Genomic DNA, 99,825 nt, shown 5'->3' with positions numbered 1-99,825 from the left:
AATGCGTCCAAGTTTCGGGGCGCAGTTCAATTGTTCCTTGGTCGAACGACAAGGAATAATTGAGACTCACACTAAGTAACGATTCGCGGCAGAAGAATACCGCGCAGAAGCCAGGAGAAACGATGACCTCTACCTCTCAGCCCAACCAGGAACTGACTCACGTGCGCGCCGACGGCTCGGCACACATGGTGGACGTTACGGAGAAGTCAGTTACCACCCGCACCGCCCTGGCTGAAGCAACCGTGCGCACCCGCGAAGACGTGATTGCCATGATTTTTGACGCTGACCTGCCCAAGGGCGACGCTCTTCCCGTTGCACGTGTTGCCGGCATCATGGGCGCTAAGCGCACCCCGGAAATCATTCCCCTCTGCCACCCGCTGCCCCTGGGCAAGATCACGGTGGACTTTGAGCGCGGCACCGACTTCGTGCGTATTGAGGCCTCCGTGAAGACCCGCGGCGTCACCGGCGTAGAGATGGAGGCGCTCACCGCCGTCTCCTCGGCGGCACTGACCGTTTTCGACATGATCAAGGCAGTCGATAAGTACGCCGTAATTACCGATATCCGTGTTCTGGAGAAGAGCGGCGGCAAGTCCGGCGACTGGTCCGTCCGCGAGGAATCCTAAGCTACGGCGGTGCACCGCCCCCACCGTCATCTGATAGATACAGAAAAGGAAAGCCAATGAGTAGCGAAGACTACACCATGCCCGAGAACCTCACCGGTCTGGTTATTGTCGCCTCCACCCGTGCAGCCCGCGGTGTGTACGAGGATAAGTCCGGCCCCATCGCCGTGGAGTGGCTGCGCTCGCGCGGCTTCGACACCCCGGATGCCGTGGTCATTGAAGACCGCGATATTGTCGAGTACTTCAACACCCTGGTGGCTGAAGGTAAGAAGAACGGTAACCTACCGACCTTCATCCTGACCAGCGGTGGTACCGGTCTGAACTCTGACGACCAGACCGTGGAGGCGGTTCGCCCACACCTGGACAAGGAAGTACCCGGCATCATGCACGCCTTCTGGATGAACGGTCTGAAGAACGTTCCCGCCGCGGTGCTTTCACGCGGCGTGGCGGGCGTCATTGACCGAACCTTCGTGATGACCCTGCCCGGTTCGCGCGGTGGTGTGAAGGACGGCGTGGCAACCCTCGACCCGCTTGTTGAGCACATCTGCCGTCAGATGGAGGACTACCATGACCACTAAGCCGCAGAAGGAAGAATCCCTGGACCACTCGGGCGCGCACGGTGCTGAGCCGAGCGGCTCGACCGTGGTGTTCACTGATATTACGGAGGCTCCCCTGGAACCGCTGTACGCGGCGGCTAAGGCTGAGGTTATGACTGATGCCATGGGTGCCCTGGTAATTTTTGACGGCATTGTGCGCAACCATGATCACGGTAGCGCGGTGCGCGGGCTGTCCTATAGCGCGCATCCGCAGGCTCGTGAGTATATTGCGGAGGTTGCCGCCGAGGTTGCTGCCGAGCTGGACGGTGTGCGTCTGTGGGCTGTGCATCGTGTGGGTCCGATTGCTATTGGTGAGTCGGCTCTGACCGTGATGGCGGCGGCTGCTCACCGTGGCCGCGCGTTTGATGCCTGTGAGCTGGTGGCTGACCGGGTGAAGGCTCGTGTGCCGATTTGGAAGGAACAGGAACTGCTCGATGGAAGCATCGAGTGGGTTGGTGTGGACACTTCGCCTGCTTAGCCTTCTGAATATTCTGATATCTCTATATAAGCCTGTCAGGGGGATTTCTCTCGGGCAGGCTTATTCTCCTTGAAAGCTCAAGTCACCTCTACTACTAGACGCGAGGAATCCCTATGTCTTCTCAGCCTTCAACCGGCACGGGCGAGCTCTCTGCCGCTGAGCGTGCGTTCTATTCTCGTCAGCTGATTCTGCCCGAAATGGGCTACGAGGCTCAGCTGGCGCTCAAACGCGCACGCGTGGTGGTGCTGGGTGCTGGCGGTTTGGGTGCTCCCGCGCTGCTGTACCTGGCGGGTGCCGGGGTCGGTCAGATTGTGGTGGTTGATGATGACGTCGTGGATGCCTCGAATCTGCACCGCCAGGTGATTCATACGCACGCCAGAGTGGGTAATTCTAAGGCTGAGTCTGCCGCAGAGTCTTTGCGCTCGCTGAATCCTTTTATTGAGGTTGTGCCGGTGCGTGAGCGTTTAACGGAGGCGAATGTTGATGATTTGCTGTCTGGCGCTGATTTGGTGCTGGATGGTAGCGATAATTTTGAGTCGCGTTATATGGTGTCGGCGGCGGCGGCGCGTGCTGGGATTGCGCATGTGTGGGCTGCGATTCTTGGCTTTGATGCGCAGTTGAGTGTGTTTTGGGCGGGACACGGTCCGGTGTATGAGGATTTGTACCCTCATGCTCCTGCTGCCGGTAGTGTGCCTTCGTGTAGTACTGCTGGCGTGGTGGGCGCTATGGCTGGTGTGGTGGGTGCTGCTATGGCTATGGAGGCAGTGAAGCTGTTGACCGGGGTGGGGGAGCCACTCATGGGTGAGGTTGGCCTATATTCGGCGTTAAGCGGGAGGTGGGAATATATACCTCTCGTAGCTAGCGTGCAAGCTGTACCTAAGAAAAGTGTCGTTTTGCCTCAAGAAACGAGTTATAAGCCCAAAAATTATGTAACAATTCGTAATATTTCTCAGGATTTTACTAGCTCTTCTACTGATTCGACGCCTCGTCCCATAAGTGCCCAGGACCTTAAAAAGCTGTCATCGGATGAAAATATTGCCCTTTTGGACGTCCGTGAGCAGGTGGAATTCGAAGCTTTTGCTATTGATGGGGCTATTAATCTTCCTCTGACTGAGTTGCTGGAGGCCGGTCGGAATAGTGTTTTAAAGGCCTTGATTGAGCGTAAAATCCCCGCAAATGCCCAGAAAATCGTTATTTACTGCACCGGATACACCCGAACGGTTGAGGCGGCTCGTGAAATAGCGCCTCTGGAGGAGCGTTCTGTGTACATGCTTGAGGGTGGAATTTCCGCCTGGCTTACGGTCTAAAAAACCCTTATTTCGTATGAATTAGGCAAGGTTTTTATCTCGTATTTTCCATGCCAAATTTCCGATATATTGGGCAGTATGGAACAAGCATCACAGATTAAGGGCCCGGACGGCCCCCTTACCGATCAGCTGATCAAGTTCGGTAAGTTCTTCTCCCGCTGGGATGAGACTGAAGACGGCCGCGCCGTCTTCCGTGAAGGCGGCCGCGAAGGTGACGCCTTCTACCGCGACCGTTGGAGCCACGATAAGGAAGTTCGCTCTACCCACGGCGTGAACTGCACCGGCTCCTGCTCCTGGAAGGTGTACGTCAAGGACGGCATTATCACCTGGGAAGCACAGGAAACTGACTACCCCTCGGTTGGTCCCGACCGCCCCGAGTACGAGCCCCGCGGTTGCCCCCGCGGTGCAGCATTCTCGTGGTACACCTACTCTCCCACTCGCGTTAAGTACCCCTACGTTCGCGGTCTCCTGCTGGAGATGTACCGCGAAGCGAAGGCAATCCACAACGATCCCGTGGACGCCTTCCACTCCATCGTGTCCGACCCCGCCAAGCGTGCACGCTACGTGAACGCACGTGGTAAGGGTGGTCTGGTGCGCTCGACCTGGGCTGAGGCTCTCGAGCTGATGGCTGCTGCTCACGTGCACACCATCAAGTACTACGGCCCCGACCGTAACACCGGCTTCACCCCGATTCCGGCAATGTCCATGGCGTCCTTCAGCGCGGGTGTTCGCTACATCCAGCTGGCCGGTGGCGTCATGACCAGCTTCTACGACTGGTACGCTGACCTCCCCGTGGCTTCCCCGCAGGTCTTCGGCGACCAGACCGACGTTCCCGAGTCCGGCGACTGGTGGGACGCTGCATACCTCATCATGTGGGGTGCAAACGTTCCGCTGACCCGTACCCCGGATGCTCACTGGGTCTCCGAGGTCCGCTACCGCGGTACCAAGGTTGTCACCGTGAGCCCCGACTACGCCGACAACACCAAGTTCGCTGACGAGTGGCTGCCCGCCCAGGCAGGTACCGACGCGGCACTGGCAATGGCGATGGGCCACGTCATCCTTAAGGAGAACTACGTCGACCAGCGTGTCGAGTTCTTCGAGGACTTCTCCCTGACCTACACCGACCTTCCCTTCCTGGTCACCCTGGAAACCCGTGAAGACGGCATTAAGGTTCCCTCCAAGTTCCTGACTGCAGCTAAGCTCGCTGGCGAGGCTGAGCAGCCGAACGCTGACTTCAAGCCCGTCCTGATGGACCGCGAGACTGGCGAGGTCTTCGTGCCCAACGGCACCATGGGTCACCGTTACGCTCAGGAAGACCAGGGCAAGTGGAACCTGGATTTGCAGGGTCGTAAGCCGATTCTGTCGATTCGCGACCTGCCTCAGGGCCAGTCCGCAGCGGTTGAGATTAAGATGCCGACCTTCGATAACCCGAAGGGTCACGGCGACGTCATTACCCGCGGCGTGCCCGTAACCTACGTTGATGGTCACGAAGTTACTACCGTCTTCGATATCATGCTGGCACAGTACGGTGTGGGCCGTGAGGGTCTGCCCGGTACCTGGGCTAAGGACTACGAGGACTGGAACGTTCAGAACACCCCGGCATGGCAGGAGCAGATTACTTCTGTCCCCGCCGAGGCTGTTATTCGCGTTGCCCGCGAGTTCGCCAAGAGCGCCCTGGATTCCGGCGGCCGCTCCATGGTCATCTTCGGTGCAGGTATCTGCCAGTGGTACCACGCTGACACCACCTACCGCGCTATCCTCGCTCTGCTGAACCTGACCGGTTGCCAGGGTCGCAACGGTGGCGGTTGGGCTCACTACGTGGGCCAGGAGAAGGCACGTCCTCTGACCGGTCTGACCAACATTGCGAACGCTCTGGACTGGAGCCGCCCGCCGCGTCACATGATCGGTACCGGCTTCTGGTACATGCACACTGACCAGTTCCGTCAGGACGCATACTCCACCGACTACCTGCAGTCCCCGCTGGCTAAGGGCGAGCTGCGCGACGTTCACACTGCTGACGTTGTGGCACGTTCTACCCGTATGGGCTGGATGCCGTTCTACCCGCAGTTCCCCGAGAACTCGCTGGATCTGGCAGACAAGGCAGAGCAGGCAGTGGCACGCGGCGAGGCTTCCTCGAACGCGGACTACATTGCACAGCGCCTGAACTCCGGTGACCTGGAGTTCTCCGTTGAGGACGTTGACAACCCCGTCAACTGGCCTCGTACCCTGACCCTGTGGCGTTCGAACCTGTTCGGTTCCTCCGCTAAGGGTGAGAGCTACTTCCTGAAGCACCTGGTCGGTAGCATGGACAACGTCCAGGGCTCCGACTCGGAGAAGCTGCCGAACGAAGTGAAGTGGGTTGAGGACGCGCCTCAGGGCAAGCTGGATCTGCTGGTCACCTCGGACTTCCGTATGACCTCCACGACCCTGCTGTCTGACATCGTTCTGCCGACTGCTACCTGGTACGAGAAGCACGATATCTCCTCGACCGATATGCACCCGTTCCTGCACGCGTTCTCCCCGGCAATTGACCCGCCGTGGGAGGCAAAGACCGACCACGAGACCTTCAAGGCACTGGCGTTTGAGTTCAGCCGCCTGGCTAAGAAGCACCTCGGCGTCCGTAAGGACATCGTTTCGGTCCCGCTGTTGCACGACACCCCCGGCCAGATTGCTCAGCCCGGCGGTCACGCACCCGACTGGAAGAACACCCCCGGTATGGTGGGCGTACCCGGCAAGAACATGCCGAACTTCGTCACCGTCGAGCGCGACTACGGCGCACTGTACGACATGTACACCACCGTTGGCCCGCTGTTCGATAAGCTCGGTGCAACCACCAAGTTCATCACTTACGACCTGAAGGACGAAGTCGCGAAGATGGCTAAGGAATTCGGCGTGATGGACTCCGGTAAGGGCGCAGGCCGTCCGGCACTGGATACCGACGTGAAGATTTCTGAAGCAATCCTCATGATTTCCGGTACCTCCAACGGTGAGGTCGCTGTCAAGGGCTTCAAGGAGCTTGAGAAGCAGACCGGTCTGCACCTGATGGACCTGGCAGAAGGTAACGAGGAACGTCGTATCACCTTCCCTATGACCCAGGCCGCACCGCAGCCCGTGATGACCTCCCCCGAGTGGTCCGGTTCGGAGACCGGTGGTCGCCGTTACGCTCCGTTCACCGTCAACATCGAGAAGAAGAAGCCGTTCCACACCCTGACCGGCCGTATGCACTTCTTCCTCGACCACGACTGGATGCACGAAATGGGCGAGGCTCTGCCGATTTACCGTCCGCCGCTGGATATGACCGGCCTGTACAACGAGCCTGAGCTCGGTACTACCGATGGTGTTTCGGTTGCTGTTCGCTACCTGACCCCGCACAACAAGTGGGCAATTCACTCGCAGTACTTCGATAACCACTACATGCTGAGCATGTTCCGTGGCGGTCCGACTGCATGGATGAGCCCGCAGGACGCTGAGAAGATTGGCGTCAAGGATGGCGAGTGGATTGAGTGTGTGAACACCAATGGTGTCTTCGTCGGCCGTGCGGTTGTTTCGCACCGTATGCCCGAGGGCGTTTGCTACGTCTACCACGCTCAGGAGCGTATGGTTAGCCCGAAGTCTGAAGTCACCGGTAAGCGCGGTGGTATTCACAACTCGGTGACCCGTATTCTTCTGAAGCCCACCCACATGATTGGTGGCTACGCTCACCAGGCGTTCGCCTTCAACTATCTTGGACCGACCGGTAACCAGCGAGACATCGTCTCGTACATCCGTCGCCGTAAGTCCCAGGAGGTAACTTTCTAATGCGCGTTATGGCACAAGTTGCTATGGTGATGGCGCTCGATAAGTGCATCGGCTGCCACACCTGCTCCGTGACCTGTAAGCAGGCATGGACGAACCGAGCCGGTACCGAGTACGTCTGGTTCAACAACGTTGAGACTCGTCCCGGTCAGGGTTACCCCCGCCGTTACGAGGATCAGGAGAAGTGGAAGGGCGGCTGGGTGCTGAACAAGCGCGGTCGTCTGGAGCTCAAGAGCGGTAACCGCTTCCAGAAGCTCTTCACGATCTTCGCTTCCCCGATTCAGCCCGAGCTGAACGACTACTACGAGCCCTGGACCTACGATTACCAGAACCTGACCAGTGCTCCTCTGGGTGATGACTTCCCGGCTGCTAAGCCGGTCTCCCTCATCACCGGTGAGGACACCAAGGTCGAGTGGGGTATGAACTGGGACGACAACCTGGCTGGTGCGACCGAGTACGGTCACCTGGACCCGCTGGTTGAGAAGGTTCGCAAGAAGGCAGAGGACAAGATTAAGTTCGAGTTCGAGCAGACCTTCATGTTCTACCTGCCTCGTATTTGTGAGCACTGCTTGAACCCCTCCTGCATGGCTTCTTGCCCCTCCGGCGCTATCTACAAGCGCGCTGAGGACGGTATCGTTCTGGTTGACCAGGACCGTTGCCGCGGTTGGCGTCAGTGCATCACCGGCTGCCCCTACAAGAAGGTGTACTTCAACCACAAGACGGGTAAGGCTGAGAAGTGTACCTTCTGCTACCCCCGTATTGAGGCTGGTATTCCGACCGTGTGTGCTGAGACCTGTGTTGGTCGTATGCGCTACATCGGTATCTTCCTCTACGATGCAGACCGCGTGACTGAGGCTGCTTCGGTCGAGGATGAGAAGGATCTCTACGAGGCTCAGCTGTCGCTGATGCTTGATCCTTCGGATCCGGCTGTGATTGAGCAGGCTCGTAAGAACGACATCCCCGATGCGTGGATTACTGCAGCTCAGAAGTCGCCCGTGTACAAGCTGGCGAAGGAGTGGAAGGTGGCTCTGCCCCTGCACCCCGAGTACCGCACCATGCCGATGGTTTGGTACGTGCCGCCGCTGTCTCCGATTGTTGACCTGCTCAAGGAGCAGGGCCACGATGCAGAGAACAGCAACAACCTGTTCGGCGCTATTGAGTCTCTCCGTATTCCGGTTGAGTACCTGGCTGAGCTGTTCACCGCTGGTGACACTGAGGTTGTTACTAACGTTCTGCGCCGCCTGGCTGCGATGCGTTCGTACATGCGTGACATCAACCTCGGTGGCGAAGGCAACGAGGAGATTGCTCAGGCAGTTGGCATGACTGGTCAGCAGGTGTACGAGATGTACCGCCTGATGGCTATCGCTAAGTACAACGAGCGTTACGTCATTCCGAAGGCTCACATGGAAGACGCCCACAACCTTGAGGAAATGGGCTGCTCCTTGAGCGTGGATGGCGGACCCGGCATGTACGGCGATGCGTTCAACGACATGGAGGGTCGCCCGACCCCCGTGTCCACCGGTGTCTACGAGGCTAACAACAAGGTCAGCTTGTTCAGCTGGGACGGTTCTTCCCGTCCTGACGGCCTCTTCCCGAATACCACCGGAAAGAAGTAATAAGTGGCTGGATTCTTTTCCAAGCTCATGGGCAAGGCCGGTTCCGAGGCTACTGTCTCGGAGCCGGCTCAGCCGGAGAACCCGTTTGATATCGATTACGGTCCCGGCGAGGATAAGGACTCGGTGATTTACCAGGTGAGCGGTATGCTCCTGGGCTACCCCGATGAGGAGACTCTGAAGGTTCTGCCTGAACTGGTGGAGATTACCGCTTCCACCCAGGATGAGGCTTTCATTGCTGCCGTTGATGCGGTTCAGCAGTGGCTGACTTCTAAGGACCTGGAGGATGTGCAGTCCGAGTACGTGCAGGAGTACGACCTTTCACGTCGTCATTCTCTGCATCTGTCCTACTGGACCGATGGTGATACCCGCCGCCGTGGTGAGACGCTCCTGCGTTTTAAGCAGATGTACCGCGACTCCGGTATGTTGACCGTTTTGAATGGTGAGCTTCCGGACTACCTGCCGCTGGTGCTGGAGTTCTGTGCGTTGGTGGATCGCCGTAAGGGACGTTCCGCTTTGCAGGCGTACCGTCCGTCCCTTGAGCTTCTTCGTCTGTCCATGAAGGACGGAAATCTGCCCCACTACGGGTTGTTGCAGAGCATCTGCGATACCCTTCCTGGCGTCTCTCCGCAGACTCAGGAGGAGGTCCAGAAGATGGCTGGCTACGGCCCTCCCGTCGAGACTGTTGGCCTGAATGGCTACGCTGATCATCAGCTGCTCCAGCAGGCTTCGGCTCGTTCTAACTAGTTTTATCCCTTGTGAGGAGACAACACGTGTACGTACTTGCTTCTGAGAACGCAGGACATGCTGCACAGGCTGTAGCCGATCCGGGTATTGTTGACATCCTGCTGTGGGGCGTTCTGCCCTATGTTGCACTGGTCATTCTGATTGGTGGCACCATTTGGCGTTACCGTACTGACCAGTTCGGATGGACTACCCGCTCGTCCCAGGTCTATGAATCGAAGCTGTTGCGCATCGCTTCGCCCCTGTTCCATTACGGTCTTGCGGCCGTTTTCCTTGGCCACGTTGGTGGTCTGCTGGTGCCTAAGGCATTCACCGACCTGGTCATTTCGGAGGACACTTACCACATTGTGGCGCTGGCTGGCGGTTCTGTTGCTGCGGTCGCAACCATTGTTGGTATGTTTGTTCTGATTGGTCGCCGTGTTTCGAACTCTCGTGTGCGTTCGGCTACCACTCGTAATGACGTTTTCATGTATGTCGTTTTGGTTCTGGTGATTCTCGCCGGTACTGCGGCTACTCTAATTTCGGCAGTGAACCCCTCGGGTGGTTTGCCTCCGGTGAATGGTCACGAGGTTCACTTCAACTACCGTGAGACCATTTCTGTGTGGTTCCGTTCGCTGTTCTACTTCCACCCTGAGGTGGCTCTGATGGTGAATATTCCTGTGGCTTTCAAGATTCACATCGTGGTGGCTATGGTTCTGTTCATCATTTGGCCGTTTACCCGCCTGGTGCATGCACTGACTGTGCCTCTGCACTACCTCTTCCGCCCCTACACCGTGTACCGCTCTCGTGGCGGCCAGCGTGTTGGTGCACGTCGAGGTTGGGATCCGGTTGGTACTCTCCCGCGTGAGCGCGCCGACCGCTAATACACATATCCATATTGCAAAAGAGGAAATATGAGCACCCCTGCTGCACCGAGCTACGACCTGAAGAATGGTCAGCTCCGTAACGTTCTGCTTGCAACCTTCGCCTCGACCATTGGTTTCTGGGCGTGGACCGTTGTTGGCCCGCTGGCCAAGATGTACGCAAAGCAGATGCACCTGGACGCTGGTATGACCAGCCTTCTGGTTGCTATGCCGATTTTCATCGGCGCTATCGGCCGTATTCCCGTTGGTGGTCTGACTGACCGCTACGGTGGTCGTATTATGTTCACCGCTGTTCTGGCGATTAGCGCACCCCTGGTCTTCCTGGTTGGTGTTGCTGGTCAGATGAACTCGCTGCCCATGCTGCTTGTTGTGGCGTTCTTCCTGGGTATTGCGGGTACCGTGTTCGCTGTGGGTATTCCCTTCAGTTCCGCATGGTATGACGCTTCCAAGAAGGGTTTTGCGACCGGTGTGTTCGGTGCCGGCATGGTGGGTACTGCAATTTCTGCATTCGCTACCCCCCGCCTGGTGCAGGGTATTGGTTACTTCCAGACTCACGTTCTGATTGCTGTTATCTGTGCTGTAACCGCTGCTATCTCTTTCTTCTTCTTGAAGGATTCCCCGGCAACCATCGGCCGTGAGGTTACTCCGCTGATGCCGAAGATTGTTCAGGCATTCAAGGTGAAGACCACTTGGCAGCTGTGCTTCCTCTACGCTGTTGTGTTCGGTGCGTTCGTGGCATTCTCGAACTACCTGCCTACTTACCTGAGCAACATCTACAACTTCAACGCTAACGACGCTGGTATGCGTGCGGCTGGCTTTGCGGTTGCTGCTGTGATTGCTCGTCCCTTCGGTGGTGTGCTGGCTGATAAGTTCGGTCCGAAGATTATCACCCTCATCTCCCTGGGTGGTGTGGTGATCCTGGCAGTTATTACCGCGTTCCAGCCTGATGCTGAGCACGTGTATGGTGCTGTTTTCATCCTGATGGCTGCTCTTCTGGGTCTGGGCCACGGCTCGGTCTTCGGCTGGGTGGCTCGTGCGGCTGATCCGAAGAACGTTGGTGCGGTGTCCGGTGTGGTTGCTGCTGCTGGCGCTCTGGGTGGTTTCTTCCCGCCGCTGGTGATGGGTGCAACCTACAACCAGGCTGAGAACAACTACTTCATCGGTCTGATGCTGCTGGCTGTGACTGCGGCTCTGGCTTTCCTGTCGGCATTCCTGGTGCCGCACGGTGGCAAGCCCAACCACGCTAAGTAGGTTCTTCTAGTACATCCTTCTGCAGGATGTATGCGAAGTTTGCTTTGACTGAGTCCGGCTCGTTTTCTCTTCGGAGGGAACGAGCCGGACTTTGTGCTTTTTTGCTGTTTTGTCGTCTGACAGGGGTGGGCTTTGGCGGGGCAGAAGAGTTTGATGTTTGGGCATGTCGAATGTTGGTAAAGCTAGCGAAACTTTGTGGAGATGTGGGACACTTTAAAGTGTTCGACTCGTCGCAATAGCGCGACGTGACCCCTCTACGGTTTGCGCCGACCAATAGGAGAATCCTATGTCCTTTATTGATCGTCATCTCGGCCCCCGTTCCGCAGACGCAGAGCAGATGCTCGAAACCCTGGGATACTCTTCCCTGGATGCGCTGATGGACGCTGTCGTCCCCTCCCAGATTCGCCTTGACGGCGAATTGCAGTTGCCTGCTCCGCTGTCGGAGCATGAGGCTCAGGCAAAGATCGCCGGCTATGCTGCGAAGAATAAGGTTCTCGCCCAGATGATTGGTGCCGGATACTACGATGCAGTAACTCCCGCAGTTCTGCGCCGTAACATTCTGGAAAACCCCGGTTTCTACACTTCTTACACCCCGTACCAGGCTGAGATTTCTCAGGGTCGTCTGGAGGCTCTGCTGAACTTCCAGAACACCGTGATGGAGCTGACCGGCCTGGAGATTGCAAACTCCTCCCTGCTGGATGAGGCGTCAGCAGTGGCTGAAGCAGCTGTCATGATGTACCGTGCAAACCGCAAGGTGAAGAATGGCTTCTTCGCGATTGACTCCCGTTGCCTGCCTCAGGTTATTTCGGTGACTCGCGGCCGTGCAGAGATGCTCGGCATTCCCTTCGTCATTACTGATTTCTCTGAGGGTCTGCCTGAGGGCGACCTGTACGGTATCGTCCTGGCGTACCCCGGCAATGAAGGCGATATTCGCGATATTGAGCCGCTGATTAAGGCCGCTAAGGAGCGTAACGCCCTGGTCACTGTGGTCGCTGACCTGTTGGCTCTGACCCTGCTGAAGTCTCCGGGTGAGCTGGGTGCTGATATCGCAGTTGGTAACACTCAGCGTTTCGGTCTGCCCTTCTTCTTCGGTGGCCCCCACGCTGCGTACATGGCTGTTCACAAGGGCATGGAGCGTACCATGCCTGGCCGTCTGGTGGGTGTTTCTAAGGATTCGGCTGGTAAGCCTGCGTACCGTCTGGCTCTGCAGACTCGTGAGCAGCACATTCGCCGTGAGAAGGCTACTTCCAATATTTGTACTGCTCAGGCTCTGCTGGCGATTGTTGCTGGTGCTTACGCGATGTACCACGGTCCTGAGGGTCTGCGCGCTATCGCGAACCGCCTGCACACTAATGCCGCTCGTGTTGCTACCGCGCTGAAGGCTGCGGGTTACGGTATCGCTCACGATACTTTCTTCGACACCGTTGTGGTGGAGGCTGCTGGCCGTGCTGACGAGCTGGTTGCGAAGGCTCTGGACGCTGGCGTGAACATCCGCCGCTTCGACGAGAACCGTGTTGGTATTTCCGTGGGTGAGTCTCACGGTGAGGAACTGCTCAAGGGTCTGGTCGAGGCTCTGGGCGGCACCCTGGGCGAGGCAGATGCACAGTACGATCTGCCCGCTGAGCTGCTGCGTACCGATGACTACATGCAGCACCCGATTTTCCACAAGTACCGTTCCGAGACCGAGATGATGCGCTACCTGCGTCACCTCGCTGACAAGGATCTGGCACTTGACCGCACCATGATTCCGCTGGGTTCGTGCACTATGAAGCTGAACGCGGCCGCTGAGATGGAGCCCATCTCCTGGCCTGAGTTCGCGAACATTCACCCGCTGGTCCCGGAGGATCAGGCTGAGGGCTGGCACGAGCTGATTAAGGACCTGACTGAGTGGCTGGTTGCTATTACCGGTTACGATGCTGTGTCCCTGCAGCCGAACTCGGGTGCAACCGGTGAGTACGCTGGTCTGCGCGCTATCCGTTCCTTCCACGAGGCTAACGGTGACCACGAGCGCGATACCGTCCTGATTCCGCTGTCTGCTCACGGCACCAACGCGGCATCTGCTGCTCTGGCTGGTCTGAAGGTTGCCGGTGTGGCAACTGCGGCTGACGGCTCGATTGATGTTGATGACCTGAAGGTCAAGATCGAGAAGTACGGTCCCAAGGTTGCCGGCATCATGATTACCTACCCCTCCACCCACGGTGTGTTTGAGGAGCAGGTTGCTGAGGTTTGCCAGCTGGTTCACAAGGCTGGCGGCCAGGTGTACGTGGATGGCGCGAACCTGAACGCTCAGATGGGCTTCGCTCAGCCCGGTAAGTTCGGCGGCGACGTTTCGCACCTGAACCTGCACAAGACCTTCTCCATTCCTCACGGTGGTGGCGGCCCCGGTGTTGGCCCGCTGGCTGTTCGTGAGCACCTGGCGAAGTTCCTGCCCGGCGACGCATACCGCGCTGACTCTGAGGGTAAGCTCCCCAACGATGCTGCACTGCCGATTTCGCAGGCGTTCTTCGGTTCTGCCGGCGTTCTGCCGATCAGCTGGATGTACATTGCGATGACTGGTGCTCAGGGTCTGAAGGACTCTTCGCAGTACGCGGTTCTGAACGCTAACTACATTGCGAAGAAGCTCAACGACAAGTACCCGGTGCTGTACACCGGCCCCGGCGGTCTGGTCGCTCACGAGTGCATCCTGGACCTGCGTCAGCTGACCGATCAGTCTCACGTGACTGCTGAGGACGTCTGCAAGCGTCTGATGGACTTCGGCTTCCACGCTCCGACTCTGGCGTTCCCGGTTCCGGGCACCCTGATGGTTGAGCCGACTGAGTCTGAGTCGAAGGAAGAGCTGGACCGCTTCATTGAGGCAATGGAGACCATCTACGACGAGATTATCGAGGTGGCTGAGGGCAAGGTCGCTGTGGATGATTCGGTTCTGCGCAACGCACCGCACACCGTTGATGTGGTGAGCGCTGATGAGTGGGATCGCCCCTACAGCCGTACTCAGGCAGCTTTCCCTGTCCCGAGCCTGCGCGCTAACAAGTACTTCACCTCGGTGGGTCGTATTGATGGCGCTGGCGGTGACCGTAACTTCGTGTGCGAATGCCCCCCGATGGAGGCTTTCGACCTGGAAGCATAAGGAGCCTGTAACGCTCCTGGGTAGGCTGTAGCGGTCTACCTGCCTCACCCGTCCTCAGGTTTCTGGGGGCGGGTGGGGGTCGCCTCCGCAGCGTATCTCGTGTCTGTGGGGGTGAACTAAATCTACGACGATTGAACGATAACAGCACAAGGCTGTGCGTGAGGAGAACCTAATGTCCCCCAAGAAGACCTCCCTGTACCCGGTTCACGAGAAGCTGGGCGCTTCTTTCACCGACTTTGGTGGCTGGGATATGCCCCTGAAGTATGCTAACGACGTTGCTGAGCACGAGGCTGTCCGTACTCGTGCCGGTATTTTCGACCTGTCTCACATGGGTGAGTTCCGTGTGACCGGCCCGGATGCGGGTGCGTTCCTGGATTACGCTCTGGTGTCGAACATGTCCATCCTGAAGGTTGGTAAGGCGAAGTACTCGATCCTGGTCAACGATAAGGGCGGCGTGATTGACGACCTGATTACTTACCGTCTGGGCGATGAGGAATTCATGGTCGTTCCGAACGCTTCGAACATTGACACTGACTTCGCGGCGATGAGCGAGCGCCTGGGCGATTTTAACGTTGAGTTTGTGAATGAGTCGGATCAGACTTCTCTGGTGGCTGTTCAGGGTCCTCGTGCTGAGGAGATTCTGCTGGCTGCTGGTGTTTCTGATGAGGAGGCTGTCCGCGAGCTGAAGTACTACGCTTCGGTGCCGCTGACTGTTGCCGGTGTTGATGTTCTGCTGGCTCGTACCGGTTACACCGGTGAGGACGGCTTCGAGCTGTTCGTTCCGAATGAGAACGCTGTTGAGCTGTGGGATAAGCTGGCTGCTGCTGGTGAGCCTTTCGGTATGATTCCTGCCGGCCTGGCCTCTCGTGACTCCCTGCGTCTTGAGGCTGGTATGCCGCTGTACGGTCATGAGCTGGGTCTTGAGATTACTCCGTTTGAGTCCGGTCTGGGCCGTCTGGTCGAGATTGCTCTGGAGAAGAAGGCGGCTGACTTCGTTGGTCGTGAGGCTCTGACTGAGCTGGCTAAGAGCGAGTCGAAGCGCATCCTGGTTGGTTTGAAGGCTCAGGCGAAGCGTCCTGCTCGTGCCGGTTCTAAGCTGGTGGATGCTGAGGGCAATGAGATTGGTGAGGTTACCTCCGGTATTCCTTCCCCGACTCTGGGCTTCCCGATTGCTATGGCGCTGGTGAACCGTGAATTCTCTGAGGTTGGTTCTACTGTGGATGTTGATATCCGCGGTAAGCGTGCTCCGTTTGATGTTGTGGCTCTGCCGTTCTACAAGCGTGAGAAGTAAGAGTTTTTCTGCAGGTAATCTGTAGGGTAGAGGCGTCGTGTCCTGTGTGGGCACGGCGCCTTTTCTGCGCCGTGAGGTGGGCATTGAACGGTGGGGGAGAGCGCGAGGTGTTCTGAGCCTTAGTTTGTGCTGGTTCTGAAGTGCGTTAGGATTAGAGCGGCCAGTCAAGGGTGATTGTCCGCACTTATAGACCGCAGATTGATGTGTGGTTCCTCCGTTGAGGGGCGCGTATCTTTTGGTGCGGTGCACAGACATTTTTATTTGAAGGACAGAACGTGGCTATTAACCAGAGCGCGCCCAGTAGCGTGCAGAAGAAGGCAGAGGCTCTGCCGTATGACATCAGTGTTTTTGAGATGTTCAGCATTGGCGTGGGTCCTTCGAGCTCGCATACGGTCGGTCCGATGCGTGCTTCGAATCGTTTTGTGGCGGAGCTGATTGATGAGGGCCTGCTGAATCGTGTGACGGGTGTGCACGTGGATCTTTATGGTTCGTTGGCGGCTACGGGTGCTGGTCACGGTACGATGAGTGCTGCGTTGAAGGGCCTGTGCGGTTTTGTTCCGGAGACTATCAATATCGCTGATTCTGAGGCGATGATTGAGCGCAATAGCGTGGATGGTACTTTGCCGCTTGCTGGTTACCCGTCCTCTGCGTACGGTGTGACTGCACCCGGTGGTGAGGAGCAGAAGGTGTACGGCCCGGTGGTGAATTACCGTGAGCTGGATATGACCCTGCGTCCGTTGACGGTTCTTCCGCGTCATACGAACGGTATGAAGATTGCGGCGTTTGCGGGTGAGCAGCTGCTGTTGGAGCGCACTTACTATTCGATTGGTGGCGGCTTCATTGTTGAGGGTGATGAGGAGGCGACCGGTTGTGCGTCGCTGATGAACCCTCCGTATCCGTTTGGTTCGGCTGCTGAGCTGCTGGAGATGGCGAATGAGTCTGGTCTGTCGATTGCGCAGTTGAAGATGGCGAATGAGTGTTCTCTGCGTTCTGAGCAGGAGGTCCGTGATGGTATCTTGCATATTTACCGTGTGATGAAGGAGTGTATCGGTTCTTCGTTGGCGCGTGTGGGTTATTTGCCGGGGCCGCTGAAGGTGCGTTGCCGTGCGGGTGCGTGGCATCGCGATTTGATGGTGGAGGATCCTTCGAAGTCTCCTGAGTTCGCTATTGACTGGGTGAATCTGATTGCTTTGGCGGTCAATGAGGAGAACGCTTTTGGTGGTCGTGTGGTGACTGCTCCGACGAATGGTGCTGCGGGTATTATTCCTGCGGTGCTGCATTACGCGATGAATTACACGCAGGGTATCCGCCATTGCGGTCAGGCTGCCCGTGATCAGGCGGTTATTGATTTCTTCTTGGCGTCTTCTGCTGTGGGTGTGCTGTATAAGAAGCGTGCTTCGATTTCTGGTGCTGAGGTGGGTTGCCAGGGTGAGGTGGGTAGTGCCTCTTCGATGGCTGCTGCTGGTTTGGCAAAGGTGATGGGTGGTACCCCTGAGCAGGTTGAGAATGCTGCTGAGATTGCGATGGAACACAACCTGGGTCTGACGTGTGACCCGGTGGGTGGTTTGGTGCAGATTCCGTGTATTGAGCGTAATGCGATGGCGGCGTCGAATGCTGTGACGGCTGCTCGTATGGCGTTGCGTGGCGATGGTACGCACCGTGTGTCGTTGGATCAGGTGATTGAGACGATGCGTCAGACCGGTTTGGATATGTCTCACCGTTATAAGGAGACGTCCATGGGTGGTTTGGCTGTGAATGTGGTGGAATGCTAGGTGCACGCTGCGGCAGGTTTGCACTCCTGATGAGGGTGTGGTAGACAGAAGGGCTTTCTTCCTGTATCGTTAGTATTTACGCTTTCCCTAACCTTTGTGCCTTCATATAGCGGTGGGCACGGGCTGAAGGTGACGTTTTTCCGTCCGACTCTATAGCTTCGAGCACCGTTTTATTCGGGGGCTGAGGTTGTCGTGTCGCCGGTAATGTCGCCGGGAGGCTGATTGCTAACAGACATGTCTGTGGAAGGATCCCCATTTTGGTCGCTTCGAGCACCTCTAACCATGACGCCGCTAACGGCGCAGAGAACGTCTCGCGCCGAATTTCATTCGCGAAGATTAACGAACCGCTGAAGGTTCCCAACCTGCTTGCTATCCAGACCGATAGCTTCGACCGCCTCGTTGGTAACGAGCGCTGGGCGGAGCGTCTGGAGAAGGCGCAGGCTGCTGGTGACACTTCTGTCCCCGCTCAGTCCGGTCTGGCTGAGATTTTTGAAGAAATCTCCCCGATTCGTGACTTCCAGGAGACTATGCAGCTCTCCTTCTCTGAGCCTGAGTTTGCTGACCCCAAGTACTCTGTTGAGGAGTGCAAGGACCGTGACGCAACCTACTCGGCTCCGCTGTACATTAAGGCTGAATTCATGAACCTCGCTACCGGCGAGGTCAAGCAGCAGACCCTGTTCATGGGTGACTTCCCCCTGATGACCGAGGCCGGTACCTTCGTTATTAACGGTACTGAGCGTGTGGTCGTTTCTCAGCTGGTGCGTTCCCCCGGTGCTTACTTCGAGAAGGCTCCGGACCGTACCTCCGATAAGGACATTTACTCTGCCCGCGTGATTCCTTCCCGCGGTGCATGGTTCGAGCTTGAGATTGATAAGCGCGACCAGGTTGGCGTGCGTCTGGACCGCAAGCGTAAGCAGTCCGTGACTGTTCTGCTGAAGGCTCTGGGCTGGACCGAGTCCAAGATCCTGGCTGAGTTCGGTCAGTACGACTCCATCCGCGCAACCCTGGAGAAGGACTCCGTCAAGGACCGCGACGAGGCTCTGCTGGACATCTACCGCAAGTTGCGTCCGGGTGAACCCCCGACGGTTGAAGCTGCCCAGGCTCTGCTGGACAACATGTACTTCACCCCGCGTCGCTACGACCTGGCGAAGGTTGGCCGTTACAAGCTGAACCGTAAGCTCGGTGTGGACGTTCCCATGGATTCTCCCGAGGCTTCCGTTCTGAGCCAGGACGACATCGCTCAGATGATTCGTTACCTCTGCGCTCTGCACGCAGGCGAGACCAGCATCCCCGGCGTCCGTGACGGCGAGGAGATCTCCCTCAAGATTGATATCGACGACATCGACCACTTCGGTAACCGTCGTATCCGCACCGTGGGCGAGCTGATTGAGAACCAGATCCGTACCGGTCTGTCCCGTATGGAGCGCGTGGTTCGCGAGCGCATGACCACCCAGGACGTGGACGCTATCACCCCGCAGTCCCTGGTGAACATCCGCCCCGTCGTGGCGGCTATCAAGGAGTTTTTCGGTACTTCTCAGCTGTCGCAGTTCATGGACCAGAACAACCCGCTGGCAGGTCTGACCCACAAGCGTCGTCTGTCCGCACTGGGCCCGGGCGGTCTGTCCCGTGACCGTGCAGGCATGGAAGTTCGAGACGTCCACCCCTCGCACTACGGTCGTATGTGCCCCATTGAAACCCCTGAAGGCCCGAACATTGGTCTGATTGGTTCGCTGGCAACCTACGGTCGCATCAACTCCTTCGGTTTCATTGAGACCCCCTACCGCGTGGTGACTGATGGCCGCGTGACCGATGAGGTCCGCTACCTGACTGCTGACGACGAGAAGTCTGTTGTTATCGCACAGGCAAACGCACCGCTGAACGCTGACCGTACCTTCGCTGAGAACGAGGTTCTCTGCCGTGCGGGTGACGGTTCTGGTGAAGCTGTTATGGTTGCTCCCGGCGCCGTACAGTACATGGACGTTTCCCCGCGCCAGATGGTGTCTGTGGCTACCGCCCTGATTCCTTACCTGGAGCACGACGACGCTAACCGAGCACTGATGGGTGCTAACATGCAGCGTCAGGCTGTGCCCCTGCTGGAGTCTGAGGCTCCCGTGGTTGGTACCGGTATGGAGAAGTACGCAGCACTGGATTCCGGTGACTCCGTGCTCGCGAAGAAGCCCGGTGTGGTTTCCTCCGTGGACGCTAAGACTGTTATCGTCCGTAATGACGACGGTTCTGTCTCCACCTACCCGATCATGAAGTTCTCCCGTTCGAACCCGGGTAACTGCTACAACCAGCGCGTTGTGGTGAAGGAAGGCCAGCGCGTCGAATACCGCGACGTTATTGCTGACGGCCCCTCCACCGACGGCGGCGAGCTGGCACTGGGTAAGAACCTGCTCGTGGCATACATGCCGTGGGAAGGCCTGAACTACGAGGATGCGATCATCCTCTCCCAGCGCATGGTGTCTGAGGACGTGCTGACCTCGATTCACATTGAGGAGCACGAGATTGACGCCCGCGACACCAAGCTGGGCCCCGAGGAGATTACCCGCGATATCCCGAACGTGTCCGAGGATGTTCTCTCGGCTCTGGACGAGCGCGGCATCATCCACATCGGTGCTGAGGTTGAGGCTGGCGACATCCTGGTTGGTAAGGTCACCCCTAAGGGTGAGACCGAGCTGACCCCCGAGGAGCGCCTGCTGCGCGCAATCTTCGGTGAGAAGTCTCGCGAGGTTCGCGACACCTCCCTGAAGGTTCCTCACGGTGAGTCCGGTACCGTCATCGGTATCCGCATCTTCGACCGCGAGAGCAACGATGAGGACGATCTGCCCCCGGGCGTGAACCAGTTGGTCCGCGTGTACGTGGCTCAGAAGCGTAAGATTACCGACGGCGACAAGCTCGCAGGCCGCCACGGTAACAAGGGTGTTATTTCCAAGATCCTGCCGATCGAGGATATGCCCTTCCTGGAAGACGGTACCCCCGTGGACGTTATCCTGAACCCGCTGGGCGTGCCCGGTCGTATGAACATTGGTCAGGTTCTGGAAGTCCACACCGGTTGGCTGGCTAAGCAGGGTTGGAAGATTGAGGGCGAGCCCGAGTGGCTCAAGCACATGCCGAACTTCCCGAAGGAATCCGGCCCGACCCGCCTGGCAACCCCGGTGTTCGACGGTGCCCACGAGGACGAGCTGTTCGACCTCATGGATCACTCGAACCCGAACCGCGATGGCGACCGTCTGATCAACCGTTCCGGTAAGGCACGTCTGATTGACGGCCGTTCCGGTGAGCCGTTCCCGGACCCGATTTCGGTTGGTTACCAGTACATCCTGAAGCTGCACCACCTGGTGGATGACAAGATTCACGCTCGTTCCACCGGTCCGTACTCGATGATTACCCAGCAGCCTCTGGGTGGTAAGGCGCAGTTCGGTGGTCAGCGCTTCGGTGAGATGGAAGTGTGGGCGCTGGAAGCATACGGCGCCGCATACACCCTGCAGGAAATCCTGACCGTCAAGTCCGATGACGTGGCGGGCCGTGTGAAGGTTTACGAGGCTATCGTGAAGGGCGAGAACATCCCTGAGCCGGGTATCCCCGAATCCTTCAAGGTTCTTATCAAGGAAATGCAGTCTCTGTGCCTGAACGTCGAGGTGCTCTCCACCGACGGCAAGATTATTGAGATGAGCGACTCGGAGGAAGAAGGCTTCCGGGCAGCAGAAGATATGGGCGTGAGCCTGACCCACGACGAGCCTAGCTCCGTCGACGAGGCATAAGCACCGCCTCCTTCTAGGGTGGGGAGCCCCGCATGCGCTCGCGTGCGTTGTGGGGTTCCCGCCCGCTAACCCAAGTCTTCAGAAACTTACAGAAAGAGATTAGGACCGATATGTCCAACGAATCTTCGCTTGGTTTGATGCGAATTGGCCTCGCCACCGCCGACGACATCCGTCGTTGGTCTTTTGGTGAGGTTAAGAAGCCCGAGACCATCAACTACCGTACCCTGAAGCCCGAGAAGGACGGCCTCTTCGACGAGCGTATCTTCGGCCCCACCAAGGACTGGGAGTGCTACTGCGGTAAGTACAAGCGCGTGCGCTTCAAGGGCATTGTGTGTGAGCGCTGTGGTGTTGAGGTGACCCGCTCTAAGGTACGTCGTGAGCGTATGGGTCACATTGAGCTGGCTGCTCCTGTTACCCACATTTGGTACTTCAAGGGTGTTCCTTCCCGCCTGGGTTACCTGCTGGATCTGGCTCCGAAGGACCTGGAGAAGGTCATTTACTTCGCTGCGTACATGATCACTAAGGTTGACGAGGAGGCTCGTCACGAGGATCTGCCGATGCTGCAGGCTGCTCACGATCGTGAGAAGCAGGAGCTTGAGGCTGCTCTGAACGCTGACGTGAACGCTATCAGCCGTGAGGTTGAGGCGGAGCTGGCTCGTATTGAGGCTGAGGGCGGCAAGGCTGCTGAGAAGCGTAAGCTGCGCGATAACGCTGAGCGTCAGCTCGCGTCGGTGCGTAAGCGCTACGAGCGTGAGGCTGAGCACCTGGATCGTGTGTGGGATCGCTTCAAGAATCTGAAGGTCGCTGACCTTGAGGGTGATGAGGCTCTGTACCGTTCCATGATTGATAAGTACGGCCTGTACTTTGAGGGCGCTATGGGCGCAGAGGCTATTAAGAAGCGTCTGGAGTCCTTCGACCTGGAGGCTGAGGCTGAGGCTCTCAAGGAGATTATTCAGACCGGTAAGGGGCAGAAGAAGACCCGCGCTCTGAAGCGTCTGAAGGTTGTTAACGCCTTCCTGACCACTAACAACTCTCCGCTGGGTATGGTCCTGGATGTTGTTCCGGTTATTCCGCCGGAACTGCGCCCGATGGTTCAGCTGGACGGTGGCCGTTTCGCGACCTCCGACCTGAACGACCTGTACCGTCGTGTGATTAACCGTAACAACCGTTTGAAGCGTCTGCTGGAGCTGGGTGCTCCCGAGATTATCGTGAACAACGAGAAGCGTATGCTGCAGGAAGCTGTGGACTCGCTGTTCGATAACGGTCGTCGCGGTCGCCCGGTGACCGGCCCCGGTAACCGCCCCCTGAAGTCTCTGTCTGACATGCTGAAGGGTAAGCAGGGCCGTTTCCGTCAGAACCTGCTCGGTAAGCGTGTTGACTACTCGGGTCGTTCCGTGATTGTGGTTGGTCCTCAGCTGCAGATGCACCAGTGTGGTCTGCCCAAGCAGATGGCGCTGGAGCTGTTCAAGCCCTTCGTCATGAAGCGTCTGGTGGAGCTGAGCCACGCTCAGAACATTAAGAGCGCTAAGCGTATGGTTGAGCGTTTCCGCCCGCAGGTTTGGGACGTTCTGGAAGAGGTTATTGCTGAGCACCCGGTTCTGCTGAACCGTGCACCTACCCTGCACCGCCTCGGTATTCAGGCGTTTGAGCCGAAACTGGTTGAGGGTAAGGCTATTCAGCTACACCCGCTGGTTTGCTCCGCGTTCAACGCTGACTTCGACGGTGACCAGATGGCAGTTCACCTGCCGCTGTCTCCCGAGGCTCAGGCTGAGGCTCGTATCCTCATGCTGTCCTCGAACAACATCCTGAAGCCGTCGGATGGCCGCCCTGTGGCTGTTCCTTCGCAGGATATGATCATTGGTCTGTACCACCTGACTACTCCTCGCGAGGGTCAGAAGAACGAGGGTCACGCATTCTCTTCGGTGTCTGAGGCTCTGATGGCGATGGATCGTCACGAGATTGAGCTGTACACCAAGGTGAAGATTCGCCTTGAAGGTGACCAGTTTGTTGCTCCTGAGGGCTGGGAAGCTCCTGAGGGTTACAAGGCTGGTGACCCCGTGCTGCTGGACTGCACCGTTGGTCAGGTTCTGTTCAACCAGGCTCTGCCGAAGGATTACCCCTGGTTCTCCGGTGTGGCAGATAAGAAGGGCCTGGGTAGCCTGATTAACGATCTGGCTGAGCGTTACCCGATGGATGTTGTGGCTCGTGCTCTGGACAACCTGAAGAACTCCGGTTTCTACTGGGCTTCTCGTTCAGGCGTGACCGTGGCTGTTTCCGATATTGCTACTCCCGCTGAGAAGCCGGCAATTATGGAGCGCTACGAGAAGCAGGCTGCTGCAATTCAGGATGACTTCGAGATCGGTACCATCGATGACGAAGAGCGTCGTCAGGAGCTGATTAAGGTTTGGACTGAGGCTACCGACGTGGTTGCTGAGGCTATGCGTGAGAACCTGAGCTCTCACGGTGGTCTGAACACCATTTACCGTATGGTGACCTCCGGTGCACGTGGTAACTGGATGCAGGTCCGTCAGATTGCGGGTATCCGCGGTCTGGTGTCGAACCCGAAGGGTGAGATTATGCCTCGCCCGATTAAGTCCTCGTACCGTGAGGGCCTGTCGGTTCTGGAGTACTTCATCGCGACCCACGGTGCACGTAAGGGTCTGGCGGATACCGCACTGCGTACCGCTAACTCGGGTTACCTGACTCGTCGTCTGGTGGACGTTTCGCAGGACGTTATCGTTCGCGAGCACGACTGTGGCACTCGCCGCGGTCTGGTTCTGCCTCTGATTGATGAGGATGGCGGTCTGCACCAGGATGTCGAGACTTCGATTCACGGTCGTACCCTTGCGGTTGACGTGAAGGACGAGGCTGGCAACGTTCTGGCTGCTGCTGGTTCCGATGTCTCTGATGAGCTCATTGAGAAGCTCTTCAAGGCAGGCGTGAAGGATGTTCGCGTCCGTTCGGTTCTGACCTGTGAGTCCGCTATTGGTGTGTGTGCACTGTGCTACGGCCGTTCGATGGCTTCGAATGTGCTGGTGGACATTGGTGAGGCTGTTGGTATTATTGCGGCTCAGTCGATTGGTGAGCCCGGTACCCAGCTGACCATGCGTACCTTCCACACCGGTGGTGTGGCTTCGGCTGACGATATTACTCAGGGTCTGCCCCGTATTCAGGAGCTGTTCGAGGCTCGTACCCCCAAGGGTGTTGCCCCGATTTCTGAGGTGTCCGGTCGCGTGACCATTGAGGATACCGAGAAGTCCTACAAGATTGTGGTGACCCCGGACGATGGTTCCGAGCCCCAGTCCTACACTGTTCTGCGTCGTGCAGCTTCTAAGCTGCAGAACGGCGATCACGTTCAGGTTGGCGATCAGCTGGCTACCGGTTCTGTTGATCCGAAGGAGGTTCTGCGTATTCGTGGTCCTCGTGAGGCTCAGAAGCACCTGGTGAGCGAGGTTCAGGGCGTGTACAAGTCGCAGGGTGTGGAAATCCACGACAAGCATGTTGAGGTTATTGTTCGCCAGATGCTGCGTCGCGTGACCGTGATTGAGTCCGGCGATACCGATCTGCTGCCTGGTGAGCTGGTTGATAACATTGCTTTCCAGACTGCTAACCGCAAGGCACTGGTTGAGGGTAAGAAGCCCGCAGCTGGCCGTCCGGAAATGATGGGTATTACCAAGGCTTCGCTGGCTACCGAGTCCTGGCTGTCGGCGGCCTCCTTCCAGGAGACCACCCGCGTCCTGACTCAGGCTGCTATGGAGGCGAAGACTGACCCGCTGCTCGGCCTGAAGGAGAACGTGATCATCGGTAAGCTGGTTCCCGCCGGTACCGGTCTGGCACGTTACAACGATATTGAGGTTGAGCCCAGCGCTCAGGCTACCGCGGAGCGTATGCAGGCTCTGGACACTTTCGGTGGTTACCCGAGCGCATTCCAGATGGATAACGAGGTGTACACTTACGGCAACGGCGGCTTTATGGCTGTTTCGCTGGATGAGTACGGTCGTGGTCTGGACTAAGGCTTCTGCCGTGAGGGGCAGGTTGGAGGTTTAGAGACCCGGCTTGGTCCTTGATAAAGAACGCGGATATTCGAGTTTGTCTCGGGTATCCGCGTTCTTTGTTGTTTAACGAATAGGTGGGGGAGAGGCGACTTTCTTTTAACCGGTACTTTAATATTCTTTATCCTTCAGGGGAAGGTTGCATATTTTTTGCCTAGTGGACGGATTTATTTATGAAAAAATTATTGGAGTGCATGATTTTTCAAACTGGGAAAATTTCTTGAATGGGCAAGAAATTAGATGGCGGTCAAATATTGTGAGACCCCTTGTAATTCGCCCTAATAATGCCATATATAGAATACTTGCTCGTTTTTCTTTGGGTTATATAAAGAATAAATATTCTATATTTGAATAATGCTAATTCAACTTGGAAAGCCCTTTGACTAGGTTCTATTCTTGAAAGCATGCATATCACTCCATTCTCTTCCGGACGGGTGACGAATCAGGGTACCCGACTGTCTTCCGGAGCATCTCGACCTCAGATGTCTGAACAGAATTCCTCCTTGTCTGCAGGGGAGCAAAAGCGCTCCTCTGTTTTTTCGCGTTTTAAGGCACCCACCCACTCTCTTGCTCGCATTGGTGCAGCATGCCTTATTGCGGCGTCCGCAATTCTTCCCGCCGGTCAGGTTGCAACCGCAGCCCCTGCTTCTCAGAGCGCTAGCGCTACCCCCTACCTGGTAGGTGCGGGTGCGGCGGATATTACCGGCGAGCCCGGTGAAGTCGGCTTCATGGGCTACGGCGACTCTTCCCAGAAGGGTAGCGGTGTGCATACTCGTCAGTACGCACGTGCTTTCATTGCGGTGGACCGCGCCTCGGGTAAGCGCAACCTCATCGTTGTGCTTGATACGCTGACCAGTTGGCAGTCGTTGCGTGATGAACTGGTGAAGCGCATCCGTGCAGAGTTTGGCTCCGCGTATGACGAGTCGAACATTATGATTACCGCGACTCACACTCACGCAACTCCGGGTGGTATTACGCACCAGAGCCTGTACAACATTACAACTCTGGGTTTCCATCAGGACACGTTTAATGCACAGGTAGATGGGTCACTGAAGGCGATTCGCCAGGCGACGAAGGACCTTGCGCCCGGTAACCTGACGATTTCTTCTTCAAAGCTGACTGGTGTCGGTGTTAACCGTTCTCGCGAGGCGTTCAACCTGGACTCTCCTGAGATTCGCTCTAAGCTGCCCGGCGGTACCGATCCGACCAATATGACTCTGCGTCTGGAGCGCAACGGTAAGACTCGTGCGGTGTTGAACTGGTATGCGATTCATCCGACGTCTTTGACCTCGAAGAATACTCTGATTTCGAGCGATAACAAGGGGTATGCGGAGTACCTGCTGGAGACTCAGGATCACGGTGTTGACCGCAATGTTCCCGGTAGTGGCGATGGTTTCGTGGCGGCGTTTGCGAATGCTAATGCTGGTGACGTTTCCCCGAATACTTGGTTGAAGCCCGGCCAGGGGCCGACCAATGACCAGTTCAAGAACGTGAAGATTCAGGGTGAGAAGCAGGCTAACGCCGTGCGTTCTCAGCTGAAGAGCTCGGGTACTCCGGTTGGTAAGGGTCTGGATTCGCGCATTTCGTACTTCAACTTCTCGGGTATGAACGTGGATGCCAAGTACACCGGTAGCGGCCAGAATGAGCGCACCTGTCAGGGCTTCCTGGGTACTCCGTTCGGTGCGGGTTCCACTGAGGATGGCGGCGGCGGTTGGGCTGTCTATAAGGAAGGCTCGGGTCGCCCCTCTATTCTGGGTACTTTGGTGTTCACTCCGAGTGCGGCGCAGACGCGTTGTCAGCAGCCGAAGGGCATTCTCTTCTCTGCAAAAAATGGAACGATCATTCAGGAAAAGTATCCGGTGCAGATTATGCGCTTCGGTGACTACTATCTGCTGGGTATGCCCGGCGAGTTTACCGGTGCAGTAGGTGTGCAGTACCGCCAGGATGCTGCCAAGCTCTTCGGCGTTCCTGAATCGCACATCATTCTGCAGGGCTACACCAATGCCTACGACCACTACGTCACGACTCCTGAGGAATACGACTCGCAGCAGTACGAAGGCGGTGCGACCCTCTTTGGCCGTTACACCTCCAGTGCCTTCCGCCAGACTATTAACGTTGTTGGAACTTCCCTGAAGAACGGCACCCCTCTGGGTATCGGTAATCGTCCGAATGATCGTCGCCCGGTAGCTAGCCTGCAGGGTAAGGTCGTCTACGACACTCCGATGTTTGGTACGCGCTACGGTCAGGTGACCCAGCAGCCCCAGGATGCTATTGCCGGCCGTCAGGAGGTGTCGGCTCGTTTCGTGGGTGCACACCCGAACAACAATATGCATCACGATGGTAGCTACTTCGTGATTGAGCGTCGTGTGGGTAATACCTGGAAGTACTACACCGCGGATAACAACCCGGACACCTTCTTTGAGTGGAAGCGCATTGGCGTGTCTGCGTCTCAGGTGACGGTGCGTTGGAACGTTCCGGCAAATACCCCTAAGGGCCAGTACCGCATCCGTTACTACGGCAATGCCAAGAAGAACTCGAAGACTATTACCCCGTTTGAGGGGCAGACTCGAGTCTTCCAGGTGGTGTAGTTCGGCAGTCGCTACGGTGAACCTATAACTGAATACTCTCTTGCGGGAGGTGGGTGCAGTTTTGCGCTCGCCTCCCGCAGTTGTTGAGGCCGTCAGGAATCATTGAGATGGTTCTTGGCGGCTTTCTGCTTTAAAGTGCGTCAAGAAGGTGGCGAGGGAGGGGTGAATCCCAACAATGTAATTTAAGTGAGGCAAATCATCAGCTTTTACCCTTGGATGGGGGCTTAAAAGCAAAGAATCTCCGCTCTGGCGCTAGATTAAGCGGGATTTAACCTGTATAGTCTTATCCGAAGTACTTGAGCTCGGTGCACAAGGATCCACCCCCGGTGGGTTTACGCGGGATATTTCCCGAGGGCACGGGCATGATGAATCAATGGCAGTATGGATACCGTCCTTTGGCGTTGCTTTTTGCTGACGCCTAAATGCCATTTTTAAGCGTGCCCAAAAACTTTTTCACCTCTGATGGTGGGGAATTTTAGCCCTGAGAACTCGCCGAGATGTCGAGGAACCTATAGAAACCAACCGGATATGCATCCGAGCGTTTCTGATAACCGAGAGCACCCATCCAACGTGATGGGGGCCAGTAAGTTTATACGGGCTTCTCTAACGAGAAACCTGATCAAGCAACGGAGAAAACGTGCCTACTATTCAGCAGCTGGTCCGCAAGGGCCGGACTCCCAAGGTCGTTAAGACCAAGGCGCCCGCACTGAAGGGCAACCCCATGAAGCGTGGCGTGTGCACCCGTGTGTACACCACCACCCCGAAGAAGCCGAACTCGGCACTGCGTAAGGTCGCTCGTGTCAAGCTCAACGGCGGCGTCGAGGTTACCGCATACATCCCCGGTGAGGGTCACAACCTGCAGGAGCACTCGATTGTGCTCGTTCGCGGTGGTCGTGTGAAGGACCTCCCCGGTGTTCGCTACAAGATCGTTCGTGGCGCTCTGGATACCCAGGGTGTTAAGGGTCGCGGCCAGGCTCGCTCCCGCTACGGCGCTAAGAAGGAGAAGAAGTAATGCCTCGTAAGGGTCCCGCTCCCAAGCGTCCCCTCGTAAACGATCCTGTTTACGGTTCCGCTCTGGTCACCCAGCTGATCAACAAGGTTCTGCTGGACGGCAAGAAGTCCGTCGCAGAGCGCATCGTCTACGGTGCCCTGGAGGGTGTCGAGAAGAAGACCGGTTCTGACCCGGTCGCAACCCTGAAGAAGGCTATGGACAACATTAAGCCTTCTCTCGAGGTTCGCTCCCGCCGCGTTGGCGGTGCAACCTACCAGGTTCCGGTTGAGGTTCGCCCCGGCCGTTCCACCGCTCTGGCTCTTCGCTGGCTCGTTGGCTTCTCCAAGCAGCGCCGCGAGAAGACCATGACTGAGCGTCTGATGAACGAGATCCTGGATGCATCCAATGGTCTCGGTGCCGCTGTGAAGCGTCGCGAGGACACTCACAAGATGGCCGAGTCCAACAAGGCCTTCGCACACTACCGCTGGTAATTCTCCGTTTAGAGCCTGCCGAGTCGATTCGAGTCGGCAGGCTTTCGGAGTATCTCATTTAGGGAGAATAACGTGGCACTTGACGTGTTCACCGACCTTAACAAGGTCCGCAACATCGGTATTATGGCGCACATCGACGCCGGTAAGACCACCACCACTGAGCGCATTCTGTTCTACACCGGTATTAACCACAAGATTGGTGAGACTCACGACGGCGCTTCCACCATGGACTGGATGGCTCAGGAGCAGGAGCGAGGTATTACCATTACCTCCGCAGCAACCACCTGCTTCTGGAAGGACAACCAGATCAACATTATCGACACCCCCGGTCACGTCGACTTCACCGTTGAGGTTGAGCGCTCCCTGCGCGTCCTCGACGGCGCAGTTGCTGTGTTCGACGGCAAGGAAGGTGTTGAGCCCCAGTCTGAGACCGTTTGGCGCCAGGCTGACAAGTACGATGTCCCCCGTATCTGCTTCGTCAACAAGATGGACAAGATGGGTGCTGACTTCTACTTCACCGTTCAGACCATCATCGACCGCCTGGGCGCACGCCCGCTGGTTGTTCAGCTCCCCATCGGCGCTGAGAGCGACTTCCTCGGTGTTGTTGACCTGCTCGAAATGAAGGCATACGTCTGGCCCGGCGACGCCAAGGGTGACGTGACCATGGGCTCCTCTTACGAGGTTCAGGACATTCCTGCTGACCTGGTTGAGAAGGCTGAACAGTACCGCGCTGAGCTGGTTGAGGCTGTTGCTGAGGCTAGCGAAGAGCTCATGGAGAAGTACCTCGAAGAGGGCGAGCTGACCATCCCCGAGATTAAGGCTGGTATCCGTCAGCTGGTTATCTCCGGTGAGGCATTCCCCGTTCTCTGTGGTTCTGCATTCAAGAACCGCGGTGTTCAGCCCATGCTGGACGCTGTGATCGAGTACCTGCCCTCCCCGCTGGACGTTCCGGACGTTGTCGGCTCCAACCCCTCCAACGAGGAAGAGAAGCTGACCCGTAAGGCATCCGCTGAGGAGCCCTTCGCAGCACTGGCGTTCAAGGTTGCAGCTCACCCGTTCTATGGTCAGCTGACCTACACCCGTGTGTACTCCGGTACCGCAGCTCAGGGCCAGCAGGTTCTGAACTCCACCAAGGGTAAGAAGGAGCGCATCGGTAAGCTCTTCCAGATGCACTCCAACAAGGAGAACCCTGTTGAGGAGATCACCGCAGGTCACATTTACGCTGCAATCGGTCTGAAGGACACCACCACCGGTGACACCCTGTGCGACCCCGCACACCCGATTGTTCTCGAGTCGATGACCTTCCCCGATCCCGTGATCTTCGTGGCTATCGAGCCCAAGACCAAGGGTGACCAGGAGAAGATGTCCACCGCTATCCAGAAGCTCTCCGCTGAGGACCCCACCTTCACCGTTTCGCTGAACGAAGAAACCGGTCAGACCGAAATTGGTGGTATGGGTGAGCTGCACCTGGACATCATCGTTGACCGTATGAAGCGTGAGTTCAAGGTTGAGGCTAACGTTGGTAAGCCTCAGGTTGCTTACCGCGAGACCATCAAGAAGGCAGTCGAGAAGGTCGACTACACCCACAAGAAGCAGACCGGTGGTTCCGGTCAATTCGCAAAGGTGCAGGTCTCCTTCGAGCCCCTGCCCCTGGATGGCGAAGAGCTGTACGAGTTCGAGGACAAGGTCACCGGTGGCCGCGTTCCTCGCGAGTACATCCCCTCGGTCGACGCTGGTATCCAGGACGCTATGAAGTTCGGTGTCCTCGCTGGCTACCCGATGGTGGGCGTGAAGGCAACCCTGATCGACGGTGCTTACCACGACGTCGACTCCTCCGAAATGGCGTTCAAGATCGCTGGTTCGATGGTCTTCAAGGAAGGCGCTAAGCGCGCTAACCCGGTCCTGCTCGAGCCGCTGATGGACGTTGAGGTTCGTACCCCCGAGGAGTACATGGGCGACGTTATCGGCGACCTGAACTCCCGCCGTGGCCAGGTTCGTTCCATGGAGGACGCATCCGGCGTTAAGATCATCAAGGCTATCGTGCCCCTGACCGAAATGTTCGGTTACATTGGCGACCTGCGTGGCAAGACCCAGGGTCGTGCAGTGTTCTCGATGGCATTCGACAGCTACGGCGAGGTTCCCAAGAACGTCGCTGACGAGATCATTCAGAAGAGCCGCGGCGAGTAATTTTCGCGTCTCACCCGTGGGCCACGGGCTAAAAACCTGTGGCCCACGCTAAAATTTTCAATTAAATCCATTATTGAGAGCATGAACAGTTTCATCTCTGCGGCGTAATCCGCTATTGTAGACGCTAGACCGTTTTATAACGGGATGCGCCGGAGCGAAGATCCGCGTGCATGTTTTCAATCGTTCTAGGAGGAACACTCTTGGCTAAGGCTAAGTTCGAGCGCTCCAAGCCTCACGTTAACGTCGGTACCATTGGTCACGTTGACCACGGTAAGACCACCCTGACCGCAGCAATCTCCAAGGTTCTGGCTGACAAGTACCCGGACCTGAACGAGAAGCGCGACTTCGGTATGATCGACTCCGCTCCCGAGGAGCGCCAGCGCGGTATTACCATTAACATTGCTCACATCGAGTACCAGACCGAGAAGCGCCACTACGCACACGTTGACGCTCCCGGCCACGCTGACTACGTCAAGAACATGATTACCGGTGCGGCTCAGATGGACGGCGCAATCCTCGTGGTTGCTGCTACCGACGGCCCCATGGCACAGACCCGCGAGCACGTTCTGCTCGCTCGCCAGGTTGGCGTCCCCACCCTGCTGGTTGCACTGAACAAGGCAGACATGGTTGACGACGAAGAGCTCCTCGACCTCGTCGAGATGGAGGTCCGTGACCTCCTCTCCTCGCAGGAGTTCGACGGCGACAACGCTCCCGTTGTTCGCGTTTCCGCACTGAAGGCTCTCGAAGGCGACCCCGAGTGGGTTGCTAAGGTCGAGGAGCTCATGGACGCAGTCGACACCTACATTCCGGACCCCGTGCGTGAGAAGGACAAGCCCTTCCTCATGCCCATCGAGGACGTCTTCACCATTACCGGTCGTGGCACCGTTGTTACCGGTCGTGCAGAGCGCGGTACCCTGAAGATCAACTCCGAGGTCGAGATTGTCGGTATCCGTCCGATCCAGAAGACCACCGTTACCGGTATCGAGATGTTCCACAAGCAGCTCGACGAAGCATGGGCAGGCGAGAACTGTGGTCTGCTGCTGCGTGGTCTGAAGCGTGACGATGTTGAGCGTGGTCAGGTTGTCGTGGAGCCGGGCTCCATCACCCCCCACACCGAGTTCGAGGCAAACGTCTACATCCTCTCCAAGGATGAGGGTGGCCGTCACAACCCCTTCTACTCCAACTACCGTCCTCAGTTCTACTTCCGTACCACTGACGTGACCGGCGTTATCACCCTCCCCGAGGGCACCGAGATGGTTATGCCCGGTGACAACACCGAGATGACCGTTACCCTGATCCAGCCCATCGCAATGGAAGAGGGCCTCGGCTTCGCTATCCGTGAGGGTGGCCGCACCGTTGGTTCGGGTCGCGTTACCAAGATCATCAAGTAATTGCCGTAAATTTACGACAATTCGCTAAAAATCTGCCGGAGGGGAGACTCTCCATCAGGTAGCGATACTCAAGGACCCCCGCATCTGCGGGGGTCCTTTTGTTATGCCCTTTTGCGGGTTGCTGAAGGCTCTGGCAAAGGAGAGAACGGCATTATCTGCTGGACTGTACGAAACCGCTCTGAGCGTTATCAGTTCGTCCTAGTAGCCGCTCAAGGCTTCTGAGGGGGTATGCGTGGCTGATAGTGGAGTTTACGGTGAATCTGTAACGGCAGGGAACACCCTCCCCGGCGGCGGTATGACATATCCGTACCCTCTAGCCGTAGATTCTGAACTCCTGGATATGGAAAGAAGCTGGATGTGGAAAGCCCTGGGGCAGGGGAGCAGAGGAACGACTGCCTACTCCGTTCAGAGATCTGCTGGCTCGGAGACAGAAGCTGGGTCATGCGGACCGGCTTACGGCGGGGGAGCGTCTAAAGACCCTGCAGATAGGAATATAAAATCTTCGGACAAAGAAAAACGGTTCCCAGCCCGAAGGCTGGGAACCGCAATTCGAATGACTGCCCCTCGGAAGGGACATAGGTAATCCTACTACAGAATGCCGTAGGAATAGAACCTATACGTGCTGATAGCTAGATGTTTTCCTCATGACGAGGCTCGTAGCCTTGCTGAGGAGCCGGGGGCTGCTGCATCTGGACATTGCTCTGAGGGTACATACCCGGCTGATTCTGAGACGGCGGGAAGTCCTCGAGCTGCTCAGAACCCTGGTGCGGAGCTACCACATCCTGCTTATTCTGTCGCGCCAGCAGACGCCAGATAACGCCGGCAATAAGCAAAATCGAGATGATTAGCAGGGTCAGCGGGTTCAGACCGTTGAGCAAAATTGCCAGGTCGAGGGTGACCAGAGCAGTTGCGATATAGGTCCAGACTCGGTCGAGCAGCAGAGCGCTCAGGAGAGTCAGGGCAATACCGAGTACCAACACCACGATATCCGGACCATCAGCGGGAACTGCCCACGTTACCAGGGTGAGGAACACCTGCAGACCCAAAGCCCAGTACAGAGGAGAATCCGATACCTGCGTATCTACAGGCCTCTTTGCGATGAAGTTCTTGAGAACCTTGGCTGCCACAACAGCCAGCAGAATCAGGAGAGCAACCTCAAGAATGACGCTCAGGGGGTTGGACTTCGAGTAATCAATGACCAGACGGGCGATGAAGAGGCTGAACGCCGTGGTGCAGACAATCGGCAGGTTCTTCGCCTTGGTGACAGATACGAAGGACAGAGCACCCAGACCCCAGAGAAGTGCGTTGAGCTCCACCTGCCTGGGCTCAAAAACCAACCCAACGAAGGTGTAGAATCCCAGCACCGCCAGAGCGGGAATCATCAGCAGCGTATTGACCGGTGCATAGATACCCTGGCTCAGGGGACGGCGAGACATGAAACGCGCGTAGGGGGCACCCAGCGGGCCGTGCATCGGCAAATCAACCATCGTATTACCGGCCGGAACAGCGATGCGAGGACGAACATTTGCCCTCACACCGAAGACCTCAACCGGGAGCGTGACCTTCAGAACGAACAGGATGATGACGGCAATCAGAGCGTAGTAGCCCAGAAGAGTCATCTCCATTGTGCTTTCCCTCGTGTTGAAGAGATTCCACAGAGCACCGATGCAGAAAGTCGTGATGCTGATGGAGGCACCAATCTGCATGCGGGAGACCCTGAAGATAAGGGCAAGCACCCATACAGAGATGAAGATAGCAGGAGTTGCTACCGCGAACAGAAGATTATCAAAATCGCCAATGAAACGGCCTGCGCTCAGGACAGAACCGAGCGTGAAGAAAATCGCCGCCGCGTATGCTTCGTAGTTTCGCTTGGAGTACGCGTAGAGTAGCACGCTGCACAGAGCCTGAACCGCCAGCAGCGCAAGTACGAGGAAGTCTACGAGCGATTCCTTCATATTGCCGGTGATCGCGAGCAGAATGACCGACCAGCAGATGGGGAACCGCGCAACGGTGAGTAGCTCCGAACGAATCGAAGAGCCAACCGGCATAAAGAAACCAAGCGCACCATAAACGACGGTCAGGAGCGCCGGCAATGCTACAGCAATGTACTCCTTCTGCAAGTCGTACAGCAGGTAGTGTCGCGAGCCAATCGTCGCGATAAGCAGAGTCGCGTAGAACGCGATACGGACAAACATGACAAGCGTGGAGCGGAAGGAACCAACATCCGAAAGTCGTAGCGCGCGGGCCAGAATAAGAGCGCTCAGGACGCTCAAGAAGAGGACGGCACCCGAGAAGAGAGGGAAACCAACCCAGAATCGGCCATGTGCTCCGCCATCAGCATGGTTAGCTACGTACCCCACGAAGAGAGCAAAAACGCCCAAGAAGAGGTACGTCGACATCTCTACAAGACGGTAGCTTGCGTTCTGCGCTGCAACGCCCTGAGAGAGGACAAAAGTCAGTAGCGCAATAGCGGCGCAGACCAACGCAAACATCAAAAGTGACTCAGAAGTCTGCATCTCAGGAATGAGAGCGAGGAAGAGCTGAATCATACCAATGGCATAACCGATGTTGCTCAGTACCGCTCCAGCAGTACGTGCCTCGGGAGCCTTAGCAGTGACCAGATAGATGACTACAGCCGCGGCAAAGAAGAGGTAGAACGTTCCCTGGTTGCCAGGGGAAGCATACATGCCAATGACCGGGATGAGCGCTACAAAACTCATGAGCACCAGAGGCTGAATTGCCTTGCGGTACAGCAAGAAACTGACAATGCAGAGGACACCAATAACCCAGGGCGCGGGGAAGACACCTTGATTACCCTCTGCATAGGGAAGGAAAGTGCTCCAGCGCGTTGCGTAGGTAACGCTATCAGCGACGTGAGCAGTGTAGAAGGCATCAAGGAGAGCAAAGAAGGAGAAGAATACGCCGACGCATGCGTCAATTGCCGGCAACCACTCTATCTTGCGAGCGGGTTGGTGAAGAGCTTCCTTCGCCCAGGGGATAGCCGGGGTGCTTTGCACCTGCTCGGACTGTTCAGCGGCAGCAGGAGCGGAACCAGCAATAGTCTTCTGCAGACGAGGAATAAATACGTAGGCAGAAATCAGGTTAACAACCAGAACAGAGACGAAGAAGATACTGGGGAACCACGGGCCGTGATCCGAGTCCATGATGAAGGAGAGAATAGACGCAATTGGGTAGATGCGTGCCTGGGCGTAGTAATCTGCCGTGCCGTTCAGCCACGTGAAAAGAATGGCATGCACAGACATGACTGCAAACGCAATACCCGCATCCGTGTAGCTCAGATCGTTGGTGAAGAAGAAAATAGCGATGGCAGTAGCCGGAACAAAAATGCGGGAAGAATCAACAAGACCTTCCCGGATGCCCTTCGGGGCCGCATTCGGGGCAAAGTGCAGAACCAAACCCAGAACAGTGGCAACGGCAGTCAGAGAAACGAAATACCAAACGAAAGGCAGAGCCGACACCTTTGTAGCTGCCAGCGAGTCCGAAACGATGAACGAAATCAGCAGGTACGCCATCACACGATTACGCATGAGGGCGCAGGCTCCAACAATGGCTGCAGTGCCAACCAGAGACGTGAGGAGCCAGATGTAGCGTCCTTCAGTCCAAATCTTGAGGACATAGATAGCAACGCCGGTCAGAGGAATAAATGCAAGACCCGTTGCTGCAAAAGAGTAGGAGGCAATACGCAGGCGCTCTACGAAACGGTAGGTGAGCAGACCGGCTCCGTAGAAGACAATTGCTCCAAGCGCCATTGCGAGGACACGGAAGATAGCCGTTTCATCCTGAGAAGAAGTCACCGAGGTGACAAAAAGGCCCGCAGCACCAATGAGCAGGAGCGAACCAATGTACAGAACAATATTGAGGAAGATATCCTCGTTGACTCGGCGTCGCTGCGCAGGAGGCTGAGGATACGGACCCGACAGGGACGGGGGAACGTACAAGCCGAGACCTTGCGGCTGAACATACTGAGGGCTCTGAGATGAAGAGTGAGAGCTAGAGGATGCCTGATGAGGTTGTGTCGGCTGAGACATGGTTTCTCCTTAGGCTGTAGTGATACTTCTACGATACGAGAGTCTTTAGACCTAAAAGCTTTATTACGAGCAATAAAGCGCATGGAACTTACTGAAAATAGATTGAAAGCTCCCTGAGAGTTACATCGCGGGAGTATCCTCAGATTGACAGAGGCAGTTAAGTGTTCTTAAGCACTTAACTCGTGTTTGTATTGCGTAAGAGCTCTATCTCTGAGAGAATTGACGACGTTGTCAAAGCGTCTACCTGCACTAAAGGTAGGCCCACGTATGACCCGGTCCGAAGGATGACAGGATGAGTCTGTCTAGAAAATAGGCGACACGCCCGAGTTCGGGGGTCGGTACTCAGGCGGGGTGAGGAACCCGGCAAAGCCGGATTCAGTCCGTTCTGAGTGGCGCACGTGATGAATATATCGCGTTCCTTAAGCGCTATAACAAAGGGGCAAAAGCTCCGATACAGGGAATACATCAAGAAAGAGAGTCCGACAGATGGCGGGACAGAAAATCCGCATCCGTCTGAAGTCCTATGACCACGAGGTCATCGATTCTTCGGCACGGAAAATCGTCGAAACGGTAAAGGGCGCAGGCGCAACTGTAGTTGGCCCCGTGCCGCTGCCGACCGAGAAGAACGTTTACTGTGTTATCCGTTCTCCCCACAAGTACAAGGACAGCCGCGAGCACTTCGAGATGCGTACGCACAAGCGTCTGATCGACGTTGTTGATCCGACCCCCAAGGCTGTTGATGCCCTCATGCGTCTCGACCTGCCGGCAGACGTAAACATCGAGATCAAGCTGTAGAGGATCGCATCTAATGACTAACAAATTCGAGCGCCAGGTGAAGGGCCTGCTGGGCACCAAGCTCGGCATGACCCAGGTCTGGGACGAGGACGGCAAGTTCGTGCCTGTCACCGTCGTCAAGGCTGATTCTAACGTTGTTACCCAGATCCGTAACCAGGAAACTGACGGCTACGAAGCTGTTCAGATCGGTTTCGGTGCAATCGACTCTCGCAAGGTTACCAAGCCCCTGGCTGGTCACTTCGAGAAGGCCGGTGTTACCCCCCGTCGCCACATCGTCGAGCTGCGTACCGCAGATGCTTCTGAGTATTCCCTCGGTCAGGAACTGACCGTTGAGCTCTTCGAAGCAGGCCAGAAGGTCGACGTCGTTGGTAAGACCAAGGGTAAGGGCTTCGCAGGTGTTATGAAGCGTCACGGCTTCAAGGGTGTTGGCGCGTCTCACGGTCAGCACAAGAACCACCGTAAGCCCGGTTCCATCGGTGGCGCATCCTACCCCGCACGCGTGTTCAAGGGTATGCGCATGGCTGGCCGTATGGGCGCAGCACGTCACACTACCTTGAACCTGACTATCCAGGGTGTGGACGCAGAGAACAATGTCCTGCTGATCAAGGGCGCAATCCCCGGTCCCAAGGGCGGCGTTGTTCTGGTTCGTACCGCTGTGAAGGGAGCCTAATACATCATGGCTGTTAAGACCCTTAAGGTAGACCTGCCCGCAGAGATTTTCGACGCGCAGGCATCCGTGCCCCTGCTGCACCAGGTTGTCGTTGCACAGCTCGCTGCTGCACGCCAGGGCACCCACAAGACCAAGAACCGCGGCGAGGTTTCCGGTGCAGGCCGTAAGCCCTTCAAGCAGAAGGGTACCGGTAACGCACGTCAGGGCTCCATCCGTGCACCGCACATGACCGGCGGTGGCGTTGTTCACGGTCCGACCCCGCGTAACTACGCACAGCGCACCCCCAAGAAGATGATCGCCGCTGCACTGCGCGGTGCTCTCTCCGACCGCGCTCGTCACGACCGCGTCCACGTTGTCGAGAACTTCATCTCCGGTGAAACCCCCTCGACCAAGGCTGCAAAGGCTGCATTCGCAGCTATCACCGAGCGCAAGAACATCCTTCTTGTGATTGCTCGTGCAGAGGACGTTGTGGCTCTGTCCGCACGTAACCTGGAGAACGTCCACGTTCTGTACGCAGATCAGCTCAACACCTACGATGTGCTGGTTTCTGACGACGTGGTCTTCACCAAGGCAGCATTCGACGCATTCGTTGCTGCAGCTCAGAAGAAGGAGGGCGCTAAGTAATGAGCGTTTCCACCAAGTCTGTATACGACGTGATCATCGCTCCCGTCGTTTCCGAGAAGAGCTACGGTCAGCTCGACGAAGGTAAGTACACCTTCGAGGTCGCTACCGATTCCAACAAGCTGGAAATCAAGCAGGCCATCGAGAAGATCTTTGACGTCAAGGTTGCTTCCGTCAACACCATCAACCGTCAGGGCAAGCGCAAGCGCACCCGTTTCGGTTGGGGCGCTCGCAAGAACACCAAGCGTGCGATTGTGACCCTCAAGGAAGGCACCATCGACATCTTCGGCGGTCCGCAGGCATAAGCCCCGCGGAGACCACTTTAACGAAGGAAGAAATATCTAAATGGGTATTCGTAAGTACAAGCCGACGACCCCGGGTCGCCGCGGTTCGAGCGTTGCTGATTTCTCCGAGATCACCCGCTCCACCCCGGAAAAGTCCCTGCTTCGTCCGCTTCACAAGACCGGCGGCCGTAACAACACCGGCCGCATCACCACCCGTCACAAGGGTGGCGGCCACAAGCGCCAGTACCGTCTGATCGACTTCCGTCGTCACGACAAGGACGGCGTTAACGCACGCGTTGCACACATCGAGTACGATCCCAACCGTACCGCTCGCATCGCGCTGCTGCACTACTTCGATGGTTCCAAGCGCTACATCATCGCTCCGAACAAGCTCGCTCAGGGCGACATCGTCGAGTCCGGCCCCGCAGCTGACATCAAGCCCGGTAACAACCTGCCCCTGCGCAACATCCCCGTTGGTACCGTGATTCACTGTGTCGAGCTCCGCCCCGGTGGCGGCGCAAAGCTGGCTCGTTCCGCAGGTGCTTCTGTACAGCTGGTTGCTAAGGAAGGTAAGTACGGTCAGCTCCGTCTGCCCTCCGGCGAAATCCGCAACGTGGATGTTCGCTGCCGCGCAACCGTTGGTGAAGTTGGCAACGCTGAGCAGTCCAACATCAACTGGGGTAAGGCAGGCCGTAACCGCTGGAAGGGCATCCGCCCGACCGTTCGTGGTGTGGTCATGAACCCGGTTGACCACCCGCACGGTGGTGGTGAAGGTAAGACCTCCGGTGGTCGTCACCCGGTTAACCCCAACGGTAAGCCCGAGGGTCGTACCCGCCGTCCCAACAAGGAAAGCGACAAGCTCATCGTTCGTCGCCGTCGTACTGGCAAGAAGCGCTAAGGAGCCTGAAACATGCCTCGTAGTTTGAAGAAGGGCCCTTTCGTTGATCAGCACCTCTACCTGAAGGTTGCAGCTCAGAACGAGAAGGGCACCAAGAACGTAATCAAGACTTGGTCGCGTCGCTCGATGATTATCCCCGACATGCTCGGTCACACCATCGCAGTGTACGACGGTCGCAAGCACGTGCCGGTGTTCATCACCGAGTCGATGGTTGGTCACAAGCTCGGTGAGTTTGCTCCGACCCGCACTTTCCGCAGCCACGTGAAGGACGACCGTAAGGGCAAGCGTCGCTAATCGGTTCACACCGATAAGCTAACGTTTCCCTTTCGGCAATAGACGAAAGAGAGATAGGCAATGGAAGCCAAGGCATCAGCGCGTTTCGTTCGCGTTACGCCTATGAAGGCCCGCCGTGTCGTCAACCTGATCCGTGGTAAGCAGGCGGAAGAGGCTCTGGCGATTCTGAAGTTCGCCCCCCAGGCAGCTTCGGAACCGGTATACAAGATCGTTGCTTCGGCAGTAGCTAACGCTCGTCAGAAGGCAACCCAGCAGGGTCTGCCCTTCCGCGAGGAAGAGCTGTTCATCAGCGAAGCATTCGTGAACGAGGGCCCGACCATGAAGCGCATTCAGCCCCGCGCTCAGGGTCGCGCATACCGAATCAACAAGCGCACCAGCCACATCACCGTGGTAGTTGCTACCCCGGAGAAGGAGGAGGACCGCTAAATGGGTCAGAAAATTCACCCGAACGGTTTCCGACTGGGCATCACCACTGACCACGTCTCCAAGTGGTTCGCTGATTCCAACAAGCCCGGCGAGCGTTACGCTGACTTCGTCCGCGAGGACGTAAAGATCCGCGAGCTGCTGGCTAAGAACCTGGATCGCGCAGGCGTTGCAAAGGTCGAGATCGAGCGTACCCGTGACCGCGTGCGTGTGGACATCCACACCGCTCGTCCCGGTATCGTGATTGGCCGCCGTGGCGCAGAAGCAGACCGCATCCGCGGCGAGCTCGAGAAGCTCACCAACAAGCAGATTCAGCTGAACATCCTCGAGGTTGCTAACCCCGACCTCTCCGCTCAGCTGGTTGCACAGAGCATCGCAGAGCAGCTCGCATCGCGTGTTGCATTCCGCCGTGCAATGAAGAAGGCAATCCAGTCCGCACAGCGTGCAGGCGCAAAGGGTATCCGTATCCAGTGCTCCGGCCGTCTGGGTGGCGCTGAAATGTCCCGTTCCGAGTTCTACCGCGAAGGCCGTGTGCCCCTGCACACCCTGCGTGCGAACATCGACTACGGCTTCTTCGAGGCTAAGACCACCTTCGGTCGCATCGGCGTGAAGGTCTGGATCTACAAGGGCGACCTGACCGACAAGGAGCTGGCAGCTCAGCAGGCAGCAAACAACCGCCGTGGCAACCGCCGCGATGGTGACCGCCGCCGCCAGGGCAACCGTGGTCCTCGTCGCGAGCGCCGCAACGAGAACGCTTCGGCAAAGGTCGAGGCCAAGACTGCAGAGAACGGTGAGGCATAAATGCTTATTCCCCGTCGAGTAAAGTACCGCAAGCAGCACCACCCCAAGCGTAGTGGTCTCGCAAAGGGCGGCACCGAGGTTAGCTTCGGTGAGTGGGGCATTCAGGCCCTGTCGCCCGCATACGTGACCAACCGCCAGATTGAGGCTGCACGTATCGCAATGACCCGTCACATCAAGCGTGGCGGTAAGGTCTGGATCAACATTTATCCCGACCGTCCGCTGACCAAGAAGCCCGCTGAAACCCGTATGGGTTCCGGTAAGGGTTCGCCCGAGTGGTGGGTCGCAAATGTCAAGCCGGGTCGAGTCATGTTTGAACTCTCCGGTGTGTCCGAAGAAGTGGCTCGCGAGGCAATGCGCCTGGCAATCCACAAGCTCCCGATGAAGGCACGTGTTGTGCGTCGCCGCGAAGGTGGTGAATAAGCGAGATGGCAGTAGGATCCAAGGACCTGAGCATCGATAAGCTCGCAGAGCTCTCCAACGAAGAGCTGGCTGCAAAGCTGAGCGAAGCGAAGAAGGAACTCTTCAACATCCGCTTCCAGGAAGTCACCGGTCAGGCTAACGCAGGTCGTCGCCGCACTATCAAGCGCGACATCGCACGTATCTACACCGTGCTGCGTGAGCGCGAGCTCGGTATTCGTCCCGCAACTGAAGGTGAGTCCAAGTGAGTGAAGTAAAGAACGAAGAGCGCGGCTACCGCAAGACCCGCCGCGGCTACGTTGTCTCCGACAAGATGGACAAGACCGTTGTCGTCGAGGTCGAGGACCACGTGAAGCACGCACTGTACGGCAAGGTCGTTCGCCGTAGCTCCAAGATCAAGGCACACGATGAGCAGAACGCTGCTGGCATCGGTGACCTCGTTCTGATTGCAGAGACCCGTCCGCTGTCCGCTTCCAAGCGCTGGCGTATCGTGGAGATCATCGAGAAGGCTAAGTAAGCTCTCTTCATGACTCTCTGCTAGAGCAGTAAAAGAGCCCCTCTCCTACTTCGGTAGGAGAGGGGCTCTTTGCTTTTAACCTTTGTACGGGAAAAACCGGGGCAGGCGCCCTATGGCACGGGCTAATAACAGGCGCTAAGACAACATTTGTCATAAATGTCTTGATATGTCATACGAGAAAGCAATATTTTTCTCTCGCGTTGATGGCGCAATCCATGAGTAGACGCTGCTAGAGAAGAAAACGCATGTGGAGGCGGAATTAGGGCGAAAAAATGAAAAGTAATACGTGAGTAAGGCGCCTGGGGACTGCGGAATCCGATGAGCAACACTTGAAAACAACCTGATTAGGGACTTATTATCAACTTTATAGTTGCTTAGCGTAACCTTGCCTAATAATCAGTCGGGTGGCTTTGCACCTTCCGGAGGTTGCACGACCTTTGGAGAAGTACCACTACACATCATCGAGGATCATCATGACTTCTTCGCCCAAGCCCTCACGTAAGCTGCTCGCCATTGCTGGCGCACTTTCCGTTGTTGCAGGCTCTTTCGCTGCCGTTCCTGCTACCTTTGCGGCAAACGTCTCCGCATCCGTTCCCGGCGGGAACTCCCAGAACTCCACTGAGGAATGCCGCCACATTGCAGTGAGCGCTACCCAGTACCAGGGCCTGCCCGGCCAGTACCAGCTGGCATACTCGGCCGCAACCTCCTCCCTCTACACTTCCTTCTCCTCCGGACGCCCGCCGATTCTGACCGGTGGCGTCGGCACCTGGAACGTTGCATCCACCCCGAGCCTTGCTACTGTCTACCAGTTCCCGACCACGGACTTTATTGCACGTGGCGCTACCGCACCGACCGGCAAGCAGATTGAATCTCCCTACGGTATTGCCTACGACGAAGCAACCGGATACGTATGGGTGACCCAGACCCGCGTCAACAAGGTATCTGTCTTCGATCCCGCGACCAACAAGATTATCTGGAGTAGCGCAGAAGGCGACGTTAACCACCCCCGCGAGGTACGCATCGACCCCTCTAGCGGCAAGGTCTTTGTATCTGGCTCGGGCGGCATTAGTGTCTTCGACACCACCCTGCACGCCCTGGTCAAGAAGATTGAATTCACCGACGCCAAGGGCGAATCTGACATCGCAATGAACATGCACGTAGACTCCGCTGATGGCAAGCTCTACGTACCCTCCTTGAGTGCCGGCACCGTGAAGGTGATTGACACCAAGAGCTACGAGGTTGAGAAGACCATTCAGCTGCACAAGGAAAATGCTGAAGCTACTCTGAACCCCTCGGACGTCACTATCGACAAGTCCCTGAAGGAAATCTACGTCAGCACCCAGGGTGACCGTAAGGGCACTAACTCCGGTATCACCGTCTACGACCTGGAAACTGGTGCCTACAAGAAGACCATTCCTTTCGGCAACCAGGCCCTCGCTCTCGCCTCCGACGAAGCCCGTGACCTGCTGTACGTGACCGATTACGGTACCGGCAACGTCGGTGTTGTTGATGCACGAACCGGCACCGTTGTTTCTCAGGTGTCTACCGGTGCGACCAGCGGCGCAAATGATGTTCTGGTCACCGCAGACGGCAGTGCATACGCTGTAGCACGCAGCATTGAAGGCGCTTCCGCTATCGAAACCGACTACACCATCGATAAGACCACCGGCGAATACCGCACCTCTAGCACCGAGCCCAAGGGTAAGGACAACGCGGACTCCCCGATTACTCCCGGCGTCATGGTGAAGATCAACACCACCGTTGAAACCAGCGCGAAGCCTGCTGCACAGACTTCTTCTGAAGAACTGGTGAAGACCTACGCCGACGGCGCAAAGCTCTACGCCGTGAAGGACTGGACCACCGGTGAAACTCTGAAGCTGCGTGGCGAAGGTTTCAAGACTCAGGACGGTTCAAAGGGCTCCGTACTCGCAGTCAAGCTGAACAAGGGCCGCATCTCCGCGAAGGAAGAGCCGAAGCTCAACGGTGCTGAGGGCAACAGCGCCGGCGTCTGGGCGTACATCCAAGCAGATGAGAATGGTAACTTCACCGCTGAGCTGCCGTACCCGACCACTGAAAACTCCAACCTGAAGGAAAACCTGAAGAGCGGCGATAAGGTATCTGTCTTCCTGCTCTCCGGCTCCATGGTTGAAGGCGATACCGCACGTGGTGGTGAAGCGCTCTCCGCAACTGTTGCAGAGAAGAAGGCAGACACCGCTGCGACCTGCGCACCGGCAGAAACTACCCAGGTCGCTGCTGCTCCCTCTGGCGTGACTACCACTTACCCCGCCGGTACTAAGCTGAGCCTGCCTGATGGCAACGAGCCCACTCCGGCTCCGAGCGAGTCTGCTAAGCCTGAGCCGACTACTCCGGCTCCGAGTGAGTCTGCTAAGCCTGAGCCGAGCACCCCGGCACCCTCCGAAAGCGCAAATTCCAATGAGGTTGTGCACGAGTACAAGGACGGCGCTAAGGTCTACTTCCCCAAGACTTGGGACGGCCAGAAGCTGACCTTCCGCGGTGAAGGCTTCAAGACTCTGGACGGTAAGGGCTCCGTTATCGCGGTCAAGCTGAACAAGGGCGCTATTTCCGCGAAGGAAGAGCCCAAGCTCGAAGGCGTTGAAGGCAATAGCGCAGGCATCTGGGCATACATCAAGGCGGACGAAAATGGTAACTTCACCGCAACCATCGACCGCCCCACCGTGGCAAACTCTAACCTGACTGAAGAACTGAAGACCGGCGATAGCGTTGCTATCTACCTGCTCTCCGGTTCCCTGACCGAGAACGATAACGTGCGCGGTGGTGTGGCTGCAGAATACACCTTCAGCGTTGAGAACCAGGCACCTGCACCGAAGGTTTCGGAACCGAAGACCTCCGAGCCGGCTAACGCCCCTGTAACTGATCCTTCTGCAGCGCCTTCCGCACCGGCAGAATCCAAGGAACAGGTAAAGGAAAACGCTAAGGACCAGTCCAAGGCTCCCGTGGATTCTTTGAACTCCGAGACCCAGAAGAAGGACAACGCTGCTCCGAAGACCTCCGGATCTTCGTCGCAGAACGTCACCTCTTCCAGCAACGGCTCCACCGCCTCGAGCACCTCGAAGTCTTCGCTGGCTAACACCGGTGCTTCGGGCGTTGTCGTTGCAGCTGGAATCGGCGTTCTTGCTCTGGTTATCGGTGCAACTGTACTGGTAGCACGTCGCCGCAAGGCATAGTCCGTACCCCACGGCAGCCCACGATACTACCGCTCGGTAGTAGCAAAAGAGATAGAGCGGGAACTGCTAGATATTCAAGAACCCGATTGACTCTCTGAAACTGCCGATACACGTTGAAAGGGGCGGTACCCATCAAAGCGATGGGTACCGCCCCTTTCAGCTTGCCCACATGCCTGTTATACAGGCGGAAGACCTAGACCAGGGGCAGAAGTAGCAGCGGGGGCGCCCTCTCTGCACTCGCTCGCCCATATTTGACGATTTAACAGCCCCAAAGAATAAAATCTAGGGTTCTAGCCCCTCAGATATAAAGAAAACCCGCACCGAAGTGCGGGTTTAGTGTCAAAGCGAGGTTCGGTCCCTAGACAAACGGATTAGCGAGGAAAAAGGGACCCAAGAAATCTGTCCGATAAGGACCGAACCTCTTATTTGACGCATGCGTCTCTTCTATTATGGTACATCTCGCTGATTTTCGCACCTTGAAGCGCGTTTATTACCAAAAAACTTGATTTTTGAAAAAACAACCCTTAATTTCTAAATTTTTAACCAGATTTTTTCGGAACGCTGCTTTGAGAAGGGTTCAGAGGTGACGAAATATTACGAAATCCATGGCGCCAGACGCCTCAGGATAAGCTTATAAATTCTATAATCTATCAATATCTCTAGATAGATGTCTTTTGTGCTGATTATATGCAGACTGCGAAGTTTTCGTTGAGTAAATCCACCTCACTCAGATCCCGGGGGAGAGCAATGAGTATTGCCGATATAGGGTACCTTGGCCACGAACGGCGCAGCGCATGGACTACGCCAGAAAAGCCTCAAAGTGGAGGGTGAAGCGTAAGATATATAACAGAAAGCTCCGAATGCTAAGCCCGCAAAATATGAGGTGAGCTAGCCTCCAACCTACACAACTCTGGAGATATCTATGGTTCCCTCAGCCGCAGGAGAAGGGCAGAAGAGCACCCTGGACGCCAACCGTTTTTCCATGGATCGTTTTGCGGGACTCGCTGGGCAGTATCAAGTGGCATATAACCCCGAAGAGAACGTTCTTTTCGTAAGCGGAAGCTTCAATCACACAAAGAGCCACGGTACTCTCTGCGCAACAATTGCACGCATAAACGCAGATACCCTGCAGATTGAGAAGACGGCTGTTCTGCCTGCTATCCCGGAAAATAACCCCGGGTTAGAGAACCTCTTCCAAATCCAGGCTGCCTACGGTCTAGCAGCAGACAACGAGCGGGAGCTTCTCTGGACCGGAGGAACCCGCACAAAATCAGTAGCCGCATACTCTCAAAAAGACCTGGCGCTCGTATGGGATTCTCTCGTTCTAGGAGTGGAGATGCTAATTCCGCGTGAGCTATACGTTGCACCCAGCGGTGCTGTACTCGTGACCGGAATGGGTGGTTACCAGGTAATCTCTGCACCTAACGCAGAAGGAGTACGCGCGGTTAGCTCTCTTCAAGGAGACGATCCCGCTATGCTACTAGGGCCCGTAGCTGATGAAGCTCGTAGCCGCCTGTACATCCCGAATATTATGCGAGATGAAATCTGGGTTGTGGACATGAACAGCTGGGGGCTCGTACGTAGGCTACCCGTAACTGGCGGGGAAGACGCCAATGCTCCAATCGGTATTCACGGTGTGGAGATTGATTCAACGCGCGGCGAACTGTATGTCTCTGCACAGGGGCGCGAGGGTAAAAACGGCGGTCTATATGTTCTGAGTTTTGAGGGGGAACACCTCGCTTATCTTCCATTCGGCAAAATGCCCACCGATATCTTGCTCGATGCAGAACGCCAGCTGCTCTATGTTGCTGATTTTGGCGGTAAGGGAGATCCTGCAGTTGCTGGCGGTGGAACTATCACTGTCATTGACACGCTCAATCGAACCATCATCGAGACCTTGCAGGCAGCCCCGACCCGTATTAATCACCAGGTCCTGCTGAAGGACGGGAGCGTCATCGCTATCGACAAGGCGGGGGATTATCCCGCAATTGAGGTTTCCTGCGTGCTGGATGCACGCTCTGGCGAATACCGTGAGGCTGCGGAAGAAAGCCGGCCGGGAGAAGCTCCTCGTCCTATCGTTCGTGATGGTATTGCGAAAGTATATATCTCATAGCTGCAGAGTGAAGAGCAGTCGGCATACCCAAAATAATCACTGGCGCTCTCTAACCCTGTGCGCGCACTAGCGGGGTGGGGGAGTAAGACTGGGTAATCCTATCGCTAGGCAGCGGCAAGTCTGTCGTGGAGGAGCATTAAAGCGTAGTAAAATATAAATATCTACCATCCTTGTTTGACACATTGTTTGGTAGATTTCTCGAGGCCCCTTCAGTTTCTTATGCGTCAGGAACTATACGAAGGGGCCTCCTGCTTTAAGTGTCAAATAAGCCACCTTCTCGCTCGGTGTTGATGTGGGGTATGAGGTTTTTGACATCCGATACATGCATTGTCTTGGTGGATAGGGTAGTGGAGACCGAAATCATAGTTAACAAGCCCTTGCGCTAGATACCTGCTTCCTGTACAGTGTTAAGACTGTGTGGCTGTATCCAAATAGCCGCACAACCACGGGCTTCTCGTGCCAGTGCATAATGCCGCTACTTACGGGTGGGATACGCCCGCTTCACGCGGGTCCAAATGCTTCTGGCATGGGTTTGCCCCAGGCGTTTCCGCTAACCCCTTCCATAGAGATGGGGCCCGGGGCGTCAACCAATCCCGTAAAAATGTTCCGCAAGGCTGGCTCGCGCCTAAGGCGAGTCGGAACCGGCGAGACGACAGGAGAAATATGATTCAGCAGGAGTCGCGACTGAAGGTCGCCGACAACACTGGTGCGAAGGAAATCCTGACCATCCGTGTTCTCGGTGGTTCCTCGCGTCGCTACGCAGGCATTGGCGACATCATTGTCGCAACCGTCAAGGATGCAATCCCCGGCGGTACCGTAAAGAAGGGTGACGTTGTTAAGGCAGTCGTCGTCCGCACCAAGAAGGAAACCCGTCGTCCCGACGGCTCCTACATCAAGTTCGACGAGAACTCCGCAGTGATCCTGAAGAACACTGATGGTGATCCCCGTGGTACCCGTATCTTCGGCCCCGTGGGTCGTGAGCTTCGCGACAAGAAGTTCATGAAGATCGTTTCGCTGGCTCCGGAGGTGCTCTAATTCATGGCTAAGATCAAGTCCGGCGACCTGGTTCAGGTTATTTCCGGTGCAGATAAGGGCAAGCAGGGCAAGGTTCTGAAGGTTCTCCCCAAGGAAAACCGCGTGATTGTTGAGGGCGTCAAGGTCGTCACCAAGCACACCAAGGCTAACCCCCTGACCGGCGCAGCAGGCGGCATTCAGAAGGTTGAGGCACCGATCCACGTTTCTAACGTTGCGATTGTTGACCCCGAGACCAAGAAGCCGACCCGTGTTGGTTTCCGCCTCGAGACTGTAGAGCGTGACGGCAAGGAGCGCACCGTTCGCGTGCGCGTTGCTAAGCGTTCGGGTAAGGACATCTAATGACCGAAACCAAGATCACCCCCCGCTTCAAGACCAAGTACGCTGAGGTCGTCGTTCCCGCTCTGCAGGAAGAGTTCAAGTACGAGAACGTCATGCAGACCCCGAAGATCGTTAAGGTCGTCGTAAACATGGGTGTCGGCGAGGCAGCTCGCGACGCAAAGCTCATGGACGGCGCAATCCGCGATCTCACCGCAATCACCGGTCAGAAGCCGATTGTTACCCGCGCTAAGAAGTCCATCGCACAGTTCAAGCTGCGCGAAGGTATGCCCATTGGTGCACACGTCACCCTGCGTGGCGACCGCATGTGGGAATTCCTGGACCGCCTCGTCACCCTGGCACTGCCCCGAATCCGCGACTTCCGCGGCCTCTCGGACCGCCAGTTCGACGGTAACGGTAACTACACCTTCGGTCTGACCGAGCAGTCCATGTTCCACGAAATCGATCAGGACTCGATCGACCGCGTGCGTGGTATGGACATCACCGTGGTGACCTCCGCGAAGACCGACGAAGAAGGCCGTGCAATCCTGAAGGCACTGGGCTTCCCGTTCAAGACCAACTAACGACTACGTTGTAGGTCCAGACCCCGTTACCGCGGGGTAGGGAAACCACAACGAGGAAGGGCTAAAGCCCACAATGACTATGACTGATCCGGTCGCAGATATGCTGACCCGTTTGCGTAACGCAAACTCCGCATACCACGACACCGTATCCATGCCCTACTCCAAGCTGAAGGCTCGCATTGCAGAGATCCTGAAGGCTGAGGGCTACATCGCCGACGTGAAGGTTGAGGATGCAAAGGTCGGCAAGACCCTGACCCTCGTCCTCAAGTACGGTCCGTCCCGCGAGCGTTCCATCGCTGGCGTGCGTCGTATTTCCAAGCCGGGCCTGCGTACCTACGCAAAGTCCACCAACCTGCCCCAGGTTCTGGGTGGCCTCGGCATCGCAATCCTGTCCACCTCTTCGGGTCTGCTCACTGACAAGCAGGCAGCGAAGAAGGGCGTGGGCGGCGAAGTCATCGCTTACATCTGGTAGTCGGTTAGAAGAGAAAGGAAGAGAATAATGTCACGTATTGGACGTCTCCCCATCTCGGTTCCCGCCGGCGTTGAGGTTAAGGTCGATGGCAACCTGGTCACCGTTAAGGGCCCGAAGGGCGAGCTTTCCCACAAGGTAGCTTCCCCCATCACCGTGGCTCTGAACGAAAACGAGATCGTTGTATCTCGTCCGAACGACGAGCGCCTGTCTCGCTCGCTGCACGGTCTGACTCGTACCCTGATTCAGAACCTGATTATCGGCGTTACCTCCGGCTACGAGAAGAAGCTGGAAATCGTTGGTACCGGTTACCGTGTGACCCCGAAGGGTAACGGCCTGGAGTTCGCTCTGGGCTACTCCCACCCGATCAACATCACCGCTCCCGAGGGTATTACCTTCGCAGTGGAGGGTGCTAACAAGCTGACCGTGTCGGGTATCGACAAGCAGCTCGTTGGTCAGGTTGCAGCAAACATTCGTGGTCTGCGTAAGCCCGATCCCTACAAGGGTAAGGGTGTTCGCTACGCAGGTGAGCACATCCGCCGCAAGGTCGGAAAGGCTGGTAAGTAAACATGGCTATCAAGTCGAAGGCAGCGCAGCGTGCACGTCGTCACGCTCGCATCCGCAAGTACGTTTCGGGTACCGCTGCGCGTCCGCGCCTGTGCGTCACCCGTTCGACCCGTCACATGTTCGTTCAGGTTATCGACGATGTCAAGGGCGTAACCCTGGCATCCGCTTCCACCATGGAAGCAGAGCTGCGTGCAGCTGACCTGGACAAGACCGCTAAGGCAAAGCGCGTTGGTGAGCTCGTTGCAGAGCGCGCCAAGGCAGCTGGTGTTGAGGCAGTCGTGTTCGACCGCGGTGGTAACAAGTACCACGGCCGTGTTGCAGCCGTTGCTGACGGTGCACGCGAGGGAGGTCTTGCACTCTAATGAGCGAGCAGAACGTAAAGGAAACTCAGGTGAGCGAAGCAGTAGTAGCTGAAACCGCTGAGACCTCCAACCAGCGCGAGGAGCGCCGCAACAACCGCGGCGAGCGTCGTGGCCGTGGTGAGCGCCGTAACAACCGCGCTCGCGAGGAGGAGAAGGACAAGTACATCGAGCGCGTTGTGACCATCAACCGCGTTTCCAAGGTCGTCAAGGGTGGTCGTCGCTTCAGCTTCACCGCACTGGTCGTCGTTGGTGACGGTAACGGCCTGGTCGGCGTTGGCTACGGTAAGGCTAAGGAAGTTCCCGCAGCAATCTCCAAGGGTGTCGAGGAAGCAAAGAAGAATTTCTTCCGCGTTCCCCGCATCGAAGGCCGCACCATCCCGCACCGCGTGCAGGGTGAAGCAGCTGCAGGCGTTGTGATGCTCCGTCCGGCAACCGCTGGTACCGGTGTTATCGCAGGTGGCCCCGTGCGTGCAGTACTCGAGTGCGCAGGCATTCACGATGTGCTGTCCAAGTCGCTCGGTTCCTCGAACCAGATCAACATCGTTCACGCAACTGTTGCAGCACTCAAGGAGCTTGAGGAGCCCCTGGCAGTGGCAGCCCGCCGCGGCCTGCCCACCGATGAGGTTATCCCCAGCTACCTGCGCAACACCAAGTCTGAAAAGGCAGGTGCGTAGTAATGGCCAAGCGTATTCAGCCCAGCGACGCAAAGCTGGAAATCACCCAGGTCAAGTCCTATGTTGGTCAGAAGCAGAACATGCGCGACACCCTGCGTTCCCTGGGCCTCAAGCGCCCCGGCAACAAGGTAGTCCGCACTGCTGACCCCGTCACCGTTGGCATGGTTAACACCGTTGCTCACCTGGTGAAGGTTGAGGAGGTCAAGTAAAGATGGCAGAAGCTATCAAGATTCACGATCTGCGCCCGGCACCGGGTGCCCACAAGGCAAAGACCCGCGTTGGCCGCGGTGAAGGCTCCAAGGGTAAGACTGCAGGTCGCGGTACCAAGGGTACCAAGGCACGTTACCAGGTTCGTGCAGGCTTCGAAGGCGGCCAGCTGCCGCTGCACATGCGCCTGCCGAAGCTGCGCGGCTTCAAGAACCCCTTCCGCACCGAGTACCAGGTTGTTAACCTGGACCGCATCCAGGAACTGTTCCCCAACGGTGGCGACGTCACCGTCGAGGCACTGGTTGCTAAGGGTGCCGTTCGTAAGAACGAGCTCGTGAAGGTTCTGGGCAACGGCGAAATCTCCGTCAAGGTGAACGTTGTTGTCGACAAGGCATCGGCTTCCGCTATCGAGAAGATCGAGGCCGCTGGCGGTTCTGTAACCGTTAAGTAGTCTTCAAGACGAGAAAGCCCCCGTCCGTACACTATACGGCGGGGGCTTTTTGCTGCTCGGAAAGATTCATAACAAGGGTATATTCCTGTATTCGTATATTTGAACGCTTGGTGCACGCCACATTTAGTGTTCAAAAATCACGCTAAGAGAATATAAAAGCTACATAATCTGCTAGGGAGTTATCGTTACCCGCTCCAAACACGATAGACTGGAAGATGTGTTTACTGCGCCCTAAAACTCCTTGAGAGGGATGGGCGCCCCATAGACTTACAGGAGGACATGTGCTGAGCGCATTCGGGCGAGTCGTTAAGACCGCCGATTTGCGGCGTAAGCTGCTGTTTACCCTGGCAATGATTGTGCTGTACCGCGTGGGCACTTTCATCCCCGCGCCAGGCGTTTCCTACGGAAATGTACAGCAGTGTCTGAACGCCAATGTTACGAGCGGTGGCGTCTACGATATCGTCAACCTCTTCAGTGGTGGCGCACTGCTGCAGCTTTCGATCTTTGCCCTCGGCGTGATGCCGTACATTACCGCGTCCATTATCATCCAGCTGCTGCGCGTGGTCATCCCGCGATTCCAGGAGTTGCACGATGAAGGCGCGCAGGGTCAGGCAAAGCTCACCCAGTACACCCGCTACCTGACCATCGCTCTTGCTCTGCTGAACGCAACCACCATCGTCTCGATGGCGCGCTCCGGCGTTCTGCTGGGCAACTGCCCCGGCATCATCCCCCAGGACGACGTACTGCACATCCTGCTGATTATCGTCACCCTGTGTGCGGGTACCACCGTCATCATGTGGATGGGTGAGCAGATTACCGAGCGTGGCGTCGGCAATGGCATGTCCCTGCTGATCTTCACCTCCATCGCTTCTTCCTTCCCGAGCGCTCTGGGTTCCATCCAGCGCACCCACGGTTGGGGTATCTTCGCAGCTGTCTGCGGCATCGGCCTGCTGGTCATGCTCGCTGTGGTCTACGTGGAGCAGTCTGTTCGCCGTATCCCCGTGCAGTACGCAAAGCGCATGATTGGTCGACGCACCATTGGTGGCACCAGTACCTACATTCCGTTGAAGGTCAACATGGCAGGCGTGATCCCCCTGATCTTCGCCTCCTCCCTGCTGACCCTGCCCGGTCTGATCGCCCAGTTCAACACCCCCACCGACGGCTCCACTCCGCCGGACTGGGTTAACTGGATCAACGCATACCTGGTGCGCGGCGATCACCCGCTGTACATTGCTCTCTACTTCTTCATGATTATTGGCTTCGCGTACTTCTACGTGGCGGTCACCTTCGACCCGGTAGAAGTAGCGGACAATATGAAGAAGTACGGTGGCTTCATCCCCGGTATCCGTGCCGGTAAGCCCACCGAGCGTTACCTCAGCTACGTACTCAACCGAATTACGTTGCCTGGCGCACTTTACCTGGGTGTAATTTCCATGATTCCCCTGGTAGCGCTTATCCTATTCAACGCAAACCAGAATTTCCCGTTCGGCGGCGCCTCGCTGCTGATCGTGGTGGGTGTTGGTCTTGATACTCTCAAGCAGATCAACGCTCAGCTCCAACAACGAAACTACGAAGGACTGCTCCGATGAACCGTCTGCTCATCGTCGGCCCTCCCGGTGCAGGTAAGGGCACCCAGGCCGTCAAGATTGCTGAAGCGCTGAAGATTCCCGCGATTTCCACCGGTGATATCTTCCGCAAGAACATCAAGGAAGAGACCGAGCTGGGCAAAGAAGCGAAGTCGTACATCGACTCCGGCAACCTGGTTCCCGACTCCGTCACCAACAACATGGTGCGCGCACGCCTGGAGGAAAGCGACGTCGTCAACGGCTTCCTGCTCGACGGCTACCCCCGTAACACCTCCCAGGTGCACGAGCTGGACTCCATCCTCGAAGCCAAGGGCGAGAAGATCGACCGCGTTCTCCTGCTGGTTGCAGACAACGACGAACTCGTCGAGCGTCTGCTTAACCGCGCAGCAGAGCAGGGTCGCACCGATGACAACGAAGAGGTCATCCGTCACCGTCTGAAGGTCTACGAAGAAGAGACCGCACCGCTGATCGCAATCTACCGCGAACGCGGCATCGTCAAGGAAGTTAACGGCCTCGGCGAGATTGCTGAAGTCACCGAGCGTATCCTCGACGCTCTGAAGTAACCTTCTGCTGTACCCCCGCAATTTGAGGTGCATGATGCATCACAAAGACTTGCGGGGGTACAGTGCTGTCTGTAGAGTTCTAAGCTTGGGCGTACCGCCCCACATACCTAAGGAGTCAGAATGGCACGAGTCGAAATCAAAACCAATGCACAGCTTCAGCAGATGGCTCGTGCAGGCGTCATTACCAGCCGTGCACTCGATGCGGCAGTGGCGGCAGCCCGCCCCGGCGTAACCACCGCAGAGGTGAACGCCGCCTTTGAACGCACCATGCTGGAGCTGGGCGGCACCTCCAACTTCTACGGCTACTACGACTACCCGGCGACCGTATGCACCTCCGTCAACCACGAGGTTGTTCACGGCATCCCCGGCGGCTACGTGCTCAAGGACGGCGATATTCTCTCCATCGACGGTGGCGCATACGTCATCGACCCCGCCACCAACCGCCAGTGGCACGGTGACTCGGCACGTACTGTGCTGGTTGGTGATAACGTAAGCGAAGCCCGCGCGGAGCTCTCCGCCGTCACTCGCGAGGCAATGTGGCACGGTATTGCTGCTCTGGCAACCGCAAAGAAGGTCGGCGAAATTGGTCTTGCCATCGAAGCGTACGTGACCGAAGAATATGGCGACAAGTACGGCATCATTGAAGACTACGTGGGTCACGGTATCGGTTCCCAGATGCACATGGCGCCGGACGTACTGAACTACGCAGTACGTGACATGGGCCCGAAGATCAAGCCCGGCATGGCTTTCGCTATCGAACCGATGCTCGTCACCGGTTCCATCGAGACCAAGGTGCTCTCCGATGACTGGACCGTTGTGACCGTTGACGGCTCCGATGCGTGCCAGTGGGAGCACTCCGTTGCTGTGCACAGCGACGGCATCTGGGTTCTGACCGCAGAAGACGGCGGCGCCAGCGAACTTGCTCGCTTCGGCGTAATCCCGGTTCCGATCCCCGCCTAACTCTCACCGCTGGGGAGGGGAACCCACCTTTAGCTGCCCCACCTCCACCCGAAGAAACCGGCGAATCCGGTCCGGTGCGTGATAGCGCATCCGAAAGCATCCACATCACAAGGAAGAAGCTCCATGAGCGAAACTCTCAACAGCAGCGAGGCAACCGCACCCGCTACGACCAAGGTGCCGGTTGAAATCTCGAACGTTCGCCCCGCACCCGGCCAGATTGCCTTGAAAGCACCGCGCCGTGCGAAGCCGCCCAAGCACATCGCTGACTTCGACATGGCTGGTCGCCGCGAATTTCTGAAGGAACTGGGCTACCAGTCGTTCCGTGCGTCCCAGCTGTCCAAGCACTATTTTGAGCGTCTGGTCACTGACCCCGCCGAAATGACTGACCTGCCGGCTAAGGACCGCGAGCAGATGGTCGCACAGGCGATGCCCCAGCTTCTGACCCCGGTCCGTACCCTCGAGGCTGACGGTGGCGATACCCTGAAGGTTGTGCATCGCCTCTTTGACGGTGCGCTCATCGAGTCCGTCATCATGCGCTATGACAACCGCGTGACCATGTGCATCTCTTCGCAGGCTGGCTGCGGTATGAACTGCCCCTTCTGCGCAACCGGTCAGCAGGGTTTGACCCGTAACCTGTCCACTGCAGAAATTGTGGAGCAGGTCGTTGCCGGTGCCCGCTACCTTAAGCAGATGAAGGGCCTGGAAGAAGCAGAAGGCGGCTCTGAGGATACTCGTCCGCTGCGTGTTTCCAACATTGTCTTCATGGGTATGGGCGAGGCGCTCGCTAACTACAAGGCAACCATGGGTGCTGTGCACCGCCTGATTGATCCTTCCCCCGAGGGCCTCGGTATTTCTGCTCGTGGTCTGACCATGTCGACCGTGGGTCTGGTGCCCGGCATTCGTAAGTTTGAGCTGGAGAAGCTGCCCATTACTTTGGCGCTGTCCCTGCACGCTCCGGATGATGAGCTGCGTGATGAGCTAATCCCGATTAACCAGCGTTGGAAGGTCGACGAGACTCTGGACGCTGCGTACGACTACTACCGTACGACCGGCCGCCGCGTCTCCATTGAGTACGCGCTGATTCGCGATATTAACGATCAGGGCTGGCGTGCGGATCTGCTCGGTAAGAAGCTGGCGCAGCGCGGCCGTGGTTGGGTGCACGTGAACCCGATTCCGCTGAACCCGACCCCGGGTTCGAAGTGGACGGCATCCCGTAAGGGCGTTGAGCAGAACTTTGTGGAGCGTCTGCGTGCCCACGGTATTCCGACGACTATTCGTGATACTCGCGGTTCCGATATTGATGGAGCATGCGGTCAGCTTGCCGCTAAGGAAGACTAAGCAGTTGAGCTGTGACCGGTGAACGGTGCCCCTTTCCTGCGGAGGGAAGTCAATAAGACTTTCAGGAACGTGGGGGAGGGGCTTCTTCCTTTTAAACATTAAGTGCCTGATGTCATAAAAATCACGGTTGTTTTTCCATGGTCTTTGCCGTAGAGTTAACAGTTGGTTGTTTGTGCCAGTGTTAAGTGCGCCTTAAAACGCCCTAGCACCTCACCGAGGTGAGCTCACAAACAGAAGATACAATTGCCCGCCGCACCTGCGACGGGCACCGACGTTAGCGGAGGATATGGCTAAGAAAGACGGCGTCATCGAGATTGAAGGCTCTGTGGTTGAAGCTCTGCCCAACGCGATGTTCCGTGTTGAGCTGGATAACGGCCACAAGGTTCTCGCACACATCTCGGGCAAGATGCGTCAGCACTACATTCGCATCCTGCCTGAGGACCGAGTAGTAGTGGAACTGAGCCCCTACGACCTTTCCCGAGGTCGTATCGTCTACCGTTACAAGTAAACCCGAGATAAACGTCGCCCCTGGCGGCGTTTAAATCGTGTTCAAAGGGATAACGCAGTTCCCCAACGTAAGTGAGGGAACCTCTTATCTCGCCAGTAATCAAGTTGCAATCAAAAGGAATGCGATGAAGGTCAAGCCGAGCGTTAAGCCGATCTGCGATAAGTGCAAGGTGATCCGCCGTCACGGTGTGGTCATGGTGATCTGCGAAAACCCGCGCCACAAGCAGCGCCAGGGCTAATCCCTAGTAGCTGACTTCATAACCGCTCCAACAGAGGGCGGAATTGTCATAGGCACCGCTCCGAAGCAACGCCCACGAGGCGACTTCGGATACCTCCGGACTCAGAGGCCGGGGACCGGGTCAGAACAACCCGGGCAGTGATGCTATAGACCTCTGGAAAACAACAAGGAGAAGCCAGTATGGCACGTCTCGCTGGAGTTGATATTCCCCGCGAAAAGCGCGTGGAAGTTGCTCTCACTTACATCTACGGCGTGGGCAAGACCCGTGCACACGAAACCCTCGCTGCTACCGGCGTCAACCCTGACACCCGCGTCAAGGACCTGACCGACCAGGAGCTCGTGGCACTTCGTGACTTCATCGAAGGCAACTACAAGGTTGAAGGTGATCTTCGCCGCGAGGTTGCAGCTGACATCCGCCGTAAGGTTGAAATCGGTTCCTACCAGGGCCTGCGCCACCGCCGCGGCCTGCCGGTTCACGGTCAGCGCACCAAGACTAACGCACGTACCCGTAAGGGCCCGAAGCGTACCGTCGCAGGTAAGAAGAAGTAAGACACGTTGCTCTGTTGGATATCTCTATCCGACCAACGTATAAGTAAACCTTTGTAGGAGAATCAAAAATGCCTCCCAAGACTCGCGCTGCGGCAGCTCGTAAGACCAACCGCCGCAAGGTTAGCAAGAACATCGTTGCTGGTCAGGCTCACATCAAGTCGACCTTCAACAACACCATCGTCTCCATCACCGATCCCACCGGTGCAGTGATCTCCTGGTCCTCCGCTGGCGACATGGGCTTCAAGGGCTCCCGTAAGTCCACCCCCTACGCCGCACAGCTGGCTGCTGAGGCTGCTGCAAACCGCGCCAAGGAGCACGGCGTCCGCAAGGTTGACGTGTTCGTCAAGGGCCCCGGTTCCGGTCGCGAAACCGCAATCCGCTCCCTGCAGGCTGCAGGCCTCGAGGTCGGTTCGATCCAGGACGTTACCCCCGTTGCTCACAACGGTTGCCGTCCCCCGAAGCGCCGCCGCGTCTAATTAGGTCTCTGACCTAATCCCTCGAAGGGTACACTCCACGGAGTTGTACCCGGAGAGCACAGACACCCGTCTGCTTCCTAAGATATGTTTTCCCCAACCTGTGGGCTCATATAGCGGAGCTCACCGAAAGGAAACAAAGTGCTTATTGCACAGCGCCCCACTCTGACTGAAGAGGTCGTAGCGCCCAACCGCTCGCGCTTCACCATCGAGCCTCTGGAGCCCGGTTTCGGCTACACCATGGGTAACTCCCTCCGCCGTACTCTGCTGTCCTCCATCCCCGGCGCCGCTGTTACCAGCGTCCGCATTGATGGCGTACTGCATGAGTTCAGCACCGTTCCCGGCGTGACCGAGGACGTCACTGAGATCATCTTGAACATCAAGAAGCTCTCCATCTCTTCTGAGAACGACGAGCCCGTCGTGGCCTACCTGCGCAAGCAGGGCGAAGGTGAACTGACCGCAGGCGACATCGAGGTTCCCGCTGGCGTGGAGATCCACAACCCGGAACTGCACCTGGCAACCCTGAACGCCTCGGCAAACTTCAACGCTGAGCTGGTTATCGAGCGCGGTCGCGGCTACGTGACTGCAGCTCAGAACAAGGTCGGCGATGGCGAGATTGGCCGTATTCCGGTTGACTCCATCTACTCCCCGGTTCTGAAGGTTACCTTCAGCGTGAACGCGACCCGTGTTGAGCAGCGCACCGACTTCGACAGCCTGACCCTGGACGTCGAAACCAAGGAAGCCATCGCACCGCGTGACGCCGTTGCTTCTGCAGGCAGCACCCTGGTCGAGCTCTTCGGCCTGGCACGTGAGCTGAACATTGCAGCTGAGGGTATCGAAGTTGGCCCGTCGCCCGCCGACGAGTCCATGGCCGCCGATCTGGCACTGCCGATCGAGGACCTGAACATGTCCGTCCGCTCCTACAACTGCCTCAAGCGCGAGGGCATCCACACCGTGGGTGAGCTCGTGACCCGCAGTGAAGCTGACCTGATGGACATCCGTAACTTCGGTGCTAAGTCCATTGACGAGGTCAAGGCAAAGCTCATCGAGCTCGGCCTGGCTCTGAAGGACTCCCCTCCCGGTTTCGAGCCTGCTGCACGCCCGCTTGATGACGAAGACGGTTCCGGCGAATAATTTCGACCGAATAGTTCACCCGGTTCCACCGGGATCAGTCAAACTTGATTCCCTAAGAGGCTCCGCTGCTGGGGCGTTAGGGAACGCAACTATGGAGATTTAACTATGCCTACTCCCACTAAGGGTCCCCGCCTCGGCGGTTCCCCGACCCACGAGCGCCACATGCTCAACAACCTGTCGGCGCAGCTGTTCCAGCACAAGCGCATCACCACCACCCTGACCAAGGCAAAGCGCCTGCGTCCGGTGGCAGAGCGCTTCATCACCTTCGGTAAGAAGGGCGACCTGGCTGCTCGCCGTCGCGTGCTGCGTTCCATCACCGACAAGTCCGTCGTGCACGAGCTCTTCACCGTTATTGCTCCGGCAATGGCAGAGCGCCCCGGTGGTTACACCCGCATCATCAAGATCGGTAACCGTAAGGGTGACAACGCTCCCATGGCAGTCATCGAGCTCGTCATGGAGCCCGTTGCAACCAAGGGTGCAGTTGCTGAGGCAACCAAGGTTGCTGAGAAGGCAGCTGAGGCTCCCAAGGCTGAAGCAGCTGAGGGCCTGCCCGCAGGTTCCCACGCACCCCTGGAGTCCGGCGAGGCTCCCGAGGGCTTCGAGGTTAAGGGTAACGCCGATTCCATGAAGTACCACGTGCCCGGTTCCCGCTGGTACACCAGCACCAAGGCTGAAATCTGGTTCGACTCCGCTGAGTCGGCAGAGGCTGCAGGTTACGCCCCCGCAGGTGGCGCAGCAGCACAGAAGGTTTCCGAGTAATACGGATCCCAGCTGATCTAGGCTAAGCCTAAATATGTCAATCCGCCGTCCACTGCTGTGGGCGGCGGATTGGTGTATCTGCATACTTAAGAGGACACGGTTCTTTGCGTATTCGCTATCCAAGAGCCGGTCCGTATTCTTCAACCGTCCGCTACTGCTGAAAGGCACACAATGCATAACGCTACTGCTTTAGAGAATCACGAAGAGCCGCTCTTCATCGCTACGCACCGCGTGCGCATTGATTGCGCTTACGACGGTTCCCTTTTCAGCGGATGGGCTGCCCAGCCGAACCTGGTCACCGTGCAGGGAGTCATTGAGAACGCCCTTGAACTGATTTTGCGTGTACCTCACCGCGTGGTGGTCGCGGGTCGAACCGATGCCGGTGTGCATGCGGAAGCCCAGACCCTACATTGCGATCTGAGTGATGAGGACTGGACTCGCCTGCAGGGGCGAACCGGGGAAGATGACCCGACGGCTGCACTGGGGCGCCGCCTCACCGGTGCTCTTCAGCGATGCCTTTACGATGCGGAAGAACAACTCAACCTGCCGAAGAACGTTCGCGGTATTTTGCAGGGGGCTATTCAGATTCACCGCGTGAGCGAAGTGCCCTTCGATTTTGATGCGCGCTTCTCAGCTACCGGCCGCCGCTATGTTTACCGCATTGCAGATGGTGCAGCGGACGGTCTTAACCCCCTGCACCGTACCTACACCTGGGCGGTACCCGAGCACCTGGATTGTGTTGATCTGAACGAATCGGCACAGCAGCTACTCGGCCTGCGCGATTTTCTCTCCTTCTGCAAACCCCGTGAAGGCGCGACCACCATTCGTGAACTGCGGGAACTCAGCTTTACCCGCACTGAAAACGGGCTGATTGAGGTACGCGTAGTGGCTGACGCCTTCTGCCATCACATGGTGCGTTCACTTGTCGGCGCGCTGGTTCTCTACGGTACGGGCAAACGCGACGCCGCCTGGCTGCGAGAGCGGATCGAGAACCCGGGACGCGAGGCTTCGCTGACTCTGGCGCCTCCGCATGCGCTCGCTCTGGCTGAGATTTACTACCCTGCTCCGGAGTTGTATGGAGAGCAAGCGGAACGTGCTCGAGCAAAGCGTGAAGACCACGAAGCGCAGAGCGCTTAACGCCCTGTATATATTGAGCCCCGTCACGTTGCTCATGCACCGTGAACCATCGCGGGGGAGCGCAACTACCTCAGATGAATTACACGGATGGAATTTAAAATGTGTTTAAGGCAAAAAAGCCCTATTTTTAAGGCTTTGGCGGTGGATTAAGCACTCGACGTCCTGTATAGTCTTGATATGTTGTGCGTGTTCTACCCGAGCGCGCTCTAAATCGCTGTCTAGTTGCAGGACGTTAAGGCGGTCTAGAGTACGGGCAGAACGGGCGGCAGCTCGGTCCTCACCCGGGTGTTCGTCATGCACGTAAGTAAAAGGCGCGATACCCAACTAAGCGCCGTATGTACATTTCGAGACAAAGGCCAATATTTTGCGCACTTATACTCCCAAGCCCGGCGAAGTCGAGCGCCAGTGGCACGTCATTGACGCCACCGACGTTGTTCTCGGCCGCCTCGCAAGCCAGACCGCTATCCTGCTGCGCGGTAAGCACAAGCCGACTTTTGCTCCCCACGTTGACACCGGTGACTTCGTTATCATCGTGAACGCTGAGAAGGTCGCCCTGACCGGTGCAAAGCTCGAGCAGAAGCGTGCATACCGCCACTCGGGTTACCCCGGCGGTCTGAAGTCCGTGAACTACGCAGAGCTGCTTGAGACCAACCCCGTTCGCGCGGTTGAGAAGGCTGTTAAGGGCATGCTGCCCAAGAACAAGCTTGCTGCACAGCAGCTCAAGAAGCTGAAGGTCTACGCTGGCCCCGAGCACCCGCACGCGGCACAGCAGCCCAAGACCTACGAATTCAACCAGGTCGCCCAGTAATTCGGGCCTACGAAGAAACAATAGGAGAAATCGTGGCTCAGAACGAAGAGCAGATCGTAGTCGAGGAAGAGCTGACCAGCTACACCTCGGAGTCCGCTGCCCCCGCAGCGGCTAAGGCAGCACGTCCGGCACTGACCGTTGCAGGCGCAGCAGTTGGTCGCCGCAAGGAAGCAGTGGCACGCGTTCGCGTTGTGCCCGGTTCCGGTAACTGGACCATCAACGGTCGTAGCCTGGAAGACTACTTCCCCAACAAGCTGCACCAGCAGGACGTCAACCAGCCCTTCAAGCTCCTGGAGCTCGAGGGTGCATACGACGTCATCGCACGCATCAACGGTGGTGGCCCCTCCGGTCAGGCAGGTGCTCTGCGCCTGGGTATCGCTCGTGCACTGAACGAGATTGACCGCGAGAACAACCGCCCCGCACTGAAGAAGGCTGGTTACCTGACCCGTGACGCACGCGTCATCGAGCGTAAGAAGGCTGGTCTTAAGAAGGCACGCAAGGCTTCGCAGTTCTCCAAGCGTTAATCGCTGGTTTTCACGAAGCGTTACGCCCCGCTTCTCCTTCGGGAGAGTCGGGGCGTTTTGCGTATCTACTCACCGTGAGCGTTACAAGGTTATAGGGTGCATATAACTGTTACGTTTGTTCATCGAAGAGCACACCGGTAGAGTTAAAGAGTCAAAGCAGACAGGAAGAAAAGAGTACTCATGGCAGAGCAGAATCCCTCCACCCAGCCCGAAGAGAAGGCAGTGGAGGCTCCTCAGACTGAAGCCCACCAGCACGCCGCTGGAGGCGCACACGCACACACCGGTTCTGAGAAGAAACAAGCCATCAAGGAAGCCCTGAAGCCCCAGGCACGCCGCACCTCCGTTGTCGAAGACTACTCGGCAGAGCTGGACGAAATGGCTTCCCTCACCCGCGCCCTCGGCAAGGACAAGAAGGACGACGAAACCTCGCAGGCATGGAAGAAGGGTTACCCCTACGACACCAAGCTCAGCCGTAAGGCATACGAGAAGGAAAAGCGTGCCCTGCAGATTGAGCTGCTGAAGTTGCAGCTCTGGGCTAAGTCCACCGGTCAGAAGATCCTCATCATCTTCGAAGGCCGTGACGCAGCAGGTAAGGGTGGCTCCATCAAGCGCTTCACCGAGCACCTGAACCCCCGTGGCGCTCGCGTTGTGGCACTGGAGAAGCCGACCGATATCGAGCAGACCCAGTGGTACTTCCAGCGTTACATCAAGCACCTGCCCTCCGGCGGCGAAATCGTCCTGATGGACCGCTCCTGGTACAACCGTGCCGGCGTTGAGCGCGTTATGGGCTACTGCACCCAGGCACAGTACTTCGAGTTCATGCGCGAAGTTCCGGACCTGGAGCGCATGCTGGTGAACTCCGGTATCCACATCATCAAGTTCTGGTTCTCCGTCACCCGCGAAGAGCAGCTCGCACGCTTCACCTCCCGCCGTACCGACCCGGTTCGCCAGTGGAAGCTTTCCCCCACCGACCTGGCATCCCTGGACAAGTGGGACGACTACACCGCGGCGAAGGAAGCAATGTTCTTCTACACCCACACCGGTGATGCCCCCTGGACCGTTATCAAGTCCAACGACAAGAAGCGCGCACGTCTGGAAGCAATGCGTTACGTGCTCTCCCAGTTCGACTACCCCTCCAAGGATGAGGCAGTCGTGGGCGAGCTCGACTCGCTGATCGTCCGCTCTGCATCGCACGTTTTCGAGGATGAGTCCGGTGACTCTCCCGACGGCTTCCCGGTCGTCAAGTAAGCGTTGATAGATAGGGGAGAGCAATAACTCAACCCTGCGGCGATAGAACCGCCAAACAGCTTGCACTATGAAGGTGCCTGCCTCTCTTTTCCCTCTCTGGGAACTGAGAGCAGGCACCTTTGCGTGTCTATAGAAACATTAGCTATGAAGCAGATATATAGCCGCTGAAAATCACTTTCTGATTATGAAGAATTTACGGTGTATGCGCCTAAGCAGAGTTACGCACAACGTAAAATAAAAGGGTGACTGAACGACTTTTTGGAACCGACGGCGTACGCGGTCTGGCAAACGATGTAATTACTCCCGCTCTGGCTATGGAGCTCGCACAGGCGGCTTCTATTGTGCTGGGCTTTGACACGGTAGAAGAGGGCATACGCCCCCGTGCCGTGATTGCAAATGACTCCCGATCCTCTGCAGACTTTATTGTTTCTGCGATGAAGGCTGGCTTCGCTAGCGCAGGTGTTGACGTGCTGGACGCCGGCATTGTCCCCACCCCCGCAGCAGCTTACCTGGTGGCACACACCGGTGCTGACTTCGGCGTGATGATTTCTGCATCGCACAACCCGGCAGCGGACAACGGTATTAAGTTCCTGGCCCGAGGCGGCCAGAAGCTGGAAGACTCCGTTGAGGACGCCATTGAGCGCGTTTACCGTGAGAAGTCCTTCCGCTACCCGACCGGTGGTGCTGTGGGTACCGTCAAGCCCCTGGAGAACGGTACCGAGGCTTACGTGAAGCACCTGGTCTCCACCCTGCCTGAAGGCAAGCCCCTCGCAGGCAAGAAGATTGTTCTGGACTGCGCAAACGGTGCGGCATACGCAGCATCTCCCGCAGCTTTCGAAGCGTTGGGTGCAGAGGTTGTCGCACTGGCTGTAGAGCCCAACGGCACCAACATCAACGACGGCGTGGGGTCCACCCACCCCGAGAAGCTGCAGGCAGCAGTCGTTGAGCACGGCGCGGACCTCGGCATCGCCCACGACGGCGACTCGGACCGTTGCCAGGCAGTTGACGAAAAGGGCAATCTGGTAGACGGTGACCAGATTATGGCTATCCTGGCTGTTGCCGCTAAGCGCGAAGGCAAGCTCGCAAAGGACACCCTCGTCGCAACCGTAATGAGCAGCCTGGGCCTGGAGCTGTACCTGCGCGAGCACGGCATTACCCTCGGCCGCACCGCTGTGGGCGACCGCTACGTCCTCGAGTCTATGCGCGAGCACGGCTACAACCTCGGTGGCGAGCAGTCCGGCCACGTTATCATGAGCGACTACGCAACCACCGGTGACGGCGTTCTGACCGGCATCCAGCTGGCTGCAGAGGTGGCACGTAGCGGTCAGACCCTCTCGGAGCTGGCATCCCGCATGCAGCCCACCCCGCAGCGCCTAATCAATGTCAAGGGCGTTGACCGTGCGGCGGTCAAGACCAACGAGGCGCTCGCTACCGCTGTGAGCGAGGCTGAAGGAGTACTGGGTGAGAGCGGCCGTGTGTTGCTGCGTGCATCCGGCACTGAGCCTCTGGTCCGCGTGATGGTTGAGGCTGCAACCCAGGAGCAGGCTGATGAGGTTGCTCAGCAGCTGGCTGACGTTGTGGCTAAGGAATTGGCACTCTAAACGTATTCTTCCGGTGTGAAGACCGCAGTGGAGGATAGAGAAGGGCTGGGAAGGTGTTACCTTCCCAGCCCTTCTTCGTTATCTTGGGTGGTCGTAGGGGATGTGGATACGGAAAACCCCCGTATCCACAGGGATACGGGGGTTCGAAAGTTAGTGTTAGAGAGCAGAGAAATTACTTCTTTGCCAGAGCGTCGCGGATCTCCTTCAGGAGGGCAATCTCGGTCTCTTCCTCTTCTTCAGCAGCCTCGTCTTCAGCCTTCTTCTTAGCCAGTGCGATTTCAGTCAGCTTCTGAGTGGGGACAACAACTGCGAAGTACACAGCAACTGCAATCAGGATGAAGTTGACAACAGCGGTCAGGAACACGCCAACCTTGATCTGGCCGAAGACCAGGAACTCATCGAAGTTGGGGGACTTAACCAGCATCGAGATAGCGGGCATCAGGACGGCCTGGACAAGCGAGGTCACCACAGCGGTGAAGGCGGTACCCATAATCAGACCAACTGCGAGGTCGATGACGTTACCGCGGATCAGAAAATCTTTAAAACCCTTAAGCATGAGATATAGAATAGCGCCTTTTAGGTGTTCAAAATGCCATATTCTGAGAAAATTTTCACTGTAAAGCATGTGTTTTTCTTCACAGTGGTTCTGTGGTACCCAATACTTAAGGTCTAGGTCATATAAAGGTGAGTAAAAATCTCTGAAACCTGCGAAAAATCGCGGATTTACGCGGCGTGTACGCGAAAAAATATGCATCTACTGTGCCTATTTATTCCCGGTACGAAACCTAGAAATACGACACACATCACCGCTTAGCGCACCTGGCAAAGCTGAAAGCTTAGCCCAGAGCCTAGCTCGCACTTGCATAATCGGGTGCCGCACCCGTACCGATGAACTCCTCAAAAGTCTTCGCACCCGAAGACACATACTCCTGAGCAATCTGCACACCCACATAACGGTAATGCCACGGCTCAAAACGATAACCGGTCACCGACTGACGACCATCAGGGAAACGCAAAATATATCCGTAACGCGGAGCATTCTTCGCCAACCACTGACCAGCCAGCGTATCGCGGTAACACTCCTCCAGACGGCAACCCTCAGGAGAAGCAAAATCAATCGCCAAACCCGTCTGATGCTCCGAATAGCCGGGACGAGCCGACAACTGGTCTGCCACCTGCTGGCCGTTCACCGAAACCCAATACTGATAGGTCTGCTGCTGCACCGCATACGAACGATACGCGCTAGAAACAAGCAGGGTCACGCCGTCGGTCGCCGCCGCATCAATCATCGTGTCCGCCGCCTTAGCCGCCTCAGCACGCAATTGATGGCCGTAGAACTCCACCAGGTCACTCGGCTCCCAGTCCTGCTGCGCAAAAGGGCGCATCTTATTCACGAGGCAACGCAACGAGTCCGGCTGAGACTCAACACTCGGCTGAGCAAGAGCCAACGGGGAAGAAGACGTGCTCGCAGAAGCTGAAGTGCTGGCAGAAGCACCGGTAGCAGAAGCAACAGGGGAGGGCGCGGCAGAAGAGGTCGCCGCAGTGGAAGAGGCACTAGAAGAAGCCACTGAAGCCGTCGCAGACTCAGAAGCAGAAGCGCTCGCTGCAGAAGATGAAGAGGAGGCACCCTGACCCTGTGAACCACCCTGCGAACCACAAGCCACCAATAGTGCGGTACCGCCAACCCCCAAAGCGGCACCCAAGAGAGCGCGGCGGTTCAGCGCAGAACTATTAAGAGACTCCTGAGCGGTAGACGTACGGTGCAGAGACTTCACAATAACTCCTCATCATGGCGTAGATGCAAACAAAAAGCGCCGGAAGCCTAAACCCACCCCGCGAGGGAGTGGAGCCTCCGGCGCCTTCTACTAGAATGCACCACAATACGGGCTAAAAGCCGCACACGAACACTAAAAACCTAAAGAACCTCTAGTTCTTACGCAGAAGAACCTGCTCCACGGTATGCTCGGCACCCTTCTGCAGAATCAAATGCGCACGAGCACGAGTCGGCAAAACATTCTGCACCAGATTAGGCTCATTCACGCTCTTCCAAATGCCGGTCGCTACCTCAACCGCCTGCTCATCGCTCAGCTCCGCATAACGCTTGAAATACGACTCCGGATTCGCAAAAGCCGAAGAACGCAGAGTCAAGAAACGATTCACATACCAGCGCTCAATATCTTCAGTGCGGGCATCCACATAAATAGAGAAATCAAAGAAATCGCTCAGCGTCAGATCAGAAGTTTCCGGACCCTCAGCCTGAGAAGGTGCCAAAACATTCAAACCCTCAAGAATCAGTACATCCGGTGCAGTGACCTCAATATGCTCATCCGGCATGATGTCGTAATACAGGTGCGAATACTTCGGCGCCACCACATGCTCGGCACCGGACTTCACCTGCGACACAAAATTCAACAGAGCACGGCGATCATAAGACTCCGGGAAACCCTTACGGTGCATAATGCCGCGACGCTGAAGCTCCGCGTTCGGGTACAAGAAACCATCCGTCGTCACCAGCTGAACATTAGGAGTAGACGGCCAACGACTCAAAAGAGCCTGCAAAATACGCGCCGTCGTCGACTTGCCCACCGCAACAGAACCCGCCACACCAATAATGAACGGGACACGCCGCTGAGACACATGCAGAAAATCATTTGTCATATGGTTCAACGAAGAAGCAGCAGTCACATACAGATTCAGAAGACGAGAAACCGGCAGATAAATACGCTGCACCTCCTCAAGGTCGACAGTTTCACCCAGGCCTCGAAGAGACTCAATTTCCTCAGCACTGAGGGGAACAGAAATCTCATCGGCTAGGTGCGACCAACGGGAACGGTCAAGATGCATGAAGCGGTCATCGCCAGAAAAATACGGTGCGGTGCTCATTTATCTAAGTGTACGAACTTTCAGCCCGTGGGGAAAATATCTACTCTCACGGTATGTCTGAAGAAATAAATGTATGGAAAGAAAAGGGTAAAACCTGAAAAAGCCAGGAAAGCCACAATAAACGTGACGTATAACGGTATTTCACCGTGCGCATATCTGGATACTTGTGGGATAAACTTATAGCATGTGTGGAATCGTAGGATATGTAGGTCTGGACACTGCTCCGGACGGTAACAAGTTTGACCACAACGCATACGATGTGGTCCTCGAAGGTCTGCGCCGCCAGGAATACCGCGGCTATGACTCTGCTGGCGTGGCACTCGTGTGCCCCGACGGCATCGTATTCCGTAAGAAGGCAGGCAAGCTCCTGAACCTCGAAAACGAGGTTAAGGAAAACCCCCTGCCGGACTCCCAGATTGGTATCGGTCACACCCGTTGGGCTACCCACGGTGGACCCACCGACAACAACGCTCACCCCCACGTTGTCGACAACGGCCGCCTCGCCGTCGTACACAACGGTATTATCGAAAACTTCGCAGAACTGCGTGCCGAACTGCTCGCCGAAGGCGTAGAGTTCGCATCTCAGACCGACACCGAGGTAGCTGCAGCAACCATCGCAAGCATCTACAACAAGCTCGGTACCGGTGACCTCACCGAGGCAGTACGCGTCGCATCCAACCGCCTCGAAGGTGCATTTACCATCCTGGCTATCCACGCCGACCACCCGGACCGCGTTGTGGCAACCCGCCGCAACTCCCCGCTGGTCATCGGCCTGGGCGAGAACGAGAACTTCCTCGGCTCTGACGTCTCCGCGTTCATTGACTACACCAAGGAAGCCGTCGAAATGGGTCAGGACCAGATCGTGACCATCACCGGCAGCGACTACTCCATCATCGACTTCGAAGGCAACCCCGCAGAGGGCAAGCCCTTCCACATCGAATGGGACGCCGCAGCAGCTGAAAAGGGCGGCTTCAACTCCTTCATGGAGAAGGAAATCCACGAGCAGCCCACCGCAGTTGAGCAGACCCTCATGGGCCGCCTCGACGAAAACGGCAACCTCACCCTCGACGAACTGAACATTGACGACTCGGTGCTGCGCACCATCGACAAGATCATCGTCGTCGCATGTGGTACCGCAGCATACGCAGGCCAGGTGGCACGCTACGCCATCGAGCACTGGTGCCGCATCCCCACCGAGGTTGAGCTCGCACATGAGTTCCGCTACCGCGACCCCATCGTGAACGAGAAGACCCTCATCGTGGCACTCTCGCAGTCCGGCGAAACCATGGACACCCTGATGGCAGTGCGCCACGCACGCGAACAGGGTGCAAAGGTTATCTCCATCTGCAACACCCACGGCTCGACCCTGCCCCGCGAATCCGACGCTGCGCTGTACACCCACGCAGGCCCCGAAATCGCAGTGGCATCCACCAAGGCATTCCTGGCACAGATCACCGCAGCATACCTGCTTGGCCTGTACCTGGCACAGCTGCGCGGCAACAAGTACAAGGACGAAATTGCTTCGATCCTTGCCGAGCTGCAGAACATGCCCGCAAAGATCCAGAAGGTCCTCGACAACGACACCCAGGTCAAGGAACTGGGCGTCGAAATGAAGGATGCCTCCTCCGTGATCTTCCTTGGCCGCCACGTGGGCTTCCCCGTCGCAATGGAAGGCGCACTCAAGCTCAAGGAAATCACCTACATCCACGCTGAAGGCTTCGCAGCAGGCGAGCTCAAGCACGGCCCCATCGCACTGATCGATGAAGGCCAGCCGGTCATCGTAGTGGTTCCCTCCGCAAACGGTCGCGACTCCCTGCACGGCAAGGTCGTCTCCAACATCCAGGAAGTGCGCGCTCGCGGCGCCTTCACCATCGTCATCGCAGAGGAAGGCGACGAGGCCGTCAAGCCCTACGCAGACCGCCTCATCACCGTCCCGGCATGCCCCTCGCTGCTGCAGCCCCTGCTGGCAACCGTGCCCCTGCAGATCTTCGCATGCGCACTGGCAGAAGCTAAGGGCCTGGACGTTGACCAGCCGCGTAACCTCGCAAAGTCCGTGACCGTGGAGTAATCCTCTGGAGTAATCCTCGGAAATCGCCTCAGCGATAACGACAAGGGCGGTGGTTGAGTTCTTAGAGAACTTGACCACCGCCCTTGTCGTTTAACCTGGTGGTTATTCGTGGATGACCCAACAAAAATAGACGCTGTGAAACAGATATCAACTATGCGTCATATTTGCCGCTATCCCATCTAAAAGAAACGAATCTCGCTAGACTTAAAACAAGAGAAACCGCAAACAGGACGCGGCACCACCCCTAGCCCAGAAGGTGAAGCTCATGATCATGGGAATCGGCGTAGATACCGTCAACATCGAACGATTCGAACGAATCGTCACCGAAACACCAGCCTTCGTCCGCCGCGTCTTCACCCCCAACGAACGTACCCGGAATGTACGCTCCCAAGCCGTACGATTTGCCGCCAAAGAAGCCGTCGCAAAAGTACTCGGAGCACCCGCCGGACTCAACTGGCAAGACTGCGAAGTCGCCACCGCCGAAAGCGGCCAACCCTACCTCATCATTCAGGGCACCATCGCCCGCCGTGCTAAAGAACTCGGCATCAACCGCATCCACCTCTCGCTGACCCACGATGAACCCATCGCCATCGCCATCGCAACCGCCGAATACCTCAGCGATGCAGAACTGGCGCACCTGCAAAAGTTCAACCCCGAAAGCTACCGACTCAGCGTCATCGCCGGTGATGACACCGACGACTAACGTAGAGTCACACTAACACAGAATTACACCAACACAGAGTCACATCAACATCACAACCAGGTGACCCCTAAGGCCCGCACGGTGCCACCCAAGGAGACAGCAATGAAGCTCATCTACACTGCTTCCCAGGTACGCGAAGCAGAAAAGCCCTACATCGAAGCCGCCGACTACGACGGATACCTCATGCAACGCGCCGCAGACGCCGTCGCAGCCGAAGCGCAGGAGCTACTCCACGGCACAGAAAACGCCAAAATCCTGCTCCTCATCGGCCCGGGCAACAACGGCGCAGACACCATCTACGCCGGCGCCCGTCTCAGTGCCAAGGGCCACCGCGTTGACGCAGTCATCTTCGACCCCAGCGAAAAGAACCTCGAACTCATCGCCCGCGAAGGCGGCGAAGGCACCCGCGTACTCGACCCCGAACACACCCTCGAACACCTTACCGGCTACGACCTGACCATTGACGGCATCCTCGGTACCGGCTCCAGCGGTGCCGTACGCGGTAGCGCCGGCGAATACCTGGGCGTACTCCGTGCAGCGCAGCTCGACGGTAAGCTCGGCGCAGTCCTCGCAGTAGACACCCCCTCCGGAGTCGACAACAACCGCGGAACCGTGCACGAACCCTCCCTGCGCGCCGATCGCACCGTCACCTTCATCGGCCACAAGCTACCGGCAGGCACCTGCCACAGCGTCCACTCCGGAGACATCAAACTCTACGACCTTGGCGTTCCCGAAGCCCTCAACTCCCACAAGCCTGCCCTGCGCGTTCTCGACCGCGAAGACTACCGCGAACTCATCGAAGTACCCGACGAGCACTCCCACAAGTACACCCGCGGCGTACTGGGCATGCTCACCGGTAGCCTCGAATACCCCGGCGCAGCCCTCATGAGTGTACGCGCAGCCCTCAACACCGGCGTGGGCATGGTCCGCTTCAACGCCAATTCTCACGAGCTACGCCAGCTCATGATTGCCCACAACCCCGAAACCGTCTACTTCAGCGGCGCCCCCGCCCTGCAGAGGGTCACCGTATGGGCCGGCGGATCTGGCTCTAGCCACGACTCGCTGGACAAGAACCGCTACCTGCTCCACTCGCCCGAACCCGCCATCATCGACGCGGGCGCCTGCGACCTGGCGGCAGAATACCTGGCAACCGGCAAGCCCCTCGGCTCCCACAAGATCCTCACTCCGCATGCCGCAGAGCTCGAACGCTTCCTGCGTATCGTGCACGAGCTCGCCCCCGAAACCTGGAAGAAGCACCTGGGTGACGCCATCGTACCCAGCCGCAAGGATATCGACGCAGAACCCTTCCGCTGGGTACGCGCCGCCTCCGAACTCTCCGGCGCCACCGTCATGCTCAAGGGCGGCTACACGCTCATCGCGGCGCCCAACGGCGCCACCTACAGCGTTGCTGGCGGAAGCCCCTGGCTCGCCACCGCAGGCAGCGGAGACACCCTCACCGGCATCTACGGAGCACTGCTCGCCCAGACCGTAGCAGCCTTCGATGCTCGCGGAGAAGCGCTGGAAGGCTGCACCTTCGCCTCCATCGGTGCGCTCGCCGTCTACCTGCACGGCGAAGCCGCACGCGCCAGCGCCACCGGAAGCGTCAAGGACGCCCGGCCCGGCCCGGCACCCGCAACCCGCGTCGCGGAGATGCTCCCCGAAGTTATCGCCCGACTCATCGCAGAATAGGGGAGCGGGAACAAAGCTAGCACACTGAAGCTCTGACACTCGTCTCAAGACGAAGAGAAAAGCCCCCAGACACCCTGGGTATGCAGAAGGGGCGTGAATCCATCGGAAATGGATTCACGCCCCTTCAACGCGTTTACATCAATGCACGATACCGAGCTGCCTGTGCCGGGACAGCATCACTAAAAACCGGCATACGCATCGGCGGGAGAAACTCCCACCATCTTTCTTAGTACGCGCCTTCCTTAGCGAAAACCGCACGGACAGTACGCAGAAGAATAATGAAGTCACCGGTAAGCGACCAGTTCTCAACATAGTAGAGATCCAGACGAACCGACTCCTCCCAAGAGAGGTCACTACGACCCGAAACCTGCCACAGGCCGGTAATACCCGGCTTCACCAGAAGGCGGCGGTACGCAATATCTTCGTACTGCTCAACTTCCTCAACCAGCGGAGGACGCGGACCCACCAGCGACATATCGCCAATGAACACGTTCCACAGCTGAGGCAGCTCATCAATCGAGTACTTACGGATGAACTTACCGATGGGGGTAATACGCGGGTCGTCCTTCATCTTGAAGAGCACGCCGTTACCCTCGTTCTGCTCCATGAGGCGCTTCTTAACCTCTTCAGCATCAGTACGCATCGAACGGAACTTCACCATCTTGAAAAGCTCACCGTTCAGACCCACACGGTTCTGAAGGAAGAAGACCGGGCCGCCATCACGCTTAACCAGCAGAGCAACCACCAGGAACAGCGGAGAGAGCAGAATCAAACCCAGACCCGAGGACACAACGTCCACGGCGCGCTTGAAGAACGCCGACAGACCGGTAATACGCGGAGTCGACACGTGCACCAGCGGCAGACCGTTCAGCGGCTGCATGTGCATACGCGGACCAGCAATATCGGTCGTAGCCGGAGCCATAATCAGCGAAATATGCGCATCCGCCAGCTTCCAACCCAGCAGACGAACCTGGTCCGGGCTCAAATGGTGGCCATTCGTAACAGCGACCATGTGAATATCGTTCTCGCGGATAGCTTCCATAATGTCAGCCGGAGAAGTGCTGTAACCAAGCACCGGAATCGGCGCACCAGCAACAGTAGTACCGGGAGTGAAACCGGGCAGGTAGAACGCAGCGGGGGACAGACCGGAAGCAACCACATCCTTCAAATTCTTGTACAGGTGCTGACCGGTCGTCACATCAGAAATAATCATGACGCGAGTCAGCGCGCGACCGCGAGTACGCGAACGCACCAGGCCCTGACGAATAACCCAACGCTCCATCAGCAGGAAGAACAGGCCCAGCGGATAAGCAATCAGCAGGTACATGCGGGTGACGTCAACCTTGAGGAAGAACGCCACAATAATCAGCAGACAGAAGAAATAAGTACTGCCGCGAGTAATGAGGCGGTACTCCTCAGTACCGAAACCCATAATGCGCAGGCTACGGGAGCCATTCACCTGGAGAATAAACCACCAGCCAATGGTCAGGCCAATACCCAAGAAGATATAGTCCATCGCGGGTACGCGGCCATCGAGAACATTAATAGGCCAAACGTTCACATAGGGCAGGTCAGCATTTTCCCACCCGAAACGAATCAGATGCGCAGCGACAACCGCAACAGCAATGGCGAAAAAATCGCCAAAGTAAAGGGCGCGCTGAACCTTGGGATGCCAGCTTCGCTTGATAACGAAGTCTGAACCCCACATTTTTTTAAGACGATCTTGTACTTTCAACGGTGTAATCTTCCCCGGAAATTTGTCCTGTATTGCGGACTGAGAGCGGCGAATAGGCACATTTACCCCTAATTATCGGTGTAAGGGAGACGTGTCCTAGTCTTTGTCCTGATGAATGAGTGAACCCTTAATCTTGCTGAGTGAATAATGGCAGAGACTACGGCAAAGGCGCTGGTAAGACGCCTAGTGGAGCGTTATATGAGCCCGCTGAGCGCATAAACGTGTTCCGTAAACTATTCTACGGGGTCGGGGGTCTTCCGTCTCGAAGAATGAAGAGGCAAAGTCGCTCCGGTGTGATGAAATCAATCACAGAAAAATAAGAGAATAAGAGCCTCCGGGAAGAATGCCTAGTGGAGCTAAGAAACTCCCAAAATTACCGGTATGTTTCACGCATCTGCAGAAAAACAATAACCGGCATATAAAAAGACAAATCCCGGAGTCTCAATAACAAGCCCTACGCACACGGCGTAAAAGGGACATTAAGGGCGCTCAAGCCCCGCACGATCCAAAATGAAATCAATCATCGGTTCATAACGGCGCGGCGGAACGTTATCGTCCATCGGCACACACACCGGCAAATCTCCCTGCTCAGCCGCAACAAACAGACCGGGATCATTACAATCCGCAATGCCAATCGTCAGCAGCTTACGAGTAGACGCCGCATAACCACCCATACCGTGATCCGAAACCACCAGATCCGGGGTCACGCCACGCGCCTCCAGCTGATCCAAAGCGATGCGCATCGGGCCGGGGAAATGTGTATGCTGCAGGTTGCCGTACTGCTCAAACATCACGACATCCATAATCTGGCGGACGTCGCCGTCGAGGAAACGCTCGCCCTCCTCAATCTGAAGAACCTCAGCACCCGCAGCCTTCGCCGCTGCAGCCATTACCGCGTAAATGGGGAACAGGCCCGCCGGGTGACCGGTCGCAAACAGGATGCGGGAACCGGCACGCACCGCCTCGCCGAAGATACGGGCGTACTCCTCCAGGGCGCTGATGCACTGCTCGGCACCAATCGTGTCCTGACCGTGAGTATGCGAACGGTCCGGGTTCAGACCCGCACGGCGGACCATCACCTCAAACACCGAATCGTAATCCCACTCGCGGGTCCACTGAACACCAAACTCAAGGTGCTCATTGCCATCCAGGAAACCCTGAATATGGTCCAGATTATTCTCGCGCGGGGTCGCCACCTCGCCGGTAATACGCACCGAATCCAGGTATGCGGCGAACTCATCGCGGCTCATGGAGAAAGACATTAAAACTCCTCATGACGTGAAAAATACATTACTGCGAGATACCTTCACGTACCTCGGCATAAGCTTCTAGGGTCTTACGCGCCGTCTGGTCCCAACCCATCGTGCGGGCACGCGCCGCAGCGTTCGCGCCCAACGAGTGGCGCAGATACGGGGCACGCACCAGACGCTCAATAGCCGCAGCCCAACGCTGCGGAGTACGAGGAGCCACCAGCAGGCCCGTACGGTGGTTCTCCACCGCATAGCGCAGACCGTCAGCATCCGTAGCGAGCACTGCCGCGCCGCACGCCTGCGCTTCCAAAGCGACCAGGCCGAATGTCTCAGACGACGACGGGGATGCCACAATATCGGCGGCACGGAAAATATTCGCCAACTCAGACGCCGGAACCGGGTCCTTCAAATGCACCCGATCTGCCACACCCAGCTCAGTTGCACGCTGCAACAGGCGGCGCTCATAATCCGAATCGGAACGACCAATAATATCCACGTCCACCTGCAGATCGGAGGGGAGTAGCGCGAGCGCCTCCACCAGCAGATGTGGGCCCTTCAACGGCTGAGGCCTACCGGCAAACACAATGCGGCAACGAGTCTCCGAGGTGTCATTGAGCGGATGCACGCCAGGAATCGTATGGAAAATCGAGGTGTCAACACCCGGGGGGATAATGGCAAGCTTCTGCGCGTCCGTACCGTAGTACTCGCCCATCTGCTGCGCCTCCAGGGGAGTGTTCACAATGACCCGGCTCGCGGAGCTACTCATCAGGTACTCAGCGCGGTAGCGTTCCTCGGGTTCGGGTGCCTCGCCTTCGCCGCGGCGCGCATCCTTGGTGGCAGCCGTTGTGTGGGGAGTAAAGAGAACAGGAACGGGGGAGCCGGCACCCTTCGCCGACCACAGCTCGGATGCGCGAGCCGCCGCCTGACCCGACAGCCAGTAGTGGGCGTGAATAATATCCGGGGTGTACAGCGCCTGCTCCACGCACGCCTGCGCAAAATCATCGGTGACCGTAGCCAGCTCATTCTTCGAAAGACCACGGGCGGAGGGCAGATCAAGACTGTGGCGCACAAGGCGCTCGCCGGGCTGAGGAGGCTGACGGAACGGCGAATCAGCCGGAAGCGCCTCACCGCGGTCCAGGGTGAAAACCTCAACCCGCAGCTCGGGATCCAGCTCCAGCATGGCATGCACCGACCGGGCAATATAGACGTTCATGCCGCCTGCATCTCCGCTACCGGGCTGCGCAAAAGGGTCGGTGTGCATGGAATACACGTGAACCGTCCGAACCGGCGGCAGAGTGCTCATCGATGCTTTCCTCTCTAAAGGGGTACCTGACCTAGTGTAGCGCGACAGGACTTTCGCACAGCGGGAGGTCTAGAATTTAGTAGAAGAGAGGCTGCTCAAGCACAGCCTGTAGTACCCGCCCGTCAGAAACGAAGGACCATGACTCACCCTCAGCAGCCTGCCGAACCGCTTTACTGCCCGCCCTGCACTCCCGGCCAGGTGGAACGTAGCGCCACGATTGACCTTGACGCGCTGGAACATAACGTGCGCCGCCTCAAGGAACTCATTGGTGACCGCATGCTCATTGCCGTGATTAAGGCGGATGCGTACGGTCACGGCGCGTACCCGGTGGCACGTTCGGTTATTGCCGCCGGTGCTGACCTGCTGGGTGTGGTGCACGTGAACGAGGCGCTGGAACTGCGTGCTGACGGTATTGAGGCGCCGCTCATGGCGTGGCTGCACACTCCCTCCACCGATTTTGAGGCGGCTCTGCAGGAGAAGATCCGTCTGGGTGTTTCCGGTTGGGACCTGGAGGCGGTAGCCGCCGCCGCTGAACGCACCGGCGAGCGCGCTATCGTGCATCTGAAGGCTGATACCGGTCTGGGTCGTAACGGTGCCACCGCGGCGGATTGGCCTGCGCTGGTGGCTCGCGCCGCCTGTCTGGAGGAGTCTGGGCTGATTACGGTTGAGGGTATTTTTAGCCACCTGGCGGTTGCTGATGAGCCGGCCCGCGCCGAGACTGCTCAGCAGCTCGACACCCTGGATACTTTTGTGGCTCAGGCTCGTGAGGCTGGTCTGGCCCCGAAGATCGTGCATTTGGCGAACTCCCCGGCGACCCTGACCGCCTCGCTGGAGGGCTGGGACACGGAGGAGCGTCTGCTCGGTGACGGCGTGCGTTGCGGTTTGGCGCTGTACGGTCTTTCCCCGCTGCCGGAGGTGACCGCTGAGGACCTGGGGTTGAGGCCCGTCATGACGGTGAGCAGCTACATTGCCGCCGTGAAGGAAGTTCCTGCAGGTCAGGGCGTTTCCTACGGTCTGCGCTACCACACTCCCAAAGCAACCACCCTGGCGCTGGTGCCGCTCGGCTACGCTGACGGCGTGCCGCGCATTGCGGAGAACGCGCCGGTGCGCATCTACCCGGGCGCGCAGAACGCGGAGAACGGCTCCGTGCCTAACAGTGCGGAAGGTAAGACCTACCGCGTGGTCGGCCGCATCGCCATGGACCAGATGGTCGTTGACCTGGGCGAACCCGGTCTGAGTGACCCCGCCCTGGGCTACCTGGGGGCGCCCGCCATCCTTTTTGGTGCCGGTGAGAACCCGCCCGTGGAAGAGTGGGCGGATGCCGCGCAGACCATTAACTACGAAATCGTGACCCGCATTTCGTCCCGCGTGGAGCGCCTCTATGTTGGCGGCTCCTGGGTTGAAGCTGAGCTGAACGAGCTGTGGGGTACCGGGCAGGAGCAGGAGGGCTAATGAGCTCTGAGTATATTTCTGCCGCACTCGACCTGGATGTGACCGGCCCCGACCATACCCGCCGCCTGGCGCTCACCCTGGCGCAGCACCTGAACGCCGGGGACGTACTGTTGCTCTCGGGCGAGCTCGGCGCGGGTAAGACCACGTTCACCCGCTCCCTGGGTGAAGGCCTGGGCGTGCGTGAAGGCGTTATCTCACCGACCTTCGTGCTCTCGCGCGTGCACCCGAACCTGCCGGACGGCCCCCGCCCCGGCGGCCCCGACCTGGTGCACGTGGACGCCTACCGCCTCTCCAGCGCCGAAGAGCTCGACGACCTGGATCTGGAGTTCTCCCTGCCGCGCTCGGTGACCGTCATCGAGTGGGGTCGCGATAAGGCTGAGCACCTGAGCGATTCCCGCCTGGAGCTGGACTTCACCCGTCTGACCGGCGCGGATGCACGCTTCGCCTACTCGGGTGCCGAAGAGTTCAGCTGGGACGATGAAGACGAGGACGAAAGCGACGAGGATGCGGACACCCCCGAGCCTCGCCTGCTGCGGGTGCGCGCCTTCGGCCCTCGCTGGGAGCACGCTTTTGACGCTCTGAAAGAGGCCCTGCAGAGCGCCTAGAGCCCGCGCGTTAGAATGATAGGGTGCTAGTACTTGCCCTTGATTCATCCGCCACCGCATCTGTGGCGCTCGCCCGTGTGCACGGCTCCGAAGCCGGTGCGTCCTTCGAAATCCTCGCCCGCTACGAGAGTGAAGATACCCGCTCCCACGCCGAGGTGATGGGTCCCTACGCGCAGGCGGCCCTGCAGGACGCTGGCGTGCGCGGCGAAGATTTGGATGCAATTCTGACCGGTACCGGTCCGGGACCTTTTACGGGCCTTCGCGCCGGTATCGTTACTGCGCGCGCTCTGGGTTTTGCCTGGTCGGTGCCGGTGTACGGCATGATGAGCCTGACCGCGCTGGCTGAGCGTGCTGTGTCTGGTGCGGCTGCCGAGGATACTGCCGGGGAAGAGAACGTAGAACGAGCGTTCGCCTCTGCTGAAAGTGCTGAGCTTGTAGAAGGTGCTGAGCTGCTCGTACTCTCCGACGCGCGCCGCCGCGAAGTCTACTCCGCCCGCTACCGCGTGAACGCCGAAGGCTACAGCCTGGTGGACGGCCCGAACGTATGCCCCGCCTCCGAAATTCTGCCCGGTGGGGCTCCCGCCTACGCTTACGGTTACGGTGCTGGCCTGTACACCGAGGCTCTCGAAGAGCACGGCTGGACCATCGTTGATTCTGCCCGCGAGGTTCACCCCCACGCCGAGTACCTGGTTGCCGCCGCGGCGCGCCTGGGCATCGAGAACCTGAGCGAGGACACCTCCGCCCAGTACCTGCGCGACTCAGACGCAAAGGTCCCCGCCGCAATGCTCGCCCGCCAGCAGAAGCAGGCCGCACAGGCTGCGCAGACTGCCGCACAGAAGGAGAGCTAAATGAGCGCTACCGACAATATCGTGCGAGACGACCTGGCGCTGAATAACCTGGCACTGAATAATCTGGCACTGGGCGCCCGCCTGCGCGTTGCCGAACTTGCCGATGTGCAGGCCATGCACCGCATGGAAACCACCCTGTTCCCCGCAGACGCCTGGCACATCGACATGTTCCTCGAAGAGCTGACCCACCCGACCCGCACCTACTACATGCTCGAGCTACCGGTGGAGAACCCGGAAAGCGACGAGAGCGGCTGGCGTGCCATCGGCTACTGCGGAACCATGGTCGTAGCCGACACTGCCGACGTTCAAACCATCGGAGTGCTCCCCGAGTACGAGGGCCACGGCTTCGGCCGCGCCATGCTTGAGCAGATGCACGAGCGTGCCCGCGAGCAGGGTGCCGAGCGCATCCTGCTGGAGGTGCGTGCCGACAACCCGCGCGCTCAGCGCCTCTACGAACGCAACGGCTACCGTGCGATTCACGTACGCCGCGGCTACTACGATGACGGGACCGACGCCATCATTATGGAATGTACGTTCTAAATAGTCCGTTGGGCTAAACGGCAATCCCCTCAATAGGGGCGAGCATTCGCCGCTCTCTACACTTGCCCTCTACGCCACAGCATCCCTACGCCACGGCATCCTTACCTCACTGCAACTAGAAGCACTACGCGCAGACAGCGCAACAGAAAGATAGACTATGAGCACTCGCGAACCCCTCGTTCTGGGCATCGAATCCTCCTGCGATGAGACCGGTATCGGCATCGTGCGCGGTGCACAGCTGCTCAGCAACACCATCTCCTCCTCCATGGAAGAGCACGTACGCTTTGGCGGCGTGATCCCCGAAATCGCCTCCCGCGCTCACCTGGACGCCATGATCCCCGCCCTCAAGGCGGCACTCGCCGAAGCGGACATCACCCTCGATCAGGTGGACGCTATCGCCGTCACCGCCGGCCCCGGCCTGGCGGGCGCACTCATGGTCGGTGTCTCCGCGGCGAAGGCGCTCGCTATTGCCACCGGCAAGCCCCTCTACGGCATTAACCACCTGGTCGCACACGTTGGCGTTGGCCTGCTGGAGGACAACGGCACCGAAGACGGCTCCGACCTGCTGGCGAATGCCGGATCCGGTGGCCTGGGTGCGCTACTAGTCTCTGGCGGTCATACCGAAATCCTGCAGGTGCGCGATATTACCTCCGATGTGCGTCTGCTCGGCGCGACCCTCGACGATGCCGCAGGCGAGGCCTACGACAAGGTCGCCCGACTGCTCGGCCTGGACTACCCGGGCGGCCCCGCGATTGACCGCGCCGCCGCTGATGGCAACCGCAACGCCTTCGTGTTCCCGCGCGGCCTGTCGAACCGCAAGTTCATGGGCACCGCCGAGGAGCCCGGCGCACACCGCTACGATTTCTCCTTCTCCGGCCTGAAGACCGCCGTGGCGCGCGTGATCGAAAGCTTTGAAGCAGCCGGTGAAGAGGTCCCGGTTGCCGATATTGCCGCGTCCTTCCAGGAGGCGGTCGTGGACGTTATCACCAAGAAGGCGATGCTTGCCTGCCGCGAGCAGGGCATGAAGACCCTGCTGCTCGGTGGCGGCGTGGCGGCTAACTCGCGCCTGCGTGAGCTGCTTTCCGCCCGATGCGCCTCCGAGGGGGTGCGTCTGATTATCCCGAAGTTCACCCTGTGCACCGATAACGGCGCGATGGTTGCGGCGCTGGGTGCCCGCCTGGTCGCTGCCGGTCGTGAGCCCTCGGGCGTGGACTTCACGACGGACTCCTCTCTGCCGGTGACCACGGTCTGTTTCTAAACAGGCTACCTCTGAAATAGTTACTTCCGCAGGGATTATTAGCGCGAGCCCGTTGATGCGGCTCGCCTCGAGAATGCTCATAGAAATGCCTCGGCACAGTCTCGCAAAGGACTGCGCCGAGGCATTTTCTGTATTCAAACTTTAGCTGCGGGGGGGCTCTAACGCAACGCTCGCGCACGAGACTGCGCAGCAACATCCAGCGCCACCTCACGCAGAGAGCCGGTCTTCTCAAAGACCGCACGCTGACGATCAGCACCCGTACCCTCGGCGAGGATGCGGCGTACCTGTGCCAGCTCTACCTCGCAGTCAAGGTCGCGTGCCACCGGCTCCAGCTTGGGCAGAAGCAGCTCAAAATCTTCACGCAGGGTACGCTGCACCGGCTCGTTAGAGACCACGATCTTAGCCTCCAGGCCGTAGCGGGCAACGCGCCACTTATTCTCCTGCGCGTGCCAGGGGGCGAGCACCTCAACGCTTTCACCCGCCTCAATCTGGCGGGAGAAGTACTCCACCAGGCACTGCGTGAACGCCACGATCGCCGCAACATCCGGCAGGGACGCGAGGCCATCGCAATAGCGCATCTCAATAGTGCCGTAACGCGGAACCGGGCGAACATCCCAACGGTCCTCGCTCGGGTCGTTGATCACGTCGGTCGCCACGAGTGACTCCAGGTACTCGCTGTACTGCTCCCAGGTGTCAAAGTGGAAGGGCAGGCCGTTCGTGGGCAGCTGCTGGTAAAGCTGGGTGCGGTGCGAAGCGTAACCGGTATCGACTCCATCCCAGTACGGGGAAGAGCACGAAAGCGCCAGCAGATGCGGTCCGTAGTTGGTCAGCGCGTCAATAAGCGGCAGAACCTTATCGCGGGAGTCAACGCCCACGTGTACGTGCACACCGTAAATGACCATGTGGCGGCCCCAATACTGGGCGCGCTCGACCACGCGCTGGTAGCGTTCCTTCGCCACAACCGGCTGGTCAGCCCAGTGGGAGAAGGGGTGAGTGCCGGCGGGGTAGAACTCAATGCCCAGGTCATCGGTGATGTCGCGCAGAGTATCCGTTAAATCCTGCAGCTGACGGCACGCCTCAGCGACGGTGCGGCAGATGCCGGTCACCACCTCGACGGTGTTCTCCAGAAACTCGCCGGTCACATGCGCCCGGTTGGAGGCGGGCTCAAGCAGTTCGGGGCGGCGCTCGCGCAGGATGGATAGCACCTCGCTGGCGCGCTGGGTCAGGGCACCGCTTTCACGGTCGATGAGCGCAATCTCCCATTCCACGCCGAGAGTGGACTGCGGGGAGGTAGCAAAGTCAATCATATTGCCTTTCCTGCGTCTGGAAATAGGGTCGTGCATGGTGCCGACTATGGAAGTTATTATCGGTGGGCTCTACCCGGCTGTGCGCTAGCCGGTGGGAGCCGGCTTTTGCGGGGGAGTACCTCTACTAGGCACCGTATCTAGTGTACGGTCTTGCGGTGCCCGGTGCCCTGTCGAGTGCAGAATCCGGAACGGGAAACGTCATGAATCGTCACGAACGGTAACCCGTCCTCGGGTCTGGGCAGTCGGGTCTGGGCCGTCAGTGCTGGGTAGTTAGGGATGGGTGGCCGGGGCTGGCGAGGTTAGAGCGGGCGCACATGCCAGCCGACGCGGCGTGAATCCCTACCCGAACCGATGCGGGTAAAGACCAGCGTCGCTGGGCGGTACGAGGACTCCTGAGTACCCGCCTGCGCACCCGAAGAAGAATTAACGTTCTTTTTCTGTTTCTTCTTGGAAGGCTTAGAACCCGCCGAACCCAGCAGGCGCGCACGCAACTGCTCCGGAACAATGTCCACGCCACGCTTCTTAATCGTCAGCGCCGTAAAGCCCTGCTCACGCACCCAACGCTTCAGCTGCTTCTCCTGCAGGGGAATCTCCTCCAGCACCTCGTAGCAGGCAACCAACGGATGCTCCACCGGCTCGGCAGAACACAGGTACGCCAGGTGCTCATCCAGCAGGTGCGCGCCAATACTCTGCGCAAACTCAGCGACCAGATGCGAGCGCACAATCGCCGGGGCAGGCTCCAGCAGGTATTCACCCGGCTGCGGCAGGGACACCGGAACGTCAACACTCTGCTCCGCCTCTTCCGCCGTCAAGGGGCTGCGGAAGCTCACCGCCTCGTAGGGAGGCAGTAGGGCGCCGGTTTTGGTTGAGCCTTCGGTTGATCCTTCATTAGGGGCAGCCTCTTCCGCAGGCCACTCGCGCACAGAGGTTGCCGTGCGAGCCACCCCCTCCTGAGCCAGTGCGTTAAACCAGAGCACCAACTCGGCGAGGGATCCCTCCGACTGGATCCACTCCGCCTCAACGCGCGGGTTGGGGTTCGCCTCCGACGCAATATCTTCGGGCGAGGGGATGCCCTCATGAGGAAAACCGGGGCCCAACTTCACGCCCATCGGCACACCCGTACGCGCCAGATTCAGCACGAATGAGAACGGGGGAGAGAACGCCTCCGGATCAAAAAGGCGCTCCGTCTGGGCCTTCTTCGCACCCCGCAACTCGCGGCGCGCCGGGTCCATCCACACAATGCCCACCGGCTCACCGGCAGCGTCCAGAAGTTCACCGTGCACATAATCGGTAACATCCCCCGAATACACGCGCGCCTGCGGGCAAAACTCAAGGTTCTTCGCCGCAAAAGAAGCCGTCAACGGGTCCAACTCCACCGCAACCACGGCACCGCGATCGGCCGCATACACGGCAGAATCCGACGCGATACCGCAACCCAAATCAGCCACCGTGCCGGCAACCGGGCGCAGACGCTGAGTACGATAGTGCGCAATCACCGGGCGGGTCGCCTGTTCCGCCGCCTCCTGAGTCAGCATGAGCGTGCGGGTGCGCTCGCCGAACTTGGCGCGCGCACGGGTACGAGCCTGCGCCAGCGAAATAATCTGTGCAGACTCCTCGGGGCTAAAACCTCGCGAACGCAAAGAAGTAACGGCGCTGAGCGTATCTGAACCCAGCGGGTAGAGCTCGTCGGCTGCCGCGAGTGCTTCGGCGCTGAACGGAAGCTCGGCGGCGGGTGTAAAAGGGGATGCGGGAATAGGCATGCTCCTCATTTTACGGGGTGCCGGTTTTGAGAGGTGGGGAGCCCGATTTGCCCAGCTTTTTGCTCAGCGTTCGCCTTGCGGTGAAACACCCCGGCAGAGGGGTGCTTTTCTTGACCGAAAGCACAGGTGAAACTAGAGTTGAGGTAGCACTCGAGACAGTCATCGGGCGCGCCACTGCGCCGCTGTCTCGCATCAAACGTAAATCCACAACCCGGAGGAACCGATTATGGCTATCAAGCCCCTGGAAGACCGCGTCGTTATCAAGATCGAGCAGGCTGAGCAGACCACCGCATCCGGTCTGGTCATCCCCGAAACTGCGAAGGAAAAGCCGCAGGAAGCACGCGTTGTCGCCGTTGGCCCGGGCCGCGTGGATGAGAAGGGCAACCGCATTCCCGTAGACATCAAGGAAGGCGACGTTGTCGTGTTCTCCCGCTACGGTGGCACCGAGGTCAAGTACCAGGGCGAAGAGTACCTGATTCTCTCCGCGCGCGACGTTCTGGCAATCGTCGACTAATACTTTCAGATGCTCATGCGCCGTACCGCTCATCCGGTACGGCGCATGAGCTATCATCTGCCCCTCAAAATTTCCTTTCTGTGACGCACTAGGAGTAGCGAACACATGGCTAAGCAGCTTGAATTCAACGATGCAGCCCGCAAGTCCCTGCAGGCCGGCGTCGATAAGCTGGCAAACGCGGTCAAGGTAACCCTCGGCCCGCGCGGGCGCAACGTTGTGCTCGACAAGCAGTGGGGTGCGCCCGTCATCACCAACGACGGCGTGTCCATTGCCCGCGAAATTGAACTGGACGACCCGTACGAGAACCTGGGCGCCCAGCTGGCGAAGGAAGTCGCCACCAAGACCAACGACGTAGCCGGTGACGGTACCACCACCGCAACCGTGCTCGCACAGGCACTGGTCAACGAGGGCCTGCGCAACGTCACCAGCGGCGCGGCACCCGCCGACGTCAAGCGCGGCATTGAGGCTGCTGTGGAGGCTGTCTCCGCACGCCTGCTCGAGAACGCACGCCCCGTGCAGGGCCCCGAGGTGGCGCACGTTGCCGCTATCTCCGCCCAGTCCGAGCAGATCGGTGAGCTGCTGGCTCGCGCCTTCGAGAAGGTCGGCCAGGACGGCGTCATCACCATCGAAGACGGCTCCTCCACCGAAATCGAACTGGACATCACCGAAGGTATGCAGTTCGACAAAGGCTACCTCTCGCCCTCCTTCGTCACCGACGCTGAGCGCGGCGAAGCAGTGCTGGAGAACAGCCTCGTGCTGCTCTACCAGGGCAAGATTTCCACCATCGCAGAAATCATGCCCGTGCTCGAGAAGATCGTTCAGGCGAAGAAGCCGCTGACCATCATCGCAGAAGACGTTGACGGTGAGGCGCTCTCCGCACTGGTCGTGAACAAGCTGCGCGGCACCATCAATGTGGTCGCTCTGAAGGCTCCCGGTTTCGGTGACCGCCGCAAGGCAATCATGCAGGATTTGGCAATTCTGACCGGCGGCACCGTCGTGACCGGTGAGCTCGGCATTGACCTGCCGCAGGTCACCCTGGAGCACCTGGGCTCGGCACGCCGCGTGACCGTCACCAAGTCCCACACCACCATCGTGGACGGTGGCGGCGACCCCGAGGCAATCGAGGACCGCGTGCAGCAGCTGCGCCGTGAAATTGAGCGTGTGGATTCCGAATGGGACCGCGAGAAGCTCAAGGAGCGCCTGGCTAAGCTCGCCGGTGGCGTGGGCGTCATCAAGGTCGGTGCCGCAACCGAGGTTGAGGCGAAGGAACGCAAGCACCGCATCGAGGATGCTGTGTCCTCCACCCGTGCAGCCCTGGAAGAGGGCATCGTCTCCGGTGGCGGTTCCGCACTGGTTCACGCGCTGAAGGCACTGGACGGCATGGACCTGGGCAACCACGACGCAAACGTGGGTGTACAGATTGTTCGCCGTGCCCTGGTTCAGCCGCTGCGCTGGATCGCTGAGAACGCGGGCGAAGACGGCTACGTCATCGTCTCCAAGGTCTCCGAGCTGCCCGTGGGCCACGGCTTCAACGCCAAGACCGGCGAGTACGTGGACCTCATCGAAGCCGGCGTGATTGACCCGGTGAAGGTGACCCGTTCGGCTCTGCAGAACGCATCCTCCATCGCGGCTCTGGTGCTGACCACCGAGACCCTGGTGGTTGAGAAGCCCGAAGAAACTGAAGAAGCCTAAATAGTGTGTGTGCCCGGTGCCGCCCCTCCACCATGGAGGCGGTACCGGGCACTCGCTGTCGGTAGGCTCGGATGCGCTCGCGTTCGCGGGGGCGTTAGAACCTGCCGACAGCCTCCCGCTGAGGAATGCTTACTCTGAGTGCTTCTCAGCAAAGAAACCTCTAGCGGTTTACTATAGAAGGTAAGCTGCTCCCGTTTGCGCTCAAACCACCTTGTGGGGTGCGAGCAGACGGGTCGTACCGCATCTTGACATACGCAACGTATAGGCTGAGCTTCTCACCGATGAAGCCAGCATCCGAAAGGTAGACAATGACCATTCCCACCGCTCTGTCCGAGGATCCCTTCGGCTTCACCGGCCTGACCTACGATGACGTGCTGCTGCTGCCCGGCAACACCGACGTCATCCCCTCCGATGCGGACACCTCCACCCGCCTGTCCAAGCGCATCACCCTGAACACCCCCATTATTTCCGCGGCAATGGACACCGTGACCGACTCCGCTATGGCAATCGCTATGGCACGTCTGGGCGGTATGGGCGTTATCCACCGCAACCTCTCCATCGAGGATCAGGCTGCACACGTTGACCGCGTGAAGCGCTCCGAGTCCGGCATGATCATTAACCCCGTCACCATCGGCGCTGACGCAACCATCGCCGAGTACGATGAGGTCTGCGGCTACTACAAGGTCTCCGGTCTGCCCGTCGTCAGCGAAGAGGGCGTGTTGGAAGGCATCATCACCAACCGCGATATCCGCTACATCTCCCGCTCCGACTACGACGGCATTCGCGTTCGCGACATCATGACCCCCATGCCGCTGGTCACCGCACACCCCAGCGTCACCAAGGACGAAGCATTCGCGCTGCTGTCCCACAACAAGATTGAGCGTCTGCCCCTGGTCGACGACGCAGGCAAGCTCGCCGGTCTGATTACCCTCAAGGACTTCGTCAAGACTGAGCAGTACCCCAACGCCACCAAGGACGAGGACGGCCGCCTGCGTGCCGGCGCCGCTATCGGCTTCTTCGGTGACGGCTACGAGCGCGCAATGACCCTGGTCGAGGCTGGCGTCGACGCACTGTTCGTGGACACCGCAAACGGTCACTCCCAGGGCGTGCTCGACATGATTGCCCGCCTGAAGAAGGACCCCGCCGCAGCACACGTGGACGTCATCGGTGGCCAGGCTGCAACCCGCCTGGGCGCACAGGCTATCATCGACGCTGGCGCTGACGGCGTGAAGGTTGGCGTTGGCCCCGGCTCCATCTGCACCACCCGCATCATCGCCGGTGTTGGTGTTCCCCAGGTGACCGCTATCAACGAGTCCGCTAAGGCAGCTATCCCGGCAGGTGTGCCGCTGATTGCTGACGGCGGTATGCAGCACTCCGGCGAGATTGGCAAGGCACTGGTTGCCGGCGCTGACTCCGTGATGCTCGGCTCCCTGCTTGCCGGCACCACCGAGTCCCCCGGTGAGCTGATCTTCATGAACGGTAAGCAGTACAAGGCATACCGCGGCATGGGTTCGCTCGGCGCGATGCAGACTCGTGGCCGTCACAAGTCCTTCTCCAAGGACCGCTACTTCCAGGCTGACGTCTCCAGCGAAGAGAAGCTGATCCCCGAGGGCATTGAGGGTCAGGTTCCCTTCCGCGGCCCGCTCTCCGCAGTGATTCACCAGCTCGAAGGCGGCCTGCGCCAGACCATGTTCTACGTCGGTTCCCGCACCATCGAGGAGCTCAAGCACAAGGGTCAGTTTGTGCGCATCACCCCCGCAGGTCTGAAGGAATCGCACCCGCACGACATCATGATGACCGTTGAGGCACCGAACTACCGCGCCTAAAACGCATCACCAACGATGATTCGCCGCATGGTGTGCACACCATGCGCCGTTGAGCCCGCCCCATAACCGTTCAGGTATCGGGCGGGCATCGGCGCGAATAACGCCCAGCGGCACCCCTCAAACCGAATTCGAAAGGATTCACCCCATGTCTGAAATTCAGATTGGCCTCTCCAAGAACGCCCGCCCCACCTACTCCCTGGACGATGTGGCGCTGGTGCCCACCCGCCGTACCCGCGACCGCCGCGACGTCGACACCTCCTGGCAGATTGACGCCTTCAAGTTCGACACCCCCATCATTGGTGCGCCCATGGACTCGGTCATGTCCCCGGCGACCGCCATTGCACTGGGTAAGCTGGGTGGCCTGGGCGTGCTGAACCTCGAGGGTCTGTGGACCCGCTACGAGGACCCGCAGCCGCTGCTCGACGAGATTGTTGAGCTGCCCGAGGCGGACCCCGCCTCCGCAACCACCCGCATGCAGCAGATTTACTCCGAGCCGATTAAGCCGGAACTGATCACTGCACGCCTGGAAGAGATTCGTGACTCCGGCGTGGTCGTTGCAGGCTCCCTGAGCCCGCAGAACACCCAGGAGCACTACGAGACCGTGGTGAAGGCGGGCGTTGAGCTGTTCGTCATCCGTGGCGCGTCCGTCTCTGCTGAGCATATTTCCACCTCGCACGAGCCGCTGAACCTGAAGAAGTTCATCTACGAGCTGGACGTTCCGGTCATCGTTGGTGGCGTTGCTGGCTACTCGCAGGCTAAGCACCTGATGCGTACCGGCGCAGCCGGCGTGCTGGTGGGCTTCGGCGGCGGTTCCGCACAGACCACCCGCCAGGGCCTGGGCATCTCCGCACCCATGGCAACCGCTATCGCCGACGTGGCTGCGGCACGTTCGGACTACCTGGATGAGTCCGGCGGCCGCTACGTGCACGTGATTGCTGACGGCTCCCTGGGCCGCTCCGGCGACATGGTGAAGGCTCTCGCACTGGGCGCTGACGCTGTCATGCTGGGTGCTCCGCTGGCTCGCGCATCCGAGGCTCCCGGCCAGGGCTGGTACTGGGGCAACGAGGCGCACTCGCTGGACTTCCCGCGCGGCGTGCGCACCCCGCTGGGTGTTGTCGGCTCCCTGGAGGAAGTCCTGTACGGTCCTTCGCACCACGTGAACGGCACCAGCAACATTGTCGGTGCGCTCAAGCGCGCAATGGCTAACTGCGGTTACCTGGATCTGAAGAAGTTCCAGAAGGCTGACCTGACCGTGGTCCCCGCGTACCGCGGCTAATGTAGCTTCATGAATCACCGCCCGGTGGCTGATGGGTTTATCCCTCCGGCTACCGGGCGGTATTGCTTTGAGGTGTTCTTTTGGATAGGGCGCGAGTCACTATCTTTGGAATAATGAAATTTATGCCACGTTGTGAAACCTTCTCATTTTATAGTGTCGGGGGTTATATTTTCACTGTAGTGTATCTAGTGAGAGCGATGGCTAAGGTCTATATTCTCAGGAAGAACTTATGCAAAAGTGTAAGTTCAATACCATATGGATATACCTATTGAAGGAGATTAGAAATGGGTATCATCGCTACCCCTGTTAAGAAGGTTCTTGCCGCTATCGCATTGAGCGCGACGGCGCTGACCGCCGCTCCTGTCGCAACTGTCCCGGCTGCGGCGACTGTTGTTGATGTGCGTGGTGGTACTTGGGACTATGGTTCGTCTATCTGGGGCGTGTGGTCTCGTTATTACCACAAAGAAGAATGGCATAGCGCAACCGTTTGGGGAAGGGACTGGGTTTACTCCGGATGTAAGAAGCCCTTTACCACGGCTAGGGCTTCGTCTGCTCGTTCCTGGAACCACACTAACGAAGCTTACTATAACAACCATTATTAGAAATAAGCACGTTGAATATTTTATAGCGTACTAGCAATATGGTCCTGCAGATGATGCAGGAAGCTAATATGCAAAATATTTGGCGGGCCGTCTGAGCGAATCTATCAGGCGGCCCGCCCATATGACAGAAACGAATCCCCATGCTTAAGTGCCGATTCCGATTTGGCCGGTATGTATCGGTCCTCACCTCAGTTTATCTATGGGCGACCCTCGCCTCCATCGTGTTCCCCTTCTTCATGCTTCTGAGTATCAACTCGGAGATGTCTCTTGGGCATACCCGTAACCTCCAGATTCCTTCTATCAGTGAAGGCGTAGATACTCGCAAATTTCTGGAGAATATGTGTCAGGAAGCGGAGAAGAACAGCATCGCTATAGCTCGTCGCACCCTTGACGTGTCAGATACTCGGCACGGTATCGTACTCGAATTCTGTGGTGCCGAAAATACTGTACGTAGGTGGGAGCAAACGGGATACCCTTCCTATGCTCCTGAAGACCGCGTTGAGGTCAAAAGGCTTAATCCGGGCAAGGTTGTAGAAGCTCGAGGTCTCTACAACCTTTATGGCGGTAGTGACCAGCAACGTGCCCAGTTGCTCACTACCCTGCGTGAAAATGGTGCGCATGTAACGGAATACGATGTTCTCAATCTCCGAAGCATTACAGGGTACTACATGGGAACCCCAGGCGGGTATGCCTTTATCGCAACATGCCTAGCCCTTAGTACGGCTCTGATTGGTGCCGTATTCCGGCAGACGAAAAAAAGCGCGCGCCTGCGTCTGCATGGTGCATCCCTAAACCGTGTCTACAGTGCACAGCTGCTAGAATCAGGGCCTGCTATTCTTGGCGGAATTCTGGGCCTCTACGCCCTTTTCTATGCATTCCTCGCTCTGTACAATTCGTGGGCTTTTGCGGCCTTGACACTGAAAGTTCAGCTTATTCTGTTGTGCTGGATGTTGGGCCTTATGCTTCTGCTGCATTATGTGGCTTGTGTATTTACTGTAGCTATACCTATTGGACAAGCCCTTAAAGGAAAGGTACCCACGCGTATTACCTATGCGGCTAGCTGGGCGTGCCGCTCTTTGGCGCTCATCCTTGTTGTTGCTACTCTAATCACTTTGGCTTACACGACTCAGCAAGTCCATGCACTCAATCAAGCCCGCCCCGCGGTGCTTCAGAGTAGCGGATATAGTGTGTCCTTTAATGGTTTCCGGTATAAGGCTAGTGACATCCAGAACCTTCAGGGCTGGAGTAAAGAACAAGTAGAATCTGATAATGTCATCCTCGCTAGTGCGGAGAACCCTGTCTATACATCCGATGAATCGATTGAAGCTTATAGAGCCGGAAAGAATGAATCAGACTCTCTGAAACCTGATCAGAGCTTGGGTCGCACCTTTCTGTACGTGAATCGTGAATACCTGGATAGTAATCCTGAATCCCTGCCAGCAGGCTTACCTCCTCTTGAAGACCTGGAAAGTCGTAGCGGTCTTAGCGTCTACTATCCCCAGGAATTGGAAAAGCACACCGATGATATAAGGCGCCTTGCCTCTAGTGCCTTTGACTCGGCTGATAGCTCTTCTCCCTCGAACAATTTAGAAGCTCCACGAGCTGAGCTTTCGGAATTGAGAGCATATGAGACTGTAACGAGCTCCTACACATATGGTGACGGTACCAAAGCTAACTACTTTGTACAGAACCCCATTATTGTGTATGTCCCGAAAACTGTGCTGACCGACAGAATGGAGATGCTCGTTGCTGCCTTCAGCCAGAACGGGGCATTCATTAAGGATCGGCAAAAAGCTCTCGAATCTCTTGAGGGTAGTGCGGCTCGAAGCTATGTAGGTGAAATTCTGCCGGTGAGTGAAAAATATTTTAGTCTCACAAGCAGGATGCAGAGCGAACAACGCATTAGCTTGTATGCGCTCATTATCCTTTCCGTTTTGTGTCTTGTGACCCTTCTGGAGTACGCACGCGTGTACTGCGCAGAACATCAGCAGCGTATTGCTCGTTCCTTTACCTACGGTATGCATCCGACCCAGACTTTCCGTGGGGTTCTCATTGGGGAGGCGGTTTTAACGACTCTTGTCATTAGCTATGGGGTTCTCCAACTAACGAGCTTGGCCCACGAGCAGTATCTCAATGCTGGGGCTGAGACTGCATCTGTTATTGCAGTGCTGGCAACGGTACTCTTCACGTCCACCGTTATTGTGTCGATTGGTATGAGTTTATTGGCCTTTGGCAGAGGCTACCGAGTTGCAGTTGCCAATCATGCGCGAAAGGAAATGTACTGATGGCGTCCATCTTAAAAACAGAAAATCTGCTGACCGTAAGCGGAGGGTCTGTGCGTATTGCAGGGCATCCTATTTTTGCTGATGTCCACATTGTCGTAGCCCCAGGACAGATGCTAGCCCTAACTGGTGCCTCCGGAAGTGGAAAAACCACTCTCCTTAACTGTCTAGGGACCCTGACCGACTTTACCGAAGGAGAATATACCTTCCAAGGAACAATGTTGAGCGGCTCATCCTCGCGAACCCGCCGTCATTTCCGCCGTGATAGTCTAGGATATCTCTTCCAGAACTATGCCCTGGTAGAAGGGGAGAGCGTTGAAAAGAATGTCCTCGGACCGCTCGCGGTTATGCCGCGTTCGCAGCGCCCGAGCCGTAAAGAGCTAGAGTCCGTCCTCAAGCGGGTCGGTTTGTCTGGGCGAGAGAAGTCTCTTATCTACCAACTCTCGGGTGGTGAGCAACAGCGCGTGGCGCTTGCTGGGCTTATGTTGAAGCAACCGTCCCTGATTCTGGCGGATGAGCCGACTGGTGCCCTGGATGCCGAGAATGAGGCGCAGGTACTTGATATTCTGCGGGAGATGGTGAACGCTGGGGCCTGTGCCATTATTGCTACGCACAGCGATGCGGTGGCTGACTTCTGCGACCGGCGTATTGATATGTCTCAGTTCAAGGGATAAACGAAGAGAATTGTTTTTATAATGTACCGCCTGGCTATGGAGACGTTAACTCCGTTGCCGGGCGGTGCTTTCTTATATCGCTGTCTTGATGCGGTGGAATGACCGGCAAAGTGCGGAATAGTTCCCGCGCCGCGGGCATTCAACCCCACAACGCGATAGCGTAAAATAGATATATCCCCGCGCAAGTGCGCGGATTAGTACCAACACGTTGAGGTAATTTTCGTGACCAACTCTGTGAACCTGGACCAGCTCGAAGAGCGTCCCGTCCTGGTGGTAGATTACGGTGCACAGTACGCGCAGCTCATTGCTCGTCGCGTGCGTGAAGCCGGCATCTACTCCGAAATCGTCCCCCACTCCATGAGCACCGAGAAGATGCTCGCCAAGAACCCGGCAGCTATTGTGCTCTCCGGTGGCCCCTCCTCGGTCTACGCCGATGGCGCACCCAAGGGCGACAAAGCCCTGTTCGAAGCTGGCGTGCCGATCTTCGGTATCTGCTACGGCTTCCAGGTGATGGCTCAGACCCTCGGCGGCACCGTCGCCCAGACCGGTCTGCGCGAATACGGCGCAACCGACGCTGTGGTCTGCGCTGAGAACTCCTCCTTCCTCACCGGCACCCCCACCACCCAGAACGTGTGGATGTCTCACGGTGACTCCGTGACCGAAGCCCCCGAAGGCTTCGAGGTGCTGGCTAAGACCCCCGGCGCATCCGTGGCAGCATTCGTGGACGAATCCCGCAAGCTCGGCGGCGTGCAGTGGCACCCCGAGGTGAAGCACTCCGACTACGGCCAGGTCGCCCTGGAGAACTTCCTCTATAATGTGGCAGGCCTGAAGCCCACCTGGTCCACTAACAACATCATCGAAGAGCAGGTCGCAAAGATCCGCGAGCAGGTCGGTAGCGACCGCGTCATCTGCGCGCTCTCCGGCGGCGTTGACTCCTCCGTGGCAGCAGCACTCGTGCACAAGGCTGTTGGCGACCAGCTCACCTGCTTCTTCATCGACCACGGTCTGCTCCGTGAAGGCGAGCGCGAACAGGTCGAGCAGGACTACGCAGCATCCATGGGTATCAAGGTCATCACCATCGACGAGTCGGAGCGTTTCCTCTCCGCACTCGATGGCATCACCGAGCCTGAGGCGAAGCGTAAGGCTATCGGCCGCGAGTTCATCCGCTCCTTCGAAGAGGCACAGCGCAAGCTGATCGCTGAAGCGGGCGAAGAGGGCGCAGACATCAAGTTCCTGGTCCAGGGCACCCTGTACCCGGACGTTGTTGAGTCCGGCGGCGGCGACGGCACCGCAAACATTAAGAGCCACCACAACGTGGGCGGCCTTCCCGACGACCTGACCTTCGAACTGGTTGAGCCGCTGCGCACCCTGTTCAAGGACGAGGTTCGCGCTATCGGTCGTGAGCTCGGCGTTCCCGAGAAGATCGTGGCACGTCAGCCGTTCCCCGGCCCCGGACTGGGCATCCGCATTGTCGGTGAGGTTAACCGCGAGAACCTGGACACCCTGCGTGCCGCTGACGCTATCGTGCGTGAAGAGCTGACCGCAGCAGGTCAGGACGAGCACATCTGGCAGTGCCCCGTGGTTCTGCTGGCTGGCGTTCGCTCCGTGGGCGTTCAGGGTGACGGCCGTACTTACGGCCACCCGATTGTTCTGCGCCCGGTCTCTTCGGAAGACGCAATGACCGCTGACTGGTCGCGCCTGCCGTACGACCTGCTGGCTAAGATCTCGAACCGTATTACGAACGAGGTCAAGGACGTTAACCGAGTGGTGCTGGACGTTACCTCCAAGCCCCCGGGAACCATTGAGTGGGAGTAATCCCGCTGTGGGCTACCTAGCTTTGTAGCTGGGAGCCTGTGAAGGAGCCGCCCGGTGCATCCTGCTGTGATGCGCCGGGCGGCTTCTTCGTATCTTCCTAACGATATATAGCGGGTCTGAAGATGGAGGGGTTGTCGTAGTACTGAAAGGAAAATATAATGTAGCTACGTAGTTACATTATTTATGTTTTCATGTCGTGAGCAGCAAGGGGGAAATTATGACCGTTATGACCAGCCGCGAGTTCAACCAAAATCTCGCCAAAGCCCAAAAACAGGCACAACATTCACCCGTAATTATTACAAAGCGTGGTGAACCTACGTATGTCCTCATGACCTACGAAGAATACTCACGCAACCAGAATGAGGGAACCTCCCTCTACGACTTCTTTGTAAACTACCCTCAACCTGCTGAAGGTATGGACCTGCCCGAAGAATTCCCCACGGCAGAACGTTCCGCACATCAGCGCCCCATTGTAGAGTTCTAGGGGACAACGATGTACCTGCTTGATACCAATATTATTTCTGAGTTGTGGAAGCTCTCACGCGGTAAGGCTGACCCTGTTTTTGAGTCGTGGTTTCGCCGTTATTCAGAAAAGCCACTCTATATTAGCGTCGTGACCCTAATGGAACTAGAACGCGGTGTGCTTGCTATGGAGCGTAAAGATCCGATACAAGGTGCTTATCTGCGTGAGTGGTTTTTGGCAGTTCGAGAGAAATTTCAGAAACGAACTCTTGTCATTGACGGAGCTGTAGCTGATTGTTGTGCAGGGCTTCACGTGCCGGATAAAGCGCCGGAGAACGACGCATGGATCGCTGCAACTGCTTTGACTCATGGTCTTACTCTCGTAACGCGCAATGTCAAAGATTTTGAGCGTCTGCATGTTCGGCTCCTGAACCCCTTTGAGTGTGCAACCTAAGATGGCTGAAGCCCCGTAAGGAGCCGCCCGGTGCATCCTGCTGTGATGCGCCGGGCGGCTTCTTTCATATGAGCGTTTCTGAAAATACTCCGTAGCCTAGATTTTTCGCATGAATTTTAAAGAAAAACACCAAAATATTTAAAACGAGAGTTCAAATAAAAGAACTAAAAACTCTCCACAAAACCACACGGGGAAAAGAAAAACCTTTAATGCGGGTGATGCGGGTGACGAATCGAATCACGCCAATGAGCGCTCGACCCCAACCCAAAATGCAGAGCAAAAAACGTACCAAAACAGCAGAACCCAAACGCGCACGCCATATACACGCCGTAGGTCAGCATCATAAACTCAGAATCATGGCTCACTCCCGACGCGACATTCAACACCAATGAGACGCCCAGAATGACAAGCCACACAGCGCTCGCAGCCGCAATCAGCCACGAGATAACACTCAACACCGGGTGAGTCACCCTAAAGGTCTGCTCAGGGCCCTCAGAGGCGGGTACAGCGGCTATAGAAGCTGTAGCAGGGGCAGTAAGCAGAGCAGAAGAGCGCTGCGGAATATGCGCATCAGCATGCTGGCTAGAAGCCTGCGCAGGACGCTTTGCAGATTGCTGGGGGACGCCACCGGATTCGGGAGGGGGAGATTGATACGGTTGTTGCATTGCGGGCTCCTGCATATTTAGCCTTACGGGAGAAGAAACAGCCTAGTTCCTCATCTCGTAAGAAATGAGTGTCTGTGATAGAACGAAAGAATGTGGTGGAAAATATATTCTCTCTATATTTCAAGATTAGAAGCGAACCGTATAAAAAACGAGAGCATCAGCGAATAAGATGCAATATGACGCGAAAATTTCGAAAAATACAACAAAAAATCAATAAACCTCAACCTGAAGGTTCAGTGTAGGGTTATTAGACAGGGACCTTAGCCGTAAAACAACGGCACAGACACAGCAACAGCGAAAGGAACAAGCATGGGAATGATCCTCCCACTCCTCTACTTAGGGGTAGGCTTCGGACTCGCAATGTTGCTACCCGAGCACTGGGGCAACCGTCTGAAAGAAAGCGCCTCCGCGCTGCTGACCCGCTGGATTATCCCCACCGTCATCGTTTACATCGTCGCCACCAGCCGCCCCGAACTCTTCTTCATGGCAGCCTCCACCATGGTGCTCATGGCGCTTCTAGTACGCTGCGCCGCCTTCTTCACGAACGACCCGGTGCAGCGGCTCGCCCTCGTTTACCTCAACGCTGGAATCTTCGGAATCCCCGTAGTTGCCAGCTTCTGGGGCGAGGAAGCCGTACGCCTATACGTCGGCGCGTATATCGGCAACTCCGTCATGGGTAATATCCTCGGCACCTCACTCATGCGCAGAGAAACCAACACAGAGGAACTCACGAATAGCCGAGTCAAGCCCACCCGAAAAGCTGTCACACACAAAGCTGCCGTCGGTGCAGTACTGCGGTCCCTGCTCACGAACCGCCCCATTATCGCCGTAGCAATCGGGCTGATATGCCTGCCCGCCGGACCGCTCCTTAACACCCACGCCGCCGGTATCTACCGGCTCATCACCTGGGTCTTCAGCTTCGTAGGGCTCATGGTGCTAGGCATGTGGCTGAGCACCGCCCGCCTGCACCGAACCGACCTCAAACAAGCCGTCCGGTGGGCGCTACTGCGTGTCGTGCTCGTGAGCGTCTACAGCGTCGGCATACTCACCGCTGCATACTGGATGCATACGCACACCGGAGTGCACCTCAATCAGCTACTGGCGCACCCACAGGTACTTTTTGTTCTCGGAGTGCTGCCGCCAGCAGCTAATATCGTCATTCTGGAAACCCACTACCGGCACGAAGGAACAGCCGCACCCATTATCGCCTCCGGGGCCGTCGTCAGCGTAGGAATGATAGCCCTCGCCGTGCCAATCCTACAGCTCGTCTTCTCCAGTTGAGCAGAGCCTCCAGCTAAGCAGAGCCAAGAAAGCACGCCTGGACCATAAAGGAGACAACACAAAAGGAGGGCGGGGCATAAGCCTCACCCTCCTTCTGCTGTCTATCACCTTATCGGCACGCGGTAGCACTCAACGAGCTACAGCGCTTAGCGAACGATGTGGTACACCTTCGCCTCGTAGGGGCGCAGAGTCGAACCCGCGTCGTCCTTGTAGTTTGAGCTCACCAGCTCAACACGAGCACCAGCCTCACGAGCCTCAGAAAGCACAGCGAAGTCGCGCTCCTGCTCCTCGGCGGTGAAGTTCGAAACAACCAGCAAAGACTCATTCGCGGGGCTGCCATCCGCACCACCGGTACGGGTGTACGCGTACACAGCCTCATCCTCGTTGTGCGGAACCTGAACCGAATCCACCGGAGCGAAGGCTGCGTAAACCATCAGGTCCTTCAGCTTGCCGCGGCGCAGAGCCACCAGCTGCTGGTAGTGGTAGAAAATCGAATCCTCATCAGCCAGAACAGCCTCAGCATTAATCGCCGGGTAGTTCGGGTTCACAGCAATCCACGGGGTTACACCCTCGGGGCTGAAACCACCGTTAGCGGAGGCATCCCACTGAACCGGGGTACGAGCGTTATCGCGGCCCTTAATGTAAATCGCCTGCATCGCCTCTTCGTGGCTCAGACGCTTGTGGTCAACGTGCATGTCCTCGTAGAAGCGGATCGAGTCACCATCGCGGTAATCCTCAATCGAATCGAACTTCACGTTGGTCATGCCCAGCTCTTCACCCTGG

85 protein-coding genes and 1 pseudogene are annotated in these 99,825 nt (G+C 57.6%); 75 read left to right on the top strand and 11 right to left on the bottom strand.

Features of this window, described 5'->3' with window-relative positions:
- Positions 1-122 precede the first annotated feature (122 nt).
- From moaC to tuf, 19 genes are all read left to right on the top strand, one after another.
- Entirely contained in the window at positions 123-623 is a 501-nt protein-coding gene (moaC, locus tag HMPREF2842_RS04520) for a cyclic pyranopterin monophosphate synthase MoaC (protein WP_049341109.1), read from the top strand.
- A gap of 56 nt (positions 624-679) precedes the next feature.
- Entirely contained in the window at positions 680-1,198 is a 519-nt protein-coding gene (locus HMPREF2842_RS04515) for a MogA/MoaB family molybdenum cofactor biosynthesis protein (protein WP_005508377.1), read from the top strand.
- Complete coding sequence (locus HMPREF2842_RS04510; RefSeq protein ID WP_044150198.1) at positions 1,188-1,694, top strand: molybdenum cofactor biosynthesis protein MoaE; 507 nt, start codon at positions 1,188-1,190, stop codon at positions 1,692-1,694. Before HMPREF2842_RS04515 ends, HMPREF2842_RS04510 begins: the two co-directional genes overlap by 11 nt.
- Positions 1,695-1,807: 113 nt before the next feature.
- On the top strand, positions 1,808-3,001 hold the full coding sequence (locus HMPREF2842_RS04505) for a ThiF family adenylyltransferase (protein ID WP_070642958.1): 1,194 nt from the start codon (positions 1,808-1,810) through the stop codon (positions 2,999-3,001).
- A gap of 78 nt (positions 3,002-3,079) precedes the next feature.
- Positions 3,080-6,799, top strand: a complete 3,720-nt coding sequence (locus HMPREF2842_RS04500; RefSeq protein ID WP_049341117.1) for a nitrate reductase subunit alpha — start codon at positions 3,080-3,082, stop codon at positions 6,797-6,799.
- Positions 6,799-8,412 carry a nitrate reductase subunit beta gene (narH, locus tag HMPREF2842_RS04495; RefSeq protein WP_005504921.1) on the top strand — a complete coding sequence of 538 codons (1,614 nt, stop codon included), beginning with the start codon at positions 6,799-6,801 and terminating at the stop codon, positions 8,410-8,412. Before HMPREF2842_RS04500 ends, narH begins: the two co-directional genes overlap by 1 nt.
- Before the next feature lie 3 nt (positions 8,413-8,415).
- Positions 8,416-9,156 carry a nitrate reductase molybdenum cofactor assembly chaperone gene (gene narJ / locus HMPREF2842_RS04490; protein ID WP_005504922.1) on the top strand — a complete coding sequence of 247 codons (741 nt, stop codon included), beginning with the start codon at positions 8,416-8,418 and terminating at the stop codon, positions 9,154-9,156.
- A gap of 26 nt (positions 9,157-9,182) precedes the next feature.
- The gene (gene narI / locus HMPREF2842_RS04485) at positions 9,183-10,016 is read left to right on the top strand and encodes a respiratory nitrate reductase subunit gamma (protein ID WP_070642956.1); all 834 of its coding nucleotides are present in this window, start codon (positions 9,183-9,185) and stop codon (positions 10,014-10,016) included.
- Positions 10,017-10,046: 30 nt separating this feature from the next.
- Positions 10,047-11,267, top strand: coding sequence for an MFS transporter (locus HMPREF2842_RS04480; RefSeq protein ID WP_005504924.1), 1,221 nt, complete (start codon positions 10,047-10,049; stop codon positions 11,265-11,267).
- Positions 11,268-11,553: 286 nt separating this feature from the next.
- Positions 11,554-14,394, top strand: coding sequence for an aminomethyl-transferring glycine dehydrogenase (gene gcvP / locus HMPREF2842_RS04475; RefSeq protein ID WP_070642954.1), 2,841 nt, complete (start codon positions 11,554-11,556; stop codon positions 14,392-14,394).
- 172 nt (positions 14,395-14,566) lie between these two features.
- On the top strand, positions 14,567-15,685 hold the full coding sequence (gcvT, locus tag HMPREF2842_RS04470; RefSeq protein ID WP_049338079.1) for a glycine cleavage system aminomethyltransferase GcvT: 1,119 nt from the start codon (positions 14,567-14,569) through the stop codon (positions 15,683-15,685).
- Between the two features lie 275 nt (positions 15,686-15,960).
- Positions 15,961-17,457, top strand: a complete 1,497-nt coding sequence (locus HMPREF2842_RS04465; protein WP_070642952.1) for an L-serine ammonia-lyase — start codon at positions 15,961-15,963, stop codon at positions 17,455-17,457.
- Positions 17,458-17,714: 257 nt separating this feature from the next.
- Entirely contained in the window at positions 17,715-21,221 is a 3,507-nt protein-coding gene (rpoB, locus tag HMPREF2842_RS04460; protein WP_070642951.1) for a DNA-directed RNA polymerase subunit beta, read from the top strand.
- A gap of 110 nt (positions 21,222-21,331) precedes the next feature.
- The gene (locus HMPREF2842_RS04455; RefSeq protein WP_070642948.1) at positions 21,332-25,234 is read left to right on the top strand and encodes a DNA-directed RNA polymerase subunit beta'; all 3,903 of its coding nucleotides are present in this window, start codon (positions 21,332-21,334) and stop codon (positions 25,232-25,234) included.
- A 521-nt stretch (positions 25,235-25,755) separates the two neighbouring features.
- Complete coding sequence (locus tag HMPREF2842_RS04450; protein ID WP_083308720.1) at positions 25,756-27,861, top strand: neutral/alkaline non-lysosomal ceramidase N-terminal domain-containing protein; 2,106 nt, start codon at positions 25,756-25,758, stop codon at positions 27,859-27,861.
- Positions 27,862-28,498: 637 nt separating this feature from the next.
- Positions 28,499-28,873 (top strand): 30S ribosomal protein S12, encoded by a 375-nt coding sequence (gene rpsL / locus HMPREF2842_RS04445; protein ID WP_005504939.1) that lies wholly within the window; start codon positions 28,499-28,501, stop codon positions 28,871-28,873.
- The gene (gene rpsG, locus HMPREF2842_RS04440) at positions 28,873-29,343 is read left to right on the top strand and encodes a 30S ribosomal protein S7 (RefSeq protein ID WP_005504941.1); all 471 of its coding nucleotides are present in this window, start codon (positions 28,873-28,875) and stop codon (positions 29,341-29,343) included. The genes rpsL and rpsG overlap by 1 nt, the downstream gene beginning before the upstream one ends.
- 72 nt (positions 29,344-29,415) lie before the next feature.
- Positions 29,416-31,530, top strand: coding sequence for an elongation factor G (gene fusA / locus HMPREF2842_RS04435; RefSeq protein ID WP_049347282.1), 2,115 nt, complete (start codon positions 29,416-29,418; stop codon positions 31,528-31,530).
- Positions 31,531-31,730: 200 nt separating this feature from the next.
- On the top strand, positions 31,731-32,921 hold the full coding sequence (gene tuf / locus HMPREF2842_RS04430) for an elongation factor Tu (protein ID WP_005508397.1): 1,191 nt from the start codon (positions 31,731-31,733) through the stop codon (positions 32,919-32,921).
- A 629-nt stretch (positions 32,922-33,550) separates the two neighbouring features.
- Here the strand turns inward: tuf and HMPREF2842_RS04425 are convergent.
- Complete coding sequence (locus HMPREF2842_RS04425) at positions 33,551-36,880, bottom strand: Fe2+/Zn2+ uptake regulation protein (protein ID WP_246823185.1); 3,330 nt, start codon at positions 36,878-36,880, stop codon at positions 33,551-33,553.
- A 576-nt stretch (positions 36,881-37,456) separates the two neighbouring features.
- On the opposite strand from HMPREF2842_RS04425, the gene rpsJ reads away from it, so the two are divergent.
- The 37 genes from rpsJ to glmM all read left to right on the top strand — a co-directional run bounded on the left by rpsJ (position 37,457) and on the right by glmM (position 66,098).
- Complete coding sequence (gene rpsJ, locus HMPREF2842_RS04420) at positions 37,457-37,765, top strand: 30S ribosomal protein S10 (protein WP_004005287.1); 309 nt, start codon at positions 37,457-37,459, stop codon at positions 37,763-37,765.
- 13 nt (positions 37,766-37,778) lie between these two features.
- Positions 37,779-38,435, top strand: coding sequence for a 50S ribosomal protein L3 (gene rplC / locus HMPREF2842_RS04415; RefSeq protein ID WP_005504955.1), 657 nt, complete (start codon positions 37,779-37,781; stop codon positions 38,433-38,435).
- A gap of 6 nt (positions 38,436-38,441) precedes the next feature.
- Entirely contained in the window at positions 38,442-39,059 is a 618-nt protein-coding gene (gene rplD, locus HMPREF2842_RS04410) for a 50S ribosomal protein L4 (protein ID WP_005504957.1), read from the top strand.
- Positions 39,059-39,361: a 50S ribosomal protein L23 gene (rplW, locus tag HMPREF2842_RS04405; protein ID WP_005504959.1), complete on the top strand. Its 303-nt coding sequence runs from the start codon at positions 39,059-39,061 to the stop codon at positions 39,359-39,361. The genes rplD and rplW overlap by 1 nt, the downstream gene beginning before the upstream one ends.
- Positions 39,362-39,401: 40 nt before the next feature.
- Positions 39,402-40,238 carry a 50S ribosomal protein L2 gene (rplB, locus tag HMPREF2842_RS04400; RefSeq protein WP_005504961.1) on the top strand — a complete coding sequence of 279 codons (837 nt, stop codon included), beginning with the start codon at positions 39,402-39,404 and terminating at the stop codon, positions 40,236-40,238.
- Positions 40,239-40,250: 12 nt separating this feature from the next.
- Complete coding sequence (rpsS, locus tag HMPREF2842_RS04395; protein ID WP_004005282.1) at positions 40,251-40,532, top strand: 30S ribosomal protein S19; 282 nt, start codon at positions 40,251-40,253, stop codon at positions 40,530-40,532.
- 60 nt (positions 40,533-40,592) lie between these two features.
- Entirely contained in the window at positions 40,593-40,958 is a 366-nt protein-coding gene (gene rplV, locus HMPREF2842_RS04390; protein WP_005504964.1) for a 50S ribosomal protein L22, read from the top strand.
- Positions 40,959-41,756 carry a 30S ribosomal protein S3 gene (gene rpsC, locus HMPREF2842_RS04385; protein WP_005504966.1) on the top strand — a complete coding sequence of 266 codons (798 nt, stop codon included), beginning with the start codon at positions 40,959-40,961 and terminating at the stop codon, positions 41,754-41,756.
- Positions 41,757-42,176 (top strand): 50S ribosomal protein L16, encoded by a 420-nt coding sequence (gene rplP / locus HMPREF2842_RS04380; RefSeq protein ID WP_005504968.1) that lies wholly within the window; start codon positions 41,757-41,759, stop codon positions 42,174-42,176.
- Positions 42,177-42,181: 5 nt separating this feature from the next.
- Positions 42,182-42,421, top strand: a complete 240-nt coding sequence (gene rpmC / locus HMPREF2842_RS04375) for a 50S ribosomal protein L29 (RefSeq protein WP_005504969.1) — start codon at positions 42,182-42,184, stop codon at positions 42,419-42,421.
- Positions 42,418-42,690 (top strand): 30S ribosomal protein S17, encoded by a 273-nt coding sequence (gene rpsQ, locus HMPREF2842_RS04370; protein WP_005508401.1) that lies wholly within the window; start codon positions 42,418-42,420, stop codon positions 42,688-42,690. Before rpmC ends, rpsQ begins: the two co-directional genes overlap by 4 nt.
- 473 nt (positions 42,691-43,163) lie before the next feature.
- Entirely contained in the window at positions 43,164-45,896 is a 2,733-nt protein-coding gene (locus HMPREF2842_RS04365; RefSeq protein WP_070642945.1) for an LPXTG cell wall anchor domain-containing protein, read from the top strand.
- A gap of 922 nt (positions 45,897-46,818) precedes the next feature.
- A complete protein-coding gene (locus HMPREF2842_RS04360; RefSeq protein WP_070642943.1) occupies positions 46,819-48,009 on the top strand; it encodes a YncE family protein in 1,191 nt (396 codons plus the stop codon).
- 663 nt (positions 48,010-48,672) lie between these two features.
- Positions 48,673-49,044, top strand: a complete 372-nt coding sequence (rplN, locus tag HMPREF2842_RS04355) for a 50S ribosomal protein L14 (RefSeq protein WP_005504986.1) — start codon at positions 48,673-48,675, stop codon at positions 49,042-49,044.
- A gap of 3 nt (positions 49,045-49,047) precedes the next feature.
- A complete protein-coding gene (gene rplX, locus HMPREF2842_RS04350; RefSeq protein WP_005504988.1) occupies positions 49,048-49,383 on the top strand; it encodes a 50S ribosomal protein L24 in 336 nt (111 codons plus the stop codon).
- Entirely contained in the window at positions 49,383-49,943 is a 561-nt protein-coding gene (gene rplE, locus HMPREF2842_RS04345; RefSeq protein WP_005505001.1) for a 50S ribosomal protein L5, read from the top strand. The genes rplX and rplE overlap by 1 nt, the downstream gene beginning before the upstream one ends.
- 73 nt (positions 49,944-50,016) lie before the next feature.
- Positions 50,017-50,415 carry a 30S ribosomal protein S8 gene (rpsH, locus tag HMPREF2842_RS04340; RefSeq protein ID WP_005505003.1) on the top strand — a complete coding sequence of 133 codons (399 nt, stop codon included), beginning with the start codon at positions 50,017-50,019 and terminating at the stop codon, positions 50,413-50,415.
- A 27-nt stretch (positions 50,416-50,442) separates the two neighbouring features.
- Positions 50,443-50,979: a 50S ribosomal protein L6 gene (rplF, locus tag HMPREF2842_RS04335; RefSeq protein ID WP_070642940.1), complete on the top strand. Its 537-nt coding sequence runs from the start codon at positions 50,443-50,445 to the stop codon at positions 50,977-50,979.
- 2 nt (positions 50,980-50,981) lie between these two features.
- Positions 50,982-51,341 (top strand): 50S ribosomal protein L18, encoded by a 360-nt coding sequence (gene rplR, locus HMPREF2842_RS04330; protein WP_005505006.1) that lies wholly within the window; start codon positions 50,982-50,984, stop codon positions 51,339-51,341.
- A 29-nt stretch (positions 51,342-51,370) separates the two neighbouring features.
- Positions 51,371-52,015 carry a 30S ribosomal protein S5 gene (gene rpsE / locus HMPREF2842_RS04325; RefSeq protein ID WP_171840195.1) on the top strand — a complete coding sequence of 215 codons (645 nt, stop codon included), beginning with the start codon at positions 51,371-51,373 and terminating at the stop codon, positions 52,013-52,015.
- Between the two features lie 2 nt (positions 52,016-52,017).
- Positions 52,018-52,224: a 50S ribosomal protein L30 gene (gene rpmD / locus HMPREF2842_RS04320; RefSeq protein WP_004005265.1), complete on the top strand. Its 207-nt coding sequence runs from the start codon at positions 52,018-52,020 to the stop codon at positions 52,222-52,224.
- A 2-nt stretch (positions 52,225-52,226) separates the two neighbouring features.
- Complete coding sequence (gene rplO, locus HMPREF2842_RS04315) at positions 52,227-52,673, top strand: 50S ribosomal protein L15 (protein ID WP_005505008.1); 447 nt, start codon at positions 52,227-52,229, stop codon at positions 52,671-52,673.
- Positions 52,674-52,954: 281 nt separating this feature from the next.
- Positions 52,955-54,262, top strand: coding sequence for a preprotein translocase subunit SecY (gene secY, locus HMPREF2842_RS04310; RefSeq protein ID WP_005505014.1), 1,308 nt, complete (start codon positions 52,955-52,957; stop codon positions 54,260-54,262).
- Entirely contained in the window at positions 54,259-54,822 is a 564-nt protein-coding gene (locus tag HMPREF2842_RS04305; protein ID WP_005505015.1) for an adenylate kinase, read from the top strand. The genes secY and HMPREF2842_RS04305 overlap by 4 nt, the downstream gene beginning before the upstream one ends.
- 120 nt (positions 54,823-54,942) lie before the next feature.
- Positions 54,943-55,782 carry a type I methionyl aminopeptidase gene (gene map, locus HMPREF2842_RS04300; RefSeq protein ID WP_049338086.1) on the top strand — a complete coding sequence of 280 codons (840 nt, stop codon included), beginning with the start codon at positions 54,943-54,945 and terminating at the stop codon, positions 55,780-55,782.
- A 123-nt stretch (positions 55,783-55,905) separates the two neighbouring features.
- Positions 55,906-57,120, top strand: coding sequence for a dual-specificity RNA methyltransferase RlmN (gene rlmN / locus HMPREF2842_RS04295; RefSeq protein WP_049349259.1), 1,215 nt, complete (start codon positions 55,906-55,908; stop codon positions 57,118-57,120).
- Between the two features lie 286 nt (positions 57,121-57,406).
- Complete coding sequence (infA, locus tag HMPREF2842_RS04290) at positions 57,407-57,628, top strand: translation initiation factor IF-1 (RefSeq protein ID WP_005505018.1); 222 nt, start codon at positions 57,407-57,409, stop codon at positions 57,626-57,628.
- 124 nt (positions 57,629-57,752) lie between these two features.
- On the top strand, positions 57,753-57,866 hold the full coding sequence (gene rpmJ / locus HMPREF2842_RS04285; protein ID WP_004005257.1) for a 50S ribosomal protein L36: 114 nt from the start codon (positions 57,753-57,755) through the stop codon (positions 57,864-57,866).
- Positions 57,867-58,045: 179 nt separating this feature from the next.
- Positions 58,046-58,414, top strand: a complete 369-nt coding sequence (rpsM, locus tag HMPREF2842_RS04280) for a 30S ribosomal protein S13 (RefSeq protein WP_005505026.1) — start codon at positions 58,046-58,048, stop codon at positions 58,412-58,414.
- 68 nt (positions 58,415-58,482) lie between these two features.
- Positions 58,483-58,890 (top strand): 30S ribosomal protein S11, encoded by a 408-nt coding sequence (gene rpsK / locus HMPREF2842_RS04275; RefSeq protein WP_005505028.1) that lies wholly within the window; start codon positions 58,483-58,485, stop codon positions 58,888-58,890.
- A gap of 138 nt (positions 58,891-59,028) precedes the next feature.
- Complete coding sequence (locus HMPREF2842_RS04270) at positions 59,029-60,021, top strand: DNA-directed RNA polymerase subunit alpha (protein WP_005505031.1); 993 nt, start codon at positions 59,029-59,031, stop codon at positions 60,019-60,021.
- A gap of 105 nt (positions 60,022-60,126) precedes the next feature.
- Positions 60,127-60,780: a 50S ribosomal protein L17 gene (gene rplQ / locus HMPREF2842_RS04265; RefSeq protein ID WP_070633784.1), complete on the top strand. Its 654-nt coding sequence runs from the start codon at positions 60,127-60,129 to the stop codon at positions 60,778-60,780.
- Positions 60,781-60,951: 171 nt separating this feature from the next.
- Positions 60,952-61,917, top strand: a complete 966-nt coding sequence (gene truA / locus HMPREF2842_RS04260; protein WP_070642937.1) for a tRNA pseudouridine(38-40) synthase TruA — start codon at positions 60,952-60,954, stop codon at positions 61,915-61,917.
- A 364-nt stretch (positions 61,918-62,281) separates the two neighbouring features.
- The gene (gene rplM / locus HMPREF2842_RS04255; protein WP_005505035.1) at positions 62,282-62,725 is read left to right on the top strand and encodes a 50S ribosomal protein L13; all 444 of its coding nucleotides are present in this window, start codon (positions 62,282-62,284) and stop codon (positions 62,723-62,725) included.
- A gap of 32 nt (positions 62,726-62,757) precedes the next feature.
- Positions 62,758-63,249 (top strand): 30S ribosomal protein S9, encoded by a 492-nt coding sequence (gene rpsI / locus HMPREF2842_RS04250; RefSeq protein ID WP_005505036.1) that lies wholly within the window; start codon positions 62,758-62,760, stop codon positions 63,247-63,249.
- Positions 63,250-63,429: 180 nt separating this feature from the next.
- Complete coding sequence (gene ppk2, locus HMPREF2842_RS04245; RefSeq protein WP_049346444.1) at positions 63,430-64,497, top strand: polyphosphate kinase 2; 1,068 nt, start codon at positions 63,430-63,432, stop codon at positions 64,495-64,497.
- A gap of 242 nt (positions 64,498-64,739) precedes the next feature.
- Positions 64,740-66,098 carry a phosphoglucosamine mutase gene (gene glmM / locus HMPREF2842_RS04240; protein WP_049349264.1) on the top strand — a complete coding sequence of 453 codons (1,359 nt, stop codon included), beginning with the start codon at positions 64,740-64,742 and terminating at the stop codon, positions 66,096-66,098.
- A 172-nt stretch (positions 66,099-66,270) separates the two neighbouring features.
- Here glmM and mscL read toward each other — a convergent pair whose 3' ends face one another.
- The 3 genes from mscL to coaA form a co-directional block, all read right to left on the bottom strand.
- Positions 66,271-66,654, bottom strand: a complete 384-nt coding sequence (mscL, locus tag HMPREF2842_RS04235) for a large conductance mechanosensitive channel protein MscL (protein ID WP_049349266.1) — start codon at positions 66,652-66,654, stop codon at positions 66,271-66,273.
- Positions 66,655-66,946: 292 nt separating this feature from the next.
- Complete coding sequence (locus HMPREF2842_RS04230; protein ID WP_070615106.1) at positions 66,947-67,873, bottom strand: M15 family metallopeptidase; 927 nt, start codon at positions 67,871-67,873, stop codon at positions 66,947-66,949.
- A gap of 151 nt (positions 67,874-68,024) precedes the next feature.
- The gene (gene coaA, locus HMPREF2842_RS04225) at positions 68,025-68,981 is read right to left on the bottom strand and encodes a type I pantothenate kinase (protein ID WP_070642935.1); all 957 of its coding nucleotides are present in this window, start codon (positions 68,979-68,981) and stop codon (positions 68,025-68,027) included.
- Positions 68,982-69,165: 184 nt separating this feature from the next.
- On the opposite strand from coaA, the gene glmS reads away from it, so the two are divergent.
- The 3 genes from glmS (at position 69,166) to HMPREF2842_RS04210 (ending at position 73,441) form a co-directional block, all read left to right on the top strand.
- Entirely contained in the window at positions 69,166-71,049 is a 1,884-nt protein-coding gene (gene glmS, locus HMPREF2842_RS04220; RefSeq protein WP_070506897.1) for a glutamine--fructose-6-phosphate transaminase (isomerizing), read from the top strand.
- Between the two features lie 265 nt (positions 71,050-71,314).
- The gene (locus HMPREF2842_RS04215) at positions 71,315-71,752 is read left to right on the top strand and encodes a holo-ACP synthase (protein WP_070642933.1); all 438 of its coding nucleotides are present in this window, start codon (positions 71,315-71,317) and stop codon (positions 71,750-71,752) included.
- Positions 71,753-71,854: 102 nt separating this feature from the next.
- Complete coding sequence (locus HMPREF2842_RS04210) at positions 71,855-73,441, top strand: bifunctional ADP-dependent NAD(P)H-hydrate dehydratase/NAD(P)H-hydrate epimerase (protein ID WP_070642931.1); 1,587 nt, start codon at positions 71,855-71,857, stop codon at positions 73,439-73,441.
- Positions 73,442-73,667: 226 nt separating this feature from the next.
- Here HMPREF2842_RS04210 and HMPREF2842_RS04205 read toward each other — a convergent pair whose 3' ends face one another.
- The 3 genes from HMPREF2842_RS04205 to HMPREF2842_RS04195 form a co-directional block, all read right to left on the bottom strand.
- On the bottom strand, positions 73,668-75,149 hold the full coding sequence (locus tag HMPREF2842_RS04205) for a sugar transferase (RefSeq protein ID WP_070642928.1): 1,482 nt from the start codon (positions 75,147-75,149) through the stop codon (positions 73,668-73,670).
- Between the two features lie 506 nt (positions 75,150-75,655).
- Positions 75,656-76,438: a phosphatase gene (locus HMPREF2842_RS04200; RefSeq protein WP_049346436.1), complete on the bottom strand. Its 783-nt coding sequence runs from the start codon at positions 76,436-76,438 to the stop codon at positions 75,656-75,658.
- A 28-nt stretch (positions 76,439-76,466) separates the two neighbouring features.
- Positions 76,467-77,729, bottom strand: coding sequence for a glycosyltransferase (locus tag HMPREF2842_RS04195; RefSeq protein ID WP_049346434.1), 1,263 nt, complete (start codon positions 77,727-77,729; stop codon positions 76,467-76,469).
- A 138-nt stretch (positions 77,730-77,867) separates the two neighbouring features.
- Here HMPREF2842_RS04195 and alr point away from each other — a divergent pair, with 138 nt between their 5' ends.
- The 5 genes from alr to tsaD all read left to right on the top strand — a co-directional run bounded on the left by alr (position 77,868) and on the right by tsaD (position 82,432).
- Positions 77,868-79,181 (top strand): alanine racemase, encoded by a 1,314-nt coding sequence (gene alr / locus HMPREF2842_RS04190; RefSeq protein WP_070642924.1) that lies wholly within the window; start codon positions 77,868-77,870, stop codon positions 79,179-79,181.
- Positions 79,181-79,786, top strand: coding sequence for a tRNA (adenosine(37)-N6)-threonylcarbamoyltransferase complex ATPase subunit type 1 TsaE (gene tsaE, locus HMPREF2842_RS04185; RefSeq protein WP_049346431.1), 606 nt, complete (start codon positions 79,181-79,183; stop codon positions 79,784-79,786). Before alr ends, tsaE begins: the two co-directional genes overlap by 1 nt.
- Positions 79,787-79,809: 23 nt before the next feature.
- Positions 79,810-80,634, top strand: coding sequence for a tRNA (adenosine(37)-N6)-threonylcarbamoyltransferase complex dimerization subunit type 1 TsaB (gene tsaB, locus HMPREF2842_RS04180; protein WP_070642921.1), 825 nt, complete (start codon positions 79,810-79,812; stop codon positions 80,632-80,634).
- Complete coding sequence (gene rimI / locus HMPREF2842_RS04175; RefSeq protein ID WP_070642919.1) at positions 80,635-81,174, top strand: ribosomal protein S18-alanine N-acetyltransferase; 540 nt, start codon at positions 80,635-80,637, stop codon at positions 81,172-81,174.
- A gap of 157 nt (positions 81,175-81,331) precedes the next feature.
- Positions 81,332-82,432 (top strand): tRNA (adenosine(37)-N6)-threonylcarbamoyltransferase complex transferase subunit TsaD, encoded by a 1,101-nt coding sequence (tsaD, locus tag HMPREF2842_RS04170; protein ID WP_070642916.1) that lies wholly within the window; start codon positions 81,332-81,334, stop codon positions 82,430-82,432.
- Positions 82,433-82,590: 158 nt separating this feature from the next.
- Here the strand turns inward: tsaD and HMPREF2842_RS04165 are convergent, their stop codons facing one another.
- A complete protein-coding gene (locus HMPREF2842_RS04165) occupies positions 82,591-83,739 on the bottom strand; it encodes a glutamate--cysteine ligase (RefSeq protein WP_070642913.1) in 1,149 nt (382 codons plus the stop codon).
- A gap of 299 nt (positions 83,740-84,038) precedes the next feature.
- A complete protein-coding gene (locus HMPREF2842_RS04160) occupies positions 84,039-85,499 on the bottom strand; it encodes a class I SAM-dependent methyltransferase (protein ID WP_246823182.1) in 1,461 nt (486 codons plus the stop codon).
- 226 nt (positions 85,500-85,725) lie between these two features.
- Here HMPREF2842_RS04160 and groES point away from each other — a divergent pair, with 226 nt between their 5' ends.
- The 10 genes from groES (at position 85,726) to HMPREF2842_RS09070 (ending at position 97,096) form a co-directional block, all read left to right on the top strand.
- Positions 85,726-86,013, top strand: coding sequence for a co-chaperone GroES (gene groES / locus HMPREF2842_RS04155; RefSeq protein ID WP_005505066.1), 288 nt, complete (start codon positions 85,726-85,728; stop codon positions 86,011-86,013).
- A gap of 105 nt (positions 86,014-86,118) precedes the next feature.
- Positions 86,119-87,705, top strand: coding sequence for a chaperonin GroEL (groL, locus tag HMPREF2842_RS04150; RefSeq protein ID WP_049341811.1), 1,587 nt, complete (start codon positions 86,119-86,121; stop codon positions 87,703-87,705).
- Between the two features lie 308 nt (positions 87,706-88,013).
- Positions 88,014-89,531, top strand: coding sequence for an IMP dehydrogenase (guaB, locus tag HMPREF2842_RS04145; protein WP_049353339.1), 1,518 nt, complete (start codon positions 88,014-88,016; stop codon positions 89,529-89,531).
- Positions 89,532-89,676: 145 nt separating this feature from the next.
- The gene (locus HMPREF2842_RS04140) at positions 89,677-90,807 is read left to right on the top strand and encodes a GuaB3 family IMP dehydrogenase-related protein (RefSeq protein WP_005505070.1); all 1,131 of its coding nucleotides are present in this window, start codon (positions 89,677-89,679) and stop codon (positions 90,805-90,807) included.
- A gap of 284 nt (positions 90,808-91,091) precedes the next feature.
- Positions 91,092-91,409, top strand: a complete 318-nt coding sequence (locus tag HMPREF2842_RS04135) for a lactococcin 972 family bacteriocin (RefSeq protein ID WP_083309207.1) — start codon at positions 91,092-91,094, stop codon at positions 91,407-91,409.
- A gap of 236 nt (positions 91,410-91,645) precedes the next feature.
- Positions 91,646-93,694, top strand: a complete 2,049-nt coding sequence (locus tag HMPREF2842_RS04130; RefSeq protein ID WP_141752177.1) for a hypothetical protein — start codon at positions 91,646-91,648, stop codon at positions 93,692-93,694.
- Positions 93,694-94,365 carry an ABC transporter ATP-binding protein gene (locus tag HMPREF2842_RS04125; protein WP_083309206.1) on the top strand — a complete coding sequence of 224 codons (672 nt, stop codon included), beginning with the start codon at positions 93,694-93,696 and terminating at the stop codon, positions 94,363-94,365. The genes HMPREF2842_RS04130 and HMPREF2842_RS04125 overlap by 1 nt, the downstream gene beginning before the upstream one ends.
- Before the next feature lie 222 nt (positions 94,366-94,587).
- On the top strand, positions 94,588-96,180 hold the full coding sequence (gene guaA / locus HMPREF2842_RS04120) for a glutamine-hydrolyzing GMP synthase (protein WP_005505071.1): 1,593 nt from the start codon (positions 94,588-94,590) through the stop codon (positions 96,178-96,180).
- 217 nt (positions 96,181-96,397) lie between these two features.
- Complete coding sequence (locus tag HMPREF2842_RS04115; protein ID WP_070642904.1) at positions 96,398-96,664, top strand: type II toxin-antitoxin system Phd/YefM family antitoxin; 267 nt, start codon at positions 96,398-96,400, stop codon at positions 96,662-96,664.
- Positions 96,665-96,673: 9 nt separating this feature from the next.
- Positions 96,674-97,096, top strand: coding sequence for a type II toxin-antitoxin system VapC family toxin (locus HMPREF2842_RS09070; RefSeq protein WP_083301090.1), 423 nt, complete (start codon positions 96,674-96,676; stop codon positions 97,094-97,096).
- Positions 97,097-97,302: 206 nt separating this feature from the next.
- Here the strand turns inward: HMPREF2842_RS09070 and HMPREF2842_RS09175 are convergent, their stop codons facing one another.
- The gene (locus tag HMPREF2842_RS09175; protein WP_141747366.1) at positions 97,303-97,776 is read right to left on the bottom strand and encodes a hypothetical protein; all 474 of its coding nucleotides are present in this window, start codon (positions 97,774-97,776) and stop codon (positions 97,303-97,305) included.
- A 929-nt stretch (positions 97,777-98,705) separates the two neighbouring features.
- On the opposite strand from HMPREF2842_RS09175, the gene HMPREF2842_RS09410 reads away from it, so the two are divergent.
- Positions 98,706-98,912: an EspF repeat-containing protein gene (locus tag HMPREF2842_RS09410; RefSeq protein ID WP_161799347.1), complete on the top strand. Its 207-nt coding sequence runs from the start codon at positions 98,706-98,708 to the stop codon at positions 98,910-98,912.
- Between the two features lie 276 nt (positions 98,913-99,188).
- Here HMPREF2842_RS09410 and HMPREF2842_RS04100 read toward each other — a convergent pair.
- Positions 99,189-99,825: pseudogene (locus tag HMPREF2842_RS04100) on the bottom strand (glucohydrolase); the annotation flags it as partial.

The sequence above is a fragment of the Rothia sp. HMSC069C10 genome, assembly GCF_001812205.1.
Classification (GTDB): Bacteria; Actinomycetota; Actinomycetes; order Actinomycetales; family Micrococcaceae; genus Rothia; species Rothia mucilaginosa.
Note: the sequence above shows the minus strand (reverse complement) of the source record. Positions and strands in the feature narration are given on the sequence as shown.

Excerpts from the sequence above, each read along its gene's own strand:
- HMPREF2842_RS04125 (WP_083309206.1), top strand. The coding sequence starts at position 93,694 with ATGGCGTCCATCTTAAAAACAGAAAATCTGCTGACCGTAAGCGGAGGG.
- gcvT (WP_049338079.1), top strand. The coding sequence starts at position 14,567 with ATGTCCCCCAAGAAGACCTCCCTGTACCCGGTTCACGAGAAGCTGGGC.
- HMPREF2842_RS09175 (WP_141747366.1), bottom strand. The coding sequence starts at position 97,776 with ATGCAGGAGCCCGCAATGCAACAACCGTATCAATCTCCCCCTCCCGAA.
- HMPREF2842_RS04195 (WP_049346434.1), bottom strand. The coding sequence starts at position 77,729 with ATGAGCACTCTGCCGCCGGTTCGGACGGTTCACGTGTATTCCATGCAC.
- groES (WP_005505066.1), top strand. The coding sequence starts at position 85,726 with ATGGCTATCAAGCCCCTGGAAGACCGCGTCGTTATCAAGATCGAGCAG.
- rplC (WP_005504955.1), top strand. The coding sequence starts at position 37,779 with ATGACTAACAAATTCGAGCGCCAGGTGAAGGGCCTGCTGGGCACCAAG.
- rplF (WP_070642940.1), top strand. The coding sequence starts at position 50,443 with ATGTCACGTATTGGACGTCTCCCCATCTCGGTTCCCGCCGGCGTTGAG.
- tsaD (WP_070642916.1), top strand. The coding sequence starts at position 81,332 with ATGAGCACTCGCGAACCCCTCGTTCTGGGCATCGAATCCTCCTGCGAT.
- HMPREF2842_RS04480 (WP_005504924.1), top strand. The coding sequence starts at position 10,047 with ATGAGCACCCCTGCTGCACCGAGCTACGACCTGAAGAATGGTCAGCTC.
- narH (WP_005504921.1), top strand. The coding sequence starts at position 6,799 with ATGCGCGTTATGGCACAAGTTGCTATGGTGATGGCGCTCGATAAGTGC.
- rpsJ (WP_004005287.1), top strand. The coding sequence starts at position 37,457 with ATGGCGGGACAGAAAATCCGCATCCGTCTGAAGTCCTATGACCACGAG.
- HMPREF2842_RS04365 (WP_070642945.1), top strand. The coding sequence starts at position 43,164 with ATGACTTCTTCGCCCAAGCCCTCACGTAAGCTGCTCGCCATTGCTGGC.
- glmS (WP_070506897.1), top strand. The coding sequence starts at position 69,166 with ATGTGTGGAATCGTAGGATATGTAGGTCTGGACACTGCTCCGGACGGT.
- HMPREF2842_RS04505 (WP_070642958.1), top strand. The coding sequence starts at position 1,808 with ATGTCTTCTCAGCCTTCAACCGGCACGGGCGAGCTCTCTGCCGCTGAG.
- guaB (WP_049353339.1), top strand. The coding sequence starts at position 88,014 with ATGACCATTCCCACCGCTCTGTCCGAGGATCCCTTCGGCTTCACCGGC.
- HMPREF2842_RS04165 (WP_070642913.1), bottom strand. The coding sequence starts at position 83,739 with ATGATTGACTTTGCTACCTCCCCGCAGTCCACTCTCGGCGTGGAATGG.
- HMPREF2842_RS04305 (WP_005505015.1), top strand. The coding sequence starts at position 54,259 with ATGAACCGTCTGCTCATCGTCGGCCCTCCCGGTGCAGGTAAGGGCACC.
- rpsK (WP_005505028.1), top strand. The coding sequence starts at position 58,483 with ATGCCTCCCAAGACTCGCGCTGCGGCAGCTCGTAAGACCAACCGCCGC.
- rpsM (WP_005505026.1), top strand. The coding sequence starts at position 58,046 with ATGGCACGTCTCGCTGGAGTTGATATTCCCCGCGAAAAGCGCGTGGAA.
- truA (WP_070642937.1), top strand. The coding sequence starts at position 60,952 with ATGCATAACGCTACTGCTTTAGAGAATCACGAAGAGCCGCTCTTCATC.
- HMPREF2842_RS04160 (WP_246823182.1), bottom strand. The coding sequence starts at position 85,499 with ATGCCTATTCCCGCATCCCCTTTTACACCCGCCGCCGAGCTTCCGTTC.
- rpsG (WP_005504941.1), top strand. The coding sequence starts at position 28,873 with ATGCCTCGTAAGGGTCCCGCTCCCAAGCGTCCCCTCGTAAACGATCCT.
- rimI (WP_070642919.1), top strand. The coding sequence starts at position 80,635 with ATGAGCGCTACCGACAATATCGTGCGAGACGACCTGGCGCTGAATAAC.
- HMPREF2842_RS04510 (WP_044150198.1), top strand. The coding sequence starts at position 1,188 with ATGACCACTAAGCCGCAGAAGGAAGAATCCCTGGACCACTCGGGCGCG.
- map (WP_049338086.1), top strand. The coding sequence starts at position 54,943 with ATGGCACGAGTCGAAATCAAAACCAATGCACAGCTTCAGCAGATGGCT.
- alr (WP_070642924.1), top strand. The coding sequence starts at position 77,868 with ATGACTCACCCTCAGCAGCCTGCCGAACCGCTTTACTGCCCGCCCTGC.
- rpmJ (WP_004005257.1), top strand. The coding sequence starts at position 57,753 with ATGAAGGTCAAGCCGAGCGTTAAGCCGATCTGCGATAAGTGCAAGGTG.
- rplO (WP_005505008.1), top strand. The coding sequence starts at position 52,227 with ATGGCAGAAGCTATCAAGATTCACGATCTGCGCCCGGCACCGGGTGCC.
- coaA (WP_070642935.1), bottom strand. The coding sequence starts at position 68,981 with ATGAGCACCGCACCGTATTTTTCTGGCGATGACCGCTTCATGCATCTT.
- moaC (WP_049341109.1), top strand. The coding sequence starts at position 123 with ATGACCTCTACCTCTCAGCCCAACCAGGAACTGACTCACGTGCGCGCC.
- rplP (WP_005504968.1), top strand. The coding sequence starts at position 41,757 with ATGCTTATTCCCCGTCGAGTAAAGTACCGCAAGCAGCACCACCCCAAG.
- rpsH (WP_005505003.1), top strand. The coding sequence starts at position 50,017 with ATGACTATGACTGATCCGGTCGCAGATATGCTGACCCGTTTGCGTAAC.
- tsaE (WP_049346431.1), top strand. The coding sequence starts at position 79,181 with ATGAGCTCTGAGTATATTTCTGCCGCACTCGACCTGGATGTGACCGGC.
- rplV (WP_005504964.1), top strand. The coding sequence starts at position 40,593 with ATGGAAGCCAAGGCATCAGCGCGTTTCGTTCGCGTTACGCCTATGAAG.
- HMPREF2842_RS04210 (WP_070642931.1), top strand. The coding sequence starts at position 71,855 with ATGAAGCTCATCTACACTGCTTCCCAGGTACGCGAAGCAGAAAAGCCC.
- HMPREF2842_RS04450 (WP_083308720.1), top strand. The coding sequence starts at position 25,756 with ATGTCTGAACAGAATTCCTCCTTGTCTGCAGGGGAGCAAAAGCGCTCC.
- rpmC (WP_005504969.1), top strand. The coding sequence starts at position 42,182 with ATGGCAGTAGGATCCAAGGACCTGAGCATCGATAAGCTCGCAGAGCTC.
- rplW (WP_005504959.1), top strand. The coding sequence starts at position 39,059 with ATGAGCGTTTCCACCAAGTCTGTATACGACGTGATCATCGCTCCCGTC.
- rplR (WP_005505006.1), top strand. The coding sequence starts at position 50,982 with ATGGCTATCAAGTCGAAGGCAGCGCAGCGTGCACGTCGTCACGCTCGC.
- HMPREF2842_RS04360 (WP_070642943.1), top strand. The coding sequence starts at position 46,819 with ATGGTTCCCTCAGCCGCAGGAGAAGGGCAGAAGAGCACCCTGGACGCC.
- ppk2 (WP_049346444.1), top strand. The coding sequence starts at position 63,430 with ATGGCAGAGCAGAATCCCTCCACCCAGCCCGAAGAGAAGGCAGTGGAG.
- HMPREF2842_RS04205 (WP_070642928.1), bottom strand. The coding sequence starts at position 75,149 with ATGTGGGGTTCAGACTTCGTTATCAAGCGAAGCTGGCATCCCAAGGTT.
- HMPREF2842_RS04115 (WP_070642904.1), top strand. The coding sequence starts at position 96,398 with ATGACCGTTATGACCAGCCGCGAGTTCAACCAAAATCTCGCCAAAGCC.
- rplN (WP_005504986.1), top strand. The coding sequence starts at position 48,673 with ATGATTCAGCAGGAGTCGCGACTGAAGGTCGCCGACAACACTGGTGCG.
- HMPREF2842_RS04515 (WP_005508377.1), top strand. The coding sequence starts at position 680 with ATGAGTAGCGAAGACTACACCATGCCCGAGAACCTCACCGGTCTGGTT.
- rplQ (WP_070633784.1), top strand. The coding sequence starts at position 60,127 with ATGCCTACTCCCACTAAGGGTCCCCGCCTCGGCGGTTCCCCGACCCAC.
- rplD (WP_005504957.1), top strand. The coding sequence starts at position 38,442 with ATGGCTGTTAAGACCCTTAAGGTAGACCTGCCCGCAGAGATTTTCGAC.
- infA (WP_005505018.1), top strand. The coding sequence starts at position 57,407 with ATGGCTAAGAAAGACGGCGTCATCGAGATTGAAGGCTCTGTGGTTGAA.
- HMPREF2842_RS04215 (WP_070642933.1), top strand. The coding sequence starts at position 71,315 with ATGATCATGGGAATCGGCGTAGATACCGTCAACATCGAACGATTCGAA.
- rplE (WP_005505001.1), top strand. The coding sequence starts at position 49,383 with ATGACCGAAACCAAGATCACCCCCCGCTTCAAGACCAAGTACGCTGAG.
- rplX (WP_005504988.1), top strand. The coding sequence starts at position 49,048 with ATGGCTAAGATCAAGTCCGGCGACCTGGTTCAGGTTATTTCCGGTGCA.
- mscL (WP_049349266.1), bottom strand. The coding sequence starts at position 66,654 with ATGCTTAAGGGTTTTAAAGATTTTCTGATCCGCGGTAACGTCATCGAC.
- groL (WP_049341811.1), top strand. The coding sequence starts at position 86,119 with ATGGCTAAGCAGCTTGAATTCAACGATGCAGCCCGCAAGTCCCTGCAG.
- rpsC (WP_005504966.1), top strand. The coding sequence starts at position 40,959 with ATGGGTCAGAAAATTCACCCGAACGGTTTCCGACTGGGCATCACCACT.
- HMPREF2842_RS04455 (WP_070642948.1), top strand. The coding sequence starts at position 21,332 with ATGTCCAACGAATCTTCGCTTGGTTTGATGCGAATTGGCCTCGCCACC.
- gcvP (WP_070642954.1), top strand. The coding sequence starts at position 11,554 with ATGTCCTTTATTGATCGTCATCTCGGCCCCCGTTCCGCAGACGCAGAG.
- rpsS (WP_004005282.1), top strand. The coding sequence starts at position 40,251 with ATGCCTCGTAGTTTGAAGAAGGGCCCTTTCGTTGATCAGCACCTCTAC.
- HMPREF2842_RS04130 (WP_141752177.1), top strand. The coding sequence starts at position 91,646 with ATGCTTCTGAGTATCAACTCGGAGATGTCTCTTGGGCATACCCGTAAC.
- rpmD (WP_004005265.1), top strand. The coding sequence starts at position 52,018 with ATGGCCAAGCGTATTCAGCCCAGCGACGCAAAGCTGGAAATCACCCAG.
- rplB (WP_005504961.1), top strand. The coding sequence starts at position 39,402 with ATGGGTATTCGTAAGTACAAGCCGACGACCCCGGGTCGCCGCGGTTCG.
- HMPREF2842_RS04200 (WP_049346436.1), bottom strand. The coding sequence starts at position 76,438 with ATGTCTTTCTCCATGAGCCGCGATGAGTTCGCCGCATACCTGGATTCG.
- HMPREF2842_RS04500 (WP_049341117.1), top strand. The coding sequence starts at position 3,080 with ATGGAACAAGCATCACAGATTAAGGGCCCGGACGGCCCCCTTACCGAT.
- rlmN (WP_049349259.1), top strand. The coding sequence starts at position 55,906 with ATGAGCGAAACTCTCAACAGCAGCGAGGCAACCGCACCCGCTACGACC.
- HMPREF2842_RS09070 (WP_083301090.1), top strand. The coding sequence starts at position 96,674 with ATGTACCTGCTTGATACCAATATTATTTCTGAGTTGTGGAAGCTCTCA.
- HMPREF2842_RS04140 (WP_005505070.1), top strand. The coding sequence starts at position 89,677 with ATGTCTGAAATTCAGATTGGCCTCTCCAAGAACGCCCGCCCCACCTAC.
- HMPREF2842_RS04135 (WP_083309207.1), top strand. The coding sequence starts at position 91,092 with ATGGGTATCATCGCTACCCCTGTTAAGAAGGTTCTTGCCGCTATCGCA.